A 114160-nucleotide genomic window follows, 5' to 3' on the forward strand; every position below is an offset into this window, starting at 1 on the left:
GTTCCCCCTCACCCCAGCCCTCTCCCCAAAGAGGAGAGGGAGAACGTCGCTTTCGCAATTCTTGCTCTTTCACCTCTCGTTTCTTGATACTTACCCTGATAACTATTATCTTGCTCCTGTGAGATGAGAGGACTCCCCCCTATGAGTGAAGACGATCTGTTTAGCCGCCGGCCTATGGGCATGAGAATGGCGATGATCGTGCGTCAGTGGCGCGCGGTGATTGACGATGCCATCGTCGATACCGGGTTAACCCAGTCAAGCTGGACGGTGATGATGCAACTTCAGCAGTTGGGGGATAACGTCTCTGTCAGCGAGCTGGCGGAAGTGCAGGGCATTGAACTGCCGCCGCTGATGCGCACGCTCACCCAGTTGGAAAAGCAGGGCTATCTGCTGCGCACCACATCGCCTTATGACAAGCGCATCCGGCTGTTAGCGCTGACACCTGAGGGCAAGGCTATCCTGAATACGCTCACTCAGGTGATAGAAACCTTTCAGGCTCGCGTCTCGCAAAATATCGCACCTGAACATATCGAGATTTTCAGCGCCACTTTGAATCAAATCGCCTGCAATTTGCGGACAATCCGCGAAGAAGATAACAAGACTGAATAACCATGACTCCTGAACAGAAATTTGCCCGCTGGGTAAGGGTGAGTATTGCCTCTTTCCTGCTGATGTTTGTCTATTTTATCCTCGCGGATATCTGGATCCCGCTGACGCCGGACTCCACCGTAATGCGCGTGGTCACGCCAGTATCGGCACGTGTTTCCGGCTATGTGGCGGCGGTGCATGTGCACAACAACAGTCAGGTGAAGAAAGGCGATCTGCTGTTTGAGCTTGATGCCACGCCGTTTCGTAACAAGGTTGAAGCGGCGCAAATCGCCCTGGAACAGGCGCGTCTGTCTAACGACCAGCTGGATGCCCAAATCAGTGCCGCGCAGGCCAGCCTGAAAACGGCCGAGCTGACTGCCCGCAACGATAAGGTGACGTTTGAGCGCTATCAGAAACTCAGTACTTTACAAAACGTCTCCCAGTCCGATCTGGATAAGGTGCGGACCACCTGGCAGAGCAGCGAGCAGTCTGTCAGCTCGTTGAATGCCAATATTCGCAACCTGCGTATTCAGCGCGGTGAGCGGGATGAGCACCGCAACGTCACACTGCAAAAATATCGCAATGCGCTGGATGACGCGGAGCTGAACCTCGGCTGGACGAAGGTCTACGCCGAAGCGGACGGCACGGTCAGTAACCTCCAGCTCAGCCCGGGATTTTATGCTTCGTCGGGCTCTGCTGCGCTGGCGCTGGTGAACAACCAAACCGACATCGTGGCGGATTTCCGGGAAAAGAGCCTGCGTCATACCCATCAGGGTACGGACGCTGCCGTGGTGTTTGATGCCTTCCCGGGCCAGGTTTTCCGCGCCCACGTTGCCAGCAGCGATGCGGGGATCTTAGCGGGGCAGGAAGCGGTGAACGGCGAACTTTCCGAGCCAGAAACCTCGAACCGCTGGGTACGTGATGCCCAGAGAATGCGTATTCACCTGGCGCTGGATGAGACGCTGCCGAAGCATCTGCCCACCGGGGCGCGTGCCACCGTACAGCTCTATAACAGCGAAGGACCGTTCGCGCGCTTCTTCTCCGGGATGCAAATTCGTCTCGTGAGCCTGCTGCACTATGTTTATTAACGCCATGGCGATTAGCACTCTGGCGCGGGTCTTTACCCCGCACGACAACATCGTCTACACGGCAAACGACTTTCGCCAGACATTGCGCATCGTCTTTGCCGGGATGATTGCGCTCAGCATCTCAAGTTTCTACAACACCAGTTACGGCGTGTTTTTTGTCGTTTATCCCATCATGCTGTTGTCGCTGGTGCCGGTATTTAACCGCCACGTGGCGAAGCAGTTTATCTTCAGTGCGTCGTTAAACTGCATCGAAATGGTGATTATCATCGGTTATTTGTCGCAATGGCCGCTGATCATGACTTTGGTGGTATTTGCTCTGTACGTGATGCGTTTTCGCTTTATGAGTAAAGGGCCGCTGTTCCTGTTCGGCTCGATGGGCGTGGTGTGTCAGAGCGTAATGCTCAATTTTATGAGTTACCCCACAACCAACTGGCACACGCTGATTTTTTCCAACATCGAAGCCAGCGTGATGGCGGTATGCCTGAGTGCGCTGATGAACTATCTGCTGCCGGACGTTGAACCCCGCAGGCCGCCACCGTTAATTGAGAAAGACGATGCCCGCGTGCGCCACGAGTCGCTGCTTTCCGGGACCGTGGCGACGCTTATCTTCGTGGTTTTTCAGATTAGCGATCTGAGTGACTCTCTGTCGGCCCTGATGGCCGGGATTTTGATCCTGTTCCCGATGCACTATCGCGGTTCGGTCATGAGCTCTATCTGGCGTGTGGCTGGTGTGGTGCTGGGTTGTCTTTATATCCTGGTGGTGCAGCTCATCCTTTACGATCACAGTAGCCACATGCTGCTGATGATGCCGCTTATCGGCCTGGGGCTGGCGTTTGGCGCGCGTCTGCATGTGATGGAAAAAGTGGGTGCCGGGGTGGGCTTTGCCAGTATCACCACCATCGGCATTATGTTCGGGCAGAACATGCACCCGGACAGCGACCTGGTCTTTAGCGACCTGTATCGCATCACCTCCGTGACCTTTTCGCTGGTCGCCACGCTGACGCTGGTTTTTCTGGTGCATCTGATACTTAACTGTTTTGCGCCAACGCGATACGTGATCCGCAATACGTGACACACATATTTATTTCGTTCTGTGCTATCACTGTCGGCCGGTTAATCTGGCGGCAAAAGGAACGGATGAATGTGGCAGACACGTGCGCTTGAGCTAAATAATCAGGCTTACTGGAACTGGGAAAAGGCCTGCGAGCTGGTCGACTACGCCGTCGCACATGATTTCAATACCGTGATTGTCGGGCAGGTTGATCTGTTCGACAAACTGGTTTCCCCCAAAGGTTACACGCCGCACCATTACAACGATCGTCTCTCAAGCCAGCAGCGCGCCCGCTGCGTGTATCTCAACCGCCTGGGGCTGTTGTGCCAGCAGAAAGGGCTGCGATTTTATCTTCAGGCGAAAGAGTTCAACTTCCCGACCGATCTGTTGCTGGCGCACCCGCATCTGTTTGAAGCGGGCCAGGGCGTGCGCTTTGACGTGGATTTCTGGTGTGCTTATCTGTCTGAAAAAGTCTCCCTGATTTGCCAGCGCATTCCCTCGCTGCACGGTCTGCTGGTGGCCATTTCCAATACTGACGGGCTGTTGCCGATTTCGCGCCCGAACTGGGAACTGTCGGCGCAGGATGATGAAAGCCGCGCGAAACGTGACGATGAACGCAGCTGTTCGCTCTACAGCCGCTGTTTCAATGCGTTATCCCGGGCGATGCAACACGAGGATAAACATCTGGTACTGCGCGTGTTCCCGGCCGGGAATCACGATCTCGGTAACGTGCTGGAGGCCATCCGCCCGCTGCCCGAAAGCGTGAGCGTGTCTATCAAACTGACCCCGGAACGCTTCTGGCCGTCATTCCCCAATAACCCGGCGCTGCTGGCAGTGCGCGAACGCGAAGTCTGGGCGGAAATCGATCTGGTGGGTGAAGAGGTAGGCTGGGGCATTTTTCCGTTCCCGCGCATTGACGAACTCCAGGGCCGGTTGCTTTGGTGTCGCAGTAATCCGGCTATCCGCGGCGCAGTATGCAAAACCAGCTGGGAAGGGGTCGATAACCACTGGATTATCGGTACCCTCAGCGAGTGCAACCTGGTGGCCTGTAGCCAGATGCTGATGAGCGACGGTGCTCACCAGACCCAGGCGCAGCTGCTGACGCACTGGCTGGACGAATGCTACGGCTGGCGGCCGGATGAGCAGACTCTCGGCACGTTCCAGTCCTTACTGGAGCAGGCCGGGCAGGTGCTTTATCAGGCCATTTATGTGCGTGACCACGTTTTTCATCGCCACAGCCAGGTCCCTGAAAGCTACGGCCAGGCGGTGTGGAGCCTGTTTGGGCAGCTAAACCGCAACCACTGGCTGCCCGGCTCTGAGCGTGATGTCTTCTTTAGTGCCAGCGATGTTGAGGCCTCTGCGGCCTCCCTTTCACGTATCGCGAAAGAGAAAGACGACGCGGGGGCGACATCTGCGGCCCTGCGTGAAGAGGCGCTGCGTTTTGCTGAAACTGCCGCGTTCCCGTGGGCGCTTAAACAGCGCTGGCTGGAAGAGTGGCAAGGGCTGGCGCTTTACTGCCACCTGTTTTTACACGCCCAGAAGGCTTTCTTCACCCTGCGCTTTGCCCGTGAGGTGGAGAACAGCTGGAGCATGAGAGAGATTTGCCAGATTAATATTCAGGAGCTGTATCGCTGTGCCTCCGAAATGGAAGATTACTGCGCGAAACACGCGGAGGCTTCCCCGGGGCTGCATGTGCTTTTCGATGCCTCCCGGGTGCGTGCACTGGCCGACAGCCTTGGCGATGAGCTGAAAGGGCTGAAGTAGTTTGATGCGCGTCACATAAAAATCCCGACCGGATATTTTTGTGTGACGCTTCTCGCATCACACCTTTCCCTGCCCGCAAATAGCGTGACGCATGTCACGCGACATTCCTGACCTCTTCCCGCTTTGTGAGTGACCAGGCAGATCGCGACAATCTGCGCGAATGGCCTCTCGCGGCATTGATCAAACTCGCTGATGATACCTGCGTAATGTATTGATTCTGCTTGATATGAGGAAACTATGTCTCAGGGTGAAGGGCGGTTGGAACAGGGTGATGCAATAACGCATTTTCGTGTCAGCATCGCCAAAGAAGAGCGTTTTGCTGAGTTTTATACGGGAGAAGGGGCTGACGGGCGTTTGCATGATGCCAGCGGGCAGCCAGGCGTATCGTTTTGCCGGCAGGTTTTCTGCCAGACTCACGCCCGGCGCATTGTGGATCCCTTGCAGGCAATGCCTCTGAATTACATCGCTGAAAGCGACGACAGCGGCATTGTCTCTTTCTCGGGTTTCCGCGCTCTGCCCTTTCACGTCCAGCGCTGGCTGGCCGTCGATATTGTCGCGCCGCATGATGGTGAATATGCCTTTCGACTTGGTACCTGCGGCGGCGTGCGGGTGTGGCGTTCGGGCGAACAGCTCGCCTGCTTTACGCCGTTTACCCGCAATCAGATGCAGCACGTGCTCGTGCGGCTGGCACTGTGCGAGGGGGAAAACAACCTGCTTATCCATCTCGATGAGCTGTTTGAGCGCGACACCGACTGTTTGCTGCACATGGCCTATCTTGATGAGCCCGCGCTCGGCATCATGCCGGTGGCGGGAAACCCACTCCCGGCAAACCCCGTATCGCCTGCGCCTGATGGCAGTCGCCTGCTGGCACTGATAGCGCAACGCGAGTACGGCCCCGAGGCCGAGGCGCTGCTGTATCGCCTGCTAAAACAGGTGAGCGCGCGGGAAGAGGGGTCGGTGTTTTCCCTGCTCACGCTTTTACAACTGTGGAAAAACGCACGGCAGGCGGATTTCCCGGAGCTGCTGTGGCGAAGGGTGAAATCGACCATTCTGGGTTATCGCTACTGGCACGATGAGCGCGGTTGCGATGCGATGGATTTCTGGGGTGAAGATAAAACTCCAGCGTTTCACGCGGCCCAGATGCAGGCCGGGGCGCTTTTCCCTGACGAACGTTTTATTGCCTCTTCACGCTTTGGCCATCAGCAGCAGCGGCTGGGTGAAATGCGCCTGAAAGGAGTCAACGCATGAATAAAGAACAGCTGATGAGTACCCTGGAGCGCGTGGTACGTGGTTTTTGTCGCCTGAAAAATCTTGATGAAGTGGGCGTGAGTGACGGCTTTGCAATCCATTTTGAAGAGTGGGAGTGGGAGGTCGGCGTGGGGCTGTACGGTTTCTGGCGCTTTGCCGATTTCCAGAACGACGCTGTCCTGCAACAGTCGATCCTCGAATGGTATGAAACCCAAATCGGCAAGGGCCTGCCGGAGATGCAGATCAATACCACGGCGCCGATGATCGCCCTGGCGCTGGTGGCCGGGCATCATCTGCGCCAGGATCTGCTGGCAACGGTCAATGACTGGGCGGATACCCTGCTGCGCGACTTGCCCAGAACCGAAGAGGGCGGTTTTCAGCATGTGGTGAAGGAGCAACCCAACACCGGGCAGCTGTGGGACGACACGTTGTTTATGACCTGCCTGTTCCTGGGTGTGGCAGGCATTGTGCTCAAAAGACGCGACTTGATCGACGAAGCGGGATACCAGTTTTTGCTGCACACGCGTTATCTCAGCGACCCGGTGACAGGGCTCTGGTATCACGGCTGGACGTTTGTGGATAAACACCACTTTGCGGGTGCGTTCTGGGCACGTGGCAACGCGTGGATAACCGTTGCCATCCCGGAATTTATTGCCCTGATGGACGAGCATCTTGATGCCAGTGTTCGCCGGTATCTGTCGCAGGTGGTGGCCCGCCAGGTACGCACGTTGTGCGCGTTGCAGGCTGATAACGGCATGTGGCACACGGTGCTGGACGATCCTCTTTCCCCGCAGGAATCGTCCGCGACTGCGGGGATCGCCTACGGGATACTGCGCGCGGTGCGCATGGGGATCCTCGATGAGTCTATAAGCGGCTCTGCCCTGCAGGCGTTTGAGGCGGTGATCGCGCGGATCGACGACGGCGGACTGGTGCTTGAGGCCTCACGCGGTACGATGCTCGGCTGGGATATTCAGTACTATTGCGATATCGCGATGGCGCCGGTGCCTTACGCGCAGGCGCTCACGATGCTGCTGTTGCTGGAGATGGAGCAGGGAGGCTGGCTGGAAGAGAAAAGTGGGGCGTAATGCCCCGCTTTTTACAGATGCAGCACCGTCGGGATTTGCGAGAGCAAAAACAGAATCAAACCAATGGTCCCGCCCACCAGCGTGCCGTTGACGCGGATGAACTGCAAATCCTTACCGATATTCAGCTCAATCTGGCGCGACATATCTTCGGCGTCCCAGCTTTTTACCGTGTCGCTGATGTGGCGGGTAAGGAACGCGGCAAAATCCGGTGCAACTCGGTGTGCTGCCTGTTCCAGATGCTCATTAAGCGAAGCCTGCAAGCTGGCATCCGCCATCAGCGTTTCGCCAAACCACTGTCCGGCGTTGGCGATGCGTTGCTTCACGCGCGAGTCTTCGCTTTGCATATCGGTCTTCAGCCACTGGCGAAGGTCGGCCCACATCTCCCCCAGATAGCGGTTAAACGCTTCGTCATTTTTCAGGTAATGCTTGATATTCCCGGCTCTGGCGGCCATTTCCGGATCGTTTTTCAGGTTGTCGATGAGCTTTAGCGTGGCCCTGTCAAACGCCTGGCGGATCTGGTGTGTACGATCGTGGCTGATATCGTCCAGCAGGGTATTCACCGCGTTGGAGATCATCTCTGCGCTCTGCTCCCCCAGCCACTCGGTTGGCAACACCATCGCTTTGCGCGGGTGTTCCGTCTCAAGCCAGTGAACAACCTGTGTGGCGATAAATTCCCGCGAGCTTTCCCGCTGAATCAGCGTAATCAGCCGATTGATGATGGCGTCCAGCAGCACCTGATGGCGATTGTTTCTGGTCATGCTCTCAAGGATGACGGCGCTGGTTTCAGTGAAATCCACCTTATCGATAGCCTTATGCACGGCGCGCTTTAGCAGGCGCTGGATGCGCCCGTCGTCGGTGAGTTCGAGGAACCCGCTCATCACCTGAATCAGATGCTGCCCCACGCGGCGGGCGTTGTCGGGCTGGCTGAACCAGCCGCCAATCATTTTTGCCGGTTCATAGCGGCGGATCAGCGCCACCAGGGACTGCGTATCAAGAAACTTCTCCTGTACGAACTGGCCGAGATTATCGCCGATCCGGTCTTTATTCCGCGGGATAATCGCCGTATGGCGCGAGATAAACGGAACCGGCACACGGCGAAACAGCGCCACCACCGCAAACCAGTCCGCCAGCGCGCCAACCATTGCCGCCTCGGCAATGGCCTTCACACCCCGCACCCAGAGGGTCTGAGGCAGGAAGAGCGTCGCGATAAATGCTGCGCCAGCAATCAGCAGCAGCAACAGCGCCAGCAGCTTGGCGCGTTTGAGTTCAGTCTGTTTTTCCATGGGGTAAGGATAGAGGGAAGCAGGGGGGTTGTGCAAAGGTGGGCGATAACGATGTACAGGATGACGTTTGTAGACGGGGATTAGCAATATAATGGAATATAAATCTAACACTTTTTGTTATATGTAATTGATTGTGAATGGGTAGATGTTATAGTGGATTTAACCTAATAATTTGTAACCGTTCTTTCTGTCAATCAACCTTTTGTCACTATTCGGACATAGCAATGGAATCGTTTACTGAATTTGATATCCAGGCAAGTAATTGCTTAAAAAGACTTAAAAATATAGCGAGTAATTATGGGGAGGATTACACACGGGTTGTTAAGTGTTTTTTGGTTTTATTATTTGCGAAAGAGTATGCTCATATAAGTCAATACCGTGGTCGCTTCCGTGAGGTTGAGAAATTTAATGATCTTTTGAATTCTGTTGAATCACCTGATTTTTTATCTCATAAAGTTAATGTGTATTCTGAATTGGTTGTCAGCATACAAAATATATTGCATGATTATTGGAGTGTTAATTATTCTGATGACCTTATTAAAAATAATGAAGTTGTTCGTGAAGTCTTTTGGTTATCAAGGAATATAAGTAACTTCGAAAATGAAGGAGGGTTGTTTGATTTCTTTTTTAATTACTTATTTGGTCAAAAGGTAGATGGTTTTATTTCCGCGTTAATACAACGATTTTCCGGCGGATATCTGAAGAATAATTATGTGCAAGAGATACCATTGTTAACCGGACAGATTGCGATCGACGGCTCGAAGGGCATTTCTTTGCCAGAACGGGTTGATATGACGCTGTATCTGGGAATGCGATTGTACTTGCATGAAGTGGCAATTAAAAGCAATGATGATTCCGAAGTCTACTTTGTTAGAAATGTTGAGGATATTTATTTTAGACAAAAAGGTCATTATTTTTCTGGGGATATCAATGCTTTTAAATATTTTGCTAATATTGCAAGGGAGAAGAAATTTCATGCGTTCATTTTAGGTAGTGCCAGGAATCACGGATGGAGTCTTGTGGATTTGGCTAATTTAGGTATTTTGCGTGCGGTTATAGAACTCCCTCGTTCTTATGACTCAAAGACCAGGAATTTATATATATTAGACTCTTACGGAGAAAATATACCTGGCGTTTATTTTGTAAACTCAGATAAATTGTACTCTCTCCTCAAGAAAAATGATTTGTTATTTGCATCTTTTATTAGTGAATTGTTATCCTTTGACGTTGATAGATATTCAGTTAATTGGGTGGCATCTGATAATAATCATATTAATGAATATATTAAAAGATTTTTTCCTGATGGATACAAAGATGTGCCGGGTTTAGTATACAGAGCGTCGCCAAATGAGATTTATGCCAATAAGTCTATGAACGTATCCAGGTTTGTTTCTTCATCGAAAGATGAGGATCTCATCTTTTCTCCTCTTGACTACGCAATGATTTATCATGGTATAAAGGCTGATGATACCGCCGGTGGACATTATGTTATTGGAAATAACGGCGTTGGTAAAAGTTTGCTCTTGCGTTTTCTTGCAGAGAAATTAGTTAACGAAAATAAACGCTTGTTACTGGTTTCATTTGGGCTTACCGATCGTTTTCATCCTCTTAAAGGTCAAAACGGCATTGTTTATCTTGGTGATAAACAGAGTGAAAAACACATCTCACTAACAAAAAGAAATAAAGAGATTTTAGAGTGTATTAAGAAAATTTGCTCTGATAGCGCAACCCATAAGTTTTTTAATTCGATTCTTAAAAAACTTGGATTCTCAGAAAATATATACTGTGTTCCGACTAGCTATACGACAAGCAAGAATAATCTATTTGATTATAGTCATGTATATAAGATGGAAGATTTTATTACACAGGAAGAGAGAAACGATGGTTACTTATTATCTATACGGCATACGAATAATGAACAAATTGTGATTTTCGATAACCTTAGTTCAGGTGAGCAACAGCTCCTGTTGATGTTTTCAAGAATAATATCAAATATTGCGCATGGCGATGTGATGCTCATTGATGAACCGGAAGTGAGTATGCATATTGAGTGGCAGCAAAAGCTTCCGTATTTATTTGATATGATTTCTGAAGAGTATCAGGCATCATTTGTAGTGGCGACACATTCACCCATTATTATTAATAGTGTCGATATGAATAAAAGTAAGTGCTACACCGCTTCTCAGGCTGGTCTTGAGGTTATTGATAAAGATAGTGTAAGGAATGTTGAGTCTACCATTTTTGATAGCTTTGATGTCGTTACCAAGAATAACAGAAGTGTATATGAAACCTGCGCTAAAGCTGTTTCAGTCTTTATGGAGACGGTTAACAGTAATCAGGACGTTAGAATACAATATCAGAAATCTACAAATGAATTACGCGAGTTATCAAGGAAGCTTAATGAAAATAACCAACAAGCGCTAGCTAATGAAATTTCCCTGGTTCGAAGAGCGCAGGATGCGGTGGAGGAGCTGTATCAAACTTACCAACAAAATGAACAGGTAGGGTGATAAATGACGACTCAGTTTGATGATTTTTGTGCGCAGCTTCCATTCCGGAAAGGCAAAAAAGCGGTCGCTAAGCGTGAGATTGTTCGGCTCTATCAGCGTGCGATTACTGATGCGGTGGATGTCTGGGGGGAATTGCGTGATTTATCTATCCCGGAAGATGAGACAACGACGAAACTTGAGGGCTCCGAGATTACAACAAATCTGCGAGACTATCTGGCCAAAAAACAGAAGTACCGTTGCTGCTATTGTCAGCGCTATCTTTATAACATTGCCCATGCAAAGCCAATTGAGCATATTTTGCCTCGTCACTCTTTTCCTCGATTTTCGTTAACCATGAAAAATCTTGCCGTTGCTTGCTATGACTGCAATTTAAAGAAAAGTAAAACTGTCTGGTGGAGTGGAATAAATCCCGCGGGTGTTTATCCTGTGGGATCTCAACTGACGGCGGCATTTCATTGCAACCACCATTCCTATAATGATCATATTTCATGGATGAGTTATGCCACAAATGATTTTGCTTTCAGAGCCTATGGTGGGATAACGGCGGCAGGTAAAAAACTGTGCATTGATTTACTCCATGATATTTCTAAAGCTGAAATTCTGCTGAGCCGTCATGACGGGCTGAGAGAGGTTCTGGATGATCTAAAGGCGATGAATGAGAGTGGATTAGGCGGTGACCGCGTTCGGGATTTTGTAAACACGTTGCAAGGATTTATTCTTGCCAGCACGGAAGCAAATTAGTCGTTATACAGACTCTCTGATTTGGTCGTGTTTAGTCAACGCGACATAAAAAAACCTGCCATCTGGCAGGTTTTTTTATCTCTGAGGTGGCTTAGAAGCTCACGCCGCCGCCAACATAGGCACCGTCGATCAGAGTGTGGTTTGGACGACCGTCTTTGCCATCAACGCTCACGTGGCGGTAACCGACTTTCAGCGTCACAGGTTTGATCGGCGTCCAGCTCACACCGCCGTTTGCTTCCACGTAGTTTTTCACGCTGTTGTTCAGGCCGTCTGGTGCCACATAGCCCTCACCGAACACGTTAATGCTGTCGGTTAAAGCAACGCTCACGCCGCCACCGATTGGGAATGCCACGCCGTTATCGCCTTTTTTCGGGCCAACGTAGAGGGCTTTCGCGCCAGCGTTCAGCATCACCGGGCCAACTTCAAAGTTGTAACCTGCGCCAACGCCACCGGTCGTGGTGCCGTCATCGGTATTTTTCAGCCAGTTACCTTCGGTGTACAAACCAGAGGTCGATTTACCCATTTCAACATTCAGGTTGGTGAAGTTTTTACCCTGCTCAATACTCCCGCCCATTGCCAGTGCGGAACCCGATACAGCAGTCAGAGCAGAAAGGATGAGAATGTTAAGTTTTTTCATGAGTATTTCCTCGTCATCAAATTAATCTGAGGACACCTTAACAAGCGATGTTTATGACTGCAAATGTGAGGTGGTTCGCAATTTTATGCTGATTTTGTTAATAAATTTATCTTTTGATGTTGGTGAAAGGTTGGTTTGTCGCGGCGTCAATGCGTAATGTTTTAGCGTTTAGAGTCAGTTTAATTTTTTCCCTAAACAGACGTTGAACAGGCAAGGGATAGTGGTTTGATATGAATTAATTGTGTTTCTTATAATTTCCAAAAATGTTTCTGTTGTAATGGATGAATACCTAAATTTACATTTTAATGTTTAATTTATACGCAGCTCGGCGCTTATTAGACGCTCCCGCTAACCCTTTTCTTCGAGGAGAGGATTAACGGGATGGGCCGCTATTTACGTAAACCCGCAAACGCTGCCCGGATCTCATCTTCCGGCAGCTGCAGGCCAATAAACACCATCACGCTCCGCGGTGTTTCGTCACCCCATGGTCTGTCCCAGTCGGCGCTGTACAGGCGCTGCACGCCCTGGAACAGCAGGCGGTTTGGCTCGCCGTCTATCCACAGCATCCCCTTGTAGCGCAGCAGCTTGTCGGCGAACGACAGCAGCAGGTTCTCCATGACGCGGGACACGTCGCTGATATCCACCGGGTAATCCAGCTCGACCACAATCGATGACACATCATTTTGCTTGTCGGCCATAAAGTGAAAGCGCGGCTTCGAGGTGACATTCTCTTCCAGCATAAAGCCGTTGGTGTTGAACAGCTGAGACAGGTCGATATCGCCAAAGGTTACGGTATAAACCGGTGCGCGTGAGTTAATGCGCGCCAGGCGCTCGCGCAGTTTTTCGCTCTCGCCCGCCACATCGGTTTTGGTTAGCAGGATACGGTCGGCGTAGCCCACCTGGGACTGGGCGATGGTGAACTGGTTCATCTGTTCGTCAGCATGTACCGCATCAACCAGCGCAATCACGCCGTCCAGCAAGTAGCGCTGGCAAAGGATCTCATGCGAGAAGAAGGTCTGAATAATCGGGCCGGGGTCGGCCATGCCGGTGCATTCAATCACCAGGCGGTCAAAGTCGATCTCCCCGCGATCGCGGCTGTCGAGCAGGTCCAGCAGGGCGTCTTCAAGTTCGTTAGAGCGGGTGCAGCAGATGCAGCCGTTGGTCAGGGTTTTGATCTGCGTGGCGCGATCGCCAATCAGCTGATCGTCAACCGAGACTTCGCCGAATTCGTTTTCGATAACGGCGATTTTGAAGCCGTGCTGCGCGTTCAGAATGTGGCGCAGGAGGGTGGTTTTGCCCGCACCCAGAAAACCGGTCAACAAGGTGACAGCAATTGGTGTCATGTTTTCTCCTTTAGCAGCAGCGAACGCCGCCTTCTCCACTTCCGCCGTAGCGCGCTTCCTGACGCTCGCGGAAGAATTCGGTGTAGGTCATGTACGGCTTGTCCGGATGGTTGGTCTTCATATGCTCAACGTAGTTGTCATAGTCCGGGATACCAATCAGCATTTTCGCCGCCTGACCGAGGTATTTTTTCGCTTCACCTAAGTTACCAAACATTGCAGGTTCCAGATAGAAAAAGCCCGGCAGGGGGCGCCGGGCAGTGTTACCCCTCACCCCAACCCTCTCCCAAAGGGAGAGGGGGAGGAGAATGGATTAATGGTGTGAAGAAGTCTTCACGCCGCCTTCAGGAACCGGCACATACGGGGTTTCTTTATCCGTACGACCACTCGCGTTGCGCACATTCATCCAGGTTTTGATGCCGTAGAAGATGATGCTGTACACCACGACCAGGAACAGAATACTCAGGCCTGCGTTGGTGTAGTTGTTCACCACGATATGGTTCATGTTGGCAATCTGCTGCGCAGTCAGGTCTGCGCCGCCTGCGGCAATCTTCTCTTTGTACTGGTTAGCCATGAAGAAGAAGCCTTCCAGCTGCGGGTTGGCGCTGAACAGTTTCAGGCCAAGCGCCCAGGTGGTACAGAGCAGCAGCCACAGCGCAGGTACCACGGTCACCCAGATGTATTTGGTGCGTTTCATTTTCACCAACACAACGGTACCCAGTACCAGGGCAACAGCCGCCAGCATCTGGTTAGAGATACCGAACAGCGGCCACAGGCTCTTCACGCCGCCCAGCGGGTCGACAACGCCCTGATACAGCAGGTAACCCCACAGGCCAACACAGCCCGCGGTTCCCAGCACGCCAGCTACCAGAGAGTCGGTTTTCTTCAGGAACGGCACGAAGTTGCCGAGCAGGTCTTGCAGCATAAAGCGGCCCGCACGGGTACCGGCGTCCAGCGCGGTCAGGATGAACAATGCTTCAAACAGAATACCGAAGTGGTACCAGAAGCCCATGTCCGCCCACGGCAGCACTTTGTGGAACACGTGGGCGATACCCACCGCCAGCGTCGGTGCGCCACCTGCACGGTTCAGAACCGACGGTTCACCGATATCCTTCGCCGTCTGCATAATCTGCTCAGGCGAAATCACAAAGCCCCAGGAGCTGACGGTTGCCGCAGCGTGTGCGCTCGCATCTTTCAGCTGCGCCATGATCAGCGCCGCGTTATCACCGCCCATTTCATGCAGGTTTGGCATGGTGATGCCCAGACCGGCTGGTGGGGTGTTCATCGCGAAGTACAGACCTGGCTCGATAATGGATGCTGCCACCAGCGCCATGATCGCCACGAAAGACTCCATCAGCATGGCGCCGTAGCCAATCAGACGCGCGTCTTTCTCGTTCGCCAGCAGCTTCGGTGTGGTACCGGATGCAATCAGCGCGTGGAAGCCTGATACCGCGCCACAGGCGATGGTGATGAACAGGAACGGGAACAGTGCGCCTTTCCACAGTGGACCAGTACCGTCGATGTACTGCGTCACGGCTGGCATTTTCAGATCCGGGTTAATCACCAGGATACCGATCGCCAGACCGACGATAACGCCGATTTTCAGGAAGGTGGCCAGGTAGTCACGCGGTGCCAGAATCAGCCACACCGGCAGCAGGGCAGAGATAAACGCATACCCGATCAGCGCGAAGGTGATGGTGGTGTCTTTGAAGGTCAGCGCCGGGCCCCAGTACGGGTCGTGCGCAATCACGCCGCCAAAGTAGATCGATGCCACCAGCAGCACAATACCAATCACCGACACTTCACCCACACGTCCTGGGCGCAGGAAGCGCATGTAGATCCCCATGAACAGCGCAATCGGCACGGTAGAGCAGACGGTGAACACACCCCACGGACTTTCGGCCAGCGCTTTCACCACGATTAACGCCAGCACCGCAAGGATGATGATCATAATCAGGAAGCAGCCGAACAGGGCAATAGTCCCCGGTACGCGGCCCATCTCTTCTTTGACCATCTCACCCAGAGAGGCGCCGTTACGGCGAGAAGAGATAAACAGCACCATAAAGTCCTGCACCGCACCCGCCAGCACTACGCCGGCGAGCAGCCACAGAGTCCCTGGCAGGTAACCCATTTGCGCCGCCAGCACCGGGCCGACCAGCGGACCTGCACCTGCAATTGCGGCAAAGTGGTGGCCAAACAGCACGTAGCGGTTGGTTGGTACGTAGTTCAGGCCGTCATTGTTGATGACTGCCGGAGTGGCACGCGTCGGGTCAAGCTTCATGACCTTCTGCGCGATGTACAAGCTGTAGTAGCGATAAGCCACAAGGTAGACGGAAACAGACGCGACCACGATCCACAGGGCGCTTACGTGTTCGCCCCGGCGTAATGCGACAACCGCCAGACAGAAAGCGCCGAGGATCCCGAGTAAGGCCCAGGGCACGTGCTTCAGTAGTTTTTTAGTATCCATAGTAAGACCTGGTTTTTTATGTAAAGAAAAAAGGGTCAGGGTTCGTTGTGAGGAGGTATTGATTAATGCTGGTGGGATCGTGCCAGATCCTCGCGCATGTAAAGGAAGGTAAATGGGCGAGTGGTTGTAAGTCGTGGGTAAGCGGTCAAAGATGCGGGCGAGTGGTTCAGACTCGCCGCAGGCGGTAAAAATTATGTGATTCAGATCACTATGTTAGCGTCTCTGTCTCTTTCGCCAGGTAGCCTTCCAGCGTATCCAGAAGCTTTTCTTTCAGCCATTGCGGCTCCAGAACCTGAATGTCGGGCAGCCAGTAGAATATCAGCGGCAGGATCTGATTCTCGTGCGCAGCCTGGCAACGCAGCGTTATGCCGCTGTGTTGTTCGGCTATCAGCTCTTGCTCTGGCAGTAAATTTCGGCGTCTGAAGTAGTGTGAAATATTATTGTTTATGAATATTTTCACCTCGAAAGTATCTTCGGATGCCCACGGGCCGGGACTTTTTTCCAGCAGCGTAAGGGTGCTTTCTTCAGGGGTAAATGTGGCGCTATGAATATCAAACCAGCTTATCTGGCTCAGTGAAAAGGATTTCAGCCTGCTATTTTCGGTGGCTTGTAAATACCATATATTTTTTTTGTTAATGAGTTTGTATGGGTTAATTAGACGCGTTTTGCCTTTATAAACGATCTGGCAAACATTACAGTTTTTAATCGATTTCTCAATATTGGGTAAATGACGGCGAATATCCATTTTCACGGTATGTTCGGCATTGTTGCCCAGAATGAGAATATGATTGTCATCTACGCGAGTTTCGAGCTGTTGCCAAAAGTCGGCATTTCGCTCTGGGAAAAAGTTATCAGCATTCAGGAAGTTAGCAATGGTGTGATGCAACCCCTGCCCGGAGGGTGCTTGTGGTGAGTGGATCAGGCGATATTGCCCATTACCGGTGTGCTCAACGATGGGTGAAAGTGCATTCAAATCACGATACACGGTGCGCTCAGTAATTTTAAATTTTTCCATCAGTGCACTTCGGTTTACCACACCGTTTAAATGTAGCTCTACCAGAATATCGACCAGACGTTCAGCCGAGCGGCTCCGCGTCGCATTAGCCATAAGGTATTCCTGTTAATTTAATGGATCTACGCTGAATTATGCGGGCAGCACTGACACGGGATGTCAGTATTCAGACGCAGTAAATTTCTCTTATGGTTATATAACGGCGTGATTTAGCGGAAACCTTAATATTTTTTGCGGGAAGCCGCGCTGGCCGGGGGATAGCCAGCGCGTAGGGGGGGTCAGATGACAGCGTCCATCTCCATCATTACCGGGTGGAAACGGCGTTTAAAATAGATCAGGCCGTGGCCCTCCTGGCTCAGAATGATATTTTTAATTTCAACCAGATAGACCAGATGTGTGCCAATGGTCTGCACCTGGCTTATCTCTCCTTCAAGGCTTGCCAGCGCACCTTTGAGCACCGGTTGTGCCAGCGGGCCTTTTTGCCAGCAGGAAAGCGTAAAACGCTCTTCCATCGCCATGCCGGTCATCCCGGCGAAATGACGAGCCATGATCTCCTGCTCGTGGTTCAGCACGTTAACGCACAGTCTACCGTTCCCCTGAAAAACCGGATTCATGGCGCTGTTGGCGTTGATGCACACCATCAACGACGGCGGCGTATCCGTCACCGAGCAGACTGCGGTGGCAGTAATGCCGCAGCGACCCGCATCGCCTTCGGTGGTGACAATATTGACCGCGGCCGACAGGCTGGCCATCGCGTCGCGAAAACGCAGGCGTTGTTCATCTGATTGCATTGAATCCTCCCGCTGCGTTATTTCAGCAGCTTGTCCAGCATGTTGATATCGGTGTTGTTGTGCAGGTGCGGTACCGTCCAGCCGTGCTGGTCGTACTCAGACATGCAGCGGTCGACCATCGCCATCATTTTGTCCATGTTGCCGGAGCTCTGCGCCTGACGCAGGCATTGCAGGCGAATTTCGTCCTGGCTGCCGGAGTAGTTGATCTCATACAGCTCATGACGGCCGCCAAACTCGCTGCCGATGGCATCCCACATCAGTTTTAAAATCTTGATGCGTTCAACGTGATCCATACCGTTAGAGCCGCGCACGTACTTCGCCAGATACTGGTCGATCTGCGGGTTGTTCAGGTCACGGGCGCTGGACGGGAGGTAGATCAGACCGGACGTCACGTTACGCTCGATGATGTTTTTGATCTTCGCATAGGCCATCGGCGCCATAACGCGATAGGTTTGCAGCGCGGCATGATCCGGCAGATACGCGCCGTTCACCCACGGGGTCGCTTCTGAACACATGGAGTCGCTCAGCGCCCAGAACATATTGCGCCAGGCCACCACTTCACCCAGGTCTGCCTGCACGCCACGGAACTCCAGCGTCCCGGTGCACTCCAGCGATTTCTTCAGCAGGGCAGTGATAAAGTCGAGTTTGACCGCCAGACGCACGCAGGCTTGCAGCGGATACATGCGGGCAAAACCACCCTCCATGGTCCAGCGGCGGCAGCGGTCGAAATCGCGGTAGATCAGCACGTTTTCCCACGGGATCAGTACATGATCCATCACCAGAATGGCGTCGTTCTCGTCGAAGCGGCTGGAGAGCGGGTAGTCGTACGGGGAGCCGGTTGCGCCTGCCACCATCTCGTAAGAGGTGCGGGAGATAAGCTTCACGCCTTCGGCATCCATCGGGGCGACGAACATCAGCGCGAAGTCCGGGTTTTCACCCATCACCTGCGCAGAGCCAAAGCCGATCATGTTGTAGTGGGTCAACGCCGAGTTGGTTGCCACCACTTTTGCACCGCTGACGATGATCCCGGCGTCGGTCTCTTTCTCCAGCTTGATGTAGACATCTTTCACTTCATCGGCGGGTTTGTGGCGATCGATCGGAGGGTTAACAATCGCGTGGTTAAAGTACAGGCCGGTTTCCTGAATGCGCGTGTACCAGTTACGGGCGTTCTGTTCGAACTGGCCGTAGAAGGCCGGGTTAGCGCCAAGCGCGCAGCCAAACGCGGCTTTGTAATCCGGCGTGCGTCCCATCCAGCCGTAGCTCAGGCGCGACCACTCGGCGATGGCATCGCGTTGCTGGCGCAGGTCGTCGGCACTTTTCGCCACGCGGAAGAACTTATGGGTATAGCCACCGCTGCCGGTGTCGGTGCCCCAGCACAGCGTGTCCTGCATGTCCGGTTTGTGCAGGGCGTCGTACATCTGCGCGATGGAGGCCGCCGCATTACGAAACGCCGGATGGGTGGTGACGTCTTTGACGCGCTCGCCGTAGATATAAATCTCACGGCCGTCCTGGAGGCTTTTTAAATACTCTTCGCCGGTTAATGGACGTTTGGTATCAGCGCGGAAATCTTCAGGCTTCATAGGGACCTCGTATCGGAATAGGGTTGTTAAATTTATGTTTTGTTTTTGTTGTTTAATTGAAGCGTGAGAGAGGGGCGGCGTGAAGGGACGATTAGGACAACGGCGGGTACTTTTCGGGTGGGTATTGGAATTGTGATCGGTGTCCCCTCACCCCTGCCCTCTCCCCAAAGGGGCGAGGGGGTAATCGTTCCCTCTCCCCTTTGGGGAGAGGGTTAGGGTGAGGGGAAATTACGACACCGGTACTTTCTGCGCCCGGTAGCTGCTGGGCGAACACCCCACTAAGCGGTTAAAAAAGCGGGCGAAATAGGCCGGGTCTTTAAACCCCAGCTGCCAGGCAATCTCGTTTACCGCGCTGTCGGAAAAAAGCAGTAGCCGTTTGGCCTCGCGCAGCTGGCGGTCGAAGATCAGCCGTTTCGGCGGGCGGTTGGCGAAGCGGCGGCAGATATCGGTCAGGCGGGATTCGGTGAGATGCAGTTCGCAGGCGTAGTCCGGCACCGTCCAGTGCTGGTGGTAGTGGGTGTCGATCATCTGGTTAAAACGCTGGAACAGCTTCAGCTCGCCGCGTATCCCACTGGCGGCGTGGTCGTCGAGCTTTGCATTGCGCAATAGCAAAGTGAACACCGCCTGGGCCAAAAGTACCAGCGTATGTTCGCGCCCGGGCAGCTGTTCCGTGGATTCACGTTCGATCAGCCGCCAGTAGTGTTTCAGCGCCGCCAGCTCGTCTGGTTTGTCGGCCAGGGACAGGCAGATCCCCGGCAGGCCGAAGGTTTCACGCGTGCCAGGGTAGAGCACTTCCAGCAGCGGCCAGATCAGATCTTCGCGTACCGTCAACACATGCCCGTCGCTGTCGGATTCGGTGATAAAGGCGTGCGGCACCGAGGGCGGCGTGAGCACAAACAGCGGTGCCTGCACCGAATAGCGATGATCGTCGAGCTGAAGCTCAATCTGCCCGGTATCAAGAAAGTGCATCTGAAAGAACTGGTCGTGGCGATGCGCCTGCATGTCGCGGCCAAAAAAGGCCGCCATGCGGGCAAACGACTGATAATGCACATCGTCGGTGCCCAGACTTTCGTCGTACTCCTTGCTGATATCAATGTTGGCGATAGGGCTCTGGCACATGATCGTTCCTCTGTTGATCCCGCTGCGTCATCGGAATGCGCGTCAGCACCAGCGCGCCCACCACCAGCAGTCCGGCCACAAACCATAGCCCGGAGCTAAAGCTGCCGGTCGCGTCCCGCAGAATGCCGATCAACAGCGGGCTGACGGCCGAACCCACATTCCCGATGGCGTTGATCACTGCCAGTGCCACCGCACGGGATTGCAGGCTAATAACCTGATCCGGTGTGGTCCAGAATATCGCCATAGCGGTAAAGGATCCGGTTGAGGCCATGATGATGCCAAGCAGCTGGATCAGGCTGTGGTCGGTCGCCGAGGCCAGCATCCACCCCGCCGCCGCGAACAGATACGGCAGGATGGTGTGCTTTTTTCGCTCTTTCAGCCTGTCGGAGCGGCGGCTCCACCAGATCATCCCGAGGATGGTACAAAACTGCGGGATCGCCGCCAGCAGGCCGATCACGATATTGCTGCTGTGGCTGTTAAAGCTTTGCAGGATCTGCGGCGTCCAGATGTTGATCGCACTCAGCGTGTTGGTCAGACAGAAATAGGCCAGCGTGTAGAGCAGCACCGCCGGGGTCAGCACTTCACGCAGCGTCGAGCGCGGGGTCGCGGCGTGCGCAACGGCGTGCTCCTGCTCGCGGGCGATCATTGTTTTCAGCGTCTGTTTTTCTTCATCATCAAGCCAGGTGGCCTGATCCGGCGTGTCGTTAAGGAAAAACCAGGTCACGACGCCGAGCACCACCGACGGCAGCCCTTCCAGCAGGAACAGCCACTGCCAGCCTTTCAGGTTCCACAACCCGTCCAGAGCCAGAATATAACCCGAGAGGATCGAGCCGAGCATCATGGTCACCGGCATGGCGATCATAAACAGGGCGTTGGCGCGGGCGCGGTGATAGGCGGGGAACCACCAGGTGAGATACACCAGGATCCCCGGCAGGAAACCGGCTTCGGCAATGCCGACCAGCATTCGCAGTACGTAGAGCGTCTGCGGGCTGGTGGCGAACATGGTGCAGGTAGAGGCGATTCCCCACACCACCATGATCCCGGCGATCCAGCGGCGCGCGCCGATCTTCGCCAGCATGATGTTGCTCGGGATCCCGCACAGCACGTAGGTGACGTAAAACAGCGTTGCCGCCAGGCCAAACATGGTGGACGTCAGGCCCAGATCTTTGCCCATCGTCAGCCCGGCAAAGCCAATGTTAATGCGGTCAAGAAACGAGAAAACAAACAGGATAAAGAGAAATACGATCAAACGACGGAACAGCTTGTTAATCACGCGATGTTCTACAGCTTTATTATCTTGCAGGGTAGAGGTCGTCATGTTGCGCTCCACATCGTCCGTTCAGTAGACGGATTTATTGTTATTGACTGATGTAACAGGTCTGTCGATAAAACGGGCTGCCAGCGCTTCGGCGCTGCGGGCCAGCAGGGTGGTATCTACGCCAACGGCGACAAACAGCGCGCCGAGTTCGAGATAGCGTTTTGCCAGGGTTTCGTTAGCCATCAGGATGCCGGGCGCTTTACCTGCGCTCAGGATCTGCCTGATGGCCTGTTCGATGGCGGCCTGCACCTCCGGGTGCTGCGGGTTACCCGCAAAGCCCATGTCGGCGCTGAGATCTGCCGGGCCGATAAACACTCCGTCGACCCCTTCCACATCCAGGATCTGCGGCAGATTTTTCAGCGCTTCGCGAGTTTCTATCTGCACCAGCACGCACATGGCGTCGTTCGCCTGTTGCAGGTAATCAGGAATGCGGTTCCAGCGCGACGCGCGAGCCAGTGCGCTGCCCACACCGCGGATCCCCGCAGGGGGATAACGGGTGGCGCTCACCGCAAGACGGGCTTCGTCGGCATTTTGTACCATGGGCACCAGCAGGGTTTGTGCGCCCACGTCCAGCAGTTGCTTAATCTGTACCGGGTCGTTCCACGACGGGCGCACCACCGGCTGGCTGGCGTAAGGCGCAATCGCCTGCAACTGCGTTAAGATGGTTTGCACGTTGTTTGGCGCGTGTTCGCCGTCGATCAGCAGCCAGTCGAAACCGGCCCCTGCCAGCAGTTCTGCGCTGTAGCTGCTGGTCAGCCCCAGCCACAGGCCGATTTGCGGCTTTCCGGCTTTCAGCGCGGTCTTAAATGCGTTTTCCATGGTGCACTCCTACACAAAGCGGCAGCTAATCGAGCCCATGTTGCCGTAGTCCACGTGGAAGGTGTCGCCCTTGCTGGCGGTCACCGGGCGGGTAAACGAGCCGCCGAGGATGATCTGCCCCGGTTCAAGCTGCACGTCGTACGGTGCCAGTTTATTTGCCAGCCACGCCACGCCGTTTGCCGGGTGGTTGAGCACGCCTGCGGCGACGCCGGTTTCTTCGATCACGCCGTTGCGATAGAGCAGAGCGGAGATCCAGCGCAGATCCAGCTCATCGGGTTTAATCGGCCGTCCACCGAGGATCACCCCGGCGTTGGCGGCGTTATCGGAGATGGTGTCGAACACTTTGCGCGGGCGCTGGGTGTCGGGATCGATGTTGTGGCAGCGGGCGTCGATCAGCTCCAGCGCCGGGATCACATAGTCCGTGGCGTTGTAGACATCGAAGATCGTGCAGTTAGGGCCGCGCAGCGGTTTGGCCAGCACGAAGGCCAGCTCCACTTCAATGCGTGGGACGATAAAACGATCGACGGGAATGTCGCTGCCGTCGTGGAAAAACATGTCGTCCAGCAGTGCGCCGTAATCCGGTTCGCTTATCTGCGAGCTGGCCTGCATGGCTTTGGAGGTAAGGCCGATTTTATGGCCTTTCAGCACGCGGCCTTCGGCGATTTTCAGGCTTACCCATTCGCGCTGTACGGCGTAGGCATCGTCGATGGTGATCGTCGGGTAATCCAGCGAGATCTGGCGGATCTGCTCGCGGGATTGCTCCGCCTGATGCAGACGATGCGCGATCAGGGTATGGGTATGTTTGTCGAGCATGGCGATATCCTGTTGTATTGTTTTCCCCCTCTCCCCGTGGGAGAGGGCCGGGGTGAGGGCATCAGACCGCAGAGATTTCCCCTCACCCTAACCCTCTCCCCATAGGGGAGAGGGGACAGACCGTGCGCGTTATTTAAACAACGCGTGTACGTTGTTTTGTTTGTAGTTGAGCGTCGGATGCAGCTCGTCGAGCTCAAACGACAGCGCCAGATAGCGGGCGGCCATCAGCTCAGCGAAGTGCGTTTTGATAAGCCCAAACAGCATCTCTCCCACCGCCTCGCGGCTTTCCAGGCTGCGCCCGGAACCAATCTTCAGCGTCATATGCACAAAGGCGTAATCGTGTTTGCCGTCAGCCATCTGCCAGGTGTCCAGCCAGTGCGCGCGGCTACGGATACCGCCGAGCGGGAAAATGCCCGTGGCGGCGAGCGCCTCGTTCACTTTGGCAAACAGACCCGGCAGGTCGGCCTGCTCGCGGATATTGTCAGTACATTCAGCGATAAAATGCGGCATGGTGGTTCCTTAAGCGGGCAGCGGGAAAACAGCGTTGACCTGGCCGGTGCCGGAGCTGGCGAACAGCTCGGTGAGAAACTCCACCTTGCCGTCGTATTTGTCCCAGCCGAGCATCCCCAGCAGCATCACCGTGTCGTGCATATTGCCCTCGCCGTAGCAGTAGTCGGCGTACTCCGGCAACATGCTGCAAAACTCCCTGAACTGGCCTTCGCGCCACAGCTTCACCACGCGCTCGTCCATCTGACGGTCGAACTCGCGGGTGTAGCTGTTCATCCCTTCTTCCGCACGCTGGTCGTCAATAAAACGGTGCGACAATGAACCGCTGGCCAGCACCGCCACCGTGCCGTCGTACTGCTTAATGGCGCTGACGATGGCCTCGCCCAGCTTGCGGCTATCGGCAAAATCGTGAACGGTGCAGAACGCCGAAATGGAGATCACTTTGAAGTGCTTATCGCTGTTCATGTAGCGCATCGGAACCAGCGTGCCGTACTCCAGCTTCAGGCTTGGAATGTTGTGCGCTTTGGCCCGCACGCCGAGCTTCACCGCTTCATCGGCAATCAGCTGGCCGAGCTCCGGGTTGCCGTCGTAGTCGTAGGTCATGTCACGGATAAAGTGCGGCAGCTCGTTGCTGGTGTAGATGCCGGAAAAATGATCCGCACAGTTAATGTGATACGCGCTGTTCACCAGCCAGTGGGTGTCGAAAACGATAATGGTATCGACGCCCAGCTCGCGGCAGCGCTTGCTGATCTCTTTATGCCCGTCGATGGCCGACTGACGGCAGCCGTGGTTTTTCCCAGGCAGCTCAGAAAGATACATCGACGGAACGTGGGTGATTTTTGCTGCTAACGCTAAGGTGCCCATATCAGATACCCCACTTTGGAATCGGATGGTTGCCCATCGAGATGCAGACGTTTTTCATCTCAGCGAACACTTCAAAGCTGTACTCGCCACCTTCGCGCCCGGTGCCGGAGGCCTTCACGCCGCCAAACGGCTGGCGCAGGTCGCGCACGTTCTGGGTATTCACAAACACCATCCCGGCTTCGATATTGCGCGCCAGGCGCAGTACTTTGCTGACGTCCTGCGTCCAGATGTACGACGCCAGACCGTACTCGACGTCGTTGGCCAGGCGCAGGCCTTCCGCTTCGTCTTTAAACGGCAGCAGGCAGGCGACCGGCCCGAAGATCTCTTCCTGGGCCACGCGCATCCGGTTGTTCACATCAGCCAGCACGGTCGGGCGCAGGAAGTTACCGCCTTTCAGGTGTGCAGGCAGGTCGGTGGGTTTGTCCGGCCCACCCGCCAGCAGGGTGGCACCCTCTTCAATACCGAGGCGGATATAACCCGAGACTTTTTCCCAGTGTTGCTGGCTAATCAACGCGCCGACCTGGGTGTTTGGATCGGTGGGGTCACCCACGCGCAGACGGTTGGCGCGTTCTGCGAAGCGTTTGACGAATTCCGGGTAGATGCTCTGCTGAATGAAGATGCGCGAGCCGGCGGTGCAGCGCTCGCCGTTGATGGAGAAGATGGTGAACAGGGCGGCGTCCAGCGCGCGCTCGATATCGGCATCTTCAAAAATCAGCACCGGTGATTTGCCGCCCAGCTCCATCGAGTACTTTTTCAGCCCGGCGTTTTTCATGATGTTGCGCCCGGTGGCGGTGCCGCCGGTGAAGGAGACGGCGCGCACATCGTGATGACGTACCAGCGCATCGCCCGCTGTCGCGCCATAGCCCTGAACCACGTTCAGCACGCCCGCCGGAATACCGGCTTCCAGCGCCAGCTCGCCCAGGCGATCTGCGGTCAACGGGGAAAGTTCAGACATTTTCAGTACTGCGGTATTGCCCAGCGCCAGACACGGCGCCACTTTCCAGGTGGCGGTCATAAACGGTACGTTCCACGGCGACACCAGCGCACACACGCCCACCGGCTGCACCAGGGTGTAGTTCAGCATCGTGTCATCGACCGGGTAGGTTTTCCCGTTCATCTGCTGGCACACTTCGGCGAAGAACTCGAAGTTGTGCGAGGCACGCGGGATCAGCACGTTTTTGGTCTGGTGGATAGGCAGGCCAGTATCGGCGGTTTCCATCGCGGCGATCTCAGGTACGTTCTGGTCAATCAGATCACCCAGGCGGCGCATCAGGCGCGCGCGCTCTTTCATCGGCAGGTTAGCCCATTTCGGGAACGCCTCTTTTGCCGCCGCAACGGCCTGGTTTACCTCGGCTTCACCACCGGAGGCCACTTCTGCCAGCACTTCACCAGAGGCCGGGTTAGTGGTGTGGAAGTACTCGCTTCCCGCCACGTTTTTGCCGTTGATCCAATGGTTTATCTTTTTCATTTTGTTGTCTCCTCACTGACAATTCGGTTCACCAGGCGGCCCACGCCTTCCACTTCCACCACCACTTCGTCGCCAGGCACTACGTCGGAAAGCCCTTTCGGCGTGCCGGTGGCAATCATGTCGCCCGGTTGCAGGGTCATAAATTCGCTCAGGTACGCAATCAGGAACGGGATGCTGAAAATCAGGTCCGCCGTGGTGCCTTGCTGGCGTAATTCGCCGTTTACGAAGGTTCGCAGGGCCAGGTTGTGCGGGTCGGGAATGGCTGCTTTCGGAACGATGTTGGGGGAAATCGGCGTCAGCCCGTCGCGGCTTTTGACGCGCAGATTCGGGCGATAGTAGTTTTCGAGATAGTCGCGGATGGCGTAGTCGTTACAGACCGTATAGCCCGCGACATAGTCCATCGCGTCGGTTTCACTCACCTTGTGCGCGGTTTTGCCAATGACCACCACCAGTTCAGCTTCGTAATGCATGTACTCGACGTTGTTTGGGCGTACCGACGTCTGGTGGTCGCCGTTAAAGGTGTTTGGGGCTTTGATAAACACCAGCGGCTCGGTGGGCGGTTTGAAGTCCAGTTCACTGGCGTGATCGGCGTAGTTCAGCCCGAGGGCAAACAGCGTAGGGTGTGAATGTGGGTTTTGCGCAGGGGGGACATCGCGTTCGTTGACGACCGGGTTTTCCAGCGCCGGGAAACCTTCGGCCAGAATGCGCACCCGATCGCCCGGACGCAGTGCCACGCGGGCCTGCGGTGTGCCGACCAAAATGGCATCGCCAGGATTCAGGGTGGCAAATTCGCTCAGGGCGCAGAGCAGTTCGGCGGCGCTGTGCTGTAAATCTGCGGTGTTCCAGTGGTCTGCTTCGCGGCCATTGATTTCGGTAATGATGGTCAGGTTATCGACGTTATCAACGGCGACAAGCTCACCCAGAGGGCAGAAGCCGTCACGGCATTTGGCTTTGATGGCCGGGCGGTAGAAGCTCTCTTCCGGCAGGCTCACTTCGTTGGCGAGTGCGTATCCTGCGATGTACTCCGCCGCGTCTTCAGCCAGTACCTTACTGGCGGTTTTCCCCACCACCAGCGCGACCGTGGCCCCGCTTAACACCGTTTCACCTTCCGGGAACGGGATGGGTTCGCCGGCGCGGATAACGGTGTTGCCCGGTTTAATAAACCAGACGGCGGTTTTCGGCGGGGTGTTATAGGGGGCTTTTTCAAACGCTTCACGCCAGGTTTCACGCTGGCTTTGATGATTCAGCGCGACGGCAAAAACAGTACCTTTCATTGACTACTCCTCAGGCCGGAGGTCCGGATTGCGATTTCATTAATATGTTAATGATCTGGTTTTATGCTTTTGCTGTTTGTTTCGCAATCAGAAGTGAAGATTTTGTGATAGGAATAACAATAAATTTACATATAAAATTAAAATTATTTATTTATCATGATGTTAACAAAATCGCGTTGTTTCTGTTAGACTTTTTGGCAGAAAACGTGTTGTTTATAAAAACAGCTTTTTTGAATTGTTTACTTGTTAATGATTTCCGGGAGTGGCTATGCATGACTCATTAACCATCGCGTTATTACAGGCGCGGGAAGCGGCGATGTCTTACTTCCGCCCGATTGTGAAGCGGCATAACCTGACCGAACAGCAGTGGCGCATTGTGCGCGTGCTGGCTGAACATCCGTCGATGGATTTTCACGATCTGGCGTTTCGGACCTGCATTCTGCGCCCGAGCCTGACGGGCATTCTCACGCGCATGGAGCGCGACGGGCTGGTGCTGCGCTTAAAGCCGGTGAACGACCAGCGCAAGCTGTACGTGTCGCTGACCAAAGAGGGGAACGTGCTGTATGAACACGCCCAGGCGCAGGTAGAAGAGGCTTATCAGCAGATTGAGGCGGAATATACGCCGGAGAAAATGCAGCAGCTGACGGCGCTGCTGGAAGAGTTTATCGCGCTCGGCAACCGCCATATCGCAGAGCGCGGGGAAGACGAGTAACTCAGGCCTCTGGTTTTGCCAGATGGATGAGCGTGTCGATACGCGCAGGGGAAAGCGGCTCGCGCGGGTGCGGCAGCGGCCAGCCGTACAGCCAGCGGGCGCTGGTGGCGCAGGTTTTCCCCTGGCAGGCACCCATGCCACAGCGCGAGGCGAGCTTCGCCGCCTGCCAGCTTTCGGCATTTTGCACATCGCCACAGCGCACATCTTCGCAGCGGCACAGCAAGGTATCCGCTGTGATAACGTCTTTTAGCGATTCCGGTAAGGCGAATGTGGCATGGAGCGCCCGGGCGAATCGCTGCCAGCGGGCACGGGCGGCGAGAGCTTTTTCTGCCTTCCCGGGGTTATCCGCCGCCATATAGCCTGCAACTTCCCCCTCTGCCAGCGCCAGCTCACTGCCGCCAAAGCCGGTGCACTCCCCCGCAGCATAGATATCCTCCACGCTGGTGCGTTGAGACGCATCGACCCGGATAGCCTGATTTCCGGTTGCGCAGCCGAAGATAAGACCCGGCTCGAGATTGGGCACCAGTCCGTAGCCGATCGCCAGCCTGTCACAGGCTATTTCCTGATTTTTCCCGCCGTGGCGTACGGTCACGGACTGAAGATGTGCATCTCCCCTGGCATGGATAACCTGGCTTGCCGGGCGATAGTGGGCCGGAAAAAGCTCGCTGAGCTGGAGCAGTTTTTCCGGCCAGCGCCAGAGCCCTGCCGCGAACCGGGCCAGCGCGCTGACCGGCGTCTGTTCGATGATGGCAACGATATTCCCGCCTGCGCGTTTCACCGTACTGGCAACCGCCAGCAGCAGCGGCCCGCTTCCGGCGATGACCACCCGCTCGCCGTTGAGCGGCAGGCCGTGTTTAATCTGTGCCTGTAATCCACCGGCCCCCGTTACGCCGGGAAGCGTCCAGCCCGGAAACGGCAGGGAGAGTTCCCGCGCGCCGCAGCATAAAATTAACCGCTGCCAGCGGATCGCGCCGTATGTGTCTGCGGTTTCAAACACCACGGAGTGCGGTGCAGGGCGGGCAATCAGCCGGGCGCCGTTAAGCAGCGTTATGCCAGGCTGTTCCGCCACCGCCTGACGCAGGCGTAAGGCGCGCGGAGGCAGCGAAACCTGCGGGCCATCGCGCCAGATTTGCCCGCCAGGACGTGGGTTGTCGTCCAGGACGATAACTGATTTTCCGCAGCGTGCGGCGGCCAGTGCCGCCGATAGTCCGGCTGGACCTGCGCCGAGGACAAGGATCTCGCAGTCAAACGTTCGCATGTTGGCTCCTTTCTATCACCATGTCGGGCTGGCATTCCGTCTGGCAGGCCAGCACCCGCCGTCCATTCACCGTGACGCGGCACTCCTGGCAAACGCCCATGCCGCAGAAAGGCGCGCGCGGATCACCACTGACCGAACGGCGCGTCACGCCATCGCCCGTCAGTGCCAGCGCCGCTGCGACGCTGATGCCCGCAGGAACGTCACAGGGTTCACCTTCGATAATCAGGTTCAGGGTTGTCACGCGATGGCCTCCTGTTTGTGCAGCCGCGCGGGGAGCCAGGCATCCGGAGAAACGGCCGGATGTTCGCCGAGGATCTGCGCGCAGAGCAGTTCGGCGGTTGCGGGGGCGGTGGTGACACCCAGCCCTTCGTGCCCCAGCGCCAGCCAGATCCCCGGGCGCGTGGGGTGCGGGCCGATGAGCGGGTTGCCGTCTGCCGATGCAGCCCGAAAACCGCTCCAGCAGCGGATGATATTCAGACTCTCCAGCGAGGGTAAAAAATGACGCGCGCGCGCCAGCATGGTTGCCAGAAGGGGCAGATCTATCTCGCGGTCGGTGTTGTCAAACTGGCGGGAAGAGCCAATCAGCAGTTGTCCGGTCGGGCGCGGTTGGATATTAAACGCCACCGAGGTGCCGCCCGCATGGGCGCTGGCACCGTATCCCAGTTCCACCAACTGGTGGCTGAGCAACGGGCCGTAGCGATCGGTGATCGCCAACTGGCCTTTTTTCGCCCGCAGCCAGTTTTCATCCAGCAGCCTGTTGGCACCTAGCCCGCAGGCGATGACGATGGCGCCCGCGCGCAGGCGTTTGCCGCTGTGTAGGGTGACGTAAGGGGCATCGACCTCGAGGGCGCGGTCACGAAGATGCGTGACACCGGCATCTTCAATAAACCAGCGGGTGACGTTCGGCGCGTAAACAATTCCGTCTCCGGGCACCCACAGCCCGCCACTGAGCCGGGAGGTGAGCAGTGGCTCACGCGCGGCAAGCTGGTCGCGGGTCTGTAAGTCGCTGGCGACCTGGTATTGCGCCATCCGCTGTTGTTTTTCCTCTGCCAGCGCAAGCTCCTGCGGCGTTTCCGCCAGCCACAGCGTGCCGCATCCGCGCCAGGCGCAGCTTTCCGGCATGTGGGGCGTCAGTTCCCGCCAGCGCGCCAGAGACCAGGTTGAAAGGGTCAGTTCGGCGGGATCGTCATCCATACACACCAGGTGGCCCATTCCTGCCGCCGTTGCGCCCGCGTTGCCGTCGTCTACCAGCGTGACCCGCTGCCCGCGCTTTGCCAGTTGCCAGGCGCAGGCGGCGCCGATGATCCCGGCACCAATGACAATGACGTCGGTTTCGGTCACAACGTGATCCCCCAGCGGAACGGATCGTCAGGATTGAGGATCAGCCGGTTGTCGCCGCAGACCCACGCCTCACCGCGGATCGTCGGGATGATTTTGTTGCCCTGTGGCACGAAATGGGCGGTAAATTCGCTGCCGATGATGCTCGCCTGCCGCCAGCTTTCCCCGGGCCGGAGTTTGCCGTCCTCTGCCAGACAGGCCAGCTTGGCGCTGGTGCCGGTGCCGCAGGGAGAGCGATCCCAGGCTTTTCCTGGGCAGAGCACAAAGCTGCGGCTGTCTGCCCGGTCATCTTCTGCGAAGAGTTCAATATGGTCGATAATGCCGTCATGTTCGCCGCGGACCCCCGCGCGTTCTAACCCTTCCCGGATTGCCCATGCATACTCCGTTAACTGCGGGATCTGATCCGGTATCACGGCGAACGGATGATCGTTGACGAGGAAGAACCAGTTCCCGCCCCAGGCGATATCGCCCGTTACCGTGCCGTGCGCGGTTTCAACCTGCACCTGTTTGCGCCAGCGATACGCCGGGACGTTTTCTACCGAAACGCTGCCGTCTTCGTGCAGCGTGGCGGTCACATCACCCACCGGGGTTTCAATCAGATGTTTACCCGGCTGAATGCGCCCAAGCCAGGCCAGTGAGGCGATCAGGCCGATCGTGCCGTGGCCGCACATGTTCAGAAAACCGCTGTTGTTGAAGAAGATAACCCCCGCCGTGGCCTGCGGTGAAACCGGCTTACAGAGCAGGGCGCCGACCAGGACGTCGTTGCCGCGTGGCTCAAGAATGATGGCTTTGCGCCAGTCGTCATAGTCGTGCGCGAAGCGATCCCGGCGTTCGGCCATGTTTCCTGTGCCCAGGTCCGGAAAACCGTCGATGACCAGGCGGGTCGGTTCGCCGCCGGTGTGGGAGTCAATTACTCTCAGTTCGCTATGCTGCGCTGTCATGGGATCTCCGGAAAGTTAACACCTTGTTGCTAAATGCTGGCGTAAGGCTGGCATTCCTGCTTGATCGCTTTCGCCACCAGAAATGACGAAATCAGCACAGTGACCGGTTTCATTCTTAAGTGAAATTCATATTTATTTCTTATTAATCATTCTGTTGATGGTGTGGTAAACCAAAAAGGGCAACAGCGCCAGTGGATGAAACAGGGTAAATCATAAACCTGTGGCAGGATCGCAAAACGCGGTTAGGGCGCTTGATGAGTTAACAAAAAGTTAATAAAGATCCAGCTCACTAATCGGGAGGAAGCGTTATGTCCTGTGTTATTGATGATGTGCTGGCACCGTCGCCAGCGCTGGAAGTGGCTGAACTGAGCCAGATTTGTGAAGGGCTGGCGCGCCAGCGTCCGGACAATATTCAGACGTTGCTTCATGCAATGGCGTTGATTGCGCCGTTGCTGAATGCCATTCCTAATGTGGTGTTTTTTGTCAAAGACGTGCAGGCGCGTTATCTGATGGTCAATATGACCCTGGCGCGTCGCTGCGGGTTTAAGACGGTGGTTTCTCTGCTGGGGAAAACCTCGGCCGATGTTTTCCCTTCCGCGCTGGGGCAGGGCTATACCGCGCAGGATATGCGGGTGTTGCGCGAAGGGGTGACGTTGCGCGACCAGCTGGAGATGCATCTCTATAACGGCCGCGAGCGCGGCTGGTGTCTGACCCAGAAGCTAGCGCTGCGGGATGCGCAGGGCCAGGTGATCGGCATGGCGGGTATTTCGCACGACTTGCAGGAAGCGCAGGCGCGTCATCCAGCGTGGCAGCGGCTGGCGATCGTCGACGATCATATCCGCAATCATTATCACCGGCCGATCGCGATGGAGGAGCTCACCGCGCTGAGCGGTATGTCGGTGGCGCAAATCGAACGCTACTGTAAGCGCATTTTCCATCTCACCCCGCGTCAGATGATCCACAAAGTCCGACTGGAAAAAGCGACTGAATTGCTGGCGGGCGATACGCCGATTACCGATATTGCCCTGCAATGTGGCTATACCGATCACAGCGCCTTTAGCCGCCAGTTCAAGGCCATGACTGGCTCCACACCGCGTGATTTTCGCGTCACGCTGGTCGGGTAAGAGAAACGCACTGTGCTAATTTCGTCATCAAAGGGGAGGAAAACCACCAAGCCGTCGGCCGCCTGAAACGTCAATCTGTCAGTGAATATTCACCATTCATTCACTTTGATTTAACAAATTGACGACAAGGAACCGAACATGAGCAAGAAAGCCATTCACTGGAGCGGTGTATTCCCGGCAGTCAGCACCCAGTTTCGTAGCGACTATTCTGTCGATCTGGATGCCACCCATGCGGTGATGAAAAACCTGGTCAAGGATGGTGTTTCCGGCCTGGTGGTATGCGGCAGCGTGGGCGAGAACACCTCTCTGACCACGCAGGAAAAGCTGCAAATTATCGAAGTGGCGAAAGACGCGGCAGGCGGCCAGATCCCGGTTATTGCCGGTGTCGCAGAATTTACCACCGCCTTCGCGCAGAAGATGGCGAAAGAGGCCGAGCGCGTGGGTGTGGACGGCATTATGGTGATGCCTGCGCTGGTGTACTCGTCAAAACCGCATGAAACCGCGGCCCACTTCCGCAGCGTGGCAACCGCCACTGACCTGCCAATTATGGTCTACAACAACCCGCCAATTTACAAAAACGACGTGACGCCGGACATCCTGGCGACGCTCGCCGATTGCGACAACATTGTCTGCTTTAAAGACTCCTCCGGCGATACCCGCCGTTTTATCGACCTGCGTAACTCCGTTGGCGACCGCTTTGTGCTGTTCGCCGGGCTGGATGACGTGGTGGTCGAGAGCATCGCCGTAGGGGCGGAAGGCTGGATCTCCGGGATGTCGAACGCGTTCCCGCGTGAAGGGGAGACGTTGTTCCGTCTGGCAAAACAGCAGCGCTATGAAGAGGCGATGGCGCTTTACCGCTGGTTTATGCCGCTGCTGCATCTGGATGCGCGTCCGGATCTGGTGCAGTGCATCAAGCTTTGCGAAGAGTTGCTGGGTCGTGGCAGCGCCATTACCCGTCCGCCGCGCCTGGCGCTGGAAGGGGAAACCCGTGCGGAAGTGGTGGCGATTGTCGAGAAGGCGCTGGCGACCCGACCACAGCTGCCTGACGTCGGCCTGTAAGTAAAGGAGTGACGATGACTTTACCTCTCTCTGTAACAGGCCAGCAGTTTATCGCCGGACGCCGCGTGGCAAGCGGTGAGGCGACGCTGCCGGGCCTGCGTGCCGCGGATGGTGAACCCACCGGATACCGTTTTTACCCGGCCTCTCGCGAGGAGGCCGCCGCTGCTGCACTGGCGGCGGAACAGGCGTTCCCTGTTTATTCGCAGACCTCGCCTGAGGTGCGCGCCCGCTTTCTCGATACCCTCGCCGACGAGCTGGATTTACTCGGCGAGGACTTTTTTGCCATCGCGTATCAGGAGACGGCGCTGCCGCTGGCGCGCTTGCAGGGAGAGCGCGCCAGGACCAGCAATCAGCTACGCATGTTCGCCGGCGTGCTGCGTCGCGGGGATGCCTTCGGCGTGCGTATCGATACCGCGCTGCCTGCGCGCCAGCCGCTGCCGCGCCCGGATCTGCGCCAGTACCTGACGGCGCTGGGCCCGGTGGCGGTCTTCGGTGCCAGCAATTTCCCGCTGGCGTTTTCCACCGCAGGGGGCGATACCGCCTCCGCGCTGGCGGCGGGCTGTCCGGTGGTGGTGAAAGCCCATCCGGGGCATATGGCGACGGCGGAGCTCACCGCCCAGGCCATTGTGCGTGCGGTGGAGAAAGCCGCCCTTCCTGCGGGCGTGTTTAACATGATTTTCGGCACCGACATTGGCGCGGAGCTGGTGCGTCATCCGGCGATCCAGGCGGTCGGGTTTACCGGCTCGCTGCGCGGGGGTAAGGCGCTCTGGCAGCTTGCACAGCAGCGTCCGCAGCCGATCCCGGTCTTTGCGGAAATGTCGGCCATTAACCCACTGCTTATTCTGCCGCAGGCGTTAGCCACCCGGGCAGAGGCGCTGGCGAAGGAGCTGGTGACCTCTTTTACCCTCGGCTGCGGCCAGTTTTGTACCAAGCCCGGGCTGATCCTCGTCTTGCGGGGCGAAGGTATGGCCCGCTTCACGCAGGCGCTGAAAGAGGCGGTGGATCAGGCTCCGGCGCAGACCATGCTCAATACCCCAACGCTTGCCCATTATCAAGACGGCGTCAGCGCGTTTGAGGCACATCCCGATATGCAACGGCTGGCGGGCAATGATGAGGCGGTTCGCGGGCAGGCGCAGGCTCGTCTGTATGAGGCTCCGGTTTCGCTGCTGCTGGCGCAGGATCCGCTGTTGCAGCATGAGGTGTTTGGCCCGCTGGCGGTGCTGGTGGAAGTGGCTGACGAGGCTGAAATGCAGGCGGTTCTGCGCGCCATTCAGGGTCAGTTGACCGCAACGGTTCACGCGGAATCTGACGACGGCCCGCTGGCACAACGCCTGCTGCCTGCCCTGAGCGAAAAAGCCGGGCGCGTGCTGTTCAACGGGTATCCGACCGGCGTGGAAGTGTGCGATGCGATGGTGCACGGCGGCCCGTGGCCTGCCACCACCGATTCACGCGGAACCTCCGTCGGAACCAAATCCATCGAACGTTTTTTGCGTCCGGTGTGCCTGCAAAATGTGCCCGCCGCACTGCTGCCGCCTGCTGTCCAGGATGCTAACCCTCTGAACCTGCTGCGCCTGATTAACGGGCAGTGGACCCGGGAAGCCATTTCCCCCTCTGTTGACTGAAGGGCATGACCATGACGATTCACTCTACGCATCAAACATCGTCCCGCGTTGTTGAGTCGGGGAAATTTAAAAAGCAGCTTACGCTAACCGACCTGACGTTTATTGGTCTTGGGGCGATATTTGGCTCCGGCTGGCTGTTTGCCGCAAGCCATGTGGCCTCCATTGCCGGGCCAGCGGGGATTGCCTCGTGGATTATCGGCGGGATTGCCGTACTGCTGCTGGGGATTGTCTATTGCGAACTGGGGGCGGCGCTGCCGCGTGCCGGGGGGATTATCCGTTATCCGGTGTTTTCCCACGGTGAGCTGATGGGGTATCTGCTGGGCTTTATTACGCTGATTGCGTTCTCCAGCCTGATCTCCATTGAGATTGTTGCCGCGCGCCAGTATGCGGCGGCCTGGTTCCCGATGCTGACGCAGCCAGGCTCAAGCGACCCGACGCTGCTGGGCTGGGTAGTGCAGTTTTTACTGCTCTGTTTCTTCTTTGGACTGAACTACTACAGCGTCAAAACGTTTGCTCGCTCCAACAACATTATCAGTATTCTGAAGTTTCTGGTGCCGCTGGCGGTTGTCGTCACCCTGTTTACCTTTTTCAAGCCTGAAAACCTGCACGTGCAGGGGTTTGCGCCGTTTGGTATGTCCGGCGTTGAGGCGGCGATCAGCGCCGGGGGGATTATTTTTGCTTACCTGGGGCTGACGCCGATTATCTCGGTGGCGAGCGAAGTACAGAACCCACAGCGGACAATCCCGGTGGCGCTGATTTTATCGGTAGTGTTGTCGACGATTATCTACGTGCTGCTGCAACTGGCGTTTCTTGGCAGTATCCCAACCGAAATGCTTGGTAGCGGCTGGGCGGAGATCAGCAAACAGTTCTCGCTGCCGTACCGCGATATTGCCATTACGCTCGGGATGGGCTGGCTGGCGTTTATGGTGGTGTGCGACGCGATTGTCTCCCCAAGCGGCACCGGCAATATCTACATGAACGCCACCCCGCGCGTGATTTATGGCTGGGCGAAAGCGGGGACGTTTTTTAAGGCGTTCACCCATATTGATAAAGAGTCGGGTATTCCGCGTCCGGCGCTGTGGCTGACCTTCGCCATGTCTATCTTCTGGACGCTGCCGTTCCCGTCCTGGGAGCAACTGATTAGCGTGGTGTCGGCCGCACTGGTGCTGAGCTATGCCATTGCCCCGGTCACAGCGGCGGGGCTGCGCCGTAATGCGCCGGATCTGCCACGTCCGTTCCGCGTGCGTGCTTTCGGGATTATCGGCCCGGTGTCGTTTGTGATTTCAGCACTGATTGTCTTCTGGTCTGGCTGGGGTACGCTGTCATGGTTGCTGGGATTGCAGATTGTGATGTTTGTGGTCTACGTACTGTGTAAATCAAAAGTGCCTGTCCACACCGTGAGCCTGGCGCAGCAGGTGAAATCTTCCCTGTGGTTAATCGCTTTCTACGCGCTGATTATGCTTTTCTCGTGGCTTGGCAGTTTTGGCGGCACAGGGGTGATTGGTCATCCGTGGGATACGGTGCTGGTGGCGGTGATGTCGCTGGGAATTTACTACTGGGGCGAGCGAACCTGCCTGCCACAGGCTAACTTTACCGGAGACGAAGAAGAGTAGAGGAGTCGGTAATGGAGATGGTAAACCTCTCGTTAACAGAGGCTTATGCGCTGGCACATAAGGTGCTGCGCGGGAACGGATTCAGCGAGGCGCACGCCGCCGCGGTGGCGAAAAACGTCACCCACGGCGAGCGCGATGGCTGCGCTTCGCACGGTTTGTGGCGGTTGCTGGGCATTGTCGAAACGCTGCGTAAAGGGAAGGTGTCGCCAGACGTGGAGCCGGTTATCACCGATACCGCGCCCGCCATTGTGAAAGCGGACGCGGGCGGGGCATTTTCCCTGCTGGCGTTCGAACGCGCGCTGCCGCTGCTGATGGAAAAAGCACGGCACAGCGGGATTGCCGCGCTGGCGATCAACCGCTGCGTGCACTTTTCTGCCCTGTTTGCGGACGTTGAACCGCTGACGGAAGCAGGCCTGGTGGCGCTGGCGACCACGCCGAGCCATGCGTGGGTGGCTCCTGCGGGTGGCACACAACCGCTGTTTGGCACCAACCCGATCGCTTTTGGCTGGCCGCGCGGCGATAAACCGCCGTTTATTTTTGATATGGCCACCAGTGCGGCGGCGCGTGGTGAGATACAGCTACATCAACGTGCGGGTAAAGCGGTGCCGGAAGGGTGGGGTATCGACAGCGATGGCCAGGCCACCACGGATGCGCAAGCGATTCTCGACGGCGCGATGCTGACCTTCGGCGGGCATAAAGGCTCGGCGCTGGCGGCGATGGTGGAACTGCTGGCCGGGCCGCTGATCGGCGATATGACCAGTGCGGAATCGCTGGCGTGGGATAACGGCGCAGGCGGCCTGCCTTATGGTGGAGAGCTGATCCTGGCGCTCGACCCGACGCGTTTTCTGGGGGATGACGCCGCAACCCATCTGGCACGCGCCGAAACACTCTTTAGCGGAATGCAGCAGCAGGGGGCGCGATTGCCAGGAGAGCGTCGTTACCAATCCCGCGAGCGGGCAAATCGCGACGGCGTGGAGATAACCCATTCACTTTTCAGGGATATATCCGCGCTGCTGAAATAATCATCGGGTTCATCAACATAACAAGGGGGATTTTGTCCCTCTTGTTAGTACGTTTTTCGTAAAGTTTTCCTTTTCCAGGCCGAAAATTCTGTTATCTGTCTGATGGAAAGAGAAAACATGTTAAACCGTATCAAGATTGTCACCAGTTTATTGCTGGTCTTAGCTATTTTTGGCCTCTTACAACTCACCTCCGGTGGTCTTTTCTTCAATGCCCTCAAGCATGACAAAGAGAACTTCACCGTCCTGCAAACCATTCGCCAGCAACAATCCACGCTGAACGGCAGCTGGGTGGCGTTGCTGCAAACCCGTAACACCCTGAACCGCGCGGGCATCCGCTACATGATGGATCAGAGCAATATCGGCAGCGGCGCGACCGTTTCTGATTTAATGCAGATTGCCTCTGCGTCCCTGAAACAGGCGGAAAAAAACTGGGCGGATTACGAAGCCCTGCCACGCGACCCGCGTCAAAGCGATGCCGCGGCGATGGAAATTAAACGTAACTACGATATTTATCACGGTGCGCTGGCTGAGCTGATCCAGCTGCTGGGTGCAGGTAAAATCAACGCCTTCTTCGACCAGCCGACCCAGAGCTACCAGGACGGTTTTGAGAAGCAGTACGTTAACTACCTGCAACAGAACGACCAGCTGTACAAAACCGCCGTTGAGGACAGCAACAGCTCTTACACACAGGCTATCTGGGTGCTGATTAGCGTACTGATCGCCGTGCTGGTGGTGATTGTTGCCGTCTGGCTGGGTATCAAACAGGCGCTTATCTCCCCGCTGAACCGTCTGATCGACAGCATTCGCCATATCGCCAGCGGCGACCTGGTGAAGCGCATCGATGTGGAAGGCACCAACGAGATGGGCGAACTGGCCGACACGCTGCGTCATATGCAGGGTGAACTGGTGCGTACCGTGGGCGACGTGCGTAACGGCGCGAATGCCATCTACAGCGGCGCGAGCGAGATCTCAATGGGCAACAACGATCTCTCTTCCCGTACTGAACAGCAGGCGGCTTCCCTGGAAGAAACGGCTGCCAGCATGGAACAGCTGACCGCAACCGTTAAGCAGAACGCCGAGAACGCCCGTCAGGCGAGCAACCTGGCGCTGAGCGCGTCTGAAACCGCGCAGAAAGGCGGTAAAGTGGTGGATAACGTGGTGCAAACCATGCGTGACATCGCGGGCAGTTCGCAGAAAATTGCTGACATCATCAGCGTGATCGACGGTATTGCGTTCCAGACCAACATCCTGGCGCTGAACGCCGCAGTAGAAGCCGCGCGTGCGGGTGAACAGGGTCGTGGCTTTGCGGTTGTTGCCGGTGAAGTGCGTAACCTGGCACAGCGCAGCGCCCAGGCGGCCCGTGAAATTAAGAGCCTGATTGAAGACTCTGTTGGCCGTGTGGAAGTGGGCTCTACCCTGGTAGAAAGCGCCGGTGAAACCATGGGCGAGATCGTGAATGCAGTCACTCGCGTCACCGACATCATGGGTGAAATCGCCTCTGCGTCTGACGAGCAGAGCCGCGGTATCGACCAGGTTGGCCTGGCGGTGGCGGAGATGGATCGCGTGACCCAGCAGAACGCCTCGCTGGTGGAAGAGTCTGCTGCGGCCGCTGCGGCGCTGGAAGAGCAGGCGAGCCGTCTGACCCAGGCTGTTGCGGTGTTCCGCATTCAGCAGGAGCAGATGAAATCGCGCGAGTTCGGTTCGGCAAAAACCGTTGCGACCCCGGTGATGGCGCGTAAAACCGCGACCACCGATGCAGGCGATAACTGGGAAACGTTCTAATCCTGCATGTTGTGCCGGGTGGCGGCTTCGCCTTACCCGGCCTACGATTCTGGATGTTGTAGCAATATCAAAGAGGCAGACGCATCGCGCAGCGAGAGTCATACGCTAAACCGTGCGCGGCCTCTTCCTCTCTTTTCTGCCGCAGTTCAGGCGTTAACGCATCCACCCTTTCAAATCCCAGCCGCGTGTAAAACGGGGCATTCCACGGCACATCACGAAATGTCGTCAATGTCAGTGAAGCCAACCCCAACGCGCGGGCATGTTCTCCTGCACAGGCAATGAGCTGCCGACCCACTCCCTTTCCCTGCCACGCCAGATGCACCGACAGTTCCACAATAAACAACGATGATGGATGTGCTTCTGCAAGGAGAAAGCCCACTGGCTGCTCGTCTGCCAGCGCCAGCAGGCTCAGCCCGCGCTTTGCAAAATCGAGATGCAGCTCAACGGAAATACCGTCGCCGTCAGCAAGCCAGGCCAGTTCCGGGTAATCACGAAAACGCTGGCCTGCCGCGCGCTCGATGGCGGGCAGGCAGGCAACGTCATTCTCTGTGGTAGGGCGAAATGTCATTTTCATGGCGGCAAGTATAGCGGGATTTGCCTGCGCTTAACGGTTTCCCGGATCGCTAATCGGCTGGCGCACAAGGAAGATATAAGCAAGCGCCCCGATGGCCGTGACGCATCCGCAGATGATCAGCGCCAGGCGGAATGAATGCGTGGTATCCACGATAAAACCGGTCACGACAGGCGCGAACGATGCGCAGATAAAGCTCGCGAAGTTCTGAATACTCCCGACGGAAGCCGTCATGCGGGAAGCCACGGCAACGTGAATCAGCCCCCAGCAGGAGGTGCCGGCAAAGTGGATACAAAACAACGCCATACCTATCAGCAGCACCGCTCCCATTGAGGTGGTGGCATTGGGTACAACAAAGGTAAATGCAGCCGAACACAGCATCCCGGTGATGATGCAGATTTTACGGCTCCTGACGGGGGCCATACCGCCTTTTACCAGCCAGTCGGTGACAAAACCGTTTATCAGCATCCCGGCAGCGCCAAACAGGAACGGAATGGCTGCCATCAGGCCGGTGCTTTTTAAATCCAGGTTATAGGCGGTTTGCAGGTAGCCCGGCAGCCAGGCCAGATACAGCCATGCGGTGTAGTTAATGCCGCTGAAGCCCAGCATCATCCCCCACATGGTGCGATTGCGAAACAGGCTGCGCCATTCGGCAAAGCTCAGCGGATCGCGGCGGGTATTCACGCTACCCGCATTCAGATAAGCCTGCTCAACGCCGGTGAGGTCGATTTGCTCACGGTTACGGTAGAGCATGTACCAGCCAATCGCCAGAAAGATGCCCAGCACACCGATGGTGATAAACATGCCGCGCCAGCCCATCACCAGCATCATTGCCGCCAGGATCGGCGGGCTGATTGCCACGCCAATGGTCGATGCCGCATTGAACAGCCCCATCGGGCGGCCGCGCTCTTTGATGTTAAACCAGTCGTTGATCACCTTGACGCCGCACGGGTTCATCGGCGCTTCACCGATGCCCATCCCGATACGCACCAGCACGAACTGCGTAAAGCTGTGTACCATGCCGGAACAGGCCTGAAACAGCGACCAGAAGAACATCCCGAGGCCGAGCATAATCCGCGGGCCTTTGCGATCCAGCAGAGGGCCACAGGGCAACTGGGCTATCCCATAGGCCAGTGAGAAAACGGACAACAGCACGCCGATTTGCGTTGCGCTGAGCCCGAGTTCATCACGAATGGTTAAATTCGCCACCGACAGCGAACTGCGGTCGAGATAATTTATGACAGCCGCAAAAAATAAAAGGAACATGGCGGTTGTCTGAATGCGTTTTATTCTGCTACTGCGTTGAACCATTCCCTCTGGCGGGACGGGAATATCGTTTGGTGAGGCCGCATCAAACGACGACCGTGGATCCAGGGTAATATTGTTCTTTTCCACGCCGGACTCCTGAATGTTCTATTTTTATTGTTCGGGCAATCTGTTGTTGCCCGAAATGGATTTTTAAAATCAGTAGTGAAATAACCTTCACCACCGCTCACGAAATGTTTTTAAATTCAGTCGACTGTTCGTGAGCATAGGTAAGGGATATTTATCCGGCGTTTTAAATTTGATGAAACCGTGCGGTTGATAGACATTTGCTGTTTTTAATCTGTTCTTAATGCGCACCGGCAGTGCTCTGGTTGATCGACCGAATCATCGATTGTTTGGCTGAATTCAAATGGTTACACAGGGCCAGAGTGGCATCGAGGTCGCTGCGGCAGATCAACGCGCTGAGAATGGTCATGTGCTCGTCTATTGCGATGATGTTGCGCTGTTTGAGATCGCTTTCATCCCACTGATAGTGGAAGTGGAAGATCACCGAAATTATCTCAAGCGACTGATTGAAAAAGATATTCCCGGCAGCGGAAAGCAACAGGGCGTGAAAGTCGCGGTCGAGCTGAGAGAACATGCGAAAACTGCTGCCGATGCTGTCGCGCAGCATCCGGTGGCGTTCCAGCAGGGTTTTCGCTTCCAGCCAGCGGGGGTCATCGTCAGGCAAATTGAGAAAGTGCTGTAAGGCATGGGTTTCGAGCATTTCCCGCAGCTCAAACAGTTGTTCGGCATAGGCCTGGTCAAACTGCTTCATGCTCCACTGACCGCGTTTTTCACTCTGGATAAGATTGTAACGTCCGAATTTTAAAAGATATTCTCTCACCACTACCGGACTGACACCTGCGGTTCTGGCCAGCTGTAATTCTGAGAATGTCTCGCCGGCCCGCAGCTGACGCTGATTGATCATGGTGAAAAAAGCCTGTTCAAACAGCCGGGTCTGTTCGGTGAGTGACTGGCTGGTGCAGGCAAAACCATCGTCAGGATCGGGCTTACGGGTGATGACGTAGTCGCTGCCCACCGGGGTCAGCACGCCGCATTCGTGCAGATGGCTCAGGATGTGGCGCACCGTGGTGCGGCTGATGTTGTACATTTCTGCCAGCGCGCTCTGGGATGGCAATGGCGAGGGGATATGGCCGCGGGCCATATCGTCAATCACCTGGTTAATCACATTGTGGCGTAAATTTTGTGAACGACTCATGCTGGCCTCCGTTTTTGGGTATTAAAACCCGATTTAAAACATTTTTATGAGTGGCTTTTCACAATTTATGTTTTCGGTTTCTCCCGCGTTTTATTTTTCATCGATATCTGAGGCAACAGAAAAACGGGAGAGAAAAACCATGTCCACAATGAATGTGCTGATTTGTCATGAGCCAAAAAAATTAATCTGGAAAGAAAGAGAAATTCCAGCGCCCGGCAACGGTGAGGCATTAATTAAAATAAAAACGGTAGGCATTTGTGGCACGGATATACATGCGTGGGGCGGGAATCAACCCTTTTTCAGCTACCCTCGGGTGCTGGGGCATGAAATATGTGGTGAGGTTATTGCACTGGGTGAAAATATTAAAAAAATTAAACCCGGGCAGCAGGTTGCGGTTATTCCCTACGTCGCCTGTCAGCAGTGTCCGGCCTGCCTCAGCGGGCGTACCAACTGCTGTGAGAAGATTTCAGTGATTGGCGTTCACCAGGATGGCGGCTTCAGTGAGTATCTGTCTGTGCCGGTTGATAATTTACTGGTTGCAGAAGGCATTGATCCCCAGGCCGCGGCGCTGATTGAGCCTTACGCCATCAGTGCTCATGCGGTGCGTCGGGCCGCTATTGCCGTGGGTGAGCAGGTTCTGGTGGTGGGCGCCGGGCCGATTGGCCTGGGCGCGGCGGCAATTGCCAAAGCCGACGGTGCGCAGGTGGTGGTGGCAGACACCAGCCCGGCAAGGCGGGAACATGTTATTGCCCGGCTGGGCGTGCCGGTTATCGACCCGTCAGCCGATGATTTTGATGCCCTGCTGCGCGCGCAGTTTGGTGGCTCACTGGCGCAAAAAGTCATTGATGCCACGGGCAACGCTCGCGCGATGAATAACACCGTGAACCTGATCCGCCATGGGGGAAGCATTGTTTTTGTTGGCCTGTTTAAAGGCGACTTACAGTTCTCTGACCCTGAGTTCCACAAGAAAGAAACCACCATGATGGGCAGCCGAAACGCCACGCCGGAAGATTTCGCCAAAGTGGGGCGGCTGATGGCAGAAGGCAAACTGACCGCCGATATGATGCTGACCCACCGCTACCCGTTTGCCACCCTTGCTGAACATTATGAGAACGATGTGATTAACAACCGCGAGCTGATAAAAGGGGTGATCACCTTCTAGTTGCCATGCAGCGCCCGGGGGTGGGTTGGGCGCTGTTTTTTTCTTTTTCCGATCTGCGCGGCTTAATCTGCGCAGATCAGCAGTGGCGAGTAGAAGTTACTGATCACCATCGCATCTTCAGGCGTGCGTTCCAGCGTGATCAGCCTTTTCTTGCCCAGCGTTAAACCCGCAATGTACTTCTCAAAAATGCCCGCCGGCAGTTCATCGTGACCAAATTTTTCAATCTTCAGGATGGTGATTTCATAGAGCGAATTTTGCATTTTCTGCCAGCTGAACGTTTCCTGGCGGGATACCTGCCACTGATGCTGGTCATTGAAGACGTCCCCATTAAGGGTGAAATACCCGGTGCCGTCGGTATGAAAACGCAGGGTAACGCCCCCTTCAAAGCGGAACGAGCTGGTAGCACGCAGGTCGGAAAAAGTTATATTTCCCTGGCAGACAAGGGAAAACGGCGGCGCGTGGCGATACCAGAGCAGTGCCACAACGCCCAGGATCAGATTGAAGGCGATAATCAGCGCCATTTTTTTGCGCGTCATGGTTACCACTCGTACGTGTAAAGCGTGCGGCAGGCGCTGGCTTTACCCTGTGTCAGGGAGCATTGAGAGAGCACTAACCGCCCTTCGTGACCATAGAAAAGCGTATTTTGAATGTGCAGATAAAAGATGGAGTTCTTCAGACAGGGAAGGTTGCCATCATGCTGGATCTTCTGAGCAAGTGTGATGGCCTTGCTGTGAAACACATCTGCCAGCGGGGAAAAGGTGTAGACCGGGCACTCGCCGATGTGGGTCAGCAGGTGCATTTTCGCGTGATCCTGGTTTTGCTTGATCAAGAACGACCAGATGCACAGCGCCAGCACGCAAAGGGTCAGCGCGCTGCAAAACAGCAGTTCGTAGCGCCAGCGGCGCGGTTTTTTAACCGGCAGACTCTGCGTTTCGGCACTGCGTAGCGGGGTGACCGGAATATCTGCACTCAGCATAAACCCCATTTTGGGCACGGTGACGATGAACCCGGTATCAGGGACAAGACTTGCCAGCATTTTGCGCAGGATGCTGATGTACTGGTTGAGCGAATTATTTGAGCCCTGAAGGCCGCGTTCGTCCCAGACGTCGCGCAAAAAACCTTCGCGCTCAATGACATTGCCGTGGTGGGCGACCAGCAGTTTCATGATGGCGTTCGCCGTGCCGGTGAGCATCTGAGGCTCTTCTTCTGGCGCACCGATAAGAGAAAACGATCCGTCTTCGTCGCTATAGACGAGGACATCAGCAAGCAGGTATTTCATAGATAATGGCAAAACAGACAGAGAGAATGGAATACAAACGGTGAGTGTTGAGCGCACAGTTCATCAGGTCAGGTTGTTATTTTAGCTGACTTGTTACCGATAACATTGATCCAGGCGGGTTTTTATTCAGATTAATAAGTGAGCGTTACCACCACGTCATCGCTGAACTCCCCTGTGCCGGTCAGAGGCTGCGCGGGGACCACCCCGTAGATGCTGTAGCTCTGAGTTCCTCCTTGTTCGTTTGACACATTCATCGTGTTACCGCTGCTTTGATCTCCCCAGCTTTGTGTGGCGCTGGCATCCTGCCACAACCCGTAGCGCAGACATTGTCCTGTGTTGTTACAGACCTGGCGCTGGTTACCGCTGGCGTGCGCGCCCGTGCTCAGGCCAAGCGAAAAGGCGGTTCCCGCCGGGCAGCGTGCCGTAAGGGTGGCGGTCGAACGGCTGGCGCTGAGTGTGGCAGAGCTGGTGAGCGTGCCAAAGTTGAGTGGGGTGACACGCTGAATGAAACACCCGTCCGTAAGGGTTGCTTCTGCCCGGCTGGAGCCCTGGATTTGTTCGCCGTCAGCAGAGCTGTCCTGGCAGCTTTTTAACGTTTCCTGCGAGCTGGCGCTGTGCCAGGCGATACGCAAATCCATGTTGTATTTGAAATAGCTGCGAGCCGGGAGCTGGCTTTGCCCGCCAGGAATGGTGGCGAGCAACGGGAAACTGCCGCTGACGGTGGTGTTGCTGGCCGCAACCAGGGTTTGCTGCATCAGGTTGCCGCTGGTGGGTAGACTAAGTTCCTGCGCACGGTCGGTGGCGCTGAATATCCGGAACAGCAGGGTGTATTGCTTTCCCTGGTCATCGCCCACCGACATCATCTGAAACGGTGGGGTGTCGGTACTGCTCAGACAGACATTGACGTACTGCGTGGTGCCGTAGTCGGCCTGGCAGCTGAATTTCACTTTTGTACTGGCTGAGACGGCTTCCCCTGCCACCATATTGCCGAAGTTTATGTCCGCCCCGGATGTCATCCAGCAGCTCATGGCCAGAGCGTGCAGTGGCGTGAACAGTATCAGGAAAATCAGCGTTTTTACCGGCATGGTTGCTCTCCAAGGTTGAGGCGTGATGTCGATGACTGCGTTGGGGGAAGGGCGACGCGGCACGTCCCCTGAGCCATTGTTACCACCAGTTCGCCGGGGAGCGGGGGATCTTCGAGCCAGATAAAGCCATCGCGCCCAACAATGGTTGCCCCGCGTGGCGTGGAGACAACGCTACCCATCGGCAAGGGCTGGTGCCGGGAATTGACCAGCCTGGCCTGCACGGACACCGCGTGATGCACATCGAAATCGACTTTCACCGCCGTCGCCGTGCCGGGCCGGGCGTAGATATTGGTCACCGGCGTCATCACATCCGCAGGCAGGCTCAGCGGATCGATGGTCACTTTACTGTTGTGGTAGCGCGGCAGGTCGGTCAGCAGCAGATAGCCTTCGTCATCGGTTTCACCTGCTGGTCTGTTTTCCAGCAGCACAGGGACATGGCCGATACCGCGCGTGGAGATCAGCGCCAGCCCTTGCTCGTTGTAGCGCAATGCGTGAAGGGTACTATCAAGCAGCGTCAGGCTGCCTTCGCCGGTGGCGTACTGGCTGCGGGTATGGTCGCCCCTTTCCATCCCGATGTGCCATTCACCGTAGCGGCTCAGGTTACCCACATCGGCATACTTTTCGCCGTTTTCACCAAAGGATTGCCCCGCCTGCCACGACCAGCCGCCGGTTTGTTCGTTCGGTTGATGGCGATAATCCAGCCGGGGAGTATTACGGCTCGCCTGCACGGAGAGGGTATCGTGGCTGCCAAACGGAATGGTCATCATCAGCTGCACGGTATGGCTGGCGTCTGAGAGAGAGCGGGTGTAGCTCAGCGTGGCCGAGATGTGCAACGGGAGCGTTGCGGACCAGGAGGCGTTGAGATAGCGCTGTTTGCTGCCTTGCAGATTTTGCTGCACCCAACCCGCACCCAGCGTGCCTGCGTGGCGAAACGAATGGCTAACCCACAGGGTATCGCTGCGTCTGGCGGGCAAAGTCCCGCTCATGCGGGCATTATCGGCAAAGTTTTTCTCACTGCGAACGGTGCTGGCAGAAATGCCCGTGCCGTTGCCGTTCCATTGCCAGCCCATTCCCCATTTGATGCCCTGGCCGTACTGACTGTCGCTGTAGGCAATATGCTGACTGACAATGCCAGCCCGGGGTGAAATCAGCCAGTCGCTGCCAATACCAGCGTTATGCAGTCTGCGCTGTTGCTCGGTATGCAGTGCCAGCGTCAGATGGTTGTTTACGCCGTAGCGCCAGCCTGAATCGAGCATTGGCGAAGCGGCATAATCGTCTGAGCGTACCGCGTAGTTTTGCCGGGCCCAGCCAAGATCCAGCGCGCCGCTGCTCAGCCCTTCGGCCAGCATTCCCGGCGCACCGTACAGATCGAGCAGCACGGTACGGCGCTGCCCGTTGATATCGGTGACCACAACCTGCGCCTGCCCGCTACCGGTAAACGTGGGAAGGGTGTCCAGAAGGTAGTCGCCCGGCGCAACGTTCTGGCTGCTCTGCTTTAGTCCGTCAATATAGAGATCGACCGTTGAAGGTAACACCACGCTGTCGCTGTATTGCGCCCGCGGCGCGGTGTTGAGCTGCGGATTGAGCTGGAAGTTCCGCGCGAAATGGAGCCCGCCAAAGCGGACCTGGCGGCTCCAGCTTGTGCCGGTGGTAATGCTATCCCCAAGCGTCAGACTGGTGAGCGACGCCGGGTTATCCCGTTGCCATTGCGTCATCAGCCGCGTGTTCGTGCTGCTGCTCTCATCCCCCGCGCGGCTGGAAAAACTGCTGCTCAGCACACCGGGCATCACGCCGGATGCGGTGAGCGTGGTTTGCGCGCTGGCCTGACGGGCAGCATAAGTTTCGCTGGCATACAGTGAGTAAGCCAGCGTCAGGGCGCTGATGGGTTCGGCCAGCGGATAGCCGGACATATGCTCAGGGGCTTCACTGACCAGATGTTGTTGATTATCCAGCGCGCTGGCGCTCGCCAGGATCGTCGCTTGTTGCGCCAGCGCATCCACGCTGACCTGCACTCCGGGCAGTGCCGACAGCTCAATCCACTCGTGGTTATCCGCTGGTGCCCGCAGCCCCAGTTTTTTGATATCGCTGCGGGCTATCCACACTGCATCACCCTCCACGCGGCAGGCCCAAAGCCCGTCGCGCTCTGCGTGATTCAGGGTGATGGCCAGCCACTGCGTTTGCTCAGCCGGAGGCTCAGCGCGGGCTGAGTGCACTATCGCGAGCCAGAGAAGTAACGCCAGCAGTGAGCGGGCGTAAATCAATCTTGCTGGGCTGGTGGTTTTCATTGAGCCAGGCGCGCAACGCGCTGAGCGGATGGCGTGGCGTCTTCTTGAGTGTAAGGACATACATCTGCCCCGGCAGCACGTAGCCTGCCAGGCCTTTCAGTGTTTCGACGACCTGCCCATCAGCGGCCAGAGCCTGCACGTTGCTTAGACGAATATGGTGGTCACTGGTGTTATGGCACTGGATGGTGGCGCCAGAGGTGGCCACTTCGCAGCGCAGGGCGCTGTCGTTGCTGCCGGGTGCCTGAGTCCCGGCGATAAACACCGGGATGGAGTAGCGCAGCAGGAAGTGCACCGCATTGCGGTGCGACGCGTCAGGAGCCTCGGCCGGTAGCTCATCAATCACCAGGCGATAGCTCTGCTCCTGCGCACGTGCGCCAGGTTGCAAAACAATGATGCGCACCAGCTGCTGTTGGCCGGGCGCCAGGCTGGTCATGGCCGGGCTGCTGACCACAGCATCCGTCTGGGTGAGGCGGTCCTGGCCGTTTTCCTGCGTCCAGTCATAGACGCGGATCTGCGCATGGATGGGGGTGTTGCCACTGTTGGTGAGGTACACCGCCGTGGCCCGCTGATCGTTGTCCAGATCCAGCGTCACCGGCGCAACCTGAAGGGTTGCGGCAAGCGCGTAGCGTGAGAGCAGCATCAGCGTCAGCAGCCACAGGGCTACCAGAAGAAAAGGGCGTCGCATGTTCAGTACACCAGATTCAGGGTGATGTCATCGCTGTATGAGCCTGCCTGAGCGGTCGCGAGTGCGCCTGCCTCAATCACGCCATACAGGGTTTCCGATTGCTCCTGACCGTTACCGGTTCCGGTGAGCCCCTCGCTGCCGGTTATCTGGGTCTGCTTGTTTTCGTCAGCATAAAGCTTCCAGGCGATGCTCTGCGCGCCGCTGCCGGAGTCATCCGGTTTTAGCCAGAAGGTGCCGTTTTCGCTGGTGTCACGGCTGAGGGCTGAGAGCGTAAACGGCGTGCCGTTGGTGCAGGTGACGTTAAGTTGCGTACTGGCCTGAATCTCAGCGGTTTCATCAGAACTGTGGCGCGAAAAATTCAGGTCGTTGGCGTTAATGGTGCAGGATTTTACGACTTCGAGCGTGACGTGCATGGTCGCCGTGGCGGTGGTATCCGCAGACATCACCGTGGCAGGAAGTAAAAGCGTGGTGCAGCAGAACAGCGCGGGGACAAGTTTCATGGTCTTTTTCCGTTAAAAATAGAGCGACTGCTGTTCCAGCAGGCAGATTTTGCGGTGAAACTCCGCCAGGGTGTGGCAGTGGAATTTTGTCATCGCATTACGCTTGTGGGTGTAGATGGTTTTGGGCGATTTGTTCAGCAGCTGTGCGATGCGCACCAGGCTTATCCCTTTGCTGATAAGCGTGCAGACCCGCAGCTCTGAACGGGTCAGGGTGGCGTTGGGTACGCTTGCGTTGGTGAAATTTTCAGTGCTTAAGCGCAGGATCAGCTGCGACACCGACAGGTTGGTTGGCATCACTTTCACCTGCTCAGAAGGCAGGTAGATCTGGATGTCATTGACTCGCGAGGCTTCGGTAAAAACCAGACTGTGTTTATAGGGCGAACTTTTCATGACCTGTTCGCGCATTCGCAGAATGCTTTCCGGGCTTACGCCATTGCTCCAGAAAATATCTGGCCGGGGGGCCATCATCGTCGAAATAAGCGCTTTAAGGCCGAGCCACAGGAAATAGTTGTCGCTCAGAATGATGATTTGATAATCGGCGTGTGTGGTGTGAGACATGTTCATTTACTTATTCCACAGATAACCCTGGCCGTAATCCGCCGCGCTGGCGCGCGCAAGTGCAAAATCGGCAAAGGTTTCAATGCCTTCAATCAGCACCTTGCTGGCCAGCGATTTGCAGCGCTGCGTCAGGTGCAGGAAGTGTTCTGTTTCCGTCCTGCCTGACCAGAACGCCTGCTTGTCGATTTTTACGCCGTAGAATAAAAATTGGCAGGCCAGCAGCTGCGGCAAAATGGCCTCAAAGACGTCGTCCGCCCACACCTCAACTCCCCACTGGCGCAGGGACGCTATCCGCTGGCGCAGGGTGCGGGTGTCCTTCGCGTTGAGCTGCACGATTTGCTCAAGATCGGTCACTTCGATGGCAAGTAGTTCCGGGCGCGGTGTTTCCAGGATCAGGCGGGTGTAGAAGTCCTCTTCCAGCAGCAGATCGGAGGTAGCGTTCAGGTAATATTTCCCCCGCGCGTTGCAGTTCATTGCATGACGAAGCTGGGTAAAAAAATGCTGTTTACGCTGGGCAAAGCACATCGCTCTGAAGTAGTGCTCAAGATTGACGTGCGGTTTTGCCGTGGACAACATTTCCCAGGCAATCACATTTTCAGTATGTAATGCCCGGATGGATTCGAATTTGTAGCCAGTTAACATGATGGGGTTGCGTGAGTTCTCGTCGTAAGTTGATGAGTTACGCAGTGTAGAGATAGGGAGAATTCCAGGATATTTATAAATAAATTTGTCTTATATAAAGAGTTTTAATCTGATTTATAAATTATCTATAGGATTTTGAGTGGTGCTTTGTGCGCCCGACACGATGCCGGGCGCGGAGTGTGATTAACCTTCGTTGTTCACAATTTTGATTTCTACCATCCCGATACCCAGCTTACGTGGCGAGTGGCCGAGGATATTGCCTTCGTTGGTAGACTGCGGGTCTGGCGGCGCAATTACCAGGGTATTGCTGCGCGACGGGTTGTCGAAATGCAGCGTGGTGGTGGTGACATCATTGCCGAGCGTTAGCGCCTGAACGGTATCACCGACCCGCACCGGGATTGGATGATGGGCGTTAGGGCCAAATGCCTTCGCGGTGATCACCAGATCGAATTTTTCCGGTAGCGGATGGGCGTATTCGATTTTCACTTCATCACCCAACTGGGCATTGGACCAGCGACCCCAGGATTCAGGGCGCGAGATCCCGCTGAACTGCTTCACCTCTTCCGGCGCGCCGGCCACGTTAAAGATAAAACTGTCGGCTTTATAACGAATATCGTTGTCGACGATTTTCAGCATGTCGACGTTGCGCTGGTAGCGTGCTGTGTCGATGACCGTATCTTTAAAGGCGGTTTTACCTTTCCACTGGGCTTTATCGACGTGCTGAACGATCTGTTCCCCACCAAGCTGCCCCTGGGAGACGCACCAGTCGGTTGAAAGCGACAGAGGCTGCGACCAGAGCTGGCCCATTTTGTAGCATTGGTCTACCCAGACGAAGTTATCGCGCGGGGCGAAATCCGCCAGCTGGTAACGCAGTGGCGCAGAGTATTCACTTTCCGGCAGCGGCTCTACGCGGTTATCCGACACGCGAAGCAACAGCGGCAGGCGGAAATGGCTGCCCGAGAAGGCAATCATGCCTTTCTGCTGATCGATGGTGAAGTCTTTCATCTCTTTCGGGAAGTTCCACAGGCGGATGATATCCGGCTTCCACGCGAGGATTTTTTCCTTCATGTTGAGGAACACTTCCGACAGCGACTGCCCGGACAGGGTGCTGCGGCCCAGGCCAATAAAGTTATCGCCGCCCAGGATATCCAGCACGGTGGCGCCGTTATCCATCGAGTTACGTTTGGTGGCAATCACATCCTGCTGCGGCTGGTCGCCACGCAGAATGAAGAACAGATTGCTACGGTCCTGTTTGTTGAGCTCATCCCATGCGCTGTTTTTCATCGCCAGATGGTCAGAAGAGACAACAATCACCGTATTTTTAAAATAGGGTGAGGATTTGATTTTTTCGACCAGCGCGGCGATATGTTCCTGGCTGCACGTTACGGCGCTAAAGGACTTATTGTTTTTACCGTCGATTTCGTAGCTTTTGCGCTGACAGGTGCGGGACACAAATCCGTCAGGATGGTGTGTATCCACCGTCAGGGCGAACAGCGAGAAGCGCTGGCCTGAGCGGGAAAGTTCTTCAAATTTCTTCCAGGTTTCATCCAGCACGGTATCGTCGTAGAAGCCCCAGTCGTTACGATAGGTGGGGTCGGCTACCGTGGTTTTTAACTCTTCTGAGCCATAAAGATGATCAAAACCGTGTGATTTCAGGAACACGTCTTTCCCGGCAAAACGCAGGTTAGCGCCCTGCACGAAATAGTTTTCGTAGCCGGAGTTTTTCAGGATATCGCCAAGACAGATATTCTGCGGGAAGAAGCTCGACATGGACGCCGACGCGTTGCCTTCAAACGGGGCAAACAGCGGAATACCACACTGGGACGCGACCATCCCGGCGATGGTGTAATCGGTGCCGGGTAACTGCATGGTGTGGCTGAAATCAAGACCTTCGTCTTTCAGCGGGCCAAGGTCGGGAGTCAGATTCGGGAACGCGTCGTTATCAAAGTAGGTCCGCTCCAGGCTCTCACCGTAGATGTAGACCAGATTGAGCTTCGGACTGGCGATTTTCTTCGACGGCTCTTTGTAGTACGCAGCAAAATCAGGATCGCCATCGCGCGACTGGGATTTGACCAGCTCGGTGATTTGGTGGAAGGCCGGGCTGGCATCCACTGAGGCCAGTGCCAGGAACAACGCCAGCAGGCTGTAGCCAAAATGATGTGGATGATGCCGGCGACGACGCAGTACCCAGGCAAGCGCACTGAAGATGACGACCAGCGATACCACAATACCCAGGCCAGGAAGTATGTACTTACCAACACCAGCGCCGGTCAGGCTGTTCGTCAGAGTATAAAGCACCGCGTCATTAATGCCGTCGCCCGTAAAGTAATCGCTCGCATATAAGGTAATGTTGAGAACAATAAAAATACCCAGCACCACCAGCGTGGCGATAAACCACCAGGTGTTGCGTCCGGCTTTCCAGGCGTAAACGCCCACGGAGGCAAGAAAAAGGGTTAGGGACATTAACTCTGACAACAGCATATCCTCATGACGCCAGGCGCTTAGCTGGCTAACTGGTTATTTTTTGGTAATACAATGTAATTGCGATGTCGTTTAGCTGCAATTTTAGTGTCACTAAAATGTGCTGTTGTTAGGATTTGGTTTAGAAAACCATTTTTTTGAAGGCGGTCGCATCCTGACTGGCGGACGCTGAGACTGTGGCAGGTGGGGAAAACGCTCATTTAGCGCCGCGTTGTAAGACTAACGTATTAAACGCGGCGTGTTGTGGCAGAAAATGGGATCGATCAGGAGATGAAGTTCATACCCTGTTTCAGCACCAGATCGCAGGCTTTGGTTTTCACCTCTTTCGCCAGCGAAGAGTTACCGAGGGTGCTGAGGTTAAGCTGCTGGCCGTTTTGCGCATTCAGCAGGCCCTGAATACCGTCCATATAGTTGGTATCTTGTTTCTGCTCCTGCGTATCCAGACCCAGTTTGCCAAGCACCTGGTTTTTAATGTTCTGGGTGTCGGTCACGGAAGCCAGTTTTTGCTTCGCGCAATATTCCAGAATACCTGCTGCGTTGTTCATGGTGCCCGCGCTCAGGCTCTGGCTGCTGCTACCTAACAGGCTGGTGAGGGAAGAGGCGGACAGGCCACCCTGAGAGCTGCTGCTACTCTCTTTGGTAAGCTCGTTGGCGGCGCTGGTCAGTGAATCTTGCCATGATGCGGCCTGCGCAACGCCGGATACCAGCAGCGCGCCTAATACTGTGCTGAGAAGAACGTGTTTTTTCATAATTGCTTACTCGAACAAAGCCCGTTTTGGGCCGAAAGTGGAGTCAGTATATACCTCTTGTCGCGCCGGTATTTCCTGGAAATTTCCTAATACTCTTTGCCGGTAACGCGACTGCGATAACTATCCCAGTCAAAGATGACATACAGGCTGTTACCGAGCTTCATACGATCCATCACGCGTTCACCCAGCAGACGGGTCATTTCGTCGATATTGTGGTTAGTCAGCATCCCGGTTGGGCGTTTTGACGAGGAACGGCGGTCGACAATCTGGTTGATGATCACCTTTTCATAGCGAGATTCGGTCTGAACGCCAATCTCATCAATGACCAGTAAATCGACGTTACTCAGGTCGTTAAGCAGCTGTTCTTCGCTGGTTTCGCGGTTGCTGAAGGTGTCTTTCATGGCGGACATGATATCGGCCACGGTGATAATCAGCACCGATTTACCGCGCAGCAGCAGCTCGTTACAGATGGCGGCTGCAAGATGATTTTTCCCGGTGCCGGGCTTACCGCTGAAAATGAAGCTGGCGATGTTACCGTCGAATTCGTCTACATACTGACGTGCGGCGGCCAGGGCGTTCATCTGCCCCTGCGATTCCACTTTGTAGTTATCAAACGAGCAGTTCTGGTGCAGCGGGCGGATGCCGGAGCGGTTGAACGTGCGCTGCATTTTCATGGCCCGGTTTTCACGGGCGAGGGCAGCGGCGCGGATTTCACCTTGCTCTTTCTGCCAGGCCAGCAGTTCTTCACCGGTCGTAAACGCGGGTTTGACGTTGGCAGGCATCATTTTTTGCAGACGTTTCATCAGGTCGCCGACGTTTTTCATTTAGCACCTCGGAATCCATTGGGGATCTGTTTGTCTGGTTCGGAAAAGGCGTTGATATCGCGCTTTGGCTGGCCGCCGTTACTGGCGCGGTTCATCTGAATGCTGCGCGCCAGTTTTTGCTGCCACTGGACATGGTGGAACACTTTGCCTTCAGCCTGCCAGTAGGCGGTGAATGCCGCCAGCTCTTCGGGGGTAACGGTTTGCGCGAGCGCAATCCCCCATAACGCGGCCTGGCGCTGGAAATCGGCGTCAGGTTGCCATCCGGCGTACATGGCAAATTTCCCCATCGGCACGGCGACCGGGGTGCTTCCCGGCTCTTCAAAGAACTGGTTATCCAGAGTCACATCGCTCACCGGGCGCGACAGACGCGCTTCGAGATCCAACAGCTGCGCCAGACGTTCAGGCGTGATCGCATAAAACGCCGGTGCGTTATCAGCGAATACCGCGAGCGTGCCGTTTTCGGCGTTGGTCAGTACACCACGGGGATCGTGCATAAACGCATCGATACCCGCAATGCTGGTGGTCAGGATTCTGGAAGACATAACACTTTCTCTACTGATTACTACGGGCGTGATATGGGCTTATGGTAGCACAGAGAGGAAGAGGGGATGGAGGGGGAAAGTGCAGGTGACCCTCTCCCACCGGGAGAGGGAATTAATCGGCCGTGATTACGCGATGATATTCAGCGTCACGTCGATATTGCCGCGAGTGGCGTTAGAGTACGGGCAAACAATATGCGCAGCATCAACCAGTTTTTTCGCTTCGGCTGCATCCATACCTTCAACGTGAATGTTAAGTTTCGCTTCGATACCAAAACCAGTTGGCAGCGGGCCAATACCCACTTCGCCTTCGATAAACGCGTCTTTCGGCAGGGAGAATTTATCGCGGGCTGCAACAAACTTCATCGCACCCAGGAAGCAGGCAGAATAGCCGGCTGCGAAAAGCTGTTCCGGGTTAGTCACTTCACCACCCATGCCGCCCATCTCTTTTGGCACACCCAGTTTCACATCCAGTACGCCGTCGGAAGAGGTTGCACGGCCATCGCGGCCTCCGGTTGCTTTTGCTTTGGCAGTGTAGACAACTTTTTCTAAAGACATGGCAGGTTCCTCATCTTGCATTTATATGTGCTATTAAATAGCGTGCGATATATATGTGTAAATAAATACGCGTAAAGTATAGCCTTACGCGCGCTGTAGCTGTTGTCGCAAGAGCTCAAGCTGTTGCTTAAGCTCTGCCAGGGTGGCGGTATCACATTTCGCGGCACAACCCACCGCCTGCGGAATACCTACGGCCTGTTGTTGCAGGCTGCTTCCCGCGTCGCTCAGGGTTACCACAACCTGACGTTCATCTTTACGGGAGCGATGGCGGTTAATCAGCCCGGCGCTCTCCAGACGTTTCAGCAAAGGCGTGAGCGTGGCTGAGTCAAGAAACAAACGTTCGCCAATCTCCGACACCGTAATATCATCCTGCTCCCAAAGCACCAGCATCACCAGGTATTGTGGGTAGGTCAGGTTAAGCGGTGCCAGCAGTTGCCGGTACAGCTTGTTAAGCGCCAGGTTTGCCGAGTAAAGGGCAAAACAGAGCTGGTTATCCAGCAGCAGCGCGGGGGTGGTGTCGTTCGTTTTTGCGTTCATGAGATGAATATAGATAGTGCACGATATAATTGCAAGCTATTTTATGGGCAGGTATAGCGGAGCGCCACCTGAACTGCCATTTTACGATAGTGTTGGCGTTGCGCCTGCTCGTCTGCGCCATCTTCAAACAGCAGCGTAAAGGTGTAGCTGTTAGCAACATAGTGGAAGCTAAAACTGCTGATAAGACGGTGAAGATCGCGCGCCTCTACCGTCTGATTAAACAGCTGCTTTTCTTTTCCGCGTTGCAGGATCCCGGCGAGAAGTTCCAGCGCGCTGCGGTTGACCTGACGCAGGTAGCTCGACTGCTGCATAAAGCGGCCGCGCTGCATGTTTTCCATGCAGATAATACGGATGTAGTCCGGGTGGTCGGCGTGATAATCAAAGGTGGACTCAACCAGGTGCACCAGCGCTTCAACAGGCGGCATTCCAGCCAGGCTCAGCTCTTTTTCACTGGCGCGGATTTGCGTATAAACGTGCTCCAGCGCCAGTAGATAGAGATTTTCTTTGTTTTTGAAGTGGTACACCACCATGCGTTTGGTGGTGCCTGCCTTTTCCGCAATCTGTTCCATGCGGGCGCCGTTCAGCCCATACTCGGCAAAAAGCTCGATGGCGCTGTGAAAAATTTTATCCTTCAGGCTGCCTTCATTGTGGTCGGGGAATTCGCTGCCAGGGTTAGCCACTTCATTTCCTTATCGTCACCAAACGGAATGCAGGGATTATCACCACGGCAGCGCGAGAACACAAATCAAACGCGCGGGCGCTTGCGATACAGCCATAATCCGGGGATAGACAGCCCGATGGAGAGCGCGCCGACAATGGATGAGGCTTTGAGGAAATTACTGAGCAGCAGGATCATTTGCGGCTCGCTGTAGCCGAAGTGGCTGATTTTCACCGCCGAAATCATCGCTGTGTAGGCTGAAATACCCGGGAACATGGGGATAACCGCCGCCACGGTGAAGACCTTCGGATGTGCCAGATACCAGCGCGACCACTGAATGCCAATGCAGCCGACCAGCATCGAGGCCATAAAGGTCGACCATTCGATGTTAAAGCCCGTTGTCATCATGACCATACGCGAACCGTGGCCGATAGCACCCAGCAGCGCACACCAGGGCAGCGCGCGGCGCGGTACGTTGAACACCATGGCAAAGCCAACGGCAGGAATGGCGGCCAGAACCATGTCCTGGGCCAGTGCTAACAGAAAATCAATCACGCCCATCCCCGTAACCCCCACAGTGTCATTGCCATTACTACGCCGATACAGGTTGCCAGGGTCAGCAAGCTGGCTATAGCCCATCGCGCGAGGCCGGTATTAATGTGCCCTTTAAACATATCGGCAACGGAGTTTATCAACGGGAACCCCGGCACCAGCAGCAATACGCTGGCTGCCATTGCAATGGTCGGCGTGCTGGCGAACGTGGGCAGGCGCAGCAGCAAACCTGACACGGTTGTCGCGACAAAGGCGGTGATGCAAAAGTTAATTTGCGGGTGCAACTGCCTGTGTGTCAGAAGCTGACGGACATACATGGCAATGCTGCTGGCGAAAAAGGTGATGACTGCTCCGTCCCAGCCGCCATTATTCAGTTTGCAAAAACAGGCGCAGGAGAGCCCAACCATCAGCACTACCGCCCAGCGAGGGTAACGTAACGGTTTGATTTGGTTGAAGCGTTTTTCTATCTCGTGCAAATCCAGCAGCTTGTGCTCAGCGAGGATAACAATGTGCTGCACCTCGGTGACGACGTGCATGTTAATGCCGCGATCGTGGTTTTTGCGGGTTGAGGTTAAGCATTGACCGTCTTTAATCGTCGTTAGCACAATGGCGTTGGAGGAGATGGAGCTTTCTACGCTGTCCATCCCTAACGCCAGCCCAAGCCGAGTAGAGAGTTCTTCCACCAGGGCGCTTTCTGCACCGTGTTGTAATAGAAAAAGCCCACACTGAATACATAGCCGCGTTACGGCACGTTGCGCTGACTGATCTGCCTGCATGATTACCCTGAAGAGAAGAAGGATTGCTTGCCTGATGGCCCGGAATGTTTACTTTTAGCACAAAGTGCGGGATAGCTGGCTCTGGGTCAGATCAAGATTTGTGCAAAGAGTTGCAGCGATGATGTGCCGGGGCGTCAGGCGAATAAACATTCGTAATTTGAATATTTAATTCTGGAATATTCAAATTATATATTTAGTTTTGCTAATTTTATATTTTCAATATTATAACGGTAGTGTAATTAAAATTTATTTCTATTTGTGAGATATTAGACCTGTTTGGGGCAATTCTTATACCATCGAGCTTTATCTTAATATATGCCAGTAAAAATCGTCTTTTCATTCAGGAATGAATAAACATTTATCTGAATGCGTTTAACACTATTTAGTAAAAGAAAGGATTCGGAGGGTCTATGTTGCCATTGAATGGTAAACACGGAGTAGTCATCAGCAAGATACCTGTTATGCAGTCTGGCCTGGGCGGGGTAATGGCACGTAATTTCCCTGACTATGAACTGACCTATTGTTGTTCGTTACAAGAACTCACGTTGCTTCAGCTGCGCAGGGCTGACGTTATTATTGCGGATATTTCTGGTGATTACAGGAACCCGCGCGGCACCCTTGAGCAATATTATGGGTTGTTAAATCAATACCGGGGGATCCACTGGATATTCCTGGTTTCTCGTCCGCTTTACGCAAGCGCGGTCGAGCTGCTCATGCGGCCTGAAACAACGCTATTGTCCGATATGGAACCGATAGAAGGCGTCATTACTGCGATTCGCGCCGGCAGAGAACGTGCCGAACGAATAAGCCAGACCTTACTCACGCCTGATTCCCAGGAGTTCGGTGAAAAGAGTGAATCGTTTATCGCGCTAACCCATTCGGAACGTAAGGTACTGCGTCTGCTGGGTAAAGGTTGGGGAATTAATCAAATTGCTACATTGCTCAAGAAGAGCAACAAAACGATCAGTGCTCAAAAAAACAGTGCCATGCGACGGTTGTCATTGCGCAGTAATGCGGACATGTACGCATGGATCAGCAGTGTACAGGGAATGAGAGAGCTGAGTCTGATGTCAGCCTATGGGGAGTTTGAGGAATGGAAAAGACCACTGCAACAAGACATATCGCCCTCATCGAAAATTGCACAATGAGTGCGATTGGGCTGATGCATCTCTTCGCTATGCCACAACTCAGTGATTATAAGCTGCATCTGTTTACATGTGCCGACAGATTAAAAGCTGCATTTTCCCATACTTCCTTTTTTTCGGTTATTTATTCACTCTCAGATGCGCGCGAAGAACGCCGGAATTGTCTTTCCTGTATGCGGGAGCTTGCCCTGACTCATAACGATATACAGCGGATTGTATTGGCATCTGATGAGATGGAGGCGAAGCTGGTTAGCCACCTTTTTCCATCCCGTCTTCACGGCATCATCAACAAAGCGGTTCCGCTGATTGAGCTACTGGATGAACTGTCGGCATTGCTGAGTGAAACCCGGCGTGTGAATGACAATATGCTCAATCACTGGTACGTGAGCCATAACCGGCTGTTGAGTCCTACCGAGCGGGCGATTTTGCGTTTTATGTCTTTTGGGTACTCCATCCCGGAAATCGCGACCCAGCTTGAACGCAATATCAAAACGATCCGCGCACATAAGTTTAATGCCATGGTGAAGCTGGGGGTGAATTCTGATGTGGGGTTGCTGGATGCAGCCGATCTTCTTACACATCTTCCCGTTGGGGAAGGTCGCCGAACCGCATTAACTGTTCCGGCGTTTTCGTAATGCTATCCAGCGCCAGATGAGCTCTGGCGCTGCGATTAAATGCAGACATCTACCCATTTTGCCGAGGTTAGCTCAGCCATTCTCTCCGGGGAAATGCGCACTGCGCTGTGAATGGCCCCCGCAGCAGGTAGCACTTCCGGGTATTGTTTTAAGGAGACATCACAATAGACCGAGAGAGGGTTTTCCAGCCCAAATGGGCAGACGCCTCCTACAGGATGGCCAGTAACGGTGACCACTTCATCACTGCTGAGCATTCGCGCTTTTGCGCCAAATGTGTCCTTCAGTTTTTTGTTGTCCAGGCGCGCATCTCCCTTCGCGACAACCAGGATCACTTCGTTTTTCACTTTTAACGATAGCGTTTTGGCAATTTGCCCCGGTTCAACGTGATGAGCGGCAGCAGCCAGCGCAACGGTCGCAGTGCTTTGGCTAAGCTCAATCACTTCTATCTCGGGTGCGTTGTCGGCAAAAAACTGCTGTACAGACTGCAAACTCATTGTTTCCTCCTGACAAATATCCTGCGTAATCTGTCATAAGAAATTATGCTCTGTAAATATCTCTTAAGTAACAAATATCCCATATGGCCGATTTCTGGATCGCCTTCACATTCACGGAAACCGGTTACAGTAACCGGTTGCAGAGCGTGAGTGAGAGATTAATACTGATTACGTAACGTCCCCTGTATCCAATAATAAGAGCAAATTATGAAACCATTCCGTTTGAGCAGTACTGCTGGTAAACGACCCGGCAAGGTTGTGAAGCTGATGTATGGAACAACGTGTGGCGTGAATGCGCCCGAAACGAACGTCTGACAGGAGATCTGCTATGTCTGCCAACCATGCTGCGTTTAATCTGATTTTCCGTTTCGTTGAGAACTATGTCAGCCCGATTGCCGGGCGGATCTCCTCCCAACGTCATGTGATGGCTATCCGTGACGGGTTTATCTCCGCCATGCCATTCATGATCGTCGGTTCATTCTTGTTAGTGTTTGCTTACCCACCATTCTCGCCAGATACCACCTGGGGCTTTGCCCGCGCCTGGCTGGATATGGCGAAGCAATTTGAAGGCCAGATCCTGACGCCGTTTGATATGACGATGGGCATTATGTCCATTTATATCTGTGCGGCCATCGCCTATAACCTGGGCAAACATTACGTTAAGTCGCATCAGCTTGACCCGTTCATGTGCGCCATGCTGTCGCTGATGGCATTTCTGCTGGTGGCTGCGCCGAAAACCAAAGGCACGTTGCCGGTAGACAGCCTGGGCGGCACAGGGATCTTTACCGCCATTCTGGTTGCCGTTTACTGTGTGGAATTGATGCGTTTCCTGAAAGCGCACAACATCGGTATCCGCCTGCCGGATCAGGTGCCACCGATGATCAAAAACTCGTTCGACCTGCTGATCCCGGTCCTGGTTGTGGTGTTGACGCTTTACCCTCTGAGCCTGTTGATCCAGTCTGAGTTTGGGATGCTGATCCCACAGGCCATTATGTCTATCTTTAAACCACTGGTCTCTGCGGCGGACTCATTACCGGCGATCCTGCTGGCGGTACTGATTGGCCACTTGCTGTGGTTTGCGGGTATCCACGGGGCGGCAATTGTCTCCGGGATGCTGCAAATGTTCTGGCTGACCAACCTCGGTGCAAACCAGACGGCACTGGCAGCCAGCCAGCCGCTGCCACATATCTTTATGGAAGCGTTCTGGACGTTCTTTATCGTGATCGGTGGTTCGGGTGCCACGATGGGGTTGGTTATCTGCTACCTGCGCAGCCGCTCCGCACACCTGCGTTCGATTGGCCGTCTGAGCGTGGTACCAAGCTTCTTTAACATCAACGAACCCGTTATTTTCGGTACCCCAATTGTCATGAACCCGGTGTTCTTTATTCCCTTCCTGCTGGCACCGATGGTTAACGCCGTGCTGGCGTGGGCGGCAATGAAGCTGGATCTGATTGGACGCGTGATTTCAGTTGTTCCCTGGACGGCACCTGCACCTGTCGGCGCGGCCTGGGCACTCGGCTGGGACTTCCGTGCTGCGGTGCTGGTGATTCTGCTGGCGCTGGTTTCCGCCATCATCTACTTCCCGTTCTTCAAAGTGTACGAGAAGCAGCTGCTGGAGCAGGAAGCAGAAGAAGCGCAGCGTAATGCCGAAGAGGACAACCAACAAGTTGCCTAGGTAAAAGCAAAACGGCAACTTCGGTTGCCGTTTTTGATATTTGTCCCCTCTCCCGGTGGGAGAGGGCATCGCCGGGCAAATCACACCATTACTTCAGCGTACAATCCCCACATTGCTGAACATCCGGCAAGCGATAGCGCTGACAGCAGGTACGACGAACCAGAAGCCCGTCACGTGGCACAACGGTGCGGAACAGCGGGTTATCGCGGCCATCGGAAAGTTGTTTGGCAAAGAAACAGGACTGGCGCAGGGCTTCGACTTTCTCATCGCCGAGTAGCGGTTTCATCTCCGTCAGATACCAGTGAATTAAATAACCGGTATTACTCCAGATTAGCTTCCCGTTAATTTCACCCGTCTCTTCCAGTGCATCAATCACCGGGATCAAAGCGCGAGTGACAAGGCTCTCCATGCGCTGCTGGGCGGAAAGATGTCCCGCGTGTTTATCTTCATGGAGATCAATCCAGAAACAGGCCGCTCGCCCGGTTTCGTGGAACTCTACGTGGAAAAATTCCGGGGAGAGGTCCAGCATCGCGTCCTGGGTTAACAGGGCCAGCATCATCGGAGGAACCATCAACCCGACATACCACTGCGCCCAGAGGGAGAGCAGCGGTTTGTTTTCCCGCGCCATAGTGGGCTGGTTGCGATAGATATGGTCTGAATAGGCGGCAAACAAGGATTGCCGCTCTACCGGAGTACGCCACTGAGCAAGCGTCATGGCGTGATGTGGGTGTGGTTCATCCAGCTTTATGAAATCCAGCAGATGAGCGCGCGTTTCGGCGATTTTCTCCCGAATGGCGTCCGCAAGCGTAACACTCCCCGTGGAGAGACTGGCTCGCCAGAGTAGAGGTTCAACGGCTTGTGCGGTACGAGTGGCCATAGTTTCGGATAGGAATCTAAATGATAATGATTGCCAATCCTAACTATAGATAATACCGATCGCAAGACTTTTGTCCGGGATGTGCGACAGCGCAGTTAAGTCGTTTGCAGCTCTTCGCTGTACAGGATGTTGTTACGCCCCATATGCTTGGCTTCATAAAGCGCTTTATCCGCTTTTTCCAGCGCCGCTTCGACGTCTTCCCCTTCAAAAATGGCAATACCAATACTGATGGTGACATTGGTTGCCACGCTTTCATTGAACATATGCGGGATTTTTAAATCGTACACTTTCTGGCGGATGCGCTCAGCCGTCAGTCGCGCATTCTCAAGTGAGATGTTGGTCAGCAGCACCATAAACTCTTCGCCACCAAAGCGGGCAACGATGTCGCGCGAACGCACAGCGTCACGGATCGCCGCAGAGACGCGGATCAGCGCCTGATCGCCCATCATATGACCGTAGTGGTCGTTGTATGCCTTGAAGTGGTCGATATCCAGCAGCAGAACAAAATGCTCGCCGTTTTCCACTGTTGGCAGGTTATCGAGCCTGGTTTGCAGGCCACGTCGGTTATACAGACCAGTGAGCGGGTCCACCATGGTGAGGTCGGTAAGGGTTTCTCGCTCTTCCAGTAAGCGGGTAAGCAATTCCTGGGCGAAATTGTCATTACGTCTTTGTAAAACGTGATGAATACCAATAGCCACCATCGGCAGGGCAAAGGAGTAGGCCATTCGCAGCCAGCTGTCATGATTGCTTAACCACAGGCAGACGACAAAAGTTGGCAACGAGTGCAACGTAAATGCTTTGATATTACTGACAAAAGCCAGCGAACCAATAAAAAGCACCGTTAATAATGCCATGACCAGATAGGTGGCCTGATCGTGCGTAAGCAACGAAAATTTAGCGGTGATTTGCCAGGCCCACAAAAGACCAAATATCGCTGAAACAACAGGAATATTTATTTTTCGTTTTTTGTTTTTCCAGTGCCAGATGAGCAAACCGATGCTGAGCGTAAAAATAGCGAACAAGGGGATGGATAACAGGCGGACAGAATAGAGCGGGTTTGTTACCGAGAACAGTGCAGAAGCAGCATTCAAGGATAAAAACAAACGTAAAGATAATTGATATTTCTTGTTGACCAAAGAACGCCAGGATTGTGATGTCATATTAGTGCGTTTATTAATATTATTTAATTAAAACAAACAAATAGGTGTTGGTTTGGAATTGTGAGTGCAAAAAAATTCGAATTATAATTATCAGAAAACGGTTACGGCAGTTAACAGGTGAGCAATTTATCACCTTAGACATTTCCTGTCATTATGGGAAAGGTAAAGGTCGATGAATTCTTGTTCCGCATGCTGACAGGTGATAATTATTATCATATGATATTGATTATCATTATTGGTGTGAGAGAGCTAACCATGTTGAGTAAAGCGCTGGGAAGTGCCTGGGGTGTGTTGTTGCCTGGGGTGATCATTGGCGGTCTGATGTTTGCCGATCTCTCTGTCGACATCTGGAAACTGATTATTGTGTCAGGGTTACTGATGACATCGGCGATGATCTGGCATAAGCAATTACGGCACTTTGTGTTGTTGCCATCATGCGTTGCGCTGGTTAGCGGAATGCTGGTGATACTGATGAGTTTGAAATAAAGAAAAAAACGGAAGGAACATCAGAGGGATAATAAGATAATTGGTGCGAGGGGGGGGACTCGAACCCCCACATCCTAAGGACACTAACACCTGAAGCTAGCGCGTCTACCAATTCCGCCACCTTCGCACAGTCATCTTACTATTTTTTGATATCGCCTCGTTGGTGCGAGGGGGGGGACTCGAACCCCCACATCCTAAGGACACTAACACCTGAAGCTAGCGCGTCTACCAATTCCGCCACCTTCGCCCAGTGCGAGCAATATCAACGTGATTTATGGTGCGAGGGGGGGGACTCGAACCCCCACATCCAAAGGACACTAACACCTGAAGCTAGCGCGTCTACCAATTCCGCCACCTTCGCATACCATCGATACTGTAAAAGTATCGTAACCACGGAGGCGCATTCTAGATGTTTTCAGCTTTTCGTCAACAGAAAAGTGCGCGCTATGCCTTGATTGATGCAAAAATGGTCGGAACAGCGACGTCTGTTTGCCGGAAGGTACTGACGCTTATCCGGCAAACAGATCCGGGGATTACTTTTTGGCCTGACGCGTCATCACGGTGCGGTACACCTTAAAGCGTCCGGTCTGGGCAATCACTTCGTGGAAGCCGAAGGTTTCATCCAGCACTTTCGGGTACGCCAGGAAGGCGTTGGCGACGATACGCAGTTCACCACCGCTGTTCAGGTGACGTACTGCGCCGCGGATCAGGGTTTGCGCCGCTTCAAGGCTGGTTTCCATCCCGTCGTGGAACGGCGGGTTAGAGATGATCATGTCAAAGCGACCAGTCACGTCAGAGAAGACGTTGCTGGCGATCACTTCACCTTCAAAACCGTTTGCGGCAAGCGTAGCACGGCTGGCTTCAACCGCTGGCGCACTGACATCACACAAGGTTAAGCGTACTTTTGGTGAATGGCTGGCCAGCACTGTTGCCAGCACGCCCGCACCACAGCCCACGTCCAACACTTTACCTTTGGTATGCGGCGTCAGGGTGGAGAGCAGCAGTTTGCTGCCTACGTCCAGATAGTCGCGGCTGAAAACGCCCGGAAGGGTTTTGATGGTCAAATCATCAAGCTGATATTCGCCCCAGAATTTATCTGCATCAAACGATGGCTGTTTTTCCAGGCGACCGTGGTACAGGCCACAGCGGCGGGCGCTGTCGACTTTGTTCAGCGGCGCGTACTCTTCCAGCATCTGTTCAGCACTGCGCACGCCGCTGCGGTTTTCACCCACTACGAAGATGTCGCAACCCACTGGCAGCAGGGAAAGCAGGTTCATCAGCTGGAATTGCGCTTCAGGTTTATTCTTCGGCCAGTAGTAGATCAGCGTGTCGCAATCGGCAACGTCGCTTTGCTCTGCCACCAGGCTAAAGCGCGCACGCTCGCCCATCTGGCGGCTCAGCACCTGCCAGTGGTGGTAATATTGTGTGTGGGCACGGCTTTCAGCACAGTCGAAACGCGCAGGCAGGTCATCCTGCATATCTCCGGCAAACAGAATACGGCTTTCTTCGAAATCATCACTGTGACGCAGCAAGACTTCACTTGCCGGGGTAAATGCAGACATGAATTGTTCCTCAATAAACTCAGGCGGGGATTATAGTAGGTAGATGGCGCACTTTCGACACATTTGCTATATTTGCGCGCCTGAGAGACAGGAGCTTTCCCTATGACATCCCGACGAGACTGGCAGTTGCAGCAACTGGGTATTACCCAGTGGGCCTTGCGTCGCCCGACGGCGTTGCAGGGTGAAATTGCCATCGCTATTCCTGCGCATGTTCGCCTGGTGATGGTGGCGGAGGCGCTGCCTGCCCTGAATGAAGCCCTTATTGGCGATGTCCTTCTTAGCCTGAAGCTCACGCCCGATCAGGTATTACAGCTGACGCCAGAACGGGTCGCGATGCTGCCTCCTGACAGCCGCTGTAACAGCTGGCGGATGGGAGAGGTGGACGAACTCGCCCTTGAGGGAAGCCAGATCAGCTCTCCCGTGCTGGAAGAGCTAAAAGCAAACCCAAAAGCGCGCAGCGCGCTGTGGCAACAAATCTGCAAATATGAACACGATTTCTTCCCTCACGACGCCTGATCTGACGACAGCGTTCGCGATTGAAACACGCGCCCACGCGTTTCCGTGGAGTGAAAAAACATTCGCCAGTAACCAGGGCGACCGCTATCTGAACTACCGTCTGGATGTCGATGGCACGATGGCCGCATTTGCCATCACTCAGGTCGTTCTGGATGAAGCAACGCTGTTTAACATCGCGGTTGACCCAGCGTTTCAGCGTCGAGGGCTGGGAAGGGAGCTGCTGGAGTATTTAATTCGCGAGCTTGAAACCCGTGACGTTTTCACTCTGTGGCTGGAAGTACGCGCATCGAATGTCGCCGCCATCGCACTCTATGAAAGCTTAGGCTTTAACGAGGCGACAATCCGCCGTAACTACTACCCCACCGCAGAGGGACGTGAAGACGCCATCATCATGGCTCTGCCGCTTGGATAACTAAAATAAGGTTGTAACGATGAAATGGGACTGGATTTTCTTTGATGCCGACGAAACGCTGTTTACGTTTGACTCGTTCGGTGGCCTACAGCGGATGTTTCTGGATTATAGCGTTACCTTCACCGCTGAGGATTTTCAGGACTATCAGGCGGTTAACAAACCGCTGTGGGTGGATTACCAGAACGGTTCTATCACCGCGTTACAGCTGCAACATCAGCGCTTTGATGTGTGGGCAGAGCGTCTGAAGGTGAGCCCAGGTTCACTGAATGATGCCTTCCTGAATGCGATGGCCGATATCTGCGCGCCGCTGCCGGGTGCAGTTTCCCTGCTGGATTCCCTGAAAGGCAAGGCGAAACTGGGCATCATTACCAACGGGTTTACGGCACTACAGCAGATCCGTCTTGAACGTACCGGCCTGCGCGATCATTTCGATGCGCTGGTGATTTCCGAAGAAGTGGGCGTACCAAAACCCGATCCGCGTATTTTTGATTACGCGCTGGCGCAGGCAGGCAACCCTGACCGCGAACGCGTTCTGATGGTCGGGGACACCGCCGAGTCGGATATTCTGGGTGGCATGAACTCCGGTTTGTCGACCGTCTGGCTGAATGCGCACGGTCGCGTGCAGCCTGAAGGTATCCAGCCGACCTGGACCGTCTCGTCATTGAACGAACTGGAGCAACTCCTGTGTAAACAATGATTGCCTGCCCCCTGTTGATGGGTAAAATAGCCGCAATTTTGTATTCCATGATGCGTGGCGTGCTGCCGCGCTTATAAAAGAAGATTTGATTATGACGTTGTCTCCTTATCTGCAAGAGGTGGCCAAGCGCCGCACTTTTGCCATTATCTCTCACCCGGATGCCGGTAAAACGACCATCACCGAAAAGGTGCTGCTGTTCGGACAGGCTATTCAGACTGCCGGTACGGTTAAAGGCCGTGGCTCCAGCCAGCACGCGAAATCCGACTGGATGGAGATGGAAAAGCAGCGTGGTATTTCGATTACCACCTCCGTGATGCAGTTCCCGTATCACGACTGCCTGGTGAACCTGCTGGATACCCCGGGCCACGAAGACTTCTCTGAAGATACCTACCGTACGCTGACGGCGGTTGACTGCTGTCTGATGGTGATCGACGCCGCAAAAGGTGTAGAAGACCGTACCCGTAAGCTGATGGAAGTTACCCGTCTGCGCGATACGCCGATCCTCACCTTTATGAACAAACTCGACCGTGACATCCGCGATCCGATGGAAGTGATGGATGAAGTGGAAAGCGAGCTGAAGATCGCCTGTGCGCCAATTACCTGGCCAATCGGCTGCGGTAAGTTGTTTAAAGGTGTTTACCACCTTTATAAAGATGAGACTTACCTGTATCAGACCGGTAAAGGCCACACCATTCAGGAAGTGCGTGTGGTGAAAGGCCTGGACAACCCGGAGCTGGACGTAGCGGTAGGCGAAGAGCTGGCCGCACAGCTGCGCGACGAGCTGGAGCTGGTGAAAGGCGCGTCTCACGAGTTTGGCAAAGAACTGTTCCTGGCAGGCGAAATTACCCCGGTCTTCTTCGGTACCGCGCTGGGTAACTTTGGTGTTGACCATATGCTCGACGGTCTGGTGGAGTGGGCGCCGCGCCCGATGCCACGCAAAACCGACACCCGTGAAGTGGTCGCGCAGGAAGAGAAGTTCACCGGTTTCGTGTTTAAAATTCAGGCCAACATGGACCCGAAACACCGCGACCGCGTGGCCTTTATGCGCGTTGTGTCCGGTAAATATGAGAAAGGCATGAAGCTGCGCCAGGTGCGTATCGGTAAAGACGTGGTGATCTCCGATGCGCTGACCTTTATGGCGGGCGATCGTTCTCACGTTGAAGAAGCGTACCCGGGTGACATCATCGGCTTGCATAACCACGGCACGATCCAGATTGGTGATACCTTCACCCAGGGCGAAATGATGAAGTTCACCGGCATCCCGAACTTTGCGCCGGAGCTGTTCCGTCGTATTCGTCTGCGCGATCCTCTGAAGCAGAAACAGCTGCTGAAAGGCCTGGTACAGCTTTCCGAAGAGGGTGCAGTACAGGTGTTCCGCCCAATCGCGAACAACGATCTGATCGTGGGTGCGGTCGGTGTGCTGCAGTTTGACGTGGTAGTTGCGCGTCTTAAGAGCGAATACAACGTTGAAGCGATTTACGAATCTGTAAACGTGGCGACCGCGCGCTGGGTTGAGTGTTCTGACGTGAAGAAATTCGAAGAATTTAAGCGTAAGAACGAGATCCAGCTGGCGCTCGATGGCGGCGATAACCTGACGTACATCGCCCCAACCATGGTTAACCTGAACCTGACGCAGGAACGCTATCCTGATGTTCAGTTCCGCAAAACGCGCGAACACTAATCCCCTCTCAGAGCACGGTTTTCACCGTGCTCTTCTTAATTCCCTGCCTTATTAGACCCTTGCGGAATGTTCTTAAATCATCCCGTTCTTCGTTGTTTCGCCTGTTTTTTGACCGATTCTGAATGCGACACCGCGAGACTGTTCTATATTTAACTCAGTGTTTAACCTCGTCGTCGGGTGAATTGACTGTTTTGTTACATGAAATTGGTTTCCCTTACTGACTGTTGGTTTATTCACAGCATTTACAACTAACGAAAAGGAACGTTAGCCGCTCAAATAGCGAGCAAACTACAGGAACACATCGATGAATATGACAAGACCTAAGATTTCAAAATCTCTGCTGGCCATAGCCCTGGGGTGCATCGTAACAAGTGGTTCTGCTTTTGCAGAAAACACCACGATGGATAAAGCTCAGTCCGCGGCGACAAGCACGGGGGAAAAAATCGATAGCTCGATGAATAAAGTCGGTAACTTTATGGATGACAGCGCCATCACCGCCAAAGTGAAAGCCGCGCTGGTGGACGATAAAAACATCAAGAGTACCGATATCTCCGTCAAAACAGAGCGCAGCGTCGTTATGCTGAGCGGTTTTGTGGAAAGCCAGACCCAGGCTGAACAGGCTGTTTCGGTTGCAAAAGGGGTAGAAGGTGTAACCTCCGTCAGCGACAAATTGCATGTCCGCGACAGTAAAAATGGCTCTATGAAGGGCTATGCCGGTGATGCTGCAACCACCAGTGAAATCAAAGCCAAACTGCTGGCTGATGACGTCGTACCGTCACGCAAAGTGAAAGTAGAAACAACCGATGGTGTGGTTCAGTTGTCCGGTACTGTTGATTCCCCGGCGCAAGTTGAGCGTGCCGAAGCCATTGCGAAAGCGGTTGATGGCGTCAAAAGCGTCAAAAACGATCTGAAATCGAAGTAACACATCGCAATTCGTTCTTCTGACTGAGGCCAGAAGACGGAATAAGAATTACACCTGGAATCATTAGCAGTGAATGCTCGCGACTTGCGGTCGACATTAACTATGGTAAAGGAGAGTCTTATGTTTCGATGGGGCATTATATTTCTGGTTATCGCGTTAATTGCCGCCGCGCTGGGCTTTGGTGGTCTGGCGGGTACAGCGGCAGGTGCAGCGAAAATTGTCTTCGTTGTCGGTATTATTCTGTTCCTGGTCAGCCTGTTTACCGGACGACGCCGTCCGTAGCGACACACACTCTGACAGCAACATTAAAGCCAGTCTTCCGACTGGCTTTTTCTGGTTTGAGCCTGGCGTAAGGTGTAGGTTACTGTGTATTCACAAAACAAATAACACAGGAAAGCAGAGGTGGGGCAACGAATTCCCGTTACGCTCGGCAATATTACGCCGCTGGCGCTTAAGCCGTTTCATCCCGGCCAGCTTGCACTGGTGTGCGAGGGCGGTGGGCAGCGCGGCATCTTCACGTCCGGCGTGCTGGACGAGTTTATGCGTGCGCAATTCAACCCATTCGACCTTTTTTTAGGCACCTCAGCGGGGGCGCAAAACCTCTCTGCCTATGTCTGTAACCAGCCGGGCTATGCCCGCAAAGTGATCATGCGTTACACCACCTCGCGGGATTTCTTTAATCCTGTGCGCTTTGTTCGCGGCGGGAATCTTATCGATCTCGACTGGTTGTTAGATTCCACCTCCAGCCAGATGCCGCTGGCGATGGACACGGCGTCGCGGCTGTTCGACACCGGTAAAGAGTTTTGGATGTGTGCCAGTCGGGGCGACGACTACACGCCGGGGTATTTTTCACCGCAAAAAGAGAACTGGCTCGATATTATTCGTGCCTCCAGCGCCATTCCGGGGTTCTATCGCACTGGCGCAATGCTTGATGGTGTGAGCTATCTTGACGGCGGTATCAGCGATGCGGTACCGGTGCAGGAAGCCGCGCGCAGAGGCGCTAAAACCATTGTGGTGATCCGCACGGTGCCTTCACAAATGTACTACACCCCGCAGTGGTTCAAGCGCATGGAGCGCTGGCTGGGGGAGAGCAGCCTGCAACCGCTGGTGAATATCGCCCAGCGACATGAAGCGAGCTACGGCGCAATGCAACGCTTTATCGAAAAACCGCCGGGTAAGCTGCGGATCTTTGAGATCTATCCGCCGAAACCGCTGCTGAGTATGGCGCTGGGCAGCCGTTTACCTGCGCTGCGTGATGACTACAAAACAGGGCGGCTCTGCGGGCGCTACTTCCTGGCAACGGTAGGTAAACTGCTGGCCGAGCACCCGCCTTTCCACCGGCATAAACGGATCATCGCTCCGCCTGCCATTGTGGCAAACGACGCGCTGGCTATGCCGCGAGTGGACATTCCACAGGTACAGGCGAATGACACAACATTTGATAACGAGGATCTGGCGTGACGCACCGCTTTGTCGATACCCATTGCCACTTTGATTTTCCGCCCTTTACCGGTAATGAAGAACAGAGCATCGATCGCGCCGCACAGGCAGGCGTTCAGGCGATCATCGTGCCGGCTATCGAAGCGGCTTACTTCGACCGTGTACAGGATCTCGCCCGGCGGTATGATGCGCTGTACGCCGCGATAGGCCTGCATCCGATAGTGATTGAGCACCATCAGGACGAGCACATCGACAGGCTGGATGAGATATTACGCACGCCGGAAAAGAAACGGGTGGCTATTGGAGAGATCGGCCTGGATCTCTATCGCGAAGATCCACATTTTGAACGCCAGCAGACGATCCTCGACGCTCAGCTCCGGCTGGCAAAGCAGCACGATCTGCCGGTGATCCTCCACTCGCGCCGTACCCACGACAAACTGGCTCTGCACCTGAAACGCATGAATTTACCCCGTACCGGCGTGGTGCATGGGTTTTCCGGCAGTTTGCAGCAGGCAGAACGCTTTATCGGGCTGGGCTATCGCATTGGTGTTGGTGGGACGATTACCTACCCGCGAGCCAGCAAGACCCGGGAGGTGATGGCACAGCTACCGCTGACGGCGTTATTGCTGGAAACCGACGCTCCCGACATGCCGCTGAACGGTTTTCAGGGGCAACCTAATCGCCCGGAACAGGCGGCGCGTGTGTTCGACACGCTATGTGAACTGCGCAGCGAGCCTGCGGATGTGATTGCGGATGCCTTGCTCAACAACACCCGCTCGCTGTTTGGCATTGAGCTATAGATAGAGCGCCGGGCGGATCACAGTGATCTGCTCATTTTCCAGCGCCAACGCCAGTGGCTCAATATCGGCGGGCGTTGCGCTACGCCAGCTTGCCGCCTCACCGTAAACCCCCTGGGCATGAAACGCGTTGATCCTCACCGGGACATTGCCCAGCGAGCGAATAAACACGATCAGCGCCTTCACATGTTCCAGATAATCGCACTGGTCAGGGATAACCAGTAACCGCAGTTCGGTCAGCCGGTTATGCTGCGCAAGCAAGCGGATGCTGTGCTTAATTTGCGGGTTTTCACGCCCGGTCAGGTAGCGGTGATGTTCGTTCCCCCAGGCTTTGAGATCCAGCATGGCACCATCGAAAACCGGCAATAACTTCTGCCAGCCGGTTTCCCCGAGCAGGCCGTTACTGTCAACCAGACGGGTCAGATGATGAAGGGCTGGCTCTGCTTTCATCGCCGTGAACAGTGCCACCAGAAACGGTAATTGCGTTGTGGCCTCACCGCCGCTCACGGTGATGCCATCAATAAACGGTGCGACTTTGCGAATGTGTGCGAGGATATCGTCCACGCTGAAGCGTTGCGCCATCGGTGTGGCCTGCTGCTGGCAAAGATGCAGGCAGGTATCACACTGTTTACAGTCGCTTTCCTGCCACCAGACTCGCCCGGCCTGAATATTCAGCGCATCGTGCGGACAATGGGGAACGCAATCGCCGCAGTCGTTGCAGCGGCCGATGGTCCACGGGTTATGGCAGGTTTTACAACGCAGGTTACAGCCCTGAAGGAACAGCGCCAGGCGGCTGCCTGGCCCGTCCACGCAGGAGAAGGGGATAATCTGACTAACTAAAGCGCATCTGTTGTTCATGGCTTACCACCCGTGGCTGGCGATCCAGGATACGCGTATTGCGTGCGGCTTCTTCTCCAAGCCACGTGGTTTGGGTGCGCGACCCTTCCTCGCGGTATTTTTGCAGGTCCGATAATCGCACCATGTATCCGGTCACGCGGACCAGATCGTTGCCCGCCACGTTGGCCGTAAATTCGCGCATTCCGGCGTTAAAGGCTCCCAGACACAGTTGCACTACTGCCTGCGGGTTACGTTTTACCGTCTCTTCCAGGGTCAGAATATCGCTGATACCGGAAGGATAATGCTGGTGATGTGGCGCAACCGCCAGCAGATGGCTAATTGGGTCGGGTTCATCACCGTACGGCAGACGCGCGCCTGGCGTTGTCCCGATGTCTGAACTTATCCCGGACTGCGCGTGCAGCAGGGCATGGTGATTCCAGCCATGCTTCACCGGCGTATTTTCGACAAAGGCGGCGAGCTGTGCGCTGATGCGATAACCCAGCGCGTTGGCCTGTTCATCTTTACCGTAACGCCCGTCGATCCCGGCTTTTTCACACAGCGTATTTACCGCCTCAGCAAGACCATACATGCCAAACATCGGTACAAAACGATCGGCATCTATCAGCCCCTCTTTCACCAGGAAGCTATTCTCAAAGAAGCCCGATTGTTCATACAGGAAGTCGCAGCGCGCGTTGATGATGGTGATTTGCTGCTGGCAGTAGTGTGGAAGTGTGAGGGTGAAGAAATCATCAGGCGAATCGCTCTGTTCAGCAATGGCTTTCAGGTTGAGGCGTACCAGCGTGCTACCGCCACCTGCCAGCGGCAGAGAGTTGTAACAACTGACCACCCCATAACGACCTTTTGTGAAAATTTTATCATTCATCGGGCCGTTAGAAATATGAGGTTTACTGCACTCACAAATATTTTTCGCCACCTCAAGCAGCAGGTCATCTGGTGTAATTTCAGGATCATAAATAAAGGTTAAATTCGGCGCAACCTGCTTCAGTTCAGCATCTGCGCGCAAAATTGCCCGTGTGACAGGTGTATCCATCGGGCCGATATTGGCGTGCATAAAGGCATCCGGTAGTGTTCTGTCGAGATAGCGCCAGAAACGTTTTATTCTGCTATCGATTTCTTCTTGTGTTAGAATTCTAACATACGGTTGCAATAGCGCATCAAGTTGGCCCAGATACACGGGCATTGATGTGACGGATGGAACATGGTGGTAAAGGATGGTTAACAGTGAGAGGGCATCATCAAGATCTTTCGCCCCTTCCAGCTCCAGCCATTCTGAACCGTTTGCCAGAAATTTTGCGTAATCCGGCAGAACATACCGGGGTTTGTAAGGCGCGTGGCCTTCGAACATGTCGCAGATAAAACCCGCGTCCAGCGCCGCTCTGGCGGCCTGCGGCAACGCAGGATAGGGAAGGGTGTTTTCCGCCTCCAGCGCCAGAAAATGACGTTTTTGCTCAGGTGTGAGTACCGGGCTTGTCACAATGTGCTGGCAACGTTGTTGCAGGGCGTCAGGGCTGGAGTGGGACATATTCACTTCCTTTATTGTTCTGCGATTGATGAGCGAATTGTAGGAAGTCACCCCACGGAGGCTTTTGATCCGACAGGGGTAATCGCTGCTTTAGTCAGCAGTTTGAGTAAAAAAGTTTGAAGTTGATCTCGTTACAGCAATGCAAATTTGTACGAAGTTTTCATTAACTGTGATGAATGTCGAAGTGTGAATGCGAGTGGATGTTAGAATACTAACAGAACCGCAAGGTGAAATTTTATACGGCGATGCCGTTGGAGAATGTTATGACCGATTTAACTGCAAGCAGCCTGCGTGCGTTGAAACTGATGGACCTGACCACCCTGAACGATGACGACACCAATGAGAAAGTCATCGCTCTGTGCCATCAGGCGAAAACGCCTGTCGGTAACACCGCAGCTATCTGTATCTACCCTCGCTTTATCCCGATTGCACGTAAGACTCTGAACGAGCAGGGCACCCCGGATGTGCGTATTGCAACCGTGACTAACTTCCCGCACGGCAATGACGATATCGACATTGCGCTGGCAGAAACCCGCGCGGCGATTGCTTACGGTGCTGACGAAGTTGACGTGGTGTTCCCGTACCGCGCGCTGATCGCGGGCAACGAACAGGTTGGTTTTGACCTGGTGAAAGCCTGTAAAGACGCCTGCGCAGCGGCAAACGTGCTGCTTAAAGTGATCATCGAAACCGGTGAGCTGAAAGAAGAATCTCTGATCCGCAAGGCCTCTGAAATCTCCATCAAAGCCGGTGCCGATTTCATCAAAACCTCTACCGGTAAAGTGCCGGTTAACGCCACTCCGGAAAGCGCACGCATCATGATGGAAGTGATCCGCGATATGGGCGTGTCCAAAACCGTTGGTTTCAAACCAGCAGGCGGCGTACGTACCGCAGAAGACGCGCAGACGTTCCTGGCCATTGCTGATGACCTGTTCGGCGCAGACTGGGCGGATTCCCGTCACTACCGCTTCGGCGCATCCAGCCTGCTGGCAAGCCTGCTCAAAGCACTGGGTCACGGCGACGGTAAGAGCGCAAGCAGCTACTAATATTTGAATGGCCGGGAGCGCATAGCGATCCCGGCCAACTTCGGGAGGTTACCGTGTTTCTCGCACAAGAAATTATTCGTAAAAAACGTGATGGTCATGCATTAAGCGACGAAGAGATCCGCTTTTTTATCAACGGCATTCGCGATAATACCGTCTCTGAAGGGCAAATTGCTGCTCTGGCGATGACCATCTTCTTCCATGATATGTCGATGCCTGAGCGTGTCTCGTTGACCATGGCGATGCGAGATTCTGGGACCGTTCTGGACTGGAAAAGCCTCAACCTTAACGGCCCGATTGTTGATAAACACTCTACCGGCGGTGTGGGTGACGTTACCTCACTGATGCTTGGCCCAATGGTTGCGGCCTGTGGCGGTTATATTCCGATGATCTCCGGGCGCGGCCTGGGTCACACCGGCGGCACGCTGGACAAACTGGAAGCCATTCCGGGCTTCGACATCTTCCCGGATGACAATCGCTTCCGCGAAATTATTAAAGACGTTGGTGTGGCAATTATCGGCCAGACCAGCTCTCTTGCACCGGCAGACAAGCGTTTCTACGCCACCCGCGATATTACCGCGACCGTTGACTCCATCCCGCTGATCACCGCCTCAATCCTCGCCAAAAAACTGGCGGAAGGCCTGGATGCGCTGGTGATGGACGTGAAAGTGGGCAGCGGTGCGTTTATGCCAACCTATGAACTTTCTGCCCAGCTTGCCGAAGCGATCGTTGGTGTCTCCAACGGTGCTGGCGTGCGCACCACTGCGCTGCTGACGGACATGAATCAGGTGCTGGCATCCAGCGCAGGTAACGCTGTTGAAGTGCGTGAAGCCGTGCAGTTCCTGACGGGTGAATACCGTAACCCACGTCTGTTCGACGTCACCATGGCACTGTGCGTTGAGATGCTTATCTCCGGCAAGCTTGCCAAAGATGACGCCGAGGCGCGGGCGAAATTGCACGCCGTGCTGGATAACGGCAAAGCGGCGGAGATCTTCGGTCGCATGGTAGCCGCGCAGAAAGGCCCAACCGATTTCGTGGAAAACTACGCGAAATACCTGCCAACCGCGACGCTCAGCAAGGCGGTTTATGCCGATACGGAAGGCTTTATTTCTACAATGGACACTCGTGCGCTTGGTATGGCTGTGGTGTCGATGGGCGGCGGTCGCCGTCAGGCTTCGGACACGATTGATTACAGTGTTGGCTTTACCGACATGGTTCGCCTGGGCGACAGCGTTGACGGCCAACGTCCGCTGGCGGTTATCCACGCGAAAGATGAAAACAGCTGGCAGGAAGCGGCGAAGGCGGTGAAAGCGGCCATTACGCTTGACGATAAAGCACCAGAAAGCTCACCTTCGGTCTATCGTCGCATCACTGAATAACTGTATACTGATCTGATCGCTATTTTTTGAAGCACTAAGTACGGAGAACAATTATGAAACGTGCATTTATTATGGTGCTGGACTCATTCGGCATCGGCGCAACCGAAGATGCAGAACGTTTTGGTGACGTGGGTTCCGATACCATGGGTCACATCGCTGAAGCCTGTGCCAAAGGCGAAGCAGACAACGGTCGTAAAGGCCCTCTGACTCTGCCAAACCTGACCAGCCTCGGCCTGGTGAAAGCGCATGAAGGTTCTACCGGCAAAATCGCAGCCGGTATGGACGGCAACGCGGAAGTGGTTGGCGCATACGCCTGGGCGCATGAGCTCTCTTCCGGTAAAGATACCCCGTCTGGTCACTGGGAAATCGCCGGTGTGCCGGTTCTGTTCGACTGGGGCTACTTCTCCGATCATCAGAACAGCTTCCCGCAGGAACTGCTGGATAAACTGGTGAAGCGTGCAAACCTGCCGGGCTACCTCGGTAACTGCCACTCCTCCGGTACCGTGATTCTGGATGAACTGGGCGAAGAGCATATGAAAACCGGCAAACCGATTTTCTATACCTCTGCTGACTCCGTGTTCCAGATTGCCTGCCACGAAGAGACCTACGGCCTGGATAAGCTGTACGAGCTGTGCGAAATCGCCCGTGAAGAATTGACCGAAGGCGGTTACAACATCGGCCGTGTTATCGCGCGTCCGTTTATCGGCAACAAAGCGGGTAATTTCCAGCGTACCGGCAACCGTCATGACCTGGCCGTTGAGCCGCCAGCACCGACAGTGCTGCAAAAACTGGTTGAAGAGAAAGACGGTCACGTGGTTTCCGTGGGTAAAATCGCGGACATCTATGCCAACTGCGGTATCACTAAAAAAGTGAAAGCTACCGGTCTGGATGCGCTGTTCGATGCCACTATCAAAGAGATGAAAGAAGCGGGCGACAAGACCATTGTCTTTACCAACTTCGTGGACTTCGACTCCTCCTGGGGACACCGTCGCGATATCGCCGGTTATGCTGCGGGTCTGGAGCTGTTCGACCGCCGTCTGCCAGAGCTGATGGAGCTGGTGGGTGAAGATGACATTCTGATCCTGACCGCTGACCACGGCTGTGACCCAAGCTGGACCGGTACTGACCACACCCGTGAGCACATTCCGGTGCTGGTGTATGGTCCAAAAGTGAAACCGGGTTCTCTGGGCCACCGTGAAACCTTCGCGGATATTGGCCAGACAATTGCAAAATACTTTGGTACGTCTGACATGGAATATGGCAAGGCTATGTTCTGAATGACATTGGGTGCGGTCTGATGCCCTCACCCCAACCCTCTCCCACAGGGAGAGGGAGAAATTAAATGAAAAGGAACTGAAGATGGCAACTCCACACATTAACGCAGAAATGGGCGATTTCGCTGACGTTGTTCTGATGCCAGGCGACCCGCTGCGTGCGAAGCACATTGCTGAAACCTTCCTGGAAGACGTGCGTGAAGTGAACAACGTGCGTGGCATGTTGGGCTTCACCGGGACTTACAAAGGCCGCAAGATCTCTGTCATGGGTCACGGTATGGGTATCCCATCCTGCTCCATCTACACCAAAGAGCTGATCACCGATTTCGGCGTAAAGAAAATCATCCGTGTAGGCTCCTGCGGCGCGGTTCGTATGGACGTTAAGCTGCGTGATATCGTTATCGGTATGGGTGCATGTACCGATTCCAAAGTTAACCGTATGCGTTTCAAAGATCATGACTTCGCAGCAATCGCTGACTTCGGTATGGTCCGTGACGCGGTTGACGCGGCAAAAGCGCTGGGCGTTGATGCTCGTGTAGGTAACATCTTCTCTGCCGATCTGTTCTATGCACCAGACGGCGGCGAAATGTTCGACGTGATGGAAAAATACGGCATCCTGGGCGTGGAAATGGAAGCGGCAGGCATCTACGGCGTAGCGGCTGAGTTTGGTGCGAAAGCGCTGACCATCTGCACCGTGTCTGACCACATCCGTACGCACGAGCAGACCACGGCTGCTGAGCGTCAGACCACATTCAACGACATGATCAAAATCGCGCTGGAATCCGTTCTGCTGGGCGATAAAGAGTAATTCTGTCTCTTCCCTCCCTCTCCCTGTGGGAGAGGGCCGGGGTGAGGGCACCAGGCCGCACCTAGCGCACCGCCCGCGCAATCCACGCCGACAATTCACGTAGCTCTTTTTCCTGTTCCGGGAAATCTGCCAGCAACGCATCACACTCCTGTTGAAGCACGTCCGGGTGATAAAGACAGCCCTGCAAACGTGCCGCCAGCGCTTCTAACGGGGCCGGGTTCAGGCTGTCGGTAAAGACCTGCGTCCGGGTGATATGGCCTTTCTCAACGTCAAAATGCAGCTCCACGCCGCCCCAGGTAAAGCGCTCATCCAGCAAGTGTGAAAACGCCGGGGCCTGACCGAAGTTCCACTCCCAGCTGCTCTGGCGGGCAAAGGTTTCAGCGAAGTTTGGCAGATCGGGCGTTTTGTCGGGTGAAATCACCTCTGCTTCGACGCGTTCACCATAATAGGTAAAGAACGCCTCGCGTATAGCATCGCAAATCTGTTCGTGCGTGACGCCAGGCAGCAGCTCAACCAGATTCGCCACGCGACCGCGCACGGAAGTGATGCCTTTCGCCTGTAGCTTTTTCTTGTCCGGGTTGAGGTAGTTGGCCAGACGGCTGAGATCGGCGTTGAGCAACAGCGTGCCGTGATGGAAACCGCGGTCTTTGGTTTCGCGATACGCCGAGCCGGAAACCTTGCGATCGCCTTCCTCAGTACTGACCACCAGATCGTTACGCCCGGACGCTTCAGCCTGAACGCCAAGCGCATTCAGCGCGTTGAGCACAATGGCTGTGGAGATGGTTTTGTCGTACTCCGGTTTACCCGCCATAAAGGTAAAGCAGGTATTACCCAGGTCATGAAACACCGCGCCGCCCCCGCTGCTACGACGTGCCAGTCGGACATTATCCTCTTCCATACGCCGCGTGTTGCACTCTTTCCATGGGTTTTGCGCCCGGCCAATGACCACGGTATCGGCGTTACGCCACAGGAAAAGCACGCGTTGGGTGGCGGGCATCTGGCGGAAGATGCACTCTTCTACTGCCAGATTGAACCAGGGATCGTAAGAGTCAGAGATAAGCAGGCGTAACGTCGTCATGGCAAAGTTCCTTTTCCGAATCATTCGCCTACTTTATCACTAATCTTTCTTCTCGCTCTCTTCCTCTTCGGGAATCGACTTGCTGGCGGTCAGCAGGAAGGGCGATTGCTGCCAGCGCGTGCGTTTTCCCTGCAACAGGGTTCGCGCCAGTACCACGCCAATGGCCAGCGAAAGCAGCAACATCAGGCGCAGAATATTGGTGGTGTTATCCACCTGTTTGGCTTCGGTAGGCAGCGTGTGGGTGTCGAGCGTCAGGCGCAAATACCCCAGTGGGCCATTTTTCCCCTGAATAGGTTCGACGATTTGCTGGTTGAAGTAGCCCCCGGCTTTTTTACCGTCCAGCGCCAGCCTGTCGCGCACGTCGACGTGCTCGCCTGCGCGGGCGATCAGGTCGCCCTGTTCGTCATAGACACCGGCGTCCAGAATACGGCTGTTCTCCGTCAGCAGGCGTAATACCTGGCCTATCCGCTTGTCGTCCGGCGTTTCAGTACGCATAGACGGCGCAACGTTAAGGGTCACCTGACGCGCCAGCGTGCGGGCCAGTTCTTCAAGTTGCGGATTGCGTTGCCGTTGATGATTCTGGCTAAACCATGATGCCCCTTGCATCAGCGCCACCAGGAGCGCCAGACAGATAAGGACAATCACGGCACGATGAAGCCGGAATTTCAGTTTTGCGCGAGCCATATTCCACCTGCTGAAAATTTACGGCTTAATGTTGCCAGAAGTGATGGTTACAGGGTAGCCTCATGCGTTATTTTCCCTCTGGAACCTTCCGGCGCGAACGAAATTACAGGAGCTTCAATGCCGAACATTACCTGGTGCGACCTGCCAACGGATGTCTCTTTATGGCCAGGATTGCCGCTCTCTTTAAGTGGTGATGAGGTGATGCCTCTGGATTACCACGCCGGTCGTAGCGGCTGGCTGCTGTACGGACGCGGCCTGGACAAGCAACGCCTGACGCAATATCAAACCAAACTGGGCGCTGCGATGGTGATTGTCGCGGCCTGGTGCGTGGAAGATTACCAGGTTATTCGCCTGGCCGGCTCCCTGACGCAGCGCGCCACACGCCTGGCACACGATGCCGGGCTGGACGTAGCCCCGCTGGGCAAAATCCCGCATCTGAAAACGCCGGGTTTACTGGTCATGGACATGGACTCTACCGCCATCCAGATTGAGTGCATCGACGAAATCGCCAAACTGGCCGGCAGCGGCGAGCTGGTGGCAGAAGTGACGGAGCGTGCGATGCGCGGCGAACTGGACTTCACCGCAAGCCTCAGACAGCGCGTGGCGACCCTGAAAGGGGCTGATGCCAACATTCTGCGTCAGGTGCGTGATGAGCTGCCGCTAATGCCAGGGCTGACGCAGTTGGTGCTGAAGCTGGAAACGCTGGGCTGGAAAGTGGCCATTGCGTCTGGCGGTTTTACCTTCTTTGCCGATTACCTGCGTGACAAGCTGCGCCTGACCACCGTGGTGGCGAACGAGCTGGAGATCATGGACGGTAAACTTACCGGTCAGGTGATCGGCGATATCGTGGACGCCCAGTACAAAGCCAATACGCTGAACCGTCTGGCAGAGAAATATGAAATTCCGGTCGTGCAGACCGTGGCGATTGGTGATGGCGCCAATGATCTGCCGATGATCAAAGCAGCGGGTCTGGGCATTGCTTACCATGCCAAGCCAAAAGTGAATGAAAAGACGGAAGTCACTATCCGTCATGCTGACCTGATGGGGGTGTTCTGCATTCTCTCTGGCAGCATCAATCAGAAATAGTTTTGCGTTTGTAGGCCGGGTAAGCGTGAGCGCCACCCGGCTCACAGGCGGCACTGAAATAACGAGGTAAACCGTGGCGAAAGCTCCAAAACGCGCATTTGTCTGTAATGAATGTGGTGCGGATTATCCGCGCTGGCAGGGGCAATGCAGCGCCTGTCATGCCTGGAACACCATTACTGAAGTGCGTGGTGTGGCGGCTTCGCCGAGCGTTGCCCGCAATGAACGCCTGAGCGGCTATGCGGGGAATGCCGGTGTGGCGAAAGTCCAGAAGCTTTCCGACATCAGCCTGGAAGAGCTGCCGCGTTTCTCCACCGGATTCAAAGAGTTCGACCGCGTGCTGGGCGGTGGTGTGGTGCCGGGGAGCGCCATTCTCATCGGCGGCAACCCGGGAGCGGGTAAATCGACGCTGCTGCTGCAAACTCTGTGCAAACTCGCCGAGCAGATGAAAACCCTGTACGTCACGGGGGAAGAGTCATTGCAGCAGGTGGCGATGCGTGCGCACCGTCTTGGTCTGCCGACCGGCAACCTGAACATGCTCTCGGAAACCAGCATCGAACAAATCTGCATGATTGCCGAAGAAGAGCAGCCGAAGCTGATGGTGATCGACTCCATCCAGGTGATGCACATGGCGGATATCCAGTCTTCGCCGGGCAGCGTGGCTCAGGTGCGTGAAACCGCAGCCTATCTGACGCGCTTTGCCAAAACGCGCGGCGTGGCGATTGTGATGGTCGGCCACGTGACCAAAGATGGCTCGCTGGCCGGGCCGAAAGTGCTCGAACACTGTATCGACTGCTCCGTGATGCTCGATGGCGATGCGGATTCCCGTTTCCGTACGCTGCGTAGCCATAAAAACCGTTTCGGCGCGGTAAACGAGCTGGGCGTCTTTGCCATGACCGAGCAGGGGCTGCGCGAAGTCAGCAACCCCTCCGCCATTTTCCTGAGCCGCGGGGATGAAATCACCTCCGGCAGCTCGGTGATGGTGTTGTGGGAAGGAACGCGACCGCTGCTCGTCGAAATTCAGGCGCTGGTCGATGTCTCGATGATGGGCAATCCAAGGCGCGTGGCAGTTGGTCTGGAGCAGAACCGCCTGGCGATCCTGCTGGCAGTATTGCACCGTCACGGCGGCCTGCAAATGGCGGATCAGGACGTCTTTGTTAACGTGGTGGGCGGCGTCAAGGTGACGGAAACCAGTGCCGACCTGGCGCTGCTGCTGGCGATGGTCTCCAGCCTGCGTGACAGGCCACTGCCGCAGGATCTGGTGGTATTTGGCGAAGTGGGGCTGGCCGGTGAAATCCGCCCGGTACCGAGCGGCCAGGAGCGTATCTCCGAGGCGGCGAAACACGGCTTCCGCCGGGCGATTGTTCCGGCGGCCAACGTGCCGAAAAAGATCCCGGAAGGGATGCAGGTCTTTGGCGTGAAAAAACTCGCGGATGCGTTAAACGTCTTTGACGACTTATAATTACGTATTCGATTTTGCAGGAGGCACCGTAATTTATGTCAGCATTTGACTATCTCAAGACCGCAATTCGCCAGAAAGGCTGCACCTTGCAGCAGGTGGCGGATGCCAGCGGTATGACCAAAGGCTATCTGAGCCAACTCCTGAATGCCAAAATCAAAAGCCCTAGCGCACAAAAGCTGGAAGCATTGCATCGCTTCCTGGGGCTTGAATTCCCGCGTATGCAAAAGAACATCGGCGTGGTTTTCGGCAAATTTTACCCGCTGCATACCGGGCATATCTATCTGATCCAGCGAGCCTGTAGCCAGGTTGATGAGCTGCATATCATCATGGGTTACGACGAAAAACGTGACCGCGAATTGTTCGAAGACAGCGCCATGTCGCAACAGCCGACGGTGCCGGATCGCCTGCGCTGGCTGCTCCAGACCTTTAAGTATCAGAAAAATATTCGTATTCATGCGTTCAATGAAGAGGGTATGGAGCCGTATCCGCACGGCTGGGACGTGTGGAGCAATGGCGTGAAAGCCTTTATGGAAGAGAAGGGGATTGCGCCTAACTGGATCTACACCTCTGAAGAGCTTGATGCCCCACAGTTCCGCGAGCATCTGGGTACCGAAACGGTGCTCATCGATCCAAAACGCACCTTTATGAGCATCAGCGGGGCGCAGATCCGTGAAAACCCGTTCCGCTACTGGGATTACATTCCGACCGAAGTGAAACCGTTCTTTGTGCGTACAGTAGCCATTCTGGGTGGTGAGTCGAGCGGTAAGTCGACGCTGGTCAACAAGCTGGCGAACATCTTTAACACCACCAGTGCCTGGGAGTACGGGCGTGATTATGTCTTCTCACATCTGGGCGGCGATGAGATGGCACTCCAGTATTCCGACTACGATAAGATTGCCCTTGGACACGCGCAGTACATTGATTTTGCTGTGAAATACGCCAATAAGGTGGCGTTTATCGATACCGATTTCGTCACCACGCAGGCGTTCTGTAAAAAGTACGAAGGGCGCGAGCACCCGTTCGTCCAGGCGCTGATTGATGAATATCGCTTCGACCTGGTGATCCTGCTGGAAAACAACACGCCGTGGGTGGCCGATGGGATGCGCAGCCTTGGCAGCTCGGTAGACCGAAAAGAGTTCCAGACCATGCTGGTGGAGATGCTGCGCGAGAATAACGTGGAGTTTGTCCATGTCGAAGAGTCAGACTATGACAACCGCTTCCTGCGCTGCGTGGAGCTGGTGAAGGAAATGATGGGCGAGCAGGGGTAACTTCCCCCTCACCCTAACCCTCTCCCCATCGGGGAGAGGGGATTGCACAGAGCCGTCTTTTCCCCCTCGCCCCTACGGGGAGAGGGCCGGGGTGAGGGGGAAACAAGCAACTCAAAAAGCCACCACCACTTTCCCGCGCATATGCCCGTCCAGCACTTTACGGTGTGCCTCACTGATGCTTTCCACGCTCAATCCGTGCAGCGTTTCGCTGAGTGAGCTTTCCACCACGCCGTTATCTACCAGCTTCGCCACCTCGTTTAAGATCTCTCCCTGGCGTGCCATATCGGCGGTCTGGTACATGCTGCGGGTATACATAAACTCCCAGTGCAGCGCGGCGGATTTGGATTTGAGTTTGCTCTGATCCAGCGGGTGTTCGTTCTCGACGATGGTGCAGATATGCCCCTGAGGCGCGATCAGGTCGCTCACCGCATCCCAGTGGCCGTCGGTATCATTGAGGATGAAAATATAATCCACAAAGTTGATGCCCTGTTTGGCCAGTTCCCCCTTCAGATCGCGGTAGTTCACTACCATGTCTGCACCGCGATCGAGGCACCATTGAGCCGAATCTTCCCGCGAGGCGGTGGCGATCACTTTTACCTTGCTGTTGTGCTTCGCAAAGGGGATCGCAAGCGATCCCACGCCGCCCGCACCACCGATGATCAACAGCGTTTTATCCTGCCCGCCATCCTGAATGTTCAGCCGCTCAAACAGCCCTTCCCACGCCGTCAGGGCGGTGAGTGGCAATGCAGCCGCAGAGGCCCAGCTCAGGCTAGCGGGCTTGTGCCCGACAATCCGCGCATCAATCAGCTGATGCGTGGTGTTGCTGCCCGGGCGGGTGATATCACCTGCGTACCATACTTCATCGCCCGGTTTGAATCCGGTCACACTTGTGCCCACTGATTTAACGATGCCGCTGGCATCCCAGCCAAGAATGCGTGGTTCTTTCAGGCCATTTCTGGCAATGCCCGCGTGCACTTTGGTATCGACCGGATTAATGGACACGGCTTTCACTTCGACCAGCAGGTCGTGTTCGCCGGGCTGTGGCATTGGCTGGGAAATTTCAATAAAAACGGCAGGGTTTTCTGGGTTAACGGCAATGGCTTTAACTGACATGGTGAGCTCCTTAATGGAATGCGTTTTGTTGAGGCTAGTCTATTAAGTGGCCAGTTGCGTGATAAGATGGACAATCAAGAACGAAGTGTTCGTACAGGATGAACAATCATGTTTAAGCAGCTTCAGGATATGGCGCTGTTTGCGCTGGTGGCAGAAATGGGCAGTTTTACTGCGGCAGCGCAAAAGGCCGAGCTGCCAAAATCCAGCGTGAGCCAGCGTATCAGCCAGCTTGAACAGCAGGTGGGGATCAGGCTGTTGAACCGCACTACGCGCAAGCTCAACCTGACCTTTGCGGGCGAGCATTATCTGGTGCATTGCCGCGAGATGCTGGCGGCGAGTGAAAGGGCCGAGTACGCCATTCAACGGCTGCGGGAAAACCCCAGCGGACGGCTGCGGATCACAAGCCCGGCAGGGATTGGCGCGACGCTGCTGGCGCATATGAATGCTGAGTTCCAGTTGCGCTACCCGGATGTCTCACTGGATGTTTCTATCTCTGACGATGTGCTCGACCTGGTGGAGTCCGGGTTCGACGTGGCGCTGCGTACCGGCAAGCCGCAGGATTCTTCGCTGATTGGCCGCATGATTGGGCACTGCCCGCGCTATATGCTGGCCTCGCCGGACTATCTGGCGCAGAGGGAGCCACTTAGCCATCCCCGTCAGATGGTGGAACATCGCTGTATTACCCATAAGTCGTGGTCAGAATGGCTGTTGCAAAGCGAGAGCGAGGATTACCGCTATCTGCCGGATAACGCCCATATGACGGATAACCTGGTATATGCCCGCGAATGTGCCATTGCTGGTGCTGGCATTACGCTGCTGCCTGCTTTTCTGCTGGACGATAAGGTGGAAAAGGGGGCGTTGGTTAAGGTGCTGCCAGAGTGGAATGTCGAGGGGAATGACCTGTGGCTGGCCTATCCGAGCCGCAAGCTGAATTCGCCTGCGCTGATGAGCTATATCGACTTTGCGATGCAGTTTGATGAGGTGAAGCGGTTTTACGTGGGGCGGTGAAACTGTACGGCCTGATGCCCTTACCCTGGCCCTCTCCTGGTGGGTTGAGGGATCCCCACAAAAAATACGAGCACGGACGGCTCCCTCTCCATTTTGGGGAGAGGGGTGGGGTGAGGGGGAACATACGGCTGAGGTGGTTAATCCGTTCACTTTACGTTCCCTGCTACTCTGTCACCATATTAACGGTGAACGTGCCAGGGTAGCTCACCGCCGCTACCCTGGCGACCCGGGCTCCCGGCAAGAAAATCGCCGCTTCGCGGTACCTTCGGCTAATTCCTTACGGCTTTCGGGTCGGGCGCGATGAAGCGTCCATGCAAGTCGCGCCCTCTCGGCGCATCCCTGCGCCTCGTCCCGGCCTACAGGAAACGCCTCAGCGATTTTCAGCCGGACCATGGCGCAGCGGTAAGTCTTTTATTTCAATGGCGTAATGTTATCGCTGAATAAAGACAAACATTACTGGGGATCCCTCAGTCCACGGGGAGAGGGTACAAACATAAAAAACGGCAACCGAGGTTGCCGTTTGTTGTTTATTTCGCAATACGCTTGTACTTAATACGCTTCGGCTCCAGCGCGTCGGCGCCCAGCGTGCGTTTCTTGTACTCTTCGTATTCGGTGAAGTTACCTTCGAAGAACTCCACTTTACCTTCATCCTGGTAGTCCAGAATGTGGGTCGCGATACGGTCAAGGAACCAACGGTCGTGCGAGATAACCATTGCACAGCCCGGGAACTCCAGCAGGGCGTTTTCCAGCGCGCGCAGGGTTTCGATGTCCAGGTCGTTGGTTGGTTCATCGAGCAGCAGAACGTTGCCGCCAACCTGCAACAGTTTTGCCAGATGCAGACGACCACGCTCACCACCGGACAGCTCGCCTACGCGTTTACCCTGGTCGGTGCCTTTGAAGTTAAAGCGGCCAACATAGGCGCGGCTAGGCATCTCGGTGTTACCGATACGCATGATATCCAGACCGCCGGAGACTTCTTCCCACACGGTTTTGCTGTTATCCATCGCGTCACGGAACTGGTCAACGGAGGCCAGCTTCACGGTATCACCCAGGGTGATAGAACCGCTGTCAGGCTGTTCCTGGCCAGACATCATGCGGAACAGGGTAGATTTACCCGCACCGTTCGGACCGATAATGCCCACGATGGCGCCTTTCGGTACGGAGAAGGTCAGGTCGTCGATCAGCAAGCGGTCGCCGTAAGACTTACGCAGGTTGCTGACTTCAACCACTTTATCCCCCAGACGTGCTCCAGGTGGAATAAACAGTTCGTTGGTTTCGTTACGTTTCTGGTATTCGGTGTTGTTCAGCTCTTCGAAGCGTGCCAGACGGGCTTTGCCCTTAGACTGACGGCCTTTCGCGCCCTGACGAACCCACTCCAGCTCTTTCTCGATAGACTTGCGACGCGCCGCTTCAGCCGAAGCTTCCTGCGCCAGACGCTGATCTTTCTGCTCCAGCCAGGAGGAGTAGTTACCTTCCCACGGAATACCTTCACCACGGTCTAGCTCCAGGATCCAGCCTGCTACGTTGTCGAGGAAGTAACGGTCGTGGGTAATCGCCACAACGGTGCCTTCGAAGTCGTGCAGGAAGCGTTCCAGCCATGCCACGGATTCTGCATCCAGGTGGTTAGTGGGTTCGTCGAGCAGCAGCATGTCTGGTTTTTCCAGCAGCAGGCGGCACAGCGCCACGCGGCGGCGTTCACCACCGGACAGGTTCGCGATTTTCGCATCCCAGTCTGGCAGACGCAGTGCATCCGCGGCACGTTCCAGCTGCACGTTCAGGTTGTGGCCGTCGTGTGCCTGGATAATCTCTTCAAACTTACCTTGCTGTGCGGCCAGCTTATCGAAATCTGCATCCGGTTCAGCGTATTTAGCGTACACCTCGTCCAGACCTTTCAGAGCGTTAACCACTTCGGATACCGCTTCTTCAACGGATTCACGGACAGTGTGTTCCGTGTTCAACTGAGGTTCCTGCGGCAGGTAGCCGATTTTGATACCAGGCTGCGGACGGGCTTCACCTTCGATGTCTGTATCGATGCCGGCCATGATGCGCAGCAGGGTGGACTTACCGGCACCGTTGAGACCCAGAACACCGATTTTTGCGCCCGGGAAGAAGCTCAGCGAGATATTTTTAAGAATATGACGTTTCGGCGGGACAACTTTGCCGACACGATGCATGGTATAAACGAATTGAGCCACGTTGGACTTCGCCTCTTTTATCGTAATGAAAATAGGTTTCAGCTGCGAAGTGTAGCCTTTTTCCCGGCCTAATCACAGCCAGGAACGTCAGGAGTGTTAAAACGCGCAAGAAAGGTAAAAAAGTGTCCATGACGTGGCGCGTTGCCGGATGCCTGGTTAGCATAAGTTGATTAGACTTTGACGTGGCAAGACGCTGCAATTGATGAAAAAACAATGAGGAAGAGCTTGTGGAAAAAGCCAAACAGGTGGTCTGGCGTCTGCTGGCTGCCAGCGTATGCGTGATGGCGGTAAGCCAGGCGGTACATGCCGATTCACTGGATGAACAACGTAACCGCTACGCGCAAATCAAGCAGGCGTGGGACAACAAGCAGATGGATACCGTGCAGGCCCTGATGCCAACACTCAAAGATTATCCGCTGTACCCGTATCTGGAGTATCGCCAGATTACGGACGATCTCATGAATCAACCGACGGTTACCGTGAATAACTTTATTCAGGCCAACCCAACATTACCCCCGGCGCGCACCTTGCAGTCTCGTTTTGTGAACGAACTGGCGCGCCGTGAAGACTGGCGCGGGCTGTTAGCGTTCAGCCCGGAAAAACCGACTACCACAGAAGCGCAGTGTAACTTCTACTACGCAAAATGGGCCACCGGGCAGCAGGATGAAGCCTGGGCAGGGGCAAAAGATCTGTGGCTGACCGGAAAAAACCAGCCTAATGCCTGTGATTCCCTCTTTGGCGCCTGGCGCGCATCCGGTAAACAAGATCCACTGGCTTATCTTGAGCGTATTCGTCTGGCGATGAAGGCCGGTAACACGCGTCTGGTCACGACGCTTGCCGGGCAAATGCCGCCGGACTACCAGACCATCTCAACCGCAGTTATCGGTCTTGCGAACGATCCTAATTCGGTCATGACATTTGCCCGTACTACCGGTGCCACCGATTTTACCCGCGAGATGGCGGCAGAGGCCTTTACCAGCGTAGCGCGTGATGATGTGGAAAACGCGCGACTGATGATCCCACAGCTGGTGCAGGCGCAGCAGCTTAATGAAGAGCAAACCCAGGCGTTGCGCGATATCGTGGCGTGGCGATTGATGGGGACGGATGTCACTGACGATCAGGCGCGCTGGCGTGATGACGCGGTAATGCGTTCGAACTCAACCTCGCTGGTGGAGCGCCGTGTGCGGATGGCGCTGGGCAGTGGCGATCGTCGTGGGCTAAATACCTGGCTGGCGCGTCTGCCAATGGATGCGAAAGAGAAAGATGAATGGCGCTACTGGCAGGCCGACCTGCTGCTGGAGCGCGGGCGTGATGATGAAGCAAAAGAGATCCTCCACTCTCTGATGCAGCAGCGCGGCTTCTACCCGATGGCTGCGGCGCAGCGGCTGGGCGAAGAGTACACTTTCCGCATCGACAAAGCGCCAGGCAACCCCAATGCACAGCTGATTCAGGGGCCAGAAATGGCACGCGTACGTGAGCTGATGTACTGGAATATGGATAACACCGCGCGCAGTGAGTGGGCGAATTTGGTCACCAGCCGCACGACGGACGAAAAAGCGCAGCTGGCCCGCTATGCCTTTGATAATCACTGGTGGGATCTGAGCGTGCAGGCGACGATCGCCGGTAAGTTGTGGGATCATCTCGAGGAGCGTTTCCCGCTGGCGTATAAAGATCTGTTCGATCGCTATACCAGCGGCAAAGATATCCCGCAAAGCTATGCCATGGCGATTGCCCGACAGGAGAGCGCCTGGAACCCGAAAGTGCGCTCCCCGGTTGGGGCCAGCGGGCTGATGCAGATAATGCCGGGCACGGCCACGCACACCGTGAAGATGTTCAATATTCCAGGTTACAGCAATCCTGTCCAACTGCTTGACCCGGATACCAACATCAACATCGGTACCAGCTATTTGCAGTATGTTTATCAGCAGTTTGGTAACAACCGCATCTTCTCTTCGGCGGCGTATAACGCCGGGCCTGGGCGTGTACGGACCTGGCTTGGTAACAGCGCTGGACGTATTGATGCCGTGGCGTTTGTCGAGAGTATTCCGTTCTCTGAGACCCGCGGATATGTGAAGAACGTTCTGGCTTATGATGCTTACTATCGCTACTTCATGGGGCAGAAAGATACCCTGATGAGCGACGCCGAGTGGCAGAGACGTTACTGATCGGCATGGGTTGTGTTATGCTGTACTCGCTAATGAGTACAACAGGCGGCATAACATGACCCAGCATTCCCCTTATTCATCGGCGATGGCCGAACAACGCAACCAGGAGTGGCTTCGTTTTGTGGAGTTGCTCCGTCAGTCTTATGCAGAAGATCTGCATTTACCGCTATTACAGCTGATGCTGACGCCCGACGAGCGTGAAGCTCTGGGCACGCGCGTGCGCATTATCGAAGAGTTACTGCGGGGCGAAATGAGCCAGCGCGAGCTGAAAAACGAGCTGGGCGCAGGTATCGCGACGATCACCCGTGGATCAAACAGCCTGAAGTCTGCGCCAGTTGAACTGCGCCACTGGCTTGAAGCGATATTGCTGAAAAACGCCGGATGACGGCTTCGCCTTATCCGGCCAACATATTCAACGATAAATCGCGTTATGGAACGGGCTTAATGCCAGGATCACCGCCTGATGGTACACGCTTGAACGCGTCAATGCGCCAGCGGTGAATACGCCAATTGCCCCTTCCTTACGACCAATCTCATCGATGCCGGTGTACTGAGACATCACCGGCCCGAGCGCTTCACCCGCACGCACTTTTTCCAGAATAATGGCTGGCAATGGCAGTGTGGCTGAGCGCGCTTCGCCACTCAGTTCCCGGTTTTCGATAACCACCCAGCTGAATGTCGCGCCTTCGTCGATACCCGCTTCAATCGCGACCCAAAAGTCGGCCTCAGGGCAAGCAGCCTTTACATTGGCAACGCGATTTCGTGCGCCAGCGCGCGTTTCCTCGCTTCCAAACGGTTGTTCAGGGACACCGCTCTCGACGGATACGGCGTCAATATGGCAGGATCCTTCGCCGAAGATCTCTTCAAATGCCCTTAGAATTGCCTGAATTTTGGCAGGATTAGTGGTAGCAGAGACAACATGGTGCATAATTAAGCTCGATTCAAAAAAACTCATCGCAGTATAACGGAAAAAAAGCATGTTACAGGTATACCTTGTTCGCCACGGTGAAACGCAGTGGAACGCCGAGCGACGTATTCAAGGCCAGTCAGACAGTCCTCTTACCGAAAAGGGTGTGCAACAAGCGTGGCAGGTGGCGGAACGCGCCAAAACGCTGGGCATTACTCACGTTATCGCCAGCGACTTAGGTCGCACACAACAGACCGCGCGTATCATCGCTGATGCCTGCGGCTGTGATGTTACCCTGGAGCCGCGCCTGCGCGAGCTGGATATGGGCGTGCTGGAAAAACGCCATATTGATTCTCTGACTGAACAAGAGGAAGGCTGGCGTCGCACGCTCGTTAACGGTACCGAAGACGGTCGAATTCCTGAAGGTGAATCGATGCAGGAGCTGAGCGTGCGCATTCATGCCGCGCTGGCGGAGTGCCTGAAGCTCCCGGCCGGAAGCCGCCCGTTGCTGGTGAGCCACGGTATCGCGCTGGGCTGCCTGGTGAGTACGATTCTGGGCTTGCCTGCTTATGCAGAGCGCCGTTTGCGCCTGCGTAACTGCTCAATTTCCCGTATCGACTATCAGGAAAGTCAGTGGCTGGCGTCTGGCTGGATTGTGGAGATGGCAGGGGACATTTCGCATCTTGATGCCCCTGCGCTGGATGAATTACAGCGTTAGTGCCTGATAGGGATTAAGAATTCCATCCGCAGATTGATTGGGCGTTCTTCCGGTTTTACATCGCTTGCCGGGTAGTAACGCTCAATATCCTGACCTTTACGACGATTCAGATTCAGCATCGGCATACAGGTGCCGTAAACGGTCAGGATAAACTCCTGAACGCCCGTTCCCAGGCCTTCATACGTGAACATGACGTACTCACCACCTTCCAGCACGACAGGTTTAGAACCCTGGATATATCCATTGGCCATTTCCGGCGTTAACGCCGTGGTGTAGAACACTTCCTGCTCGTCATCTTTTTCAAGGCTAGGATGCGTTTCGTTCAGACCATACAGCAGCGGAGGAATGGCGGGTGCATGGCTCAGGAAATCGCGCCAGAACTGTACGCGCATCTGGTGACGGAATTCGGAAATCTGCTCCAGAGAACAGGAGTAGCTTTGCGTTGTCCCAATCAGATGGGTTTCTGGCAGCGTAATAATTTCATATTTAGGCATGGCGAACTCGCCCAGACGCAGCGGCGGACGCATACCAAAAGAGCTCCAGTCAGGCGAGCGGCGATAGAGCGCAGGCGTCAACGAGAACTGTTTTTTAAAGGCGCGGGTGAAGGTTTGCTGTGAATCAAAGCGGTATTGCAGGGCAATATCCAGAATCGGCCGCGCGGTCAGACGCAACGCGACAGCAGACTTTGACAGACGACGTGCGCGAATATAAGCACCGATAGCATGACCGGTGACATCTTTGAACATCCTTTGCAGATGCCACTTGGAATAGCCTGCTTTTGCCGCCACATTATCCAGTGACAAAGGCTGGTCCAGATGACCTTCCAGCCAGGTAAGCAGATCGCGAATAATTCCAGCCTGATCCATATACTATCCTCATCCTTAAAACAGCAGGTGCCTGATAACAGGTTAGCGGATAATAGCATTTTTTGATGTTTTAGCATTCAGTGTTTTTTTTGCTCATTAATGCTTTTTGCCGCACATTATGGGCGAATATATTCTAATCCTGTGATCTTGCTACATTTTTATCTATCCTGTTGAATAATCGCTCAGCGTAATTTTAAAGAATGGTAACAATATGAAATACAAGACATTGATCTTAACCGCCGCCTTGCTGATGGTTGGCCGTGTGGCCCAGGCAGAACAGATTGGTTCTGTCGATACGGTGTTCAAAATGTTCGGCCCTGACCACAAAATCGTGGTGGAAGCCTTTGATGATCCCGATGTGAAAAACGTCACCTGCTACATCAGCCGGGCGAAAACGGGCGGTATTAAAGGCGGTCTGGGCCTGGCTGAAGATACTTCTGATGCGGCTATCTCGTGCCAGCAGGTCGGCCCGGTAGAGCTGAGTGATAAAATCAAAAACGGTAAAGCGCAGGGAGATGTGGTGTTCCAGAAACGCACGTCTCTGGTGTTCAAAAAGCTGCAAGTCGTGCGTTTTTATGATGCCAAACGCAACACCCTGGCGTACCTGGCGTACTCCGACAAAGTGGTGGAAGGGTCGCCGAAAAATGCGCTGAGCGCAGTGCCGATTATGCCGTGGCATTAATTCAGGGACGAATCATGCAGCAACCTGTTGTCTGGCTGGTTGAAGACGAAATCAGCATCGCCGATACGCTTATCTACATGCTCCAGCAGGAAGGATTCGCGGTGAAGGCGTTTGATCGCGGTTTGCCGGTGCTGGAAGAGGCGCGGCGGCAGGTTCCTGCACTGGCTATTCTGGACGTCGGCCTGCCGGATATCAGCGGCTTTGAACTGTGTCGCCAGCTACTGGCGCTGCATCCGTCGTTGCCGGTGCTGTTTCTGACGGCACGCAGTGATGAAGTGGACAAACTGCTCGGCCTGGAAATGGGCGCGGATGACTACGTTGCCAAACCTTTCTCGCCGCGTGAAGTGTGCGCCCGGGTAAGGACAATCCTGCGACGGATGCAAAAATCCGCCGCACCCTCTGAAATCGTCCGAATCGGGCAGTTCGAGCTGAACGAGCCTGCGGCCCGAATCAGCTGGTGCGGAGAACCTCTGCTGCTGACCCGCTACGAGTTCCTGCTGCTCAAAACGCTGTTGCAGGCACCAGGGCGCGTGTTTTCGCGCCAACAGCTTATGGATAAAGTCTGGGGTGACGACGGCGACAGTTTTGATCGTACTGTAGATACCCATATCAAAACCCTGCGTGCCAAGCTGCGAGCGGTGAATGACACGCTTTCGCCCATCAGCACCCATCGCGGAATGGGCTACAGTCTGGGGCTTTATTAATGCGCATTGGAATGCGGCTGCTGCTTGGGTATTTCCTGATTGTCGCCATCGCCGCGTGGTTCGTGTTGTCGATCTTCGTCCAGGAAGTGAAGCCCGGCGTGCGCAGGGCAACGGAAGGCACGTTGATCGATACCGCGACGTTGCTGGCCGAAGTCGGGCGGGATGATTTGCTCTCGGGTAATGCACAGCAGGGCAAACTGGCGCAGGCGTTTTCACAGCTTCATCAGCAGCCATTTCGCGCCAACATTGGCGGCATTCACAAAGTCCGCAACGAATATCATGTCTACATGACCGACGCGCAGGGCAGGGTGGTGTTTGATTCCGCCGGTCTGGCCGTAGGGAAAGATTACTCCCGCTGGAACGACGTCTGGCTGACGCTGCGTGGTGAATACGGTGCGCGCAGTACCCTGAGCAACCCTGACGACCCGGAGAGTACGGTGATGTACGTTGCCGCGCCGGTCAGGGATCAGGGCAAGATTATCGGCGTGCTCTCGGTCGGGAAACCGAATATGGCAATGGCTCCCGTGATCCACCGTAGTGAACGGCGGATACTGTGGGCAGGTGGCGCGCTGCTCGGCATTGCATTGCTGATTGGCCTGGTGGTGGCAGGGTGGATAAACCGTTCGATCGGTACCTTGTCACGCTATGCTGACTCGGTGACCACCGATGCGCCGCTGCCGTTACCCAATCCGGGCAGCAGTGAACTGCGCAAGCTGGCGCAGGCGCTGGAAAATATGCGCATTCGTCTGGAGGGTAAAAACTACATTGAACACTATGTCCATGCGCTCACTCACGAACTGAAAAGCCCGATTGCCGCCATTCGTGGGGCGGCCGAAATTCTCACGGAGCAACCTCCGCCGCAGGTGGCCGCGCGGTTTATTGACAATATCCTGGTGCAAAACGCGCGTATGCAGTCGCTGGTGGAAAAGCTGCTCACGCAGGCGAGGCTTGAAAACCGGGTGGAGATTGTGCCGGTGAGTGTCAGTGTTGATACGCTGTTTACGCGCCTGGCTGACACGCGCGCAGCACTGCTGGCGGCGAAAAATATTACGCTTATCTGTGACAACACTTCCCTCAGTGTCGCGGGCGAGCCGGACCTGCTCGAACAGGCGCTGGGCAATTTACTGGATAACGCTATCGATTTTACACCGCCGGGTGGCGTCATTAGCCTGATTGCACGCGAAGCACAAAAGCAGGTGCAGCTTATTGTGACCGATAGCGGAAACGGGATCCCGGACTATGCGCTGGCGCGCGTTTTTGAACGCTTCTATTCACTGCCGCGTGATAACGGGCTGAAAAGTAGCGGGCTGGGGCTGGCATTTGTTCAGGAGGTGGCTCGTCTGCATCAGGGCGAGATAACGTTGCACAACCGGGAAGAGGGAGGCGCTATTGCGACGCTGACACTTCACCCTCACTTCACATAACTTCAAACTGGCCCCACATAGCCTCGTTACGCTCTCTTCATCACAAAGGAGACGTAATGATGAAATCCCCCCTGTTCTGGAAAGTAAGCACCCTGCTGGGGTGCATCCTGCTGCTGTTAGTTCCGCTGTTTATGGTCAGTAACCTGATTTCGGAGCGCGAGAGCTACCGCAATGACGTTGAAAATACCCTTCGCCAAAGCACCAGCGGACCACAAAAACTGGTTGGCCCGCTGATTGCCATTCCGGTAACGGAGATTTTTTACAAGCTAGAAGATGAGAAACAGGTTGAATACAAGAAAAGTTATCTGCATTTCATTTTGCCGGAGTCACTGCTTGTTGATGGCAATCAGCATGTTGAGTCCCGTAACATCGGCATTTATGACGGCCAGATCTGGAATACGGATCTGAAAATCAAAGCGCAATTCTCAACAGAAAAAATGGCGCAGCTGAAAGGGGAAACTATGACCCTCGGACAGCCATTTATCATGGTCGGTGTTGGGGATTCTCGCGGAATTGGTACGGTGAACGTGTCAAAAATTAACGGTGAGACACTGAGCGTTGAGCCGGGTTCGGGGGCTTACGGGGCGCTTTCCGGTATCCATATCCCGCTGACGGATAAAGCGCTGGAAGCGAAAGCCTTTACGCTGGAGATGTCGCTGAATCTGGCAGGGACCGGCAGTTTTGCCGTGGTGCCGGTAGGTCGTAACAGTGAATTGACGCTCACCAGCAACTGGCCGCATCCGGGATTTATGGGTGATTACCTGCCGGTTAAGCACACGATCAGCGAAACGGGTTTCCAGGCGAACTGGCAGAGCAGCTGGTTTGCAAACAATATGGAGAACTGGTTTAGCGAACAACCGTCACCAGAATGGCGCGGCATTCCGGCCTTCAGCGTCACGGTTGCTACGCCTGCGGATCAATACCAATTGACCGACCGTGCTGTGAAGTACGCTATTTTGCTGATTGTGCTGACGTTTATGGCCTTCTTTGTCTTCGAAACCTTAACCGGCCTGCGTCTACATCCGATGCAGTACCTGCTGGTGGGGCTCTCACTGGTCCTGTTCTATCTGGTGCTGCTTGCCTTGTCTGAGCATGTCGGCTTTGGCCCCGCATGGATTATTGCAAGCCTGGTGGGGGCGGCGATGAATGGGATGTATTTGCAGGCGGTACTGAAAAGCTGGCAGAGAAGCGGGGTATTTGTCCTGGCGTTGCTGGGGCTGGATATGGTGATGTGGTTCCTGCTGCGTTCAGAAGACAGCGCGCTGCTGCTGGGGTCTGCGGTTCTGGCGCTCGCCCTGTTCGCGGTAATGTACCTGACGCGCCACTTCGACTGGTACTCGCTCTCTCAACCTAAGCATCCGAAGCCGCCCGCAGAGCCGGATGATGAAGCAATGCGGATCTGGAAATAAAAAAAACGGCGCGTTAAGCGCCGTTTTTTAATGCGTTATGTACAGGATCACTCCTGTAAGTCACCGCAGAAACGATAGCCTTCACCATGGATGGTGGCGATGATTTCTGGTGTATCTGGCGTTGATTCGAAGTGTTTACGAATACGACGGATAGTCACATCGACGGTACGGTCATGAGGCTTCAGCTCGCGACCGGTCATTTTCTTCAGCAGCTCAGCACGGGACTGGATCTTGCCTGGGTTTTCGCAGAAGTGCAGCATGGCGCGGAATTCACTGCGCGGCAGCTTGTACTGCTCACCGTTCGGGCTGATCAGGGAACGGCTGTTGATATCGAGTTCCCAGCCATTAAATTTGTAGCTGTCTACGCTACGACGCTCTTCGCTGACCGTACCCAGGTTCATGGTGCGGGACAGCAGGTTGCGTGCACGAATGGTTAACTCGCGAGGATTAAACGGTTTGGTGATATAGTCATCCGCACCGATTTCCAGGCCAAGAATTTTATCAACTTCGTTGTCACGGCCTGTCAGGAACATTAACGCAACGTTCGCCTGTTCACGCAGTTCGCGCGCCAGAAGAAGGCCGTTTTTGCCCGGCAGGTTGATATCCATAATGACCAGGTTGATATCATTTTCAGAAAGGATCTGATGCATCTCTGCGCCATCGGTCGCTTCAAAGACATCGTAGCCTTCTGCTTCGAAAATGCTCTTTAACGTGTTGCGTGTTACCAACTCGTCTTCAACGATAAGAATGTGCGGGGTCTGCATGTTTGCTACCTAAATTGCCAACTAAATCGAAACAGGAAGTACAAAAGTCCCTGACCTGCCTGATGCATGTCGCAAATTAACATGACCGGCCTAACGTGACTAAAGTACGTAATTGCGTTCTTGATGCACTTTCCATCAACGTCAACAACATCATTAGCTTGGTCGTGGGTACTTTCCCTTTGGACCCGACAGTGTCAAAAACGGCTGTCATCCTAACCATTTTAACAGCAACATAACAGGCTAAGTGACACCGGACACCCAATAAAACTACGCTTCGTTGACATATATCAAGTTCAATTGTAGCACGTTAACAGTTTGATGAAATCATCGTATCTGAATGCTAGCCTTTGTCACAATTTTTCAATAAACCAACTAGTTGCGGACATTGATTGATAAACAACACGAATCCAATCATTAAAGGGTATTCACACGGCCATTATCATTACAAAACATAAGGATAAGAGGGTTCTGTTAACATTCTAACTGATTGTTCAGTCACAAAATAGTTTAGCGATTTTAATTTGTTAAGAAACGCTATTTCGGTGATTTGTGTTGCAAATTTGTAAATTCGTGCTGCGTAATATGTTGAAGTGCATCACATTATTACCCGCTAACTGATTAAAAAGAGAGCATAAATGCATCTGTCGATTGTGCTGGTAGCCCCAGCAAGAGCAGAAAATATAGGCGCTGCGGCGCGTGCCATGAAAACCATGGGTTTTACCGATTTGCGTATTGTGGACAGTACGGCACACCTGGAACCCGCAACCCGTTGGGTCGCACATGGATCAGGCGATATTATCGATAATATAACGACTTACGACACGCTGGCGGATGCGCTGCACGACATTTCCTTCACCGTTGCGACCACCGCGCGCAGCCGGGCGAAGTTTCATTACTACGCGACACCAGCCGAACTGGTGCCATTGCTGGCTGAAAAAAGCGAATGGCTGACAAAAGCGGCGCTGGTGTTTGGCCGCGAAGATTCGGGATTAACCAACGAAGAACTGGAGCTGGCCGATGTCCTGACCGGGGTGCCGATGGTTGCTGATTATCCGTCGCTGAATTTAGGGCAGGCGGTAATGGTCTACTGCTATCAATTAGCATCCTTAATGCAAACCACTCCGGCTCAGATAACGGGCACCGATGAAAATCAGCTGGTGGCGTTACGCGCCCGTTTGCAGAATTTGTTAACGGCACTGGACGTGGCCGACGATCAAAAAATGGCTGACTGGTTGCATCAGCGTCTGGGGCGTCTTGAGCAGCGAGACACAGCAATGTTGCATCGTTTGCTTCATGATATTGAAAAAAAATTATCCGAGTAAAATGCTGTCATAAGTTTTTACTATGGCGAATGTGTCTGTCTGTAAGGGTTGCATTCGGGAGAATCGGATGAAAATAAATCTGCAAGCAGCGGGAGATGAGAGTGTCCCGAATTGTGATCAAATTAAAAATTCATTGACTTAAGGGGCCCGATCCTTTAACCCTAAAAGAATACAGCACAGACAGATAATAATTACAGAGTACACAACATCCATGAAACGCATCAGCATTACCACCATTACCACAACCATCATCATTACCACAGGTAACGATGCGGGCTGACGCGTACAGGAAAAACAAAAAAAAGCCCGCACCTAAACAGTGCGGGCTTTTTTTTCGGCTATAGGAAACGAGGTAATCCCATGCGAGTGTTGAAGTTCGGCGGTACATCAGTGGCAAATGCAGAACGTTTTCTGCGTGTTGCCGATATCCTGGAAAGCAACGCCAGGCAGGGGCAGGTTGCAACCGTGCTCTCTGCCCCGGCGAAAATCACGAATCACCTGGTGGCGATGATTGAAAAAACCATCGGTGGCCAGGATGCACTCCCGAACATGAGTGACGCAGAGCGGATCTTCGCCGAGCTGCTTCAGGGGCTGGCCGATGCGCAGCCTGGCTTCCCGCTCGCGCAGCTGAAAGCCTTCGTCGAACATGAATTTGCCCAGATCAAACATGTTCTGCACGGCATCAGCCTGCTGGGCCAGTGCCCGGATGGCATCAATGCGGCATTGATCTGCCGCGGCGAGAAGCTCTCTATCGCCATCATGGCGGGTCTGCTGGAAGCGCGCGGTCATAACGTCACGGTTATCGACCCGGTCGAAAAACTGCTGGCAGTAGGTCATTACCTCGAATCTACTGTTGATATTGCCGAATCTACCCGCCGTATTGCCGCAAGCAAAATTCCGTCTGACCACATGATCCTGATGGCCGGTTTTACCGCCGGGAACGAGAAGGGCGAGCTGGTGGTGCTGGGGCGTAACGGCTCTGATTACTCTGCTGCCGTGCTGGCGGCCTGTTTACGCGCCGACTGTTGCGAAATCTGGACTGACGTCGACGGCGTTTATACCTGCGACCCGCGCCAGGTTCCTGATGCCAGATTGCTTAAATCGATGTCGTATCAGGAAGCCATGGAGCTGTCCTACTTCGGCGCCAAAGTGCTTCACCCGCGTACCATCTCTCCGATTGCCCAGTTCCAGATCCCTTGCCTGATTAAAAATACCGGTAACCCGCAAGCGCCAGGTACGCTGATTGGTGCGAGCACTGACGAAGACGGCCTGCCGGTGAAAGGCATTTCTAATCTTAACAACATGGCGATGTTCAGCGTATCCGGCCCGGGCATGAAAGGCATGGTTGGCATGGCGGCTCGTGTGTTCGCTGCAATGTCGCGCAATGGTATTTCCGTTGTGTTGATTACCCAATCCTCTTCCGAGTACAGCATCAGCTTCTGTGTGCCTCAGGGCGACTGCCTGCGCGCTCGTCGTGCGCTGGAAGATGAATTTTATCTGGAGCTGAAAGAAGAGTTGCTGGAGCCGCTGTCCATTCAGGAGCGTCTGGCCATTATCTCCGTGGTGGGTGACGGGATGCGTACCCTGCGCGGCATTTCCGCCAAATTCTTTGCAGCGCTGGCGCGCGCCAATATCAACATCGTGGCGATTGCTCAGGGCTCGTCCGAGCGCTCCATCTCCGTGGTGGTTGATAATGATGATGCCACCACCGGCGTTCGCGTTGTCCACCAGATGCTGTTCAACACCGATCAGGTGATTGAGCTGTTCCTGATTGGCGTGGGCGGTGTTGGCGGCGCGCTGCTGGAGCAGGTAAAGCGTCAGCAGGCATGGCTAAAGAAGAAACATATTGATTTGCGCGTTTGCGGTATCGCGAACTCGAAAGCCCTGTTGACCAACGTCCACGGCCTGAATCTGGAAAACTGGCAGGGCGAGCTGAGTGATGCGAAAGAGCCTTTCAACCTGGGGCGTCTGATCCGCCTGGTGAAAGAGTATCACCTGCTAAACCCGGTGATTGTTGACTGTACCTCGAATCAGGCCGTAGCGGATCAATACGCTGACTTCCTGCGTGAAGGATTCCACGTGGTCACGCCGAACAAAAAGGCCAACACCTCGTCGATGAATTATTACCATCAGCTGCGTCTGGCGGCGAGCAAGTCACGCCGTAAGTTCCTCTACGATACCAACGTGGGCGCAGGGCTGCCGGTTATCGAGAACCTGCAAAACCTGCTGAACGCCGGTGATGAACTGCAACGTTTCTCTGGCATTCTTTCTGGCTCGTTGTCGTTTATCTTCGGTAAGCTGGATGAAGGCATGAGCCTGTCGGAAGCGACGCGTGCGGCGCGTGAGCTGGGCTACACCGAGCCGGATCCGCGCGATGACCTTTCCGGAATGGACGTGGCGCGTAAGCTGCTGATCCTGGTGCGTGAAACCGGACGCGAGTTGGAACTTTCAGATATCGTGATTGAACCTGTGTTGCCGGCAGAATTTGATGACAGCGGCGATGTCAGCACCTTTATGGCCCGTCTGCCGCAGCTTGATGACGCATTTGCTGCGCGTGTTGCGAAAGCCCGTGATGAAGGTAAGGTATTGCGCTATGTTGGCAACATTGAAGATGACGGCGTTTGCCGCGTGAAGATTGCTGAAGTGGATGGCAACGATCCGCTATTCAAAGTCAAAAACGGCGAGAACGCCCTGGCGTTTTACAGCCACTATTATCAGCCATTACCGTTGGTGCTTCGCGGTTATGGCGCGGGGAACGATGTTACAGCTGCGGGCGTATTTGCCGACCTGCTTCGTACCCTGTCATGGAAGTTAGGAGTTTAACATGGTGAAAGTTTATGCCCCGGCTTCCAGCGCCAATATGAGCGTCGGATTTGATGTGCTGGGTGCGGCGGTAACGCCGGTTGATGGCTCGCTGCTGGGCGATACGGTGACGGTTGAGACGGCTGACAGTTTTAGCCTGAATAACGTGGGCCGTTTTGCCAACAAGCTTCCGGCCGACCCGCGCGAAAACATCGTTTATCAGTGCTGGGAAAGATTCTGTCAGGAGATCGGTAAAAACGTGCCGGTCGCCATGACGCTGGAAAAAAGTATGCCGATTGGCTCCGGGCTTGGCTCAAGCGCGTGCTCGGTGGTGGCTGCCCTGGTGGCCATGAATGAACATTGCGGCAAACCGCTGAACAATAATCGTCTGCTGGGGTTAATGGGCGAGCTGGAAGGGCGTATCTCCGGCAGCATCCACTATGACAACGTCGCGCCGTGTTTCCTTGGTGGAATGCAGCTGATGATTGAAGAAAATGGCATCATCAGCCAGCAGGTGCCAGGGTTTGATGAATGGCTGTGGGTGCTGGCTTATCCAGGTATTAAAGTATCGACCGCAGAAGCGCGCGCAATCCTGCCTGCGCAGTACCGTCGTCAGGACTGTATCGCTCACGGGCGTCATCTGGCAGGCTTTATTCATGCCTGTTACACCCGTCAGCCGCAGCTTGCGGCAAAATTGATGAAAGATGTAATCGCCGAACCGTATCGCACCAAACTGCTGCCTGGCTTTAACGAAGCGCGCCAGGCATCGCTGGATATCGGCGCGCAGGCGTGCGGTATCTCCGGCTCTGGCCCGACGCTGTTCGCATTATGCGATAACCCGGACACCGCGCAGCGCGTGGCGGACTGGCTCTCTAAACACTACCTGCAAAATCAGGAAGGCTTTGTTCATATTTGCCGTCTGGACACGGCTGGCGCACGAGTACTGGGATAAATAATGAAACTCTACAACCTTAAAGATCATAACGAGCAGGTCAGCTTCGCACAGGCGGTAACGCAGGGCCTGGGCAAAAACCAGGGGCTGTTTTTCCCCCACGACCTGCCGGAATTTCCGCTGACCGATATCGATGAACTGCTGAAGCAAGACTTTGTCACCCGCAGCGCCAAAATCCTGTCTGCGTTTATCGGCGACGAAATCCCGCAAGAGCTGCTGGAAGAGCGTGTGCGTGCGGCGTTCGCCTTCCCGGCGCCGGTTAACCACGTAGAGCCTGATGTGGGCTGCCTTGAGCTGTTCCACGGCCCGACCCTGGCCTTTAAAGACTTCGGCGGCCGCTTTATGGCGCAGATGCTGACGCACATCAGTGGCGACAAACCGGTGACCATTCTGACCGCGACCTCTGGTGATACAGGCGCCGCTGTGGCCCATGCGTTCTATGGCCTGAAAAATGTCCGCGTCGTTATCTTGTATCCGAAAGGTAAAATCAGCCCGCTTCAGGAAAAACTGTTCTGTACCCTTGGCGGTAACATCGAAACGGTAGCGATTGACGGCGATTTTGATGCTTGTCAGGCGCTGGTTAAACAAGCTTTCGATGATGAAGAGCTGAAAGTCGCTCTGGGTCTGAACTCGGCGAACTCCATCAACATCAGCCGCCTGCTGGCGCAGATTTGCTACTACTTCGAAGCCGTCGCGCAACTGCCGCAGGAAGCCCGTAACCAGCTGGTGATCTCTGTCCCAAGCGGTAACTTTGGCGACCTGACGGCTGGTCTGCTGGCGAAATCTCTGGGCCTGCCGGTGAAGCGCTTTATCGCAGCAACCAACGCGAACGACACCGTGCCGCGCTTCCTGAAAGACGGCAAATGGGCACCAAACGCGACCCAGGCGACGCTGTCTAACGCCATGGACGTCAGCCAGCCAAACAACTGGCCGCGTGTGGAAGAGCTGTTCCGCCGTAAAGTGTGGCGTTTGGGCGATCTCGGCTATGCCGCGGTGACGGATGAAACCACCAAAGCCACCATGCGTGAGCTGAAAGCGGTGGGGTATACCTCTGAGCCGCACGCCGCTATCGCTTACCGCGCGCTACGCGACCAGCTGAACCCGGGCGAATATGGTCTGTTCCTGGGGACTGCGCATCCGGCGAAGTTCAAAGAGAGCGTGGAAGAGATTCTGGGTGAAACCCTGCCGCTGCCAAAAGAGCTGGCGGATCGCGCCGACCTGCCGCTGCTGTCTCACGAGCTGCCAGCGGACTTTGCCGCGCTGCGTAAGTTGATGATGACCCGCGCGTAATTTTTGTCGGGTGGCGGTTACAGCAACCCCAATCGTAGGCCGGGTAAGGCGAAGCCGCCACCCGGCTTTTTTATGGAGAAATTAAGGAGAAAATAAGCAGTAAAAATGCAGGAATTCCCACTAAATGCGGTCGCTCAGAGATTAGGATTGCAGAGAATAACAACCCCGGTTCCCCTCACGTAATCTCCTTACATCGGCCCACGTTGGGCAAGAATAATAAGGAGTCACCTATGTCTAAACTGAAACCTGCACTCATCGCGCTTTCACTGATGCTGGTCGCTCCCATGGCGGTACAGGCAGCTGAAATCACACTCGTGCCTGCGGTAAAACTGCAAATTGGCGACCAGGATAACAACGGACACTACTGGGATGGTGGCCGCTGGCGCGACCATGACTGGTGGAAGGCGCACTATGACTGGCGTGATAACCACTGGCGCCCGCATGATGAGCATCGCGATCATGATGATCACCGCGACCGTCACGATGATCGTCATGATGACCGCCACGACGACCGTGGCCCAGGGCCAGAGTGGAAGCACCACTAATTAAAAACCCCCGCCATCTGGCGGGGGTTTTGCTTTACTGCTCGTGACGTTTAAACACCATCTCGCCTTTCCCTGACGCTTCTTCGTCAAAGAAATACCCTTCGCTGTTAAACCCGGTGAGTTGTTCGGGCTTTGTCAGACGGTTTTGAATAATAAAGCGGCTCATCAACCCGCGCGCTTTCTTGGCGTAGAAGCTGATCACTTTAAACTTGCCGTTTTTCTCATCCAGGAAGACAGGCTTGATAATTTGGGCATCCAGCTTTTTCGGCTTCACCGATTTGTAGTACTCATCGGAGGCCAGGTTGATCACGATGTTATCGCCCTGCGCGTGTAACGCCGCATTCAGTTTGTCGGTAATGATATCGCCCCAGAAATGGTACAGGTCTTTACCTTTGGCATTTTCCAGGCGGATACCCATCTCCAGGCGATATGGCTGCATCAGATCCAGCGGGCGCAGCACGCCATATAGGCCAGAGAGCATACGCAGGTGCTGCTGGGCAAAATCGAAATCGGCTTCGCTAAACTCTTCCGCCTGTAAACCGGTATAAACATCTCCTTTGAAGGCCAGAAGCGCCTGGCGCGCATTGGTCGGGGTGAAATCCGGGTGCCATTCGTGAAAACGCGTGGCGTTCAGATCGGCGAGTTTGTCGCTGATGCTCATCAGCGTGGCAATTTGTGGCGCAGAGAGCTTACGCGCCTCATGAATCAGCTGTTGCGAATAGTCCAGCAGTTCAGGCTGGGTATAACGCTCAGTGGCAAGAGGGCTCTGGTAATCGAGCGTTTTTGCAGGTGAAATCAGAATCAGCATATCCAGTCCTTGCAGGAAATTTAGAGCGACTTTAGCAAAAAATCGCCCTGAATTGATCGATAGCTGTTATCGCCGGGGCAAATCATCCCAGCTGCCCGGGGCGATTTGCGCTTCAATTTCGGGGTAGCGCGAGGCATCAAACACCGGCTGAACGCCAAGCTTGCGCTGGCGAAGGTAATCGCGGGCGATAAGCGTAACCACCGGAGAGAGCAGCAAAATAGCCGTCAGGTTAGTGATCGCCATCAGCGCCATAATGACATCGGCCAGCTGCCAGACCAGCGGCAGGCTGAGTAAAGAGCCCGCCATCACCATCAGCACGACCCCGATACGTAGCAGCCACAGAGTACCGCGCGAGTCACGCCTGAGGAAAATGAGGTTGTTCTCGGCATAGAGGTAATTGACGACTATCGAGCTGAAGGCAAACAGGATAACAATAACCGAGACAAAACCTGCCCCCCAACTGCCAGAAAGATTCACCAGCGCCTGCTGAACCAGCTGAATGCCCGCCGTCCCGGGTGTGTGCGGCATTGGGCCTGCCAGCAGCACAATCATGGCGCTGGCAGAGCAAATCATAATGGTATCCGTGAACACGCCAATCATCTGCACGATGCCTTGCGCAGCGGGGTGAGGGGGCCAGGACGCAGCGGTGGCGGCGGCATTTGGCGTTGACCCCATACCGGCTTCGTTCGAGAACATTCCCCGCTGAAAGCCTGCCGTCAGTGCCTGGCTAATGGTATAACCCAGTGCGCCAGAGGCCGCTTCCCGCCAGCCGAAGGCACTCTGGAAAATGGTCGTAATCACTTTCGGCACCATGCTGAGGTGTGTGGCCATCACCAACAGGCTCGCCGCGACCCATAGCAGCGCCATTATCGGCACCAGCCATTGCATCAGACGTGCAACACCCTTCAGGCCGGTGACGATGGTCAGCAAAATGAAAATCGCCAGCGTCGCGCCGGTTAGCCACTCCGGGCACTGGAAGGCGTAACGCAGCGCATGGGCCACGGAGTTGGCCTGCACGGTGTTGAAAATCAGTCCGTAGGCGATGAGCAAAAAGACAGAAAACAGCACGCCCATCCAGCGCATTCCCAGTCCCCGCGCCATATACCACGCCGGGCCACCGCGAAACTGGCCGCTTTTGTCCTTCTCTTTGTAGAGCTGGGCGAGGGAGCATTCGGCAAAAGAGGTCGCCATGCCGATAATCGCTGTGACCCACATCCAGAACACCGCGCCGGGGCCGCCGGCGCTAATCGCCAGCGCCACGCCCGCCAGGTTGCCACTGCCAACCCGAGCCGCAAGGCTGGTACACAGCGCCTGGAACGACGTTAATCCTCCCGGTTGCGGGGTGATACTGTTTTTCAGACTTTTGCCAAACTTGCGAATATAGCGAAACTGGATAAAACCGCTGCGCAGCGTAAACCATATACCTGCTCCCAGCAGCAGATATATCATTATCGAACCCCAGAGGATTTCGTTGATAAATGAGAGAAAATCAGGCACTAACGTCCCTCTTGTTGATGCCAATGTGAATATGTAAGCGCTACCACTGATTGACCATGCTGTTACTTAGCACGCTGTTAATATTCCGAGTTTATCATACTATGGCTAAGCGCACTGTCTGCGGTTGCGCTACCATTCCACCGTGTTATCATCAGAGGCAGACCGGTTACATCCCCCTAACAAGTAAACCTGTCATTTTTCCGCTGCTGGCAAGCTGTCGGTAGTGTGAATTATCCAGGGCACGTTAAAAGAGAAACACTATCATGACGGATAAATTAACCTCCCTTCGTCAGTTCACCACTGTAGTAGCTGACACCGGAGATATCGCGGCAATGAAGTTGTACCAGCCGCAGGATGCCACAACTAACCCTTCTCTGATCCTTAACGCCGCGCAGATCCCTGAGTATCGCAAACTGATCGACGACGCTGTGACCTGGGCGAAAGGCCAGAGCAACGATCGCGCGCAGCAGGTTGTGGATGCAACTGACAAACTGGCTGTAAACATCGGTCTGGAAATCCTGAAACTGGTTCCGGGTCGCATCTCTACTGAAGTTGATGCACGTCTGTCTTACGACACCGAAGCGTCAATCGCGAAAGCAAAACGCCTGATCAAAATGTACAACGATGCTGGCATCAGCAACGACCGTATCCTGATCAAACTGGCTTCTACCTGGCAGGGCATCCGCGCTGCTGAGCAGCTGGAAAAAGACGGCATCAACTGTAACCTGACGCTGCTGTTCTCCTTCGCGCAGGCGCGTGCATGTGCGGAAGCAGGCGTATACCTGATTTCTCCGTTCGTGGGCCGTATTCTGGACTGGTACAAAGCCAACACCGATAAGAAAGAGTACGCACCTGCTGAAGATCCTGGCGTGGTTTCTGTGACTGAAATCTACGAATACTACAAACAGCACGGCTACGAGACTGTGGTTATGGGCGCAAGCTTCCGTAACGTCGGTGAAATCATCGAGCTGGCTGGCTGTGACCGCCTGACTATCGCACCTGCACTGCTGAAAGAGCTGGCAGAAAGCGAAGGCGCGCTGGAGCGTAAACTGTCCTACACCGGTGAAGTGAAAGCACGCCCAGAGCGCATCACTGAATCCGAGTTCCTGTGGCAGCACAACCAGGACCCAATGGCTGTAGACAAACTGGCGGACGGTATCCGTAAGTTTGCTGTTGACCAGGGTAAACTGGAAAAAATGATCGGCGACCTGCTGTAATCATTGCGCGTGGCCGGGCTCCCGGTCACGCTACTTCTTTTGTACCCTGTCTGAATCTCCCCTCTGCGTGTATCATTCCCTTTAATCAGTACTTTTTGAATGGAATGGATATGAATACCTTACGCATCGGCTTAGTGTCGATTTCTGACCGCGCCTCCAGCGGTGTTTATCAGGACAAAGGCATCCCCGCTCTGGAAGAGTGGCTGGGCAGTGCGCTGACCACCCCGTTTGAAATCCAGACCCGTTTAATCCCTGACGAACAGCCGATCATTGAGCAGACGCTGTGCGAGCTGGTGGATGAAATGAGCTGCCACCTGGTGCTGACCACGGGCGGTACTGGCCCTGCGCGCCGCGACGTTACCCCGGACGCCACTCTGGCGATTGCCGACCGTGAAATGCCGGGCTTCGGTGAACAGATGCGCCAGATAAGCCTGCACTTTGTGCCAACGGCTATCCTCTCCCGCCAGGTGGGCGTGATCCGCAAACAGGCGTTGATCCTGAACCTGCCGGGCCAGCCGAAGTCGATCAAAGAGACGCTGGAAGGGGTAAAAGCAGAAGATGGCAGCGTGGTCGTACATGGGATCTTCGCAAGTGTACCGTATTGTATACAGCTGCTGGATGGCCCTTATGTAGAAACGGATGCCAAAGTTGTAGCAGCATTTCGCCCTAAAAGCGCACGTCGCGAAACAATCTCCTGAAATTAACAAATATGTGACATTAGCTACAGCCAGGATAGCGTGCAGATAGATTTACGGTATAGTAATTTTTTCTTTACGATCGCCGTAAATATAATTCCACTACTCTGAACACATGGCGCGCTATGTCACATAACACCCGACCTCTGAACCGACAGGATTATAAAACGCTCACCCTTGCTGCTCTTGGCGGGGCGCTGGAGTTTTATGATTTCATCATCTTTGTCTTCTTCGCCGCCGTGGTGGGGGAGCTGTTCTTCCCGGCTGATATCCCTGAGTGGCTGCGCCAGGTGCAAACCTTTGGCATTTTTGCGGCCGGGTATCTTGCGCGTCCGCTGGGCGGCATTGTGATGGCCCACTTTGGCGATCTGGTTGGGCGTAAGAAGATGTTTACGCTCAGCATTCTGCTGATGGCCGTACCGACGCTTGCCATCGGCCTGCTGCCAACCTATGCCTCGATGGGCCTTGTTGCTCCTTTGCTGCTGTTGCTGATGCGAATTCTTCAGGGCGCCGCAATTGGCGGTGAAGTGCCTGGCGCATGGGTGTTTGTGGCAGAACATGTCCCGGCGCGTCGTATCGGTATTGCCTGCGGGACGTTAACCGCAGGGTTGACCGTAGGGATACTGCTGGGTTCGGTTGTCGCGACGATTATCAACACCAGCATGACGCAGCAGGCTGTTCACGACTGGGGCTGGCGAATTCCGTTCCTGCTGGGCGGGGCCTTTGGTCTGGTGGCAATGTATCTGCGCCGCTGGTTGCAGGAAACACCTATCTTCCTTGAAATGCAGCAGCGTAAAGCGCTGGCTCAGGAGCTACCGGTAAAAGCGGTGGTGGTGCGTCATAAGAAAGCGGTTGTGGTCTCGATGCTGCTGACCTGGCTGCTGTCGGCGGGCATTGTGGTGGTGATTTTGATGTCTCCGGTCTGGCTGCAAAAACAGTACGGCTTTGCGCCTGCGGTAACGCTTCAGGCCAACAGTATCGCCACCATTATGCTCTGCTTCGGCTGTCTCGCCGCCGGACTTGCCGTTGACCGGATTGGCGCCAGCCTGACCTTTATCGTTGGCAGCCTGCTTCTGGCCGCGTCAAGCTGGGCGTTCTACCATCTTGCGGGAAGCCATCCTGAGCAGCTGTTCTTGCTGTACGGCGTGGTGGGCTTATGCGTTGGCGTCGTGGGTGCTGTGCCGTATGTGATGGTGCGCGCCTTCCCGCCGGAAGTGCGCTTCACCGGTATTTCATTCTCGTATAACGTTTCTTATGCCATCTTCGGCGGGTTGACGCCCATTGCCGTGACGGTGCTGATGGGCGTCTCGCCGATGGCTCCTGCCTGGTATGTCCTGGCGCTCTCGGTGATGGGGCTGGTGTTAGGTTTCTGGCTGCGTCAGAAACCGGTTGAAGCGCCAGTGCTGGCCCGTTAAACCTGCTTTCGCTCCCTTGCCGCCCGTTTGCCCAGCACAAAGCAGACCATCGGCAGGGGAAGCGTCACGATAAGCAGCATCCACAGCAGGGTATATACGGCGTCCACACCGTCGTTTTGCAGGTTGGTGTAGAGTTTCACCGGTATTCCCTGTGGGAAGTACGCAAAAATCATCACTATGCCAAACTCGCCCACGGCACGTACCCAGGCAAGCGTGGTTGCTGATGCAAGGCCGGGCAGGGCCAGCGGCAGGGTCAGAAAGCGAAAGCGATTCCAGCCCGACGCCCCCAGCGTTTGCCCCGCTTCGAGAATATTTTTAGGCACCGTTGCAAAGGCCGAGCGCGCCACCACGATAAAGTAAGGCAATGCGCCGTAAACCTGCGCCAGCACAAAGGCAGCGGGATTGTTTACCAGCGTGGTGCCAAGCAGCGACAGCCACCGACCAAACACCCCGTAGGGCCCGAACGCCGATACCAGCAAAATCCCCATCGCCAGCGGCGGAGTGAGCAGCGGGATCATCACCAGCAGTTCGCCAATGATCCGCCTGCGCCCGGTGGCCTGCGAAAGCCACCATGCCACCGGAATGCCAATAATGATGATTATCGCCAGCGCCAGAATGCCAAGCCCCATCGACACGGCAATGGCATTGTCGTCCCGCCAGGCCAGTTGCAAGTGCCGCCACGGCGTGACGCTCACAAGCGTAATGAAGGGAATGCAGAGCAGCAGCATTGCGGGCAGCGAAAGCCAGCCCGCAACCCAGCCCGGACGTCTTAGCGGGCGTATACACTATCTCCTTTCGGTGCAGCGTAACCGAACGTTTTGAAGACTTTCTGACCTTCTGCGCTCTGCATAAAGGTGACGAACTTCTGCCCTTGTTCCACCCCGTTTGGCGCATTTTTCAGTACCGCCGCGTAGAACACCATTGGCTGAGTATGGAGTACCTGATCCTGGCCTTTACTGTCCTTAATAGTGAAGCTGACGGTGTCATACCATTGCTTCGCCATGGCCGGGTTGCTCAGGTTAATTTCGTCCGGCAGGGCGACATACGGCAGATGTGCAGAGCGGACTTCACTTTCATAGCCTGCCGCCGCATCCACCTGGCCGCTTTCAAGGCGCGCTAACAGACCGCCTTCCTGATGAGTTTGCTCCGGGTTTTGCAGTGAGCCCAGTACCTTATCGGCGATGCCTGGCATGTTGTAGTACTTCTCGGCCAGCATCAGGGTGAAGACAATATTCTGGCCTTTCGGATCAACATACGGATCGGTGCGACCAAAAGAGACATCTTTTTGCGCCAGCAGATTCAGCCAGGAGCCATCTTTTTTCTGGCTGGCTTGTTCAAACTGAGCCGCGTGTTTGCCCTTCGGACTGTAGGCCACCACCATGCTGGTGCTGGCAACCGGTACGGCATCGTCAATCAGCCCGGCGTCTTTGAGGATCTGCATGGGCCCAGGGGTGATAGAGACGAACACGTCGGCCTCGATTTTGTGGCTTGCCAGCAGGCGTGCCATCCCGTACGCGCCCTGGCCCTGACCCTGGTATTCACCGTTGTCTGCTTTGGCGAAGGCCGGGCCTAAGCCCTGATCCATAACCTTGCCCATTGAACCGGCGTAGGTCACGCGGATGTCTTTCGCCAGCGCCACGGACGACATTTGCAGCAGCGCAACCGCTGCCAGGGTGTACTTCATTTTTCCATTAGCCATAAAATTATCTCGTTATATATTATTTTGCATAACGAGTGTCCTGGAAAGGTGTAGCGATGACAATGCTTGCGTGGCCGTTGTTGAGATTAGGTTGATGAAACGCAAAAAGCCGGGCGGATGCCCGGCTTTTTGTTAGTGCGAAGGGGTATAGCTCAGGACGATGTTGTCATCCGGGATGTGGGTGAAGTTTGTGATGATCGCG

Annotated in this window: 111 protein-coding genes, 3 tRNA genes and 1 other annotated feature (1 of these 115 cut by a window edge); of the genes, 53 read left to right on the forward strand and 61 right to left on the reverse strand. The window is 55.0% G+C overall.

Annotation, left to right across the window (positions count from 1 at the left end; genetic code table 11):
• Positions 1–141 precede the first annotated feature (141 nt).
• The 6 genes from M987_RS08500 (at position 142) to bglB (ending at position 6824) form a co-directional block, all read left to right on the forward strand.
• Positions 142–609, forward strand: a complete 468-nt coding sequence (locus tag M987_RS08500) for a MarR family winged helix-turn-helix transcriptional regulator (RefSeq protein ID WP_014068730.1) — start codon at positions 142–144, stop codon at positions 607–609.
• A gap of 2 nt (positions 610–611) precedes the next feature.
• Positions 612–1676 (forward strand): HlyD family secretion protein, encoded by a 1065-nt coding sequence (locus M987_RS08505; protein WP_014068731.1) that lies wholly within the window; start codon positions 612–614, stop codon positions 1674–1676.
• Positions 1677–1680: 4 nt separating this feature from the next.
• Complete coding sequence (locus tag M987_RS08510) at positions 1681–2748, forward strand: DUF2955 domain-containing protein (protein ID WP_041162180.1); 1068 nt, start codon at positions 1681–1683, stop codon at positions 2746–2748.
• Positions 2749–2817: 69 nt separating this feature from the next.
• Positions 2818–4491 (forward strand): hypothetical protein, encoded by a 1674-nt coding sequence (locus M987_RS08515; RefSeq protein ID WP_014068733.1) that lies wholly within the window; start codon positions 2818–2820, stop codon positions 4489–4491.
• Between the two features lie 237 nt (positions 4492–4728).
• Entirely contained in the window at positions 4729–5739 is a 1011-nt protein-coding gene (locus M987_RS08520) for a hypothetical protein (protein ID WP_064555846.1), read from the forward strand.
• Positions 5736–6824 carry a beta-galactosidase BglB gene (gene bglB, locus M987_RS08525; RefSeq protein WP_014068734.1) on the forward strand — a complete coding sequence of 363 codons (1089 nt, stop codon included), beginning with the start codon at positions 5736–5738 and terminating at the stop codon, positions 6822–6824. The genes M987_RS08520 and bglB overlap by 4 nt, the downstream gene beginning before the upstream one ends.
• A gap of 11 nt (positions 6825–6835) precedes the next feature.
• Here the strand turns inward: bglB and M987_RS08530 are convergent, their stop codons facing one another.
• The gene (locus tag M987_RS08530) at positions 6836–8107 is read right to left on the reverse strand and encodes a DUF445 domain-containing protein (RefSeq protein WP_014068735.1); all 1272 of its coding nucleotides are present in this window, start codon (positions 8105–8107) and stop codon (positions 6836–6838) included.
• Between the two features lie 224 nt (positions 8108–8331).
• On the opposite strand from M987_RS08530, the gene M987_RS08535 reads away from it, so the two are divergent.
• Both M987_RS08535 and M987_RS08540 read left to right on the forward strand, forming a co-directional pair.
• Positions 8332–10617 (forward strand): AAA family ATPase, encoded by a 2286-nt coding sequence (locus tag M987_RS08535; protein WP_014068736.1) that lies wholly within the window; start codon positions 8332–8334, stop codon positions 10615–10617.
• A gap of 3 nt (positions 10618–10620) precedes the next feature.
• Positions 10621–11358, forward strand: coding sequence for an HNH endonuclease (locus M987_RS08540; RefSeq protein WP_014068737.1), 738 nt, complete (start codon positions 10621–10623; stop codon positions 11356–11358).
• A gap of 91 nt (positions 11359–11449) precedes the next feature.
• Here the strand turns inward: M987_RS08540 and M987_RS08545 are convergent, their stop codons facing one another.
• From M987_RS08545 to hpaG, 15 genes are all read right to left on the reverse strand, one after another.
• Positions 11450–11995 (reverse strand): YfaZ family outer membrane protein, encoded by a 546-nt coding sequence (locus tag M987_RS08545; protein WP_014068738.1) that lies wholly within the window; start codon positions 11993–11995, stop codon positions 11450–11452.
• 389 nt (positions 11996–12384) lie between these two features.
• Positions 12385–13338, reverse strand: coding sequence for a GTPase (gene yjiA, locus M987_RS08550; RefSeq protein ID WP_014068739.1), 954 nt, complete (start codon positions 13336–13338; stop codon positions 12385–12387).
• Between the two features lie 10 nt (positions 13339–13348).
• Positions 13349–13552, reverse strand: coding sequence for a YbdD/YjiX family protein (locus tag M987_RS08555; RefSeq protein ID WP_003856610.1), 204 nt, complete (start codon positions 13550–13552; stop codon positions 13349–13351).
• 96 nt (positions 13553–13648) lie between these two features.
• The gene (locus M987_RS08560) at positions 13649–15802 is read right to left on the reverse strand and encodes a carbon starvation CstA family protein (RefSeq protein WP_014068741.1); all 2154 of its coding nucleotides are present in this window, start codon (positions 15800–15802) and stop codon (positions 13649–13651) included.
• A gap of 208 nt (positions 15803–16010) precedes the next feature.
• Positions 16011–16910 (reverse strand): helix-turn-helix transcriptional regulator, encoded by a 900-nt coding sequence (locus M987_RS08565; RefSeq protein WP_014068742.1) that lies wholly within the window; start codon positions 16908–16910, stop codon positions 16011–16013.
• Positions 16911–17092: 182 nt separating this feature from the next.
• On the reverse strand, positions 17093–17605 hold the full coding sequence (locus M987_RS08570; RefSeq protein WP_014068743.1) for a 4-hydroxyphenylacetate 3-monooxygenase reductase subunit: 513 nt from the start codon (positions 17603–17605) through the stop codon (positions 17093–17095).
• 17 nt (positions 17606–17622) lie between these two features.
• A complete protein-coding gene (hpaB, locus tag M987_RS08575) occupies positions 17623–19185 on the reverse strand; it encodes a 4-hydroxyphenylacetate 3-monooxygenase, oxygenase component (RefSeq protein WP_014068744.1) in 1563 nt (520 codons plus the stop codon).
• A 228-nt stretch (positions 19186–19413) separates the two neighbouring features.
• The gene (gene hpaA, locus M987_RS08580; protein ID WP_014068745.1) at positions 19414–20304 is read right to left on the reverse strand and encodes a 4-hydroxyphenylacetate catabolism regulatory protein HpaA; all 891 of its coding nucleotides are present in this window, start codon (positions 20302–20304) and stop codon (positions 19414–19416) included.
• Positions 20276–21622, reverse strand: a complete 1347-nt coding sequence (gene hpaX, locus M987_RS08585) for a 4-hydroxyphenylacetate permease (protein WP_014068746.1) — start codon at positions 21620–21622, stop codon at positions 20276–20278. Before hpaX ends, hpaA begins: the two co-directional genes overlap by 29 nt.
• 21 nt (positions 21623–21643) lie before the next feature.
• Positions 21644–22441, reverse strand: a complete 798-nt coding sequence (hpaI, locus tag M987_RS08590) for a 4-hydroxy-2-oxoheptanedioate aldolase (RefSeq protein ID WP_014068747.1) — start codon at positions 22439–22441, stop codon at positions 21644–21646.
• Positions 22442–22450: 9 nt separating this feature from the next.
• Positions 22451–23254: a 2-oxo-hept-4-ene-1,7-dioate hydratase gene (hpaH, locus tag M987_RS08595; RefSeq protein WP_014068748.1), complete on the reverse strand. Its 804-nt coding sequence runs from the start codon at positions 23252–23254 to the stop codon at positions 22451–22453.
• A gap of 129 nt (positions 23255–23383) precedes the next feature.
• On the reverse strand, positions 23384–23764 hold the full coding sequence (locus M987_RS08600; RefSeq protein WP_014068749.1) for a 5-carboxymethyl-2-hydroxymuconate Delta-isomerase: 381 nt from the start codon (positions 23762–23764) through the stop codon (positions 23384–23386).
• A gap of 9 nt (positions 23765–23773) precedes the next feature.
• Positions 23774–24625, reverse strand: a complete 852-nt coding sequence (gene hpaD, locus M987_RS08605; RefSeq protein ID WP_014068750.1) for a 3,4-dihydroxyphenylacetate 2,3-dioxygenase — start codon at positions 24623–24625, stop codon at positions 23774–23776.
• Between the two features lies 1 nt (position 24626).
• Positions 24627–26093 carry a 5-carboxymethyl-2-hydroxymuconate semialdehyde dehydrogenase gene (gene hpaE, locus M987_RS08610; RefSeq protein ID WP_014068751.1) on the reverse strand — a complete coding sequence of 489 codons (1467 nt, stop codon included), beginning with the start codon at positions 26091–26093 and terminating at the stop codon, positions 24627–24629.
• Positions 26090–27367 (reverse strand): 4-hydroxyphenylacetate degradation bifunctional isomerase/decarboxylase, encoded by a 1278-nt coding sequence (gene hpaG / locus M987_RS08615; protein ID WP_014068752.1) that lies wholly within the window; start codon positions 27365–27367, stop codon positions 26090–26092. Before hpaG ends, hpaE begins: the two co-directional genes overlap by 4 nt.
• 268 nt (positions 27368–27635) lie before the next feature.
• On the opposite strand from hpaG, the gene hpaR reads away from it, so the two are divergent.
• The gene (hpaR, locus tag M987_RS08625) at positions 27636–28079 is read left to right on the forward strand and encodes a homoprotocatechuate degradation operon regulator HpaR (protein ID WP_014068753.1); all 444 of its coding nucleotides are present in this window, start codon (positions 27636–27638) and stop codon (positions 28077–28079) included.
• Between the two features lies 1 nt (position 28080).
• On the opposite strand, the gene M987_RS08630 is transcribed toward hpaR, so the two are convergent.
• The 4 genes from M987_RS08630 to M987_RS08645 are packed head-to-tail and all read right to left on the reverse strand — an operon-like array spanning position 28081 to position 31616.
• Positions 28081–29337: an NAD(P)/FAD-dependent oxidoreductase gene (locus M987_RS08630; RefSeq protein WP_014068754.1), complete on the reverse strand. Its 1257-nt coding sequence runs from the start codon at positions 29335–29337 to the stop codon at positions 28081–28083.
• Positions 29324–29578: a (2Fe-2S)-binding protein gene (locus M987_RS08635; protein WP_014068755.1), complete on the reverse strand. Its 255-nt coding sequence runs from the start codon at positions 29576–29578 to the stop codon at positions 29324–29326. The genes M987_RS08630 and M987_RS08635 overlap by 14 nt, the downstream gene beginning before the upstream one ends.
• The gene (locus M987_RS08640) at positions 29575–30678 is read right to left on the reverse strand and encodes an NAD(P)/FAD-dependent oxidoreductase (RefSeq protein WP_014068756.1); all 1104 of its coding nucleotides are present in this window, start codon (positions 30676–30678) and stop codon (positions 29575–29577) included. The genes M987_RS08635 and M987_RS08640 overlap by 4 nt, the downstream gene beginning before the upstream one ends.
• Positions 30675–31616 (reverse strand): 4-hydroxyproline epimerase, encoded by a 942-nt coding sequence (locus M987_RS08645; RefSeq protein ID WP_014068757.1) that lies wholly within the window; start codon positions 31614–31616, stop codon positions 30675–30677. The genes M987_RS08640 and M987_RS08645 overlap by 4 nt, the downstream gene beginning before the upstream one ends.
• A 308-nt stretch (positions 31617–31924) precedes the next feature.
• Here M987_RS08645 and M987_RS08650 point away from each other — a divergent pair, with 308 nt between their 5' ends.
• The 6 genes from M987_RS08650 to tsr all read left to right on the forward strand — a co-directional run bounded on the left by M987_RS08650 (position 31925) and on the right by tsr (position 39838).
• Positions 31925–32740, forward strand: coding sequence for an AraC family transcriptional regulator (locus tag M987_RS08650; protein ID WP_014068758.1), 816 nt, complete (start codon positions 31925–31927; stop codon positions 32738–32740).
• A gap of 138 nt (positions 32741–32878) precedes the next feature.
• A complete protein-coding gene (locus M987_RS08655; RefSeq protein ID WP_014068759.1) occupies positions 32879–33799 on the forward strand; it encodes a dihydrodipicolinate synthase family protein in 921 nt (306 codons plus the stop codon).
• Positions 33800–33813: 14 nt separating this feature from the next.
• Positions 33814–35421, forward strand: a complete 1608-nt coding sequence (locus M987_RS08660) for an aldehyde dehydrogenase (NADP(+)) (protein ID WP_014068760.1) — start codon at positions 33814–33816, stop codon at positions 35419–35421.
• A gap of 11 nt (positions 35422–35432) precedes the next feature.
• Positions 35433–37034, forward strand: coding sequence for an APC family permease (locus M987_RS08665; protein ID WP_014068761.1), 1602 nt, complete (start codon positions 35433–35435; stop codon positions 37032–37034).
• Positions 37035–37045: 11 nt separating this feature from the next.
• A complete protein-coding gene (locus M987_RS08670; protein WP_014068762.1) occupies positions 37046–38056 on the forward strand; it encodes an Ldh family oxidoreductase in 1011 nt (336 codons plus the stop codon).
• A 117-nt stretch (positions 38057–38173) separates the two neighbouring features.
• A complete protein-coding gene (tsr, locus tag M987_RS08675) occupies positions 38174–39838 on the forward strand; it encodes a methyl-accepting chemotaxis protein (protein WP_014068763.1) in 1665 nt (554 codons plus the stop codon).
• A 67-nt stretch (positions 39839–39905) separates the two neighbouring features.
• On the opposite strand, the gene M987_RS08680 is transcribed toward tsr, so the two are convergent.
• From M987_RS08680 to M987_RS08690, 3 genes are all read right to left on the reverse strand, one after another.
• Positions 39906–40412: a GNAT family N-acetyltransferase gene (locus tag M987_RS08680; protein WP_014068764.1), complete on the reverse strand. Its 507-nt coding sequence runs from the start codon at positions 40410–40412 to the stop codon at positions 39906–39908.
• 30 nt (positions 40413–40442) lie between these two features.
• Positions 40443–41804 carry an MFS transporter gene (locus M987_RS08685; protein ID WP_014068765.1) on the reverse strand — a complete coding sequence of 454 codons (1362 nt, stop codon included), beginning with the start codon at positions 41802–41804 and terminating at the stop codon, positions 40443–40445.
• Between the two features lie 217 nt (positions 41805–42021).
• On the reverse strand, positions 42022–42936 hold the full coding sequence (locus M987_RS08690) for a GntR family transcriptional regulator (RefSeq protein ID WP_014068766.1): 915 nt from the start codon (positions 42934–42936) through the stop codon (positions 42022–42024).
• 139 nt (positions 42937–43075) lie between these two features.
• On the opposite strand from M987_RS08690, the gene M987_RS08695 reads away from it, so the two are divergent.
• Positions 43076–44098 carry a zinc-binding alcohol dehydrogenase family protein gene (locus M987_RS08695; protein WP_014068767.1) on the forward strand — a complete coding sequence of 341 codons (1023 nt, stop codon included), beginning with the start codon at positions 43076–43078 and terminating at the stop codon, positions 44096–44098.
• A 62-nt stretch (positions 44099–44160) separates the two neighbouring features.
• On the opposite strand, the gene M987_RS08700 is transcribed toward M987_RS08695, so the two are convergent.
• From M987_RS08700 to M987_RS08780, 17 genes are all read right to left on the reverse strand, one after another.
• Complete coding sequence (locus tag M987_RS08700) at positions 44161–44634, reverse strand: hypothetical protein (protein WP_014068768.1); 474 nt, start codon at positions 44632–44634, stop codon at positions 44161–44163.
• A 2-nt stretch (positions 44635–44636) separates the two neighbouring features.
• On the reverse strand, positions 44637–45377 hold the full coding sequence (locus tag M987_RS08705) for a winged helix-turn-helix domain-containing protein (RefSeq protein ID WP_014068769.1): 741 nt from the start codon (positions 45375–45377) through the stop codon (positions 44637–44639).
• Positions 45378–45508: 131 nt separating this feature from the next.
• Positions 45509–46462 (reverse strand): Csu type fimbrial protein, encoded by a 954-nt coding sequence (locus tag M987_RS08710; RefSeq protein WP_014068770.1) that lies wholly within the window; start codon positions 46460–46462, stop codon positions 45509–45511.
• Positions 46453–48747: a fimbria/pilus outer membrane usher protein gene (locus M987_RS08715; RefSeq protein WP_128738890.1), complete on the reverse strand. Its 2295-nt coding sequence runs from the start codon at positions 48745–48747 to the stop codon at positions 46453–46455. Before M987_RS08715 ends, M987_RS08710 begins: the two co-directional genes overlap by 10 nt.
• Entirely contained in the window at positions 48656–49432 is a 777-nt protein-coding gene (locus M987_RS08720; RefSeq protein ID WP_014068772.1) for a fimbrial biogenesis chaperone, read from the reverse strand. The genes M987_RS08715 and M987_RS08720 overlap by 92 nt, the downstream gene beginning before the upstream one ends.
• A 2-nt stretch (positions 49433–49434) precedes the next feature.
• Entirely contained in the window at positions 49435–49932 is a 498-nt protein-coding gene (locus M987_RS08725; protein ID WP_014068773.1) for a Csu type fimbrial protein, read from the reverse strand.
• Positions 49933–49944: 12 nt separating this feature from the next.
• A complete protein-coding gene (locus M987_RS08730) occupies positions 49945–50496 on the reverse strand; it encodes a helix-turn-helix transcriptional regulator (RefSeq protein ID WP_014068774.1) in 552 nt (183 codons plus the stop codon).
• Complete coding sequence (locus M987_RS08735) at positions 50497–51132, reverse strand: EAL domain-containing protein (protein WP_014068775.1); 636 nt, start codon at positions 51130–51132, stop codon at positions 50497–50499.
• 183 nt (positions 51133–51315) lie between these two features.
• A complete protein-coding gene (gene opgB / locus M987_RS08740) occupies positions 51316–53607 on the reverse strand; it encodes a phosphatidylglycerol--membrane-oligosaccharide glycerophosphotransferase (RefSeq protein WP_014068776.1) in 2292 nt (763 codons plus the stop codon).
• Between the two features lie 269 nt (positions 53608–53876).
• Complete coding sequence (locus M987_RS08745; protein WP_014068777.1) at positions 53877–54362, reverse strand: YjjA family protein; 486 nt, start codon at positions 54360–54362, stop codon at positions 53877–53879.
• Positions 54363–54448: 86 nt separating this feature from the next.
• The gene (dnaC, locus tag M987_RS08750) at positions 54449–55186 is read right to left on the reverse strand and encodes a replicative helicase loader DnaC (protein ID WP_014068778.1); all 738 of its coding nucleotides are present in this window, start codon (positions 55184–55186) and stop codon (positions 54449–54451) included.
• Positions 55183–55728, reverse strand: a complete 546-nt coding sequence (gene dnaT / locus M987_RS08755) for a primosomal protein DnaT (RefSeq protein ID WP_014068779.1) — start codon at positions 55726–55728, stop codon at positions 55183–55185. The genes dnaC and dnaT overlap by 4 nt, the downstream gene beginning before the upstream one ends.
• A 126-nt stretch (positions 55729–55854) precedes the next feature.
• The gene (locus M987_RS08760) at positions 55855–56283 is read right to left on the reverse strand and encodes an organic hydroperoxide resistance protein (protein WP_014068780.1); all 429 of its coding nucleotides are present in this window, start codon (positions 56281–56283) and stop codon (positions 55855–55857) included.
• An 84-nt stretch (positions 56284–56367) separates the two neighbouring features.
• Complete coding sequence (locus M987_RS08765; RefSeq protein WP_014068781.1) at positions 56368–56820, reverse strand: MarR family winged helix-turn-helix transcriptional regulator; 453 nt, start codon at positions 56818–56820, stop codon at positions 56368–56370.
• Positions 56821–56861: 41 nt separating this feature from the next.
• The gene (locus M987_RS08770) at positions 56862–57500 is read right to left on the reverse strand and encodes a TetR/AcrR family transcriptional regulator (protein ID WP_014068782.1); all 639 of its coding nucleotides are present in this window, start codon (positions 57498–57500) and stop codon (positions 56862–56864) included.
• Positions 57501–57565: 65 nt separating this feature from the next.
• Positions 57566–58039, reverse strand: a complete 474-nt coding sequence (locus M987_RS08775; RefSeq protein WP_014068783.1) for a threonine/serine exporter — start codon at positions 58037–58039, stop codon at positions 57566–57568.
• Positions 58030–58806, reverse strand: coding sequence for a threonine/serine exporter family protein (locus M987_RS08780; RefSeq protein ID WP_014068784.1), 777 nt, complete (start codon positions 58804–58806; stop codon positions 58030–58032). The genes M987_RS08775 and M987_RS08780 overlap by 10 nt, the downstream gene beginning before the upstream one ends.
• 410 nt (positions 58807–59216) lie before the next feature.
• Here M987_RS08780 and M987_RS08785 point away from each other — a divergent pair, with 410 nt between their 5' ends.
• Entirely contained in the window at positions 59217–59954 is a 738-nt protein-coding gene (locus M987_RS08785; protein WP_014068785.1) for a LuxR C-terminal-related transcriptional regulator, read from the forward strand.
• On the forward strand, positions 59951–60586 hold the full coding sequence (gene bglJ, locus M987_RS08790; protein WP_041161994.1) for a DNA-binding transcriptional activator BglJ: 636 nt from the start codon (positions 59951–59953) through the stop codon (positions 60584–60586). The genes M987_RS08785 and bglJ overlap by 4 nt, the downstream gene beginning before the upstream one ends.
• Positions 60587–60621: 35 nt before the next feature.
• Here the strand turns inward: bglJ and M987_RS08795 are convergent, their stop codons facing one another.
• Complete coding sequence (locus M987_RS08795) at positions 60622–61080, reverse strand: YbaK/EbsC family protein (RefSeq protein ID WP_014068787.1); 459 nt, start codon at positions 61078–61080, stop codon at positions 60622–60624.
• A gap of 328 nt (positions 61081–61408) precedes the next feature.
• Here M987_RS08795 and M987_RS08800 point away from each other — a divergent pair, with 328 nt between their 5' ends.
• Positions 61409–62755, forward strand: a complete 1347-nt coding sequence (locus tag M987_RS08800) for a PTS cellobiose transporter subunit IIC (RefSeq protein WP_014068788.1) — start codon at positions 61409–61411, stop codon at positions 62753–62755.
• Positions 62756–62843: 88 nt separating this feature from the next.
• Here the strand turns inward: M987_RS08800 and fhuF are convergent, their stop codons facing one another.
• Both fhuF and M987_RS08810 read right to left on the reverse strand, forming a co-directional pair.
• Positions 62844–63632, reverse strand: coding sequence for a siderophore-iron reductase FhuF (fhuF, locus tag M987_RS08805; protein WP_014068789.1), 789 nt, complete (start codon positions 63630–63632; stop codon positions 62844–62846).
• 95 nt (positions 63633–63727) lie between these two features.
• Complete coding sequence (locus M987_RS08810) at positions 63728–64792, reverse strand: GGDEF domain-containing protein (RefSeq protein WP_014068790.1); 1065 nt, start codon at positions 64790–64792, stop codon at positions 63728–63730.
• 216 nt (positions 64793–65008) lie between these two features.
• Here M987_RS08810 and M987_RS08815 point away from each other — a divergent pair, with 216 nt between their 5' ends.
• Complete coding sequence (locus M987_RS08815) at positions 65009–65278, forward strand: DUF1435 domain-containing protein (protein WP_074392804.1); 270 nt, start codon at positions 65009–65011, stop codon at positions 65276–65278.
• Positions 65279–65319: 41 nt separating this feature from the next.
• Here M987_RS08815 and M987_RS08820 read toward each other — a convergent pair.
• The 4 genes from M987_RS08820 to rsmC form a co-directional block, all read right to left on the reverse strand.
• A tRNA-Leu gene (locus M987_RS08820) sits at positions 65320–65405 on the reverse strand.
• A 34-nt stretch (positions 65406–65439) separates the two neighbouring features.
• Positions 65440–65525: transfer RNA gene (locus M987_RS08825), tRNA-Leu, on the reverse strand.
• Positions 65526–65553: 28 nt separating this feature from the next.
• Positions 65554–65639: transfer RNA gene (locus tag M987_RS08830), tRNA-Leu, on the reverse strand.
• 172 nt (positions 65640–65811) lie between these two features.
• On the reverse strand, positions 65812–66840 hold the full coding sequence (rsmC, locus tag M987_RS08835; RefSeq protein WP_014068792.1) for a 16S rRNA (guanine(1207)-N(2))-methyltransferase RsmC: 1029 nt from the start codon (positions 66838–66840) through the stop codon (positions 65812–65814).
• A gap of 102 nt (positions 66841–66942) precedes the next feature.
• Here rsmC and M987_RS08840 point away from each other — a divergent pair, with 102 nt between their 5' ends.
• The 8 genes from M987_RS08840 to M987_RS08875 all read left to right on the forward strand — a co-directional run bounded on the left by M987_RS08840 (position 66943) and on the right by M987_RS08875 (position 73308).
• The gene (locus M987_RS08840; protein ID WP_014068793.1) at positions 66943–67356 is read left to right on the forward strand and encodes a DNA polymerase III subunit psi; all 414 of its coding nucleotides are present in this window, start codon (positions 66943–66945) and stop codon (positions 67354–67356) included.
• Positions 67325–67768, forward strand: a complete 444-nt coding sequence (rimI, locus tag M987_RS08845; RefSeq protein ID WP_014068794.1) for a ribosomal protein S18-alanine N-acetyltransferase — start codon at positions 67325–67327, stop codon at positions 67766–67768. Before M987_RS08840 ends, rimI begins: the two co-directional genes overlap by 32 nt.
• Before the next feature lie 19 nt (positions 67769–67787).
• Complete coding sequence (yjjG, locus tag M987_RS08850) at positions 67788–68465, forward strand: pyrimidine 5'-nucleotidase (RefSeq protein ID WP_014068795.1); 678 nt, start codon at positions 67788–67790, stop codon at positions 68463–68465.
• A 91-nt stretch (positions 68466–68556) separates the two neighbouring features.
• Complete coding sequence (gene prfC, locus M987_RS08855; RefSeq protein WP_014068796.1) at positions 68557–70146, forward strand: peptide chain release factor 3; 1590 nt, start codon at positions 68557–68559, stop codon at positions 70144–70146.
• 304 nt (positions 70147–70450) lie between these two features.
• Positions 70451–71068, forward strand: a complete 618-nt coding sequence (osmY, locus tag M987_RS08860) for a molecular chaperone OsmY (protein ID WP_014068797.1) — start codon at positions 70451–70453, stop codon at positions 71066–71068.
• Between the two features lie 120 nt (positions 71069–71188).
• Positions 71189–71350, forward strand: coding sequence for a DUF1328 domain-containing protein (locus tag M987_RS08865; protein WP_002887716.1), 162 nt, complete (start codon positions 71189–71191; stop codon positions 71348–71350).
• 120 nt (positions 71351–71470) lie between these two features.
• On the forward strand, positions 71471–72529 hold the full coding sequence (locus tag M987_RS08870) for a patatin-like phospholipase family protein (protein WP_014068799.1): 1059 nt from the start codon (positions 71471–71473) through the stop codon (positions 72527–72529).
• Complete coding sequence (locus M987_RS08875; RefSeq protein ID WP_014068800.1) at positions 72526–73308, forward strand: metal-dependent hydrolase; 783 nt, start codon at positions 72526–72528, stop codon at positions 73306–73308. The genes M987_RS08870 and M987_RS08875 overlap by 4 nt, the downstream gene beginning before the upstream one ends.
• Here M987_RS08875 and M987_RS08880 read toward each other — a convergent pair.
• Positions 73303–74163, reverse strand: coding sequence for a YjjW family glycine radical enzyme activase (locus tag M987_RS08880; protein ID WP_014068801.1), 861 nt, complete (start codon positions 74161–74163; stop codon positions 73303–73305). The genes M987_RS08875 and M987_RS08880 overlap by 6 nt on opposite strands.
• Complete coding sequence (locus M987_RS08885; protein ID WP_014068802.1) at positions 74138–75685, reverse strand: YjjI family glycine radical enzyme; 1548 nt, start codon at positions 75683–75685, stop codon at positions 74138–74140. The genes M987_RS08880 and M987_RS08885 overlap by 26 nt, the downstream gene beginning before the upstream one ends.
• Positions 75686–75948: 263 nt before the next feature.
• On the opposite strand from M987_RS08885, the gene deoC reads away from it, so the two are divergent.
• The 4 genes from deoC (at position 75949) to deoD (ending at position 80186) form a co-directional block, all read left to right on the forward strand.
• Positions 75949–76728 (forward strand): deoxyribose-phosphate aldolase, encoded by a 780-nt coding sequence (deoC, locus tag M987_RS08890; RefSeq protein WP_014068803.1) that lies wholly within the window; start codon positions 75949–75951, stop codon positions 76726–76728.
• A 53-nt stretch (positions 76729–76781) separates the two neighbouring features.
• Positions 76782–78104 carry a thymidine phosphorylase gene (gene deoA, locus M987_RS08895; protein WP_014068804.1) on the forward strand — a complete coding sequence of 441 codons (1323 nt, stop codon included), beginning with the start codon at positions 76782–76784 and terminating at the stop codon, positions 78102–78104.
• A 53-nt stretch (positions 78105–78157) separates the two neighbouring features.
• Positions 78158–79381: a phosphopentomutase gene (deoB, locus tag M987_RS08900; RefSeq protein ID WP_014068805.1), complete on the forward strand. Its 1224-nt coding sequence runs from the start codon at positions 78158–78160 to the stop codon at positions 79379–79381.
• A gap of 82 nt (positions 79382–79463) precedes the next feature.
• A complete protein-coding gene (deoD, locus tag M987_RS08905; protein ID WP_014068806.1) occupies positions 79464–80186 on the forward strand; it encodes a purine-nucleoside phosphorylase in 723 nt (240 codons plus the stop codon).
• Between the two features lie 61 nt (positions 80187–80247).
• On the opposite strand, the gene lplA is transcribed toward deoD, so the two are convergent.
• Positions 80248–81264: a lipoate--protein ligase gene (lplA, locus tag M987_RS08910; RefSeq protein WP_014068807.1), complete on the reverse strand. Its 1017-nt coding sequence runs from the start codon at positions 81262–81264 to the stop codon at positions 80248–80250.
• Positions 81265–81303: 39 nt separating this feature from the next.
• Complete coding sequence (locus M987_RS08915; RefSeq protein WP_014068808.1) at positions 81304–81948, reverse strand: YtjB family periplasmic protein; 645 nt, start codon at positions 81946–81948, stop codon at positions 81304–81306.
• A 117-nt stretch (positions 81949–82065) separates the two neighbouring features.
• On the opposite strand from M987_RS08915, the gene serB reads away from it, so the two are divergent.
• From serB to nadR, 3 genes are all read left to right on the forward strand, one after another.
• A complete protein-coding gene (gene serB / locus M987_RS08920) occupies positions 82066–83034 on the forward strand; it encodes a phosphoserine phosphatase (RefSeq protein WP_014068809.1) in 969 nt (322 codons plus the stop codon).
• Between the two features lie 73 nt (positions 83035–83107).
• Positions 83108–84493: a DNA repair protein RadA gene (radA, locus tag M987_RS08925; protein WP_014068810.1), complete on the forward strand. Its 1386-nt coding sequence runs from the start codon at positions 83108–83110 to the stop codon at positions 84491–84493.
• Between the two features lie 35 nt (positions 84494–84528).
• On the forward strand, positions 84529–85761 hold the full coding sequence (gene nadR / locus M987_RS08930) for a multifunctional transcriptional regulator/nicotinamide-nucleotide adenylyltransferase/ribosylnicotinamide kinase NadR (RefSeq protein ID WP_014068811.1): 1233 nt from the start codon (positions 84529–84531) through the stop codon (positions 85759–85761).
• Between the two features lie 111 nt (positions 85762–85872).
• On the opposite strand, the gene M987_RS08935 is transcribed toward nadR, so the two are convergent.
• Entirely contained in the window at positions 85873–86874 is a 1002-nt protein-coding gene (locus M987_RS08935; RefSeq protein ID WP_014068812.1) for a zinc-binding alcohol dehydrogenase family protein, read from the reverse strand.
• 108 nt (positions 86875–86982) lie between these two features.
• Here M987_RS08935 and M987_RS08940 point away from each other — a divergent pair, with 108 nt between their 5' ends.
• The gene (locus M987_RS08940) at positions 86983–87882 is read left to right on the forward strand and encodes a LysR family transcriptional regulator (RefSeq protein WP_014068813.1); all 900 of its coding nucleotides are present in this window, start codon (positions 86983–86985) and stop codon (positions 87880–87882) included.
• A 527-nt stretch (positions 87883–88409) separates the two neighbouring features.
• Here the strand turns inward: M987_RS08940 and ettA are convergent.
• Positions 88410–90077 carry an energy-dependent translational throttle protein EttA gene (gene ettA / locus M987_RS08945; protein WP_014068814.1) on the reverse strand — a complete coding sequence of 556 codons (1668 nt, stop codon included), beginning with the start codon at positions 90075–90077 and terminating at the stop codon, positions 88410–88412.
• Positions 90078–90304: 227 nt separating this feature from the next.
• On the opposite strand from ettA, the gene sltY reads away from it, so the two are divergent.
• Positions 90305–92242, forward strand: a complete 1938-nt coding sequence (sltY, locus tag M987_RS08950) for a murein transglycosylase (protein ID WP_014068815.1) — start codon at positions 90305–90307, stop codon at positions 92240–92242.
• 55 nt (positions 92243–92297) lie between these two features.
• Positions 92298–92627, forward strand: a complete 330-nt coding sequence (trpR, locus tag M987_RS08955; RefSeq protein ID WP_014068816.1) for a trp operon repressor — start codon at positions 92298–92300, stop codon at positions 92625–92627.
• Positions 92628–92654: 27 nt separating this feature from the next.
• Here the strand turns inward: trpR and yjjX are convergent, their stop codons facing one another.
• Positions 92655–93170, reverse strand: a complete 516-nt coding sequence (gene yjjX / locus M987_RS08960) for an inosine/xanthosine triphosphatase (RefSeq protein ID WP_014068817.1) — start codon at positions 93168–93170, stop codon at positions 92655–92657.
• Positions 93171–93219: 49 nt separating this feature from the next.
• Between yjjX and gpmB the strand changes: the two genes are divergently transcribed.
• The gene (gpmB, locus tag M987_RS08965) at positions 93220–93867 is read left to right on the forward strand and encodes a 2,3-diphosphoglycerate-dependent phosphoglycerate mutase GpmB (RefSeq protein WP_014068818.1); all 648 of its coding nucleotides are present in this window, start codon (positions 93220–93222) and stop codon (positions 93865–93867) included.
• On the opposite strand, the gene robA is transcribed toward gpmB, so the two are convergent.
• Entirely contained in the window at positions 93864–94733 is an 870-nt protein-coding gene (gene robA, locus M987_RS08970) for an MDR efflux pump AcrAB transcriptional activator RobA (protein ID WP_014068819.1), read from the reverse strand. The genes gpmB and robA overlap by 4 nt on opposite strands.
• A gap of 211 nt (positions 94734–94944) precedes the next feature.
• On the opposite strand from robA, the gene creA reads away from it, so the two are divergent.
• From creA to creD, 4 genes are read left to right on the forward strand one after another with little or no spacing between them, the layout of a single operon-like run.
• Positions 94945–95415 carry a protein CreA gene (gene creA / locus M987_RS08975; RefSeq protein ID WP_014068820.1) on the forward strand — a complete coding sequence of 157 codons (471 nt, stop codon included), beginning with the start codon at positions 94945–94947 and terminating at the stop codon, positions 95413–95415.
• A gap of 14 nt (positions 95416–95429) precedes the next feature.
• Entirely contained in the window at positions 95430–96119 is a 690-nt protein-coding gene (gene creB, locus M987_RS08980) for a two-component system response regulator CreB (protein ID WP_014068821.1), read from the forward strand.
• The gene (gene creC, locus M987_RS08985) at positions 96119–97543 is read left to right on the forward strand and encodes a two-component system sensor histidine kinase CreC (protein WP_014068822.1); all 1425 of its coding nucleotides are present in this window, start codon (positions 96119–96121) and stop codon (positions 97541–97543) included. Before creB ends, creC begins: the two co-directional genes overlap by 1 nt.
• Before the next feature lie 56 nt (positions 97544–97599).
• A complete protein-coding gene (gene creD / locus M987_RS08990) occupies positions 97600–98952 on the forward strand; it encodes a cell envelope integrity protein CreD (RefSeq protein WP_014068823.1) in 1353 nt (450 codons plus the stop codon).
• A gap of 47 nt (positions 98953–98999) precedes the next feature.
• On the opposite strand, the gene arcA is transcribed toward creD, so the two are convergent.
• Positions 99000–99716, reverse strand: a complete 717-nt coding sequence (arcA, locus tag M987_RS08995) for a two-component system response regulator ArcA (protein ID WP_003856501.1) — start codon at positions 99714–99716, stop codon at positions 99000–99002.
• Between the two features lie 95 nt (positions 99717–99811).
• Between arcA and yjjY the strand changes: the two genes are divergently transcribed.
• From yjjY to M987_RS09020, 7 genes are all read left to right on the forward strand, one after another.
• Positions 99812–99952 carry a YjjY family protein gene (gene yjjY, locus M987_RS24625; RefSeq protein ID WP_001541509.1) on the forward strand — a complete coding sequence of 47 codons (141 nt, stop codon included), beginning with the start codon at positions 99812–99814 and terminating at the stop codon, positions 99950–99952.
• 399 nt (positions 99953–100351) lie between these two features.
• Complete coding sequence (locus M987_RS09000; protein ID WP_014068824.1) at positions 100352–101038, forward strand: tRNA/rRNA methyltransferase; 687 nt, start codon at positions 100352–100354, stop codon at positions 101036–101038.
• Positions 101039–101249: 211 nt separating this feature from the next.
• A complete protein-coding gene (thrL, locus tag M987_RS23875) occupies positions 101250–101318 on the forward strand; it encodes a thr operon leader peptide (protein WP_015572623.1) in 69 nt (22 codons plus the stop codon).
• Positions 101257–101374 (forward strand) — a sequence feature (Thr leader region). Its footprint overlaps the gene before it by 62 nt.
• Before the next feature lie 24 nt (positions 101375–101398).
• Positions 101399–103861, forward strand: a complete 2463-nt coding sequence (thrA, locus tag M987_RS09005) for a bifunctional aspartate kinase/homoserine dehydrogenase I (RefSeq protein WP_014068825.1) — start codon at positions 101399–101401, stop codon at positions 103859–103861.
• 1 nt (position 103862) lies between these two features.
• Positions 103863–104792: a homoserine kinase gene (gene thrB / locus M987_RS09010; protein ID WP_014068826.1), complete on the forward strand. Its 930-nt coding sequence runs from the start codon at positions 103863–103865 to the stop codon at positions 104790–104792.
• A gap of 3 nt (positions 104793–104795) precedes the next feature.
• A complete protein-coding gene (gene thrC / locus M987_RS09015; protein ID WP_014068827.1) occupies positions 104796–106082 on the forward strand; it encodes a threonine synthase in 1287 nt (428 codons plus the stop codon).
• A gap of 230 nt (positions 106083–106312) precedes the next feature.
• A complete protein-coding gene (locus M987_RS09020) occupies positions 106313–106627 on the forward strand; it encodes a DUF2502 domain-containing protein (RefSeq protein ID WP_014068828.1) in 315 nt (104 codons plus the stop codon).
• A gap of 34 nt (positions 106628–106661) precedes the next feature.
• On the opposite strand, the gene yaaA is transcribed toward M987_RS09020, so the two are convergent.
• Together yaaA and M987_RS09030 are read right to left on the reverse strand one after the other, a co-directional pair.
• A complete protein-coding gene (gene yaaA, locus M987_RS09025) occupies positions 106662–107435 on the reverse strand; it encodes a peroxide stress protein YaaA (protein ID WP_014068829.1) in 774 nt (257 codons plus the stop codon).
• A gap of 66 nt (positions 107436–107501) precedes the next feature.
• Entirely contained in the window at positions 107502–108932 is a 1431-nt protein-coding gene (locus tag M987_RS09030; RefSeq protein WP_014068830.1) for an alanine/glycine:cation symporter family protein, read from the reverse strand.
• 263 nt (positions 108933–109195) lie between these two features.
• Between M987_RS09030 and tal the strand changes: the two genes are divergently transcribed.
• The 3 genes from tal to M987_RS09045 all read left to right on the forward strand — a co-directional run bounded on the left by tal (position 109196) and on the right by M987_RS09045 (position 112259).
• Positions 109196–110149, forward strand: a complete 954-nt coding sequence (gene tal, locus M987_RS09035; RefSeq protein ID WP_014068831.1) for a transaldolase — start codon at positions 109196–109198, stop codon at positions 110147–110149.
• Between the two features lie 110 nt (positions 110150–110259).
• Complete coding sequence (gene mog, locus M987_RS09040; RefSeq protein WP_014068832.1) at positions 110260–110847, forward strand: molybdopterin adenylyltransferase; 588 nt, start codon at positions 110260–110262, stop codon at positions 110845–110847.
• A gap of 122 nt (positions 110848–110969) precedes the next feature.
• Positions 110970–112259, forward strand: coding sequence for an MFS transporter (locus tag M987_RS09045; RefSeq protein WP_014068833.1), 1290 nt, complete (start codon positions 110970–110972; stop codon positions 112257–112259).
• Here M987_RS09045 and M987_RS09050 read toward each other — a convergent pair.
• The 3 genes from M987_RS09050 to M987_RS09060 form a co-directional block, all read right to left on the reverse strand.
• A complete protein-coding gene (locus M987_RS09050) occupies positions 112256–112987 on the reverse strand; it encodes a molybdate ABC transporter permease subunit (protein WP_014068834.1) in 732 nt (243 codons plus the stop codon). The genes M987_RS09045 and M987_RS09050 overlap by 4 nt on opposite strands.
• Positions 112988–113028: 41 nt before the next feature.
• A complete protein-coding gene (locus M987_RS09055) occupies positions 113029–113943 on the reverse strand; it encodes an extracellular solute-binding protein (RefSeq protein WP_041161995.1) in 915 nt (304 codons plus the stop codon).
• A 147-nt stretch (positions 113944–114090) separates the two neighbouring features.
• A protein-coding gene (locus M987_RS09060) for an ABC transporter substrate-binding protein (RefSeq protein ID WP_080562824.1) crosses the window boundary here: on the reverse strand, positions 114091–114160 show its 3' portion. 1067 nt of this gene lie beyond the right edge of the window; only the last 70 of its 1137 coding nucleotides appear in the window; the start codon falls outside the window, past its right edge — the gene reads right to left on this strand; it ends in the stop codon at positions 114091–114093.

The organism is Enterobacter soli ATCC BAA-2102, from assembly GCF_001654845.1.
GTDB classification, from domain to species: Bacteria; Pseudomonadota; Gammaproteobacteria; order Enterobacterales; family Enterobacteriaceae; genus Enterobacter; species Enterobacter soli.

What these genes read in the sequence shown, in the direction of transcription:
- M987_RS08500 (WP_014068730.1), top strand. Translation starts at nt 142, where the DNA reads ATGAGTGAAGACGATCTGTTTAGCCGCCGGCCTATGGGCATGAGAATG.
- M987_RS08505 (WP_014068731.1), top strand. Translation starts at nt 612, where the DNA reads ATGACTCCTGAACAGAAATTTGCCCGCTGGGTAAGGGTGAGTATTGCC.
- M987_RS08510 (WP_041162180.1), top strand. Translation starts at nt 1,681, where the DNA reads ATGGCGATTAGCACTCTGGCGCGGGTCTTTACCCCGCACGACAACATC.
- M987_RS08515 (WP_014068733.1), top strand. Translation starts at nt 2,818, where the DNA reads ATGTGGCAGACACGTGCGCTTGAGCTAAATAATCAGGCTTACTGGAAC.
- M987_RS08520 (WP_064555846.1), top strand. Translation starts at nt 4,729, where the DNA reads ATGTCTCAGGGTGAAGGGCGGTTGGAACAGGGTGATGCAATAACGCAT.
- bglB (WP_014068734.1), top strand. Translation starts at nt 5,736, where the DNA reads ATGAATAAAGAACAGCTGATGAGTACCCTGGAGCGCGTGGTACGTGGT.
- M987_RS08530 (WP_014068735.1), bottom strand. Translation starts at nt 8,107, where the DNA reads ATGGAAAAACAGACTGAACTCAAACGCGCCAAGCTGCTGGCGCTGTTG.
- M987_RS08535 (WP_014068736.1), top strand. Translation starts at nt 8,332, where the DNA reads ATGGAATCGTTTACTGAATTTGATATCCAGGCAAGTAATTGCTTAAAA.
- M987_RS08540 (WP_014068737.1), top strand. Translation starts at nt 10,621, where the DNA reads ATGACGACTCAGTTTGATGATTTTTGTGCGCAGCTTCCATTCCGGAAA.
- M987_RS08545 (WP_014068738.1), bottom strand. Translation starts at nt 11,995, where the DNA reads ATGAAAAAACTTAACATTCTCATCCTTTCTGCTCTGACTGCTGTATCG.
- yjiA (WP_014068739.1), bottom strand. Translation starts at nt 13,338, where the DNA reads ATGACACCAATTGCTGTCACCTTGTTGACCGGTTTTCTGGGTGCGGGC.
- M987_RS08555 (WP_003856610.1), bottom strand. Translation starts at nt 13,552, where the DNA reads ATGTTTGGTAACTTAGGTGAAGCGAAAAAATACCTCGGTCAGGCGGCG.
- M987_RS08560 (WP_014068741.1), bottom strand. Translation starts at nt 15,802, where the DNA reads ATGGATACTAAAAAACTACTGAAGCACGTGCCCTGGGCCTTACTCGGG.
- M987_RS08565 (WP_014068742.1), bottom strand. Translation starts at nt 16,910, where the DNA reads ATGGCTAATGCGACGCGGAGCCGCTCGGCTGAACGTCTGGTCGATATT.
- M987_RS08570 (WP_014068743.1), bottom strand. Translation starts at nt 17,605, where the DNA reads ATGCAATCAGATGAACAACGCCTGCGTTTTCGCGACGCGATGGCCAGC.
- hpaB (WP_014068744.1), bottom strand. Translation starts at nt 19,185, where the DNA reads ATGAAGCCTGAAGATTTCCGCGCTGATACCAAACGTCCATTAACCGGC.
- hpaA (WP_014068745.1), bottom strand. Translation starts at nt 20,304, where the DNA reads ATGTGCCAGAGCCCTATCGCCAACATTGATATCAGCAAGGAGTACGAC.
- hpaX (WP_014068746.1), bottom strand. Translation starts at nt 21,622, where the DNA reads ATGACGACCTCTACCCTGCAAGATAATAAAGCTGTAGAACATCGCGTG.
- hpaI (WP_014068747.1), bottom strand. Translation starts at nt 22,441, where the DNA reads ATGGAAAACGCATTTAAGACCGCGCTGAAAGCCGGAAAGCCGCAAATC.
- hpaH (WP_014068748.1), bottom strand. Translation starts at nt 23,254, where the DNA reads ATGCTCGACAAACATACCCATACCCTGATCGCGCATCGTCTGCATCAG.
- M987_RS08600 (WP_014068749.1), bottom strand. Translation starts at nt 23,764, where the DNA reads ATGCCGCATTTTATCGCTGAATGTACTGACAATATCCGCGAGCAGGCC.
- hpaD (WP_014068750.1), bottom strand. Translation starts at nt 24,625, where the DNA reads ATGGGCACCTTAGCGTTAGCAGCAAAAATCACCCACGTTCCGTCGATG.
- hpaE (WP_014068751.1), bottom strand. Translation starts at nt 26,093, where the DNA reads ATGAAAAAGATAAACCATTGGATCAACGGCAAAAACGTGGCGGGAAGC.
- hpaG (WP_014068752.1), bottom strand. Translation starts at nt 27,367, where the DNA reads ATGAAAGGTACTGTTTTTGCCGTCGCGCTGAATCATCAAAGCCAGCGT.
- hpaR (WP_014068753.1), top strand. Translation starts at nt 27,636, where the DNA reads ATGCATGACTCATTAACCATCGCGTTATTACAGGCGCGGGAAGCGGCG.
- M987_RS08630 (WP_014068754.1), bottom strand. Translation starts at nt 29,337, where the DNA reads ATGCGAACGTTTGACTGCGAGATCCTTGTCCTCGGCGCAGGTCCAGCC.
- M987_RS08645 (WP_014068757.1), bottom strand. Translation starts at nt 31,616, where the DNA reads ATGACAGCGCAGCATAGCGAACTGAGAGTAATTGACTCCCACACCGGC.
- M987_RS08650 (WP_014068758.1), top strand. Translation starts at nt 31,925, where the DNA reads ATGTCCTGTGTTATTGATGATGTGCTGGCACCGTCGCCAGCGCTGGAA.
- M987_RS08655 (WP_014068759.1), top strand. Translation starts at nt 32,879, where the DNA reads ATGAGCAAGAAAGCCATTCACTGGAGCGGTGTATTCCCGGCAGTCAGC.
- M987_RS08660 (WP_014068760.1), top strand. Translation starts at nt 33,814, where the DNA reads ATGACTTTACCTCTCTCTGTAACAGGCCAGCAGTTTATCGCCGGACGC.
- M987_RS08665 (WP_014068761.1), top strand. Translation starts at nt 35,433, where the DNA reads ATGACGATTCACTCTACGCATCAAACATCGTCCCGCGTTGTTGAGTCG.
- M987_RS08670 (WP_014068762.1), top strand. Translation starts at nt 37,046, where the DNA reads ATGGAGATGGTAAACCTCTCGTTAACAGAGGCTTATGCGCTGGCACAT.
- tsr (WP_014068763.1), top strand. Translation starts at nt 38,174, where the DNA reads ATGTTAAACCGTATCAAGATTGTCACCAGTTTATTGCTGGTCTTAGCT.
- M987_RS08680 (WP_014068764.1), bottom strand. Translation starts at nt 40,412, where the DNA reads ATGAAAATGACATTTCGCCCTACCACAGAGAATGACGTTGCCTGCCTG.
- M987_RS08690 (WP_014068766.1), bottom strand. Translation starts at nt 42,936, where the DNA reads ATGAGTCGTTCACAAAATTTACGCCACAATGTGATTAACCAGGTGATT.
- M987_RS08695 (WP_014068767.1), top strand. Translation starts at nt 43,076, where the DNA reads ATGTCCACAATGAATGTGCTGATTTGTCATGAGCCAAAAAAATTAATC.
- M987_RS08700 (WP_014068768.1), bottom strand. Translation starts at nt 44,634, where the DNA reads ATGACGCGCAAAAAAATGGCGCTGATTATCGCCTTCAATCTGATCCTG.
- M987_RS08705 (WP_014068769.1), bottom strand. Translation starts at nt 45,377, where the DNA reads ATGAAATACCTGCTTGCTGATGTCCTCGTCTATAGCGACGAAGACGGA.
- M987_RS08710 (WP_014068770.1), bottom strand. Translation starts at nt 46,462, where the DNA reads ATGCCGGTAAAAACGCTGATTTTCCTGATACTGTTCACGCCACTGCAC.
- M987_RS08715 (WP_128738890.1), bottom strand. Translation starts at nt 48,747, where the DNA reads ATGAAAACCACCAGCCCAGCAAGATTGATTTACGCCCGCTCACTGCTG.
- M987_RS08720 (WP_014068772.1), bottom strand. Translation starts at nt 49,432, where the DNA reads ATGCGACGCCCTTTTCTTCTGGTAGCCCTGTGGCTGCTGACGCTGATG.
- M987_RS08725 (WP_014068773.1), bottom strand. Translation starts at nt 49,932, where the DNA reads ATGAAACTTGTCCCCGCGCTGTTCTGCTGCACCACGCTTTTACTTCCT.
- M987_RS08730 (WP_014068774.1), bottom strand. Translation starts at nt 50,496, where the DNA reads ATGAACATGTCTCACACCACACACGCCGATTATCAAATCATCATTCTG.
- M987_RS08735 (WP_014068775.1), bottom strand. Translation starts at nt 51,132, where the DNA reads ATGTTAACTGGCTACAAATTCGAATCCATCCGGGCATTACATACTGAA.
- M987_RS08745 (WP_014068777.1), bottom strand. Translation starts at nt 54,362, where the DNA reads ATGAAAAAACACGTTCTTCTCAGCACAGTATTAGGCGCGCTGCTGGTA.
- dnaC (WP_014068778.1), bottom strand. Translation starts at nt 55,186, where the DNA reads ATGAAAAACGTCGGCGACCTGATGAAACGTCTGCAAAAAATGATGCCT.
- dnaT (WP_014068779.1), bottom strand. Translation starts at nt 55,728, where the DNA reads ATGTCTTCCAGAATCCTGACCACCAGCATTGCGGGTATCGATGCGTTT.
- M987_RS08760 (WP_014068780.1), bottom strand. Translation starts at nt 56,283, where the DNA reads ATGTCTTTAGAAAAAGTTGTCTACACTGCCAAAGCAAAAGCAACCGGA.
- M987_RS08765 (WP_014068781.1), bottom strand. Translation starts at nt 56,820, where the DNA reads ATGAACGCAAAAACGAACGACACCACCCCCGCGCTGCTGCTGGATAAC.
- M987_RS08775 (WP_014068783.1), bottom strand. Translation starts at nt 58,039, where the DNA reads ATGGGCGTGATTGATTTTCTGTTAGCACTGGCCCAGGACATGGTTCTG.
- M987_RS08780 (WP_014068784.1), bottom strand. Translation starts at nt 58,806, where the DNA reads ATGCAGGCAGATCAGTCAGCGCAACGTGCCGTAACGCGGCTATGTATT.
- M987_RS08785 (WP_014068785.1), top strand. Translation starts at nt 59,217, where the DNA reads ATGTTGCCATTGAATGGTAAACACGGAGTAGTCATCAGCAAGATACCT.
- bglJ (WP_041161994.1), top strand. Translation starts at nt 59,951, where the DNA reads ATGAGTGCGATTGGGCTGATGCATCTCTTCGCTATGCCACAACTCAGT.
- M987_RS08795 (WP_014068787.1), bottom strand. Translation starts at nt 61,080, where the DNA reads ATGAGTTTGCAGTCTGTACAGCAGTTTTTTGCCGACAACGCACCCGAG.
- M987_RS08800 (WP_014068788.1), top strand. Translation starts at nt 61,409, where the DNA reads ATGTCTGCCAACCATGCTGCGTTTAATCTGATTTTCCGTTTCGTTGAG.
- fhuF (WP_014068789.1), bottom strand. Translation starts at nt 63,632, where the DNA reads ATGGCCACTCGTACCGCACAAGCCGTTGAACCTCTACTCTGGCGAGCC.
- M987_RS08810 (WP_014068790.1), bottom strand. Translation starts at nt 64,792, where the DNA reads ATGACATCACAATCCTGGCGTTCTTTGGTCAACAAGAAATATCAATTA.
- M987_RS08815 (WP_074392804.1), top strand. Translation starts at nt 65,009, where the DNA reads ATGATATTGATTATCATTATTGGTGTGAGAGAGCTAACCATGTTGAGT.
- rsmC (WP_014068792.1), bottom strand. Translation starts at nt 66,840, where the DNA reads ATGTCTGCATTTACCCCGGCAAGTGAAGTCTTGCTGCGTCACAGTGAT.
- M987_RS08840 (WP_014068793.1), top strand. Translation starts at nt 66,943, where the DNA reads ATGACATCCCGACGAGACTGGCAGTTGCAGCAACTGGGTATTACCCAG.
- rimI (WP_014068794.1), top strand. Translation starts at nt 67,325, where the DNA reads ATGAACACGATTTCTTCCCTCACGACGCCTGATCTGACGACAGCGTTC.
- yjjG (WP_014068795.1), top strand. Translation starts at nt 67,788, where the DNA reads ATGAAATGGGACTGGATTTTCTTTGATGCCGACGAAACGCTGTTTACG.
- prfC (WP_014068796.1), top strand. Translation starts at nt 68,557, where the DNA reads ATGACGTTGTCTCCTTATCTGCAAGAGGTGGCCAAGCGCCGCACTTTT.
- osmY (WP_014068797.1), top strand. Translation starts at nt 70,451, where the DNA reads ATGAATATGACAAGACCTAAGATTTCAAAATCTCTGCTGGCCATAGCC.
- M987_RS08865 (WP_002887716.1), top strand. Translation starts at nt 71,189, where the DNA reads ATGTTTCGATGGGGCATTATATTTCTGGTTATCGCGTTAATTGCCGCC.
- M987_RS08880 (WP_014068801.1), bottom strand. Translation starts at nt 74,163, where the DNA reads ATGAACAACAGATGCGCTTTAGTTAGTCAGATTATCCCCTTCTCCTGC.
- M987_RS08885 (WP_014068802.1), bottom strand. Translation starts at nt 75,685, where the DNA reads ATGTCCCACTCCAGCCCTGACGCCCTGCAACAACGTTGCCAGCACATT.
- deoC (WP_014068803.1), top strand. Translation starts at nt 75,949, where the DNA reads ATGACCGATTTAACTGCAAGCAGCCTGCGTGCGTTGAAACTGATGGAC.
- deoB (WP_014068805.1), top strand. Translation starts at nt 78,158, where the DNA reads ATGAAACGTGCATTTATTATGGTGCTGGACTCATTCGGCATCGGCGCA.
- deoD (WP_014068806.1), top strand. Translation starts at nt 79,464, where the DNA reads ATGGCAACTCCACACATTAACGCAGAAATGGGCGATTTCGCTGACGTT.
- lplA (WP_014068807.1), bottom strand. Translation starts at nt 81,264, where the DNA reads ATGACGACGTTACGCCTGCTTATCTCTGACTCTTACGATCCCTGGTTC.
- M987_RS08915 (WP_014068808.1), bottom strand. Translation starts at nt 81,948, where the DNA reads ATGGCTCGCGCAAAACTGAAATTCCGGCTTCATCGTGCCGTGATTGTC.
- serB (WP_014068809.1), top strand. Translation starts at nt 82,066, where the DNA reads ATGCCGAACATTACCTGGTGCGACCTGCCAACGGATGTCTCTTTATGG.
- nadR (WP_014068811.1), top strand. Translation starts at nt 84,529, where the DNA reads ATGTCAGCATTTGACTATCTCAAGACCGCAATTCGCCAGAAAGGCTGC.
- M987_RS08935 (WP_014068812.1), bottom strand. Translation starts at nt 86,874, where the DNA reads ATGTCAGTTAAAGCCATTGCCGTTAACCCAGAAAACCCTGCCGTTTTT.
- M987_RS08940 (WP_014068813.1), top strand. Translation starts at nt 86,983, where the DNA reads ATGTTTAAGCAGCTTCAGGATATGGCGCTGTTTGCGCTGGTGGCAGAA.
- trpR (WP_014068816.1), top strand. Translation starts at nt 92,298, where the DNA reads ATGACCCAGCATTCCCCTTATTCATCGGCGATGGCCGAACAACGCAAC.
- yjjX (WP_014068817.1), bottom strand. Translation starts at nt 93,170, where the DNA reads ATGCACCATGTTGTCTCTGCTACCACTAATCCTGCCAAAATTCAGGCA.
- gpmB (WP_014068818.1), top strand. Translation starts at nt 93,220, where the DNA reads ATGTTACAGGTATACCTTGTTCGCCACGGTGAAACGCAGTGGAACGCC.
- robA (WP_014068819.1), bottom strand. Translation starts at nt 94,733, where the DNA reads ATGGATCAGGCTGGAATTATTCGCGATCTGCTTACCTGGCTGGAAGGT.
- creA (WP_014068820.1), top strand. Translation starts at nt 94,945, where the DNA reads ATGAAATACAAGACATTGATCTTAACCGCCGCCTTGCTGATGGTTGGC.
- creB (WP_014068821.1), top strand. Translation starts at nt 95,430, where the DNA reads ATGCAGCAACCTGTTGTCTGGCTGGTTGAAGACGAAATCAGCATCGCC.
- creC (WP_014068822.1), top strand. Translation starts at nt 96,119, where the DNA reads ATGCGCATTGGAATGCGGCTGCTGCTTGGGTATTTCCTGATTGTCGCC.
- creD (WP_014068823.1), top strand. Translation starts at nt 97,600, where the DNA reads ATGATGAAATCCCCCCTGTTCTGGAAAGTAAGCACCCTGCTGGGGTGC.
- arcA (WP_003856501.1), bottom strand. Translation starts at nt 99,716, where the DNA reads ATGCAGACCCCGCACATTCTTATCGTTGAAGACGAGTTGGTAACACGC.
- M987_RS09000 (WP_014068824.1), top strand. Translation starts at nt 100,352, where the DNA reads ATGCATCTGTCGATTGTGCTGGTAGCCCCAGCAAGAGCAGAAAATATA.
- thrA (WP_014068825.1), top strand. Translation starts at nt 101,399, where the DNA reads ATGCGAGTGTTGAAGTTCGGCGGTACATCAGTGGCAAATGCAGAACGT.
- thrB (WP_014068826.1), top strand. Translation starts at nt 103,863, where the DNA reads ATGGTGAAAGTTTATGCCCCGGCTTCCAGCGCCAATATGAGCGTCGGA.
- thrC (WP_014068827.1), top strand. Translation starts at nt 104,796, where the DNA reads ATGAAACTCTACAACCTTAAAGATCATAACGAGCAGGTCAGCTTCGCA.
- M987_RS09020 (WP_014068828.1), top strand. Translation starts at nt 106,313, where the DNA reads ATGTCTAAACTGAAACCTGCACTCATCGCGCTTTCACTGATGCTGGTC.
- yaaA (WP_014068829.1), bottom strand. Translation starts at nt 107,435, where the DNA reads ATGCTGATTCTGATTTCACCTGCAAAAACGCTCGATTACCAGAGCCCT.
- tal (WP_014068831.1), top strand. Translation starts at nt 109,196, where the DNA reads ATGACGGATAAATTAACCTCCCTTCGTCAGTTCACCACTGTAGTAGCT.
- mog (WP_014068832.1), top strand. Translation starts at nt 110,260, where the DNA reads ATGAATACCTTACGCATCGGCTTAGTGTCGATTTCTGACCGCGCCTCC.
- M987_RS09045 (WP_014068833.1), top strand. Translation starts at nt 110,970, where the DNA reads ATGTCACATAACACCCGACCTCTGAACCGACAGGATTATAAAACGCTC.
- M987_RS09050 (WP_014068834.1), bottom strand. Translation starts at nt 112,987, where the DNA reads ATGCTGCTGCTCTGCATTCCCTTCATTACGCTTGTGAGCGTCACGCCG.
- M987_RS09055 (WP_041161995.1), bottom strand. Translation starts at nt 113,943, where the DNA reads ATGAAGTACACCCTGGCAGCGGTTGCGCTGCTGCAAATGTCGTCCGTG.